General features: G+C 73.2%; 103 protein-coding genes (2 of these 103 only partly in view). 55 read left to right on the forward strand and 48 right to left on the reverse strand.

The genetic code is table 11. The features are described from left to right. On the reverse strand, positions 1-67 hold the 5' end (the start) of the coding sequence (locus AB0E77_RS18935) for a DUF5134 domain-containing protein (RefSeq protein WP_361571862.1). It extends 494 nt beyond the left edge of the window; 67 of the gene's 561 nt are visible here — the first part of the coding sequence; its start codon is at positions 65-67; its stop codon lies beyond the left edge, outside the window. A gap of 181 nt (positions 68-248) precedes the next feature. Between AB0E77_RS18935 and AB0E77_RS18940 the strand changes: the two genes are divergently transcribed. Both AB0E77_RS18940 and AB0E77_RS18945 read left to right on the forward strand, forming a co-directional pair. Beyond that, positions 249-1,946, forward strand: a complete 1,698-nt coding sequence (locus tag AB0E77_RS18940) for an FUSC family protein (RefSeq protein WP_361571864.1) — start codon at positions 249-251, stop codon at positions 1,944-1,946. Continuing rightward, positions 1,943-2,500: a MarR family transcriptional regulator gene (locus AB0E77_RS18945; RefSeq protein ID WP_361571867.1), complete on the forward strand. Its 558-nt coding sequence runs from the start codon at positions 1,943-1,945 to the stop codon at positions 2,498-2,500. The genes AB0E77_RS18940 and AB0E77_RS18945 overlap by 4 nt, the downstream gene beginning before the upstream one ends. Before the next feature lie 21 nt (positions 2,501-2,521). Here AB0E77_RS18945 and AB0E77_RS18950 read toward each other — a convergent pair whose 3' ends face one another. Further along, entirely contained in the window at positions 2,522-3,286 is a 765-nt protein-coding gene (locus AB0E77_RS18950) for a VOC family protein (protein ID WP_361571869.1), read from the reverse strand. 110 nt (positions 3,287-3,396) lie between these two features. Further along, positions 3,397-3,789, reverse strand: coding sequence for a VOC family protein (locus AB0E77_RS18955; RefSeq protein ID WP_361571872.1), 393 nt, complete (start codon positions 3,787-3,789; stop codon positions 3,397-3,399). A gap of 77 nt (positions 3,790-3,866) precedes the next feature. On the opposite strand from AB0E77_RS18955, the gene AB0E77_RS18960 reads away from it, so the two are divergent. Further along, complete coding sequence (locus tag AB0E77_RS18960) at positions 3,867-4,409, forward strand: GNAT family N-acetyltransferase (protein WP_361571875.1); 543 nt, start codon at positions 3,867-3,869, stop codon at positions 4,407-4,409. 32 nt (positions 4,410-4,441) lie between these two features. Here AB0E77_RS18960 and AB0E77_RS18965 read toward each other — a convergent pair whose 3' ends face one another. Beyond that, positions 4,442-5,125 (reverse strand): glycerophosphodiester phosphodiesterase family protein, encoded by a 684-nt coding sequence (locus tag AB0E77_RS18965; protein WP_361571878.1) that lies wholly within the window; start codon positions 5,123-5,125, stop codon positions 4,442-4,444. A gap of 250 nt (positions 5,126-5,375) precedes the next feature. On the opposite strand from AB0E77_RS18965, the gene AB0E77_RS18970 reads away from it, so the two are divergent. From AB0E77_RS18970 to AB0E77_RS18985, 4 genes are all read left to right on the forward strand, one after another. Further along, positions 5,376-6,773, forward strand: coding sequence for a DUF6421 family protein (locus tag AB0E77_RS18970; RefSeq protein WP_361571880.1), 1,398 nt, complete (start codon positions 5,376-5,378; stop codon positions 6,771-6,773). A gap of 59 nt (positions 6,774-6,832) precedes the next feature. Further along, positions 6,833-7,579: an SDR family NAD(P)-dependent oxidoreductase gene (locus AB0E77_RS18975; protein ID WP_361571882.1), complete on the forward strand. Its 747-nt coding sequence runs from the start codon at positions 6,833-6,835 to the stop codon at positions 7,577-7,579. Further along, positions 7,576-8,646 carry a low specificity L-threonine aldolase gene (locus tag AB0E77_RS18980; protein ID WP_361571885.1) on the forward strand — a complete coding sequence of 357 codons (1,071 nt, stop codon included), beginning with the start codon at positions 7,576-7,578 and terminating at the stop codon, positions 8,644-8,646. Before AB0E77_RS18975 ends, AB0E77_RS18980 begins: the two co-directional genes overlap by 4 nt. Positions 8,647-8,727: 81 nt before the next feature. Continuing rightward, positions 8,728-9,300: a transglutaminase domain-containing protein gene (locus tag AB0E77_RS18985; protein ID WP_361571888.1), complete on the forward strand. Its 573-nt coding sequence runs from the start codon at positions 8,728-8,730 to the stop codon at positions 9,298-9,300. Between the two features lie 25 nt (positions 9,301-9,325). Here the strand turns inward: AB0E77_RS18985 and AB0E77_RS18990 are convergent, their stop codons facing one another. Continuing rightward, complete coding sequence (locus AB0E77_RS18990) at positions 9,326-10,054, reverse strand: lysophospholipid acyltransferase family protein (RefSeq protein WP_361571891.1); 729 nt, start codon at positions 10,052-10,054, stop codon at positions 9,326-9,328. A gap of 250 nt (positions 10,055-10,304) precedes the next feature. Between AB0E77_RS18990 and AB0E77_RS18995 the strand changes: the two genes are divergently transcribed. The 5 genes from AB0E77_RS18995 to AB0E77_RS19015 all read left to right on the forward strand — a co-directional run bounded on the left by AB0E77_RS18995 (position 10,305) and on the right by AB0E77_RS19015 (position 14,889). After that, entirely contained in the window at positions 10,305-10,691 is a 387-nt protein-coding gene (locus AB0E77_RS18995) for a thioredoxin family protein (RefSeq protein WP_361571894.1), read from the forward strand. A 145-nt stretch (positions 10,692-10,836) separates the two neighbouring features. After that, complete coding sequence (locus AB0E77_RS19000; protein WP_361571896.1) at positions 10,837-11,352, forward strand: flavin reductase family protein; 516 nt, start codon at positions 10,837-10,839, stop codon at positions 11,350-11,352. 249 nt (positions 11,353-11,601) lie between these two features. After that, on the forward strand, positions 11,602-12,390 hold the full coding sequence (locus tag AB0E77_RS19005) for an electron transfer flavoprotein subunit beta/FixA family protein (protein WP_361571899.1): 789 nt from the start codon (positions 11,602-11,604) through the stop codon (positions 12,388-12,390). Between the two features lie 55 nt (positions 12,391-12,445). Continuing rightward, positions 12,446-13,408, forward strand: a complete 963-nt coding sequence (locus AB0E77_RS19010; RefSeq protein WP_361571902.1) for an electron transfer flavoprotein subunit alpha/FixB family protein — start codon at positions 12,446-12,448, stop codon at positions 13,406-13,408. A gap of 182 nt (positions 13,409-13,590) precedes the next feature. Further along, the gene (locus AB0E77_RS19015; protein WP_361571905.1) at positions 13,591-14,889 is read left to right on the forward strand and encodes an aldolase/citrate lyase family protein; all 1,299 of its coding nucleotides are present in this window, start codon (positions 13,591-13,593) and stop codon (positions 14,887-14,889) included. On the opposite strand, the gene AB0E77_RS19020 is transcribed toward AB0E77_RS19015, so the two are convergent. Both AB0E77_RS19020 and AB0E77_RS19025 read right to left on the reverse strand, forming a co-directional pair. Next, positions 14,870-15,640, reverse strand: a complete 771-nt coding sequence (locus AB0E77_RS19020) for a hypothetical protein (protein ID WP_361572141.1) — start codon at positions 15,638-15,640, stop codon at positions 14,870-14,872. The genes AB0E77_RS19015 and AB0E77_RS19020 overlap by 20 nt on opposite strands. A 253-nt stretch (positions 15,641-15,893) precedes the next feature. Next, positions 15,894-16,970, reverse strand: a complete 1,077-nt coding sequence (locus tag AB0E77_RS19025) for a LacI family DNA-binding transcriptional regulator (protein WP_361571908.1) — start codon at positions 16,968-16,970, stop codon at positions 15,894-15,896. Positions 16,971-17,180: 210 nt separating this feature from the next. Between AB0E77_RS19025 and AB0E77_RS19030 the strand changes: the two genes are divergently transcribed. Continuing rightward, positions 17,181-18,134: an ROK family protein gene (locus AB0E77_RS19030; protein ID WP_361571911.1), complete on the forward strand. Its 954-nt coding sequence runs from the start codon at positions 17,181-17,183 to the stop codon at positions 18,132-18,134. 16 nt (positions 18,135-18,150) lie between these two features. Here AB0E77_RS19030 and AB0E77_RS19035 read toward each other — a convergent pair whose 3' ends face one another. Continuing rightward, the gene (locus tag AB0E77_RS19035) at positions 18,151-20,181 is read right to left on the reverse strand and encodes an NPCBM/NEW2 domain-containing protein (protein ID WP_361571913.1); all 2,031 of its coding nucleotides are present in this window, start codon (positions 20,179-20,181) and stop codon (positions 18,151-18,153) included. A gap of 237 nt (positions 20,182-20,418) precedes the next feature. Between AB0E77_RS19035 and AB0E77_RS19040 the strand changes: the two genes are divergently transcribed. Both AB0E77_RS19040 and AB0E77_RS19045 read left to right on the forward strand, forming a co-directional pair. Beyond that, complete coding sequence (locus AB0E77_RS19040) at positions 20,419-20,616, forward strand: hypothetical protein (protein WP_361571916.1); 198 nt, start codon at positions 20,419-20,421, stop codon at positions 20,614-20,616. A gap of 142 nt (positions 20,617-20,758) precedes the next feature. After that, positions 20,759-21,802 carry an NUDIX domain-containing protein gene (locus AB0E77_RS19045; RefSeq protein WP_361571919.1) on the forward strand — a complete coding sequence of 348 codons (1,044 nt, stop codon included), beginning with the start codon at positions 20,759-20,761 and terminating at the stop codon, positions 21,800-21,802. Positions 21,803-21,911: 109 nt separating this feature from the next. Here AB0E77_RS19045 and AB0E77_RS19050 read toward each other — a convergent pair whose 3' ends face one another. Then, positions 21,912-23,267 carry a dipeptidase gene (locus tag AB0E77_RS19050; protein ID WP_361571922.1) on the reverse strand — a complete coding sequence of 452 codons (1,356 nt, stop codon included), beginning with the start codon at positions 23,265-23,267 and terminating at the stop codon, positions 21,912-21,914. 229 nt (positions 23,268-23,496) lie between these two features. Here AB0E77_RS19050 and AB0E77_RS19055 point away from each other — a divergent pair, with 229 nt between their 5' ends. From AB0E77_RS19055 to AB0E77_RS19065, 3 genes are all read left to right on the forward strand, one after another. Beyond that, positions 23,497-24,738, forward strand: a complete 1,242-nt coding sequence (locus AB0E77_RS19055; RefSeq protein WP_361571925.1) for a geranylgeranyl reductase family protein — start codon at positions 23,497-23,499, stop codon at positions 24,736-24,738. A 272-nt stretch (positions 24,739-25,010) separates the two neighbouring features. Next, positions 25,011-26,231, forward strand: a complete 1,221-nt coding sequence (locus AB0E77_RS19060; RefSeq protein WP_361571928.1) for a histidine kinase — start codon at positions 25,011-25,013, stop codon at positions 26,229-26,231. After that, entirely contained in the window at positions 26,228-26,893 is a 666-nt protein-coding gene (locus AB0E77_RS19065; RefSeq protein WP_361571931.1) for a response regulator transcription factor, read from the forward strand. The genes AB0E77_RS19060 and AB0E77_RS19065 overlap by 4 nt, the downstream gene beginning before the upstream one ends. On the opposite strand, the gene AB0E77_RS19070 is transcribed toward AB0E77_RS19065, so the two are convergent. The 7 genes from AB0E77_RS19070 to AB0E77_RS19100 form a co-directional block, all read right to left on the reverse strand. Continuing rightward, a complete protein-coding gene (locus AB0E77_RS19070) occupies positions 26,854-27,138 on the reverse strand; it encodes a DUF6332 family protein (RefSeq protein ID WP_361571933.1) in 285 nt (94 codons plus the stop codon). The two genes, AB0E77_RS19065 and AB0E77_RS19070, sit on opposite strands and share 40 nt — an antisense overlap. 52 nt (positions 27,139-27,190) lie before the next feature. Then, positions 27,191-27,931: a maleylpyruvate isomerase family mycothiol-dependent enzyme gene (locus tag AB0E77_RS19075; RefSeq protein WP_361571935.1), complete on the reverse strand. Its 741-nt coding sequence runs from the start codon at positions 27,929-27,931 to the stop codon at positions 27,191-27,193. A 60-nt stretch (positions 27,932-27,991) separates the two neighbouring features. Next, positions 27,992-29,167 (reverse strand): MFS transporter, encoded by a 1,176-nt coding sequence (locus tag AB0E77_RS19080; RefSeq protein ID WP_361571938.1) that lies wholly within the window; start codon positions 29,165-29,167, stop codon positions 27,992-27,994. Between the two features lie 143 nt (positions 29,168-29,310). Beyond that, a complete protein-coding gene (locus AB0E77_RS19085; RefSeq protein WP_361571941.1) occupies positions 29,311-30,690 on the reverse strand; it encodes a GH1 family beta-glucosidase in 1,380 nt (459 codons plus the stop codon). Between the two features lie 29 nt (positions 30,691-30,719). Next, positions 30,720-31,547, reverse strand: a complete 828-nt coding sequence (locus AB0E77_RS19090) for a carbohydrate ABC transporter permease (protein WP_361571944.1) — start codon at positions 31,545-31,547, stop codon at positions 30,720-30,722. A gap of 5 nt (positions 31,548-31,552) precedes the next feature. Then, positions 31,553-32,503, reverse strand: coding sequence for a sugar ABC transporter permease (locus tag AB0E77_RS19095; RefSeq protein ID WP_361571947.1), 951 nt, complete (start codon positions 32,501-32,503; stop codon positions 31,553-31,555). A gap of 12 nt (positions 32,504-32,515) precedes the next feature. Next, a complete protein-coding gene (locus tag AB0E77_RS19100; protein ID WP_361572144.1) occupies positions 32,516-33,772 on the reverse strand; it encodes a sugar ABC transporter substrate-binding protein in 1,257 nt (418 codons plus the stop codon). Positions 33,773-34,055: 283 nt separating this feature from the next. Here AB0E77_RS19100 and yicI point away from each other — a divergent pair, with 283 nt between their 5' ends. Next, complete coding sequence (gene yicI, locus AB0E77_RS19105; RefSeq protein WP_361571950.1) at positions 34,056-36,326, forward strand: alpha-xylosidase; 2,271 nt, start codon at positions 34,056-34,058, stop codon at positions 36,324-36,326. A 7-nt stretch (positions 36,327-36,333) separates the two neighbouring features. Here the strand turns inward: yicI and AB0E77_RS19110 are convergent, their stop codons facing one another. The 3 genes from AB0E77_RS19110 to AB0E77_RS19120 form a co-directional block, all read right to left on the reverse strand. Then, complete coding sequence (locus AB0E77_RS19110) at positions 36,334-37,536, reverse strand: cysteine desulfurase-like protein (protein WP_361571952.1); 1,203 nt, start codon at positions 37,534-37,536, stop codon at positions 36,334-36,336. Positions 37,537-37,638: 102 nt separating this feature from the next. After that, on the reverse strand, positions 37,639-38,700 hold the full coding sequence (locus tag AB0E77_RS19115) for an ABC transporter permease (RefSeq protein ID WP_361571954.1): 1,062 nt from the start codon (positions 38,698-38,700) through the stop codon (positions 37,639-37,641). Between the two features lie 200 nt (positions 38,701-38,900). Next, positions 38,901-39,491: a DNA starvation/stationary phase protection protein gene (locus tag AB0E77_RS19120; RefSeq protein ID WP_361571957.1), complete on the reverse strand. Its 591-nt coding sequence runs from the start codon at positions 39,489-39,491 to the stop codon at positions 38,901-38,903. Between the two features lie 267 nt (positions 39,492-39,758). Here AB0E77_RS19120 and AB0E77_RS19125 point away from each other — a divergent pair, with 267 nt between their 5' ends. The 4 genes from AB0E77_RS19125 (at position 39,759) to AB0E77_RS19140 (ending at position 43,254) form a co-directional block, all read left to right on the forward strand. Further along, on the forward strand, positions 39,759-40,874 hold the full coding sequence (locus AB0E77_RS19125) for a Gfo/Idh/MocA family oxidoreductase (RefSeq protein WP_361571960.1): 1,116 nt from the start codon (positions 39,759-39,761) through the stop codon (positions 40,872-40,874). Beyond that, positions 40,871-41,800: a PmoA family protein gene (locus AB0E77_RS19130; protein ID WP_361571963.1), complete on the forward strand. Its 930-nt coding sequence runs from the start codon at positions 40,871-40,873 to the stop codon at positions 41,798-41,800. The genes AB0E77_RS19125 and AB0E77_RS19130 overlap by 4 nt, the downstream gene beginning before the upstream one ends. 161 nt (positions 41,801-41,961) lie before the next feature. Next, the gene (locus tag AB0E77_RS19135; protein WP_361571966.1) at positions 41,962-42,414 is read left to right on the forward strand and encodes a phospholipase; all 453 of its coding nucleotides are present in this window, start codon (positions 41,962-41,964) and stop codon (positions 42,412-42,414) included. A gap of 186 nt (positions 42,415-42,600) precedes the next feature. Continuing rightward, complete coding sequence (locus AB0E77_RS19140; RefSeq protein WP_361571969.1) at positions 42,601-43,254, forward strand: SRPBCC family protein; 654 nt, start codon at positions 42,601-42,603, stop codon at positions 43,252-43,254. Here AB0E77_RS19140 and AB0E77_RS19145 read toward each other — a convergent pair. Both AB0E77_RS19145 and AB0E77_RS19150 read right to left on the reverse strand, forming a co-directional pair. Beyond that, entirely contained in the window at positions 43,215-43,898 is a 684-nt protein-coding gene (locus AB0E77_RS19145; RefSeq protein WP_361571972.1) for a phosphatase PAP2 family protein, read from the reverse strand. The genes AB0E77_RS19140 and AB0E77_RS19145 overlap by 40 nt on opposite strands. Positions 43,899-44,191: 293 nt before the next feature. Further along, positions 44,192-46,456, reverse strand: a complete 2,265-nt coding sequence (locus tag AB0E77_RS19150) for a heavy metal translocating P-type ATPase (protein ID WP_361571975.1) — start codon at positions 46,454-46,456, stop codon at positions 44,192-44,194. A 220-nt stretch (positions 46,457-46,676) separates the two neighbouring features. Between AB0E77_RS19150 and AB0E77_RS19155 the strand changes: the two genes are divergently transcribed. After that, positions 46,677-47,651, forward strand: a complete 975-nt coding sequence (locus tag AB0E77_RS19155; RefSeq protein WP_361572147.1) for a hypothetical protein — start codon at positions 46,677-46,679, stop codon at positions 47,649-47,651. 42 nt (positions 47,652-47,693) lie between these two features. Here the strand turns inward: AB0E77_RS19155 and AB0E77_RS19160 are convergent, their stop codons facing one another. Beyond that, the gene (locus AB0E77_RS19160; protein WP_361571978.1) at positions 47,694-48,473 is read right to left on the reverse strand and encodes a DeoR/GlpR family DNA-binding transcription regulator; all 780 of its coding nucleotides are present in this window, start codon (positions 48,471-48,473) and stop codon (positions 47,694-47,696) included. A gap of 147 nt (positions 48,474-48,620) precedes the next feature. Between AB0E77_RS19160 and AB0E77_RS19165 the strand changes: the two genes are divergently transcribed. After that, the gene (locus AB0E77_RS19165) at positions 48,621-49,502 is read left to right on the forward strand and encodes an SIS domain-containing protein (protein ID WP_361571980.1); all 882 of its coding nucleotides are present in this window, start codon (positions 48,621-48,623) and stop codon (positions 49,500-49,502) included. 61 nt (positions 49,503-49,563) lie between these two features. Beyond that, positions 49,564-50,424, forward strand: a complete 861-nt coding sequence (locus tag AB0E77_RS19170; protein WP_361571983.1) for a ketose-bisphosphate aldolase — start codon at positions 49,564-49,566, stop codon at positions 50,422-50,424. Here the strand turns inward: AB0E77_RS19170 and AB0E77_RS19175 are convergent. Next, a complete protein-coding gene (locus AB0E77_RS19175; protein WP_361572150.1) occupies positions 50,405-51,547 on the reverse strand; it encodes a methyltransferase in 1,143 nt (380 codons plus the stop codon). The two genes, AB0E77_RS19170 and AB0E77_RS19175, sit on opposite strands and share 20 nt — an antisense overlap. A gap of 199 nt (positions 51,548-51,746) precedes the next feature. Between AB0E77_RS19175 and AB0E77_RS19180 the strand changes: the two genes are divergently transcribed. Next, entirely contained in the window at positions 51,747-52,421 is a 675-nt protein-coding gene (locus AB0E77_RS19180; protein WP_361571986.1) for an alpha-ketoglutarate-dependent dioxygenase AlkB, read from the forward strand. Positions 52,422-52,458: 37 nt separating this feature from the next. Further along, the gene (locus AB0E77_RS19185) at positions 52,459-53,697 is read left to right on the forward strand and encodes an ROK family protein (RefSeq protein WP_361571989.1); all 1,239 of its coding nucleotides are present in this window, start codon (positions 52,459-52,461) and stop codon (positions 53,695-53,697) included. Between the two features lie 6 nt (positions 53,698-53,703). Here the strand turns inward: AB0E77_RS19185 and AB0E77_RS19190 are convergent, their stop codons facing one another. After that, positions 53,704-54,099 carry a VOC family protein gene (locus tag AB0E77_RS19190; RefSeq protein WP_361571991.1) on the reverse strand — a complete coding sequence of 132 codons (396 nt, stop codon included), beginning with the start codon at positions 54,097-54,099 and terminating at the stop codon, positions 53,704-53,706. A 301-nt stretch (positions 54,100-54,400) separates the two neighbouring features. Here AB0E77_RS19190 and AB0E77_RS19195 point away from each other — a divergent pair, with 301 nt between their 5' ends. Next, positions 54,401-54,673, forward strand: coding sequence for an SHOCT domain-containing protein (locus AB0E77_RS19195; protein ID WP_361571994.1), 273 nt, complete (start codon positions 54,401-54,403; stop codon positions 54,671-54,673). An 85-nt stretch (positions 54,674-54,758) separates the two neighbouring features. Here AB0E77_RS19195 and AB0E77_RS19200 read toward each other — a convergent pair whose 3' ends face one another. Together AB0E77_RS19200 and AB0E77_RS19205 are read right to left on the reverse strand one after the other, a co-directional pair. Next, positions 54,759-55,292, reverse strand: a complete 534-nt coding sequence (locus tag AB0E77_RS19200) for an ATP-binding protein (protein WP_361571997.1) — start codon at positions 55,290-55,292, stop codon at positions 54,759-54,761. Between the two features lie 185 nt (positions 55,293-55,477). Continuing rightward, positions 55,478-55,801 (reverse strand): hypothetical protein, encoded by a 324-nt coding sequence (locus AB0E77_RS19205; protein ID WP_361571999.1) that lies wholly within the window; start codon positions 55,799-55,801, stop codon positions 55,478-55,480. 340 nt (positions 55,802-56,141) lie between these two features. Here AB0E77_RS19205 and AB0E77_RS19210 point away from each other — a divergent pair, with 340 nt between their 5' ends. Continuing rightward, positions 56,142-57,266: a PLP-dependent cysteine synthase family protein gene (locus tag AB0E77_RS19210; protein ID WP_361572002.1), complete on the forward strand. Its 1,125-nt coding sequence runs from the start codon at positions 56,142-56,144 to the stop codon at positions 57,264-57,266. A gap of 13 nt (positions 57,267-57,279) precedes the next feature. On the opposite strand, the gene AB0E77_RS19215 is transcribed toward AB0E77_RS19210, so the two are convergent. Beyond that, on the reverse strand, positions 57,280-57,753 hold the full coding sequence (locus tag AB0E77_RS19215; protein ID WP_361572005.1) for an SRPBCC family protein: 474 nt from the start codon (positions 57,751-57,753) through the stop codon (positions 57,280-57,282). Positions 57,754-57,874: 121 nt separating this feature from the next. Next, entirely contained in the window at positions 57,875-58,696 is an 822-nt protein-coding gene (locus AB0E77_RS19220) for a DeoR/GlpR family DNA-binding transcription regulator (RefSeq protein ID WP_361572008.1), read from the reverse strand. Positions 58,697-59,114: 418 nt separating this feature from the next. Here AB0E77_RS19220 and AB0E77_RS19225 point away from each other — a divergent pair, with 418 nt between their 5' ends. Then, positions 59,115-61,352 (forward strand): hypothetical protein, encoded by a 2,238-nt coding sequence (locus tag AB0E77_RS19225; RefSeq protein WP_361572153.1) that lies wholly within the window; start codon positions 59,115-59,117, stop codon positions 61,350-61,352. A 19-nt stretch (positions 61,353-61,371) separates the two neighbouring features. Here the strand turns inward: AB0E77_RS19225 and AB0E77_RS19230 are convergent, their stop codons facing one another. The 4 genes from AB0E77_RS19230 to AB0E77_RS19245 form a co-directional block, all read right to left on the reverse strand. Further along, positions 61,372-63,825 carry a right-handed parallel beta-helix repeat-containing protein gene (locus tag AB0E77_RS19230; RefSeq protein ID WP_361572010.1) on the reverse strand — a complete coding sequence of 818 codons (2,454 nt, stop codon included), beginning with the start codon at positions 63,823-63,825 and terminating at the stop codon, positions 61,372-61,374. Between the two features lie 216 nt (positions 63,826-64,041). Further along, positions 64,042-64,647: a hypothetical protein gene (locus AB0E77_RS19235; protein WP_361572013.1), complete on the reverse strand. Its 606-nt coding sequence runs from the start codon at positions 64,645-64,647 to the stop codon at positions 64,042-64,044. Between the two features lie 105 nt (positions 64,648-64,752). Continuing rightward, the gene (locus AB0E77_RS19240) at positions 64,753-65,580 is read right to left on the reverse strand and encodes an MOSC N-terminal beta barrel domain-containing protein (RefSeq protein WP_361572014.1); all 828 of its coding nucleotides are present in this window, start codon (positions 65,578-65,580) and stop codon (positions 64,753-64,755) included. Between the two features lie 42 nt (positions 65,581-65,622). After that, on the reverse strand, positions 65,623-66,072 hold the full coding sequence (locus tag AB0E77_RS19245) for a DUF6643 family protein (protein ID WP_361572017.1): 450 nt from the start codon (positions 66,070-66,072) through the stop codon (positions 65,623-65,625). Positions 66,073-66,367: 295 nt separating this feature from the next. Between AB0E77_RS19245 and AB0E77_RS19250 the strand changes: the two genes are divergently transcribed. Next, a complete protein-coding gene (locus tag AB0E77_RS19250) occupies positions 66,368-67,684 on the forward strand; it encodes a TerD family protein (protein ID WP_361572156.1) in 1,317 nt (438 codons plus the stop codon). Positions 67,685-67,717: 33 nt separating this feature from the next. Here the strand turns inward: AB0E77_RS19250 and AB0E77_RS19255 are convergent, their stop codons facing one another. After that, complete coding sequence (locus tag AB0E77_RS19255; protein ID WP_361572020.1) at positions 67,718-68,941, reverse strand: glycosyltransferase; 1,224 nt, start codon at positions 68,939-68,941, stop codon at positions 67,718-67,720. A gap of 38 nt (positions 68,942-68,979) precedes the next feature. On the opposite strand from AB0E77_RS19255, the gene AB0E77_RS19260 reads away from it, so the two are divergent. Further along, positions 68,980-69,765 carry an aspartate/glutamate racemase family protein gene (locus AB0E77_RS19260; RefSeq protein WP_361572023.1) on the forward strand — a complete coding sequence of 262 codons (786 nt, stop codon included), beginning with the start codon at positions 68,980-68,982 and terminating at the stop codon, positions 69,763-69,765. Positions 69,766-69,845: 80 nt separating this feature from the next. Next, a complete protein-coding gene (locus AB0E77_RS19265; RefSeq protein WP_361572025.1) occupies positions 69,846-70,391 on the forward strand; it encodes a hypothetical protein in 546 nt (181 codons plus the stop codon). A 350-nt stretch (positions 70,392-70,741) separates the two neighbouring features. Here AB0E77_RS19265 and AB0E77_RS19270 read toward each other — a convergent pair whose 3' ends face one another. Continuing rightward, the gene (locus tag AB0E77_RS19270; protein WP_361572028.1) at positions 70,742-71,749 is read right to left on the reverse strand and encodes an O-antigen ligase family protein; all 1,008 of its coding nucleotides are present in this window, start codon (positions 71,747-71,749) and stop codon (positions 70,742-70,744) included. A 302-nt stretch (positions 71,750-72,051) separates the two neighbouring features. Between AB0E77_RS19270 and lnt the strand changes: the two genes are divergently transcribed. The 4 genes from lnt to AB0E77_RS19290 all read left to right on the forward strand — a co-directional run bounded on the left by lnt (position 72,052) and on the right by AB0E77_RS19290 (position 77,158). Then, positions 72,052-73,665 carry an apolipoprotein N-acyltransferase gene (gene lnt, locus AB0E77_RS19275; RefSeq protein WP_361572030.1) on the forward strand — a complete coding sequence of 538 codons (1,614 nt, stop codon included), beginning with the start codon at positions 72,052-72,054 and terminating at the stop codon, positions 73,663-73,665. A gap of 68 nt (positions 73,666-73,733) precedes the next feature. Beyond that, positions 73,734-74,213 (forward strand): NUDIX domain-containing protein, encoded by a 480-nt coding sequence (locus AB0E77_RS19280; RefSeq protein ID WP_361572032.1) that lies wholly within the window; start codon positions 73,734-73,736, stop codon positions 74,211-74,213. Between the two features lie 54 nt (positions 74,214-74,267). After that, positions 74,268-75,068 carry a 3-hydroxybutyrate dehydrogenase gene (locus AB0E77_RS19285; protein WP_361572035.1) on the forward strand — a complete coding sequence of 267 codons (801 nt, stop codon included), beginning with the start codon at positions 74,268-74,270 and terminating at the stop codon, positions 75,066-75,068. 128 nt (positions 75,069-75,196) lie between these two features. Beyond that, positions 75,197-77,158 carry a GAF domain-containing protein gene (locus tag AB0E77_RS19290; protein ID WP_361572038.1) on the forward strand — a complete coding sequence of 654 codons (1,962 nt, stop codon included), beginning with the start codon at positions 75,197-75,199 and terminating at the stop codon, positions 77,156-77,158. Positions 77,159-77,200: 42 nt separating this feature from the next. Here AB0E77_RS19290 and AB0E77_RS19295 read toward each other — a convergent pair whose 3' ends face one another. The 4 genes from AB0E77_RS19295 to AB0E77_RS19310 form a co-directional block, all read right to left on the reverse strand. Then, positions 77,201-78,580 (reverse strand): MFS transporter, encoded by a 1,380-nt coding sequence (locus tag AB0E77_RS19295; RefSeq protein WP_361572040.1) that lies wholly within the window; start codon positions 78,578-78,580, stop codon positions 77,201-77,203. Positions 78,581-78,821: 241 nt separating this feature from the next. Beyond that, entirely contained in the window at positions 78,822-79,115 is a 294-nt protein-coding gene (locus AB0E77_RS19300; protein WP_361572043.1) for a DUF1330 domain-containing protein, read from the reverse strand. 33 nt (positions 79,116-79,148) lie between these two features. After that, a complete protein-coding gene (locus AB0E77_RS19305) occupies positions 79,149-80,582 on the reverse strand; it encodes an MFS transporter (protein WP_361572045.1) in 1,434 nt (477 codons plus the stop codon). Continuing rightward, complete coding sequence (locus AB0E77_RS19310) at positions 80,579-81,037, reverse strand: MarR family transcriptional regulator (RefSeq protein WP_361572048.1); 459 nt, start codon at positions 81,035-81,037, stop codon at positions 80,579-80,581. The genes AB0E77_RS19305 and AB0E77_RS19310 overlap by 4 nt, the downstream gene beginning before the upstream one ends. A gap of 345 nt (positions 81,038-81,382) precedes the next feature. Here AB0E77_RS19310 and AB0E77_RS19315 point away from each other — a divergent pair, with 345 nt between their 5' ends. Further along, complete coding sequence (locus AB0E77_RS19315; protein ID WP_361572050.1) at positions 81,383-82,720, forward strand: M64 family metallopeptidase; 1,338 nt, start codon at positions 81,383-81,385, stop codon at positions 82,718-82,720. Between the two features lie 79 nt (positions 82,721-82,799). Here AB0E77_RS19315 and AB0E77_RS19320 read toward each other — a convergent pair whose 3' ends face one another. From AB0E77_RS19320 to AB0E77_RS19330, 3 genes are all read right to left on the reverse strand, one after another. After that, positions 82,800-83,411 (reverse strand): MBL fold metallo-hydrolase, encoded by a 612-nt coding sequence (locus AB0E77_RS19320; protein WP_361572052.1) that lies wholly within the window; start codon positions 83,409-83,411, stop codon positions 82,800-82,802. Positions 83,412-83,780: 369 nt separating this feature from the next. After that, positions 83,781-85,334 (reverse strand): GMC family oxidoreductase N-terminal domain-containing protein, encoded by a 1,554-nt coding sequence (locus AB0E77_RS19325; protein ID WP_361572054.1) that lies wholly within the window; start codon positions 85,332-85,334, stop codon positions 83,781-83,783. A gap of 223 nt (positions 85,335-85,557) precedes the next feature. Further along, entirely contained in the window at positions 85,558-86,904 is a 1,347-nt protein-coding gene (locus AB0E77_RS19330; protein ID WP_361572057.1) for a hypothetical protein, read from the reverse strand. Positions 86,905-87,016: 112 nt separating this feature from the next. Here AB0E77_RS19330 and AB0E77_RS19335 point away from each other — a divergent pair, with 112 nt between their 5' ends. Then, positions 87,017-88,270 carry a molybdopterin-dependent oxidoreductase gene (locus tag AB0E77_RS19335; RefSeq protein WP_361572059.1) on the forward strand — a complete coding sequence of 418 codons (1,254 nt, stop codon included), beginning with the start codon at positions 87,017-87,019 and terminating at the stop codon, positions 88,268-88,270. Between the two features lie 334 nt (positions 88,271-88,604). Here AB0E77_RS19335 and AB0E77_RS19340 read toward each other — a convergent pair whose 3' ends face one another. Genes AB0E77_RS19340 through AB0E77_RS19350 form a run of 3 tightly spaced genes read right to left on the reverse strand, consistent with a single transcriptional unit; the run spans position 88,605 to position 90,741 of the window. Further along, entirely contained in the window at positions 88,605-89,399 is a 795-nt protein-coding gene (locus AB0E77_RS19340; protein ID WP_361572062.1) for a class I SAM-dependent methyltransferase, read from the reverse strand. Then, complete coding sequence (locus AB0E77_RS19345) at positions 89,396-90,037, reverse strand: DUF2064 domain-containing protein (protein WP_361572065.1); 642 nt, start codon at positions 90,035-90,037, stop codon at positions 89,396-89,398. The genes AB0E77_RS19340 and AB0E77_RS19345 overlap by 4 nt, the downstream gene beginning before the upstream one ends. Continuing rightward, a complete protein-coding gene (locus tag AB0E77_RS19350) occupies positions 90,034-90,741 on the reverse strand; it encodes a glycosyltransferase family 2 protein (RefSeq protein ID WP_361572068.1) in 708 nt (235 codons plus the stop codon). The genes AB0E77_RS19345 and AB0E77_RS19350 overlap by 4 nt, the downstream gene beginning before the upstream one ends. 122 nt (positions 90,742-90,863) lie before the next feature. Between AB0E77_RS19350 and AB0E77_RS19355 the strand changes: the two genes are divergently transcribed. Together AB0E77_RS19355 and AB0E77_RS19360 are read left to right on the forward strand one after the other, a co-directional pair. Continuing rightward, positions 90,864-91,754: a response regulator gene (locus AB0E77_RS19355; RefSeq protein ID WP_361572071.1), complete on the forward strand. Its 891-nt coding sequence runs from the start codon at positions 90,864-90,866 to the stop codon at positions 91,752-91,754. Positions 91,755-91,756: 2 nt separating this feature from the next. Then, positions 91,757-92,869 carry a HAMP domain-containing sensor histidine kinase gene (locus AB0E77_RS19360; protein WP_361572072.1) on the forward strand — a complete coding sequence of 371 codons (1,113 nt, stop codon included), beginning with the start codon at positions 91,757-91,759 and terminating at the stop codon, positions 92,867-92,869. A 38-nt stretch (positions 92,870-92,907) separates the two neighbouring features. On the opposite strand, the gene AB0E77_RS19365 is transcribed toward AB0E77_RS19360, so the two are convergent. Then, positions 92,908-93,909, reverse strand: a complete 1,002-nt coding sequence (locus tag AB0E77_RS19365; protein ID WP_361572074.1) for an NAD-dependent epimerase/dehydratase family protein — start codon at positions 93,907-93,909, stop codon at positions 92,908-92,910. 157 nt (positions 93,910-94,066) lie between these two features. On the opposite strand from AB0E77_RS19365, the gene AB0E77_RS19370 reads away from it, so the two are divergent. The 11 genes from AB0E77_RS19370 (at position 94,067) to AB0E77_RS19420 (ending at position 105,109) form a co-directional block, all read left to right on the forward strand. Then, the gene (locus AB0E77_RS19370; protein WP_361572077.1) at positions 94,067-94,606 is read left to right on the forward strand and encodes a GNAT family N-acetyltransferase; all 540 of its coding nucleotides are present in this window, start codon (positions 94,067-94,069) and stop codon (positions 94,604-94,606) included. Positions 94,607-94,677: 71 nt separating this feature from the next. Continuing rightward, positions 94,678-95,298, forward strand: a complete 621-nt coding sequence (locus AB0E77_RS19375; RefSeq protein WP_361572079.1) for an alcohol dehydrogenase catalytic domain-containing protein — start codon at positions 94,678-94,680, stop codon at positions 95,296-95,298. Further along, positions 95,289-95,735 (forward strand): zinc-binding dehydrogenase, encoded by a 447-nt coding sequence (locus tag AB0E77_RS19380; RefSeq protein WP_361572082.1) that lies wholly within the window; start codon positions 95,289-95,291, stop codon positions 95,733-95,735. Before AB0E77_RS19375 ends, AB0E77_RS19380 begins: the two co-directional genes overlap by 10 nt. A 275-nt stretch (positions 95,736-96,010) precedes the next feature. After that, on the forward strand, positions 96,011-97,192 hold the full coding sequence (locus tag AB0E77_RS19385; protein WP_361572085.1) for a S1 family peptidase: 1,182 nt from the start codon (positions 96,011-96,013) through the stop codon (positions 97,190-97,192). A 110-nt stretch (positions 97,193-97,302) separates the two neighbouring features. Then, positions 97,303-98,265: a hypothetical protein gene (locus AB0E77_RS19390; protein ID WP_361572087.1), complete on the forward strand. Its 963-nt coding sequence runs from the start codon at positions 97,303-97,305 to the stop codon at positions 98,263-98,265. 42 nt (positions 98,266-98,307) lie between these two features. Continuing rightward, entirely contained in the window at positions 98,308-98,799 is a 492-nt protein-coding gene (locus AB0E77_RS19395; protein ID WP_361572090.1) for an ATP-binding protein, read from the forward strand. 178 nt (positions 98,800-98,977) lie between these two features. Then, on the forward strand, positions 98,978-100,009 hold the full coding sequence (locus tag AB0E77_RS19400) for a LacI family DNA-binding transcriptional regulator (protein ID WP_361572093.1): 1,032 nt from the start codon (positions 98,978-98,980) through the stop codon (positions 100,007-100,009). 385 nt (positions 100,010-100,394) lie between these two features. Beyond that, positions 100,395-101,489, forward strand: a complete 1,095-nt coding sequence (locus tag AB0E77_RS19405) for an ABC transporter substrate-binding protein (protein ID WP_361572096.1) — start codon at positions 100,395-100,397, stop codon at positions 101,487-101,489. A gap of 74 nt (positions 101,490-101,563) precedes the next feature. Further along, the gene (locus AB0E77_RS19410; RefSeq protein WP_361572099.1) at positions 101,564-103,123 is read left to right on the forward strand and encodes a sugar ABC transporter ATP-binding protein; all 1,560 of its coding nucleotides are present in this window, start codon (positions 101,564-101,566) and stop codon (positions 103,121-103,123) included. Then, positions 103,116-104,078 (forward strand): ABC transporter permease, encoded by a 963-nt coding sequence (locus tag AB0E77_RS19415; protein WP_361572101.1) that lies wholly within the window; start codon positions 103,116-103,118, stop codon positions 104,076-104,078. The genes AB0E77_RS19410 and AB0E77_RS19415 overlap by 8 nt, the downstream gene beginning before the upstream one ends. Then, positions 104,075-105,109 (forward strand): ABC transporter permease, encoded by a 1,035-nt coding sequence (locus AB0E77_RS19420; RefSeq protein ID WP_361572103.1) that lies wholly within the window; start codon positions 104,075-104,077, stop codon positions 105,107-105,109. Before AB0E77_RS19415 ends, AB0E77_RS19420 begins: the two co-directional genes overlap by 4 nt. 82 nt (positions 105,110-105,191) lie before the next feature. Here AB0E77_RS19420 and AB0E77_RS19425 read toward each other — a convergent pair whose 3' ends face one another. Then, entirely contained in the window at positions 105,192-108,467 is a 3,276-nt protein-coding gene (locus AB0E77_RS19425) for a LamG-like jellyroll fold domain-containing protein (protein ID WP_361572105.1), read from the reverse strand. 353 nt (positions 108,468-108,820) lie between these two features. Here AB0E77_RS19425 and AB0E77_RS19430 point away from each other — a divergent pair, with 353 nt between their 5' ends. Further along, positions 108,821-109,606, forward strand: a complete 786-nt coding sequence (locus AB0E77_RS19430) for an alpha/beta fold hydrolase (protein WP_361572108.1) — start codon at positions 108,821-108,823, stop codon at positions 109,604-109,606. Between the two features lie 70 nt (positions 109,607-109,676). On the opposite strand, the gene AB0E77_RS19435 is transcribed toward AB0E77_RS19430, so the two are convergent. Together AB0E77_RS19435 and AB0E77_RS19440 are read right to left on the reverse strand one after the other, a co-directional pair. Further along, positions 109,677-111,230 (reverse strand): long-chain fatty acid--CoA ligase, encoded by a 1,554-nt coding sequence (locus AB0E77_RS19435; RefSeq protein ID WP_361572111.1) that lies wholly within the window; start codon positions 111,228-111,230, stop codon positions 109,677-109,679. After that, on the reverse strand, positions 111,227-112,792 hold the full coding sequence (locus AB0E77_RS19440) for a fatty acid--CoA ligase family protein (protein WP_361572114.1): 1,566 nt from the start codon (positions 112,790-112,792) through the stop codon (positions 111,227-111,229). Before AB0E77_RS19440 ends, AB0E77_RS19435 begins: the two co-directional genes overlap by 4 nt. 363 nt (positions 112,793-113,155) lie before the next feature. On the opposite strand from AB0E77_RS19440, the gene hemA reads away from it, so the two are divergent. Beyond that, positions 113,156-113,605, forward strand: the 5' portion of a protein-coding gene (gene hemA, locus AB0E77_RS19445; protein ID WP_361572117.1) for a 5-aminolevulinate synthase. Its footprint extends 777 nt past the window's final position; 450 of the gene's 1,227 nt are visible here — the first part of the coding sequence; it begins with the start codon at positions 113,156-113,158; the stop codon falls past the right edge of the window.

Raw genomic sequence — 113,605 nt, forward strand, 5'->3', positions numbered from 1 at the left:
GGCAGTAGGCCCCGGTCGCCGCGCACAGCGCGACCAGCAGCCAGCCGGACGTTGCCGGTCCGTGCACACGCACCTCCCCGCTCGACGGTCGGTCAAGGCCTGCCCGGGTGACGCGGCGCGCACGCGAGCGCAAGGGAGTGCACGGGGGGCATTCGGTGGTGCACGGCGGTCCGGCGCAGGTCGGAGACGGGCGCGCGCTCCCGCTCCAGGTATCATTCACGAGTAAAACACCTGCTAAACTAAATTTCATGAGCAGTGCGACCCCCACCTCCGGCACCTCACTCGGCCGCCGCCTGTCCGTGACCGGCGTGCTGCGGCTGCGCCGCCCCTCCGAGATCTGGTTCAAACCCGCCCTCAGCTCGGTCGCCGCCATCGCCCCGCCCAACCTGATCCTGCTGGCGCTCGGCCGGCTCGACCTTGCGATGTACACGATGGCCGGGTCCCTGTGCGCGCTCTACGCCCACAACCGTCCGTACGCCGCCCGGGCCCGCACCCTGGCGTGGGTGGTGCTCGGCATGCTCGGCGGCGTCGCCGTCGCCCTGGTCACCGCATCGCTCACCCGCGACGCCGTCGTGCTGGTCACCGTCGGCGCCCTCCTGGCCGCCGTGCAGAAGGCGCTGTGCGACGCCACCCGCCTCGGCCCGCCGGGCAACGTGGTCCTCACCTTCATCAGCTCCGCCTCCCTCTTCGTCCCGGGGACCCTCGGCCAGATCCCCGGCCACCTCGCGCTGGGCGCCGCGGCCGGCGCCTGGGCCTGGGCCGTCGGCATGGCCCCCGCCCTGGTCCGCCCGCACGGCCCCGAACGCCGCGCCACCGCACAGGCGCTCGACGCCGCCGCCGCGTACGCCGGCACCCGCGGCACCGGGGACGGCCACGCCCCGGCCCGCGCCGCCGGGTACGCAGCCGTCCAGGCCGCCTGGCAGACCCTGCTCTCCCTGCCCGCCACCGGGACCCGCGCCACCACCCGGCACGCCCTGGAGCGCCTCGTCGTCCGCGCCGAGGTCGCGCTCGCCGCGCCCGCCGACACGGACCCCGAGCTGCTGCGCGGGTGGGCCCGCGCCCTGCGCGGCACCGGGCGCATCCCCCGCGCCGCGGGTTTCGGCGACGACGCCCCGGTGACCGAGGAACTCCTCGGCGTGGACGCCGAACTCGCCGCCCGCCCCGCCCCCCTGCGGCAGCGGCTCGGCCCGCTCGCTCCCGTCGCCCTGCGCACCGCCCTCGGCTGCGCACTGGCCGGCTACGCCTCCCTGGCGCTCGGCATCGGCCGCCCCTACTGGGCGCTGGTCACCGCCGCGGCGCTCTACCAGGCCAACATGGCACTGACCTGGAGCCGGGCCGTCCAGCGCGTCGTCGGCAACATCGCCGGAGTGCTGCTGTTCGCCGCCCTCGCGCCGCTCGCGCACATGGGTCAGATCCTCCTCGTCCTGTTCTGCCTCGCCCTCAACTTCGGCGCCGAGGCCCTCATCACCCGCAACTACTGGCTCGGCAGCGTCTGCGTGACGCCGATGGCCCTGCTCATCACCGAGTTCGCCGGCTACCAGGAGCCTGGCGACCTGATGACCGAACGGGTCGTCGACACCCTCGTCGGCGCCCTGGTGGGCTTCCTCGCCGCCGTCGTCGTCACCAACCGGCGCGCCGGCGACCGCGTCGAGCGGGCGGTGACCGCCGCCGACCGCGCCCGCGAGCACGCCGCCCGCCTCCTCACGGAGCCCGAGCCCGCGCCCGCCGCGCTGGAGGCGGCCCGCCGGGGCCTCGCCGCCGCCCTGACCGAACTGCGCGCCACGGACGACGCCGCGGCCGGCGAGTGGTGGCAGCGTGCCCTGCCCCAGGAGAGGGTCGTGCTCGCGGAACAGGCCGGACACCGTACGCTCGCCGCAACGGTGCGACGCCAGGCAGCGCGTACGTACCGGGACACGGGCACGAGAGCGGAGGACGTACGGCCATGACCGCAACCGACGGGGGCTCGGTGACCGGGGGCAGCGCGAGGGGCGGACCGGAGGGAGACACCGTCGCCGCCGTGGTCCGGCAGTGGCGTGCCGTCCATCCCGACCTCGACACCGGCCCCATGGAGATCATCGGCCGCATCAACCGCTGCGCGGCCCTCCTCCAGCAGGCCGAGGACGCCCCGCTGCGCCGGGCCGGCCTCAGCCGCGCCGAGTTCGACCTGCTCGGCGCGCTGCGCCGCACCGGCCACGAGCTGACCCCCGGGGAGCTGGCCCGCGAGACCTTCTCCTCCGGCGCCGCCGTCACCAAGCGGCTCAAGCAGCTCACCGAGCGCGCCCTGGTGGAACGGCGCGGCGACACCCGTGACCGCCGGGTCGCCCACGTCCGCCTCACCGACGCCGGACGCGACCTGGTCGACGGCATCCTGCCCGACCAGCTCGCCTACGAGGCGGCCGTCCTGTCCGGCGTCGACGGGGCCGAGCTGGACGAGCTGGCCGCGCTCCTCGGGGCGCTCCTCGGCCGGCTGGAGGGCCGCCTGGACGCGCTGCGGATCTGACGCCTTCCGCAGGGTGCGGGCTCAGTACCCGTCGCCCGCCCGGTACACGCCGAACATCGCGCCCTGCGGGTCCCGCAGCACCGCGATGCGCGGCCCGTCGGGCAGGGAGGTGGGCTCCATGAGGACGGTGCCGCCGCCGTCGGTCGTACCGGCCGCGGCGGTGTCCACGTCCGCCACGGCGAAGTACGGCAGCCAGTGCGCGGGCACCTCGTGCGGGAACTTCTCGTCCATCGTCACCATCCCGCCGAAGTCCGCGCCGTCCAGGGACCACTGGGGATAGCGCGCGGAGGCGGTGACGCTCCAGCCGAACACCGTGGTGTAGAAGCCGGCGGCCCGCCGGGGCTCGCGGGTGAGCAGCTCGACCCAGCCCAGCGAGCCGGGCGCGTTGAACACCCCGGCGCCGGGGAAGGTCCCGGCCTGCCACAGCTGGAACACCGCGCCGGCCGGATCCACGGCCACCGCGGACCGGCCCGCGTCGAACACGTCCACCGGCCCCTGCGTGACCGTCCCGCCCGCCGCGGTCACCCACCGCGCGGCGGCGTCCGCGTCGGCCACGGCGAACGACACGTTCCACGCGACGGGCTGCGCCTGCCGGTACAGGGGCGTCAGCGCGGCGACGGCGGCGCCGTCGAGGTGGCAGACCGTGTAACCGCCCGCCTGCTGCCGGGGGTCCGTCTCGGGGCGCCAGCCGAACAGCTCCGCGTAGAACCGCTTGGCCGCTTCCAGGTCACTGGTCCCCAGCTCGGCCCAGCAGGGCCCGCCGGTCACCGGTTCACGGAGCTTCATCGCGTCGGGGTCCTTCCGCCGGGCCGCAGGCCGATCCCTCCCCTCCAGCACGCTAAGGCCGGGCGGGGACCGGGGCCATCCGGCGCGTACGGCGGCGGGCCCGATGCGGCTCAGATCCCGGGCCGGTAGCGCAGCGGATGGTCCGCCGGCACCTCCACGAGCACGATCCGGGTGCCGTCCGGGTCCGCGATCCACATCTCGACCAGCCCCCAGGGCTCCTTGACCGGCGGCCGGACGATCTCCACGCCCTTGGCCCGCAGCTCCGCCTCGGACGCCGCGGCGTCCTCGATCTGGAGCCACAGCGCGAGCGCGGGGGAGGAGGGAGCCTCGGCGCGGCCGGAGACCTCCAGAAAACCGCCGCCCAGGAAGTACACGGTGCCCCGCTCGGGCCCGGTGCCGAACTCGCGGTGGACGGCGAGACCGAGCTGCTCGCCGTAGAAGGCCCGGGACCGGTCGGGGTCGGTGGGACGGAGCAGGATCCGGCTGCTGAGTACATGCACCATGCGTCCGGAGCCTAACGGGAGCGTTACGCTCATCGGTGCCCGCGCCGCGCTCGAGAACGAACCGGAGTATCGCCCCCATGGACACCGCCGCCGCCAGCCGCCTCACCTACCGCGACGCCACCGACGCCGACGTGGACGCGCTCGTCGCGCTCATAGAGTCCGCGTACCGGGGGGAGTCCAGCCGGGCCGGGTGGACGACCGAGGCGGACATCCTGGAGGGACAGCGCACCGACCCCGAGGGCGTGCGGGAGGTCGTGCGGTCGCCGGACAGCCGTCTGCTGACCGTCGAGCGCGACGGCACGATCGTGGCCTGCTGCCAGCTCGAGCACCGCGGGAAGCACGCCTACTTCGGGATGTTCGCCGTCAGCCCGGCGCTCCAGGGCGACGGGCTCGGCAAGAAGGTCATCGCGGAGGCGGAGCGGCAGGCCCGCGAGGCGTGGGGCGTGACGGAGATGCACATGACCGTGATCTCCGTGCGCGAGGACCTCATCGCCTGGTACGAGCGCCGCGGCTACTCCCGTACGGGAGAGACGACGCCCTTCCCGTACGGCGACGAGCGCTTCGGCATCCCCCAGCGCGACGACCTGCGGTTCGAGCTGCTGGTCAAGCCGCTCCTCTGACACTCCCCGGCGCGGTCGGGCGGCCGGCGCGGTCAGGCCGTGAAGCGGCCGGTGCGTTTGATCTCCGGGTAGTCGGTCGTCGCGCCGTCCAGTCCCAGGGCACGCACCAGCCGCAGATGGTCCTGGGTGTTCACCGTCCAGGAGAAGACCCGCAGCCCCGCCCCGCGGGCCCGCGTCACGACCTCCAGCGTGATCCGGTTGATGTCCAGACACAGCGCCGTCGCGCCGGCCGCGACGGCGCGGTCCACCACCTCGGGCCCGTAGTGCTCCGCGACCAGGCCCGTCCGCACCCCCGGCACGAGCCGGGCGATCTCGACGAGGGCCTCGTCGTGGAACGAGATCACCTCCACCCGGTCCACCAGATCGCGCCGGCGCATCACCTCGGCCAGCGTCCGCGCCGCCGCCACGTCCTTGATCTCGGCCTGCAACGGTACCGAGACCGCCTCCAGCACCTCCTCGAAGACCGGGATCCGCTCGCCGCGGCCGGCGTCCAGAGCGCGCAGCTCCTCGAGCGTCTTGTCGGCGATCGCACCCGTGCCGTCCGTGGTGCGGTCCACGTCCGCGTCGTGCATGACGACGAGCGCGCCGTCCTTGCTCAGATGCAGGTCCAGTTCGACGACGTCGAGGCCGGCCTGCTCGGCGGCGACGAAGGAACGCAGGGTGTTCTCGGGCTCGACACCCATGGCTCCGCGGTGACCGATGGTGAGGAAGTTCAAGGCTCGACTCGCTTCCGTCGACGTCGGCGATGGCAGGGCGGCAGCCTAACGGCCCTGCGGGACCGTTTCCCCTCTGCCGCGCCTGGTATACGGACTACGGCGTACCGCTCTGTGAACTCCGGCGTACCGCAGGAGAAAATGCGGTCATGGGCGGGGTGGGGCAGGATAATTTACGGAGGCGCCCCTTGCTGGGAGAAACCTCGTATGCATACGGTGTCCTGACGCAAGCTTCTCGCGTGGAGGATGGGACATGACGGAAATTCTTGTGCAGGTGGGTGCGGAGGAGAAGGTTCCTCCGGCGAGCAGGGTGATCGAGCACCCGGCGTGGCCCGTGCTCAAGGATGCCGTGGAGCGGATCCGGCCATGGCAGTCCAAGGACGGGTCGATCGACTTCGACGCCGAGGGCGCCCCGGAGCGCGCCGCCGCCGAGGAGGCGGTGAACCGTGTCGCCGAGGCCGTCCGTGAGCTGTCCCCCCTGCTGCCGCACGACCGCGCGTACCACGAGGCGCTGGTGAAGGACCTCGGCCGCTGGGCCGACGGCGGCTTCCAGGTGCCCGACTTCCTCGACTCGCTGCTAGCCTTCCAGCCCGCCGCCGACCGCGCGGACGGCCTCCAGCACCTGGTCGTCTTCCCGATGTACACGCAGAACGGCAACCCCGACCGCAACCTCGAAGCGGTCGTGCTGCGCATGGTCTGGCCCGACTGGCTGGCCGAGCTGGAGCGCACCCGCTACGACAACCCGCTCTTCTGCGGCATCACCTTCGAGGACTTCACGGCCGGCTACGACACCAACTCGGCCGTCCTCTTCCCGGAGACCATCGCCGTGCGCGAGGCGCCCGAGCGCTTCTCCTGGGGCGGCATCTTCTGCGACCGCGAGGCCGCCCGCTTCCGCCGCGTCACCGAGGCCGCCGTCGACATCCTCGGCCTCGACCTGCCCGAGGACATCGCCGCGATGGTCCACGACCAGAAGCGCTGCGAAGAGGCGTTCGTCCTGTGGGACATGGTCCACGACCGCACCCACAGCCACGGCGACCTGCCCTTCGACCCCTTCATGATCAAGCAGCGACAGCCGTTCTGGATGTACGGCCTGGAGGAGCTCCGCTGCGACCTCACCGCCTTCAAGGAGGCCGTGAAGCTGGAGGCCGACGGCGTTCCGCAGGCCCGTGACGTGCAGTACGCGGTGCTCTTCGACCGCATGTTCCGCTTCCCGGTCACCGGCGAGCGCGTGCGCAACTACGACGGGCTCGGCGGCCAGCTCCTCTTCGCCTACCTGCACAAGCACGACGTGGTCCGCTGGACGGACAACAAGCTGTTCATCGACTGGCAGCGCGCCCCGCAGGTCACCAACCAGCTGTGCGCCGACATCGAGACGCTCTACCGCGACGGCATCGACCGCCCGAAGATCGTGCACTGGTTCGCCGGGTACGAGCTGGTCTCCACCTACCTCGCCCCGCACCCGGGCTCGAAGTGGGCCAAGGGCCCCGACGCCCTGGACCTGACCCTGCCGCCGCGCAAGCTCGTCGATGACGTGCTTCCGGACGAGTTTCCGCTGAGCATGTTCTACGAGGCGCTGTCCAAGAAACTCAAGAGCGTGATCGCCTCGACGCGGGGCATCACCAGGGACGGCGCCGAGCGGGCCGCCGCGTGAGCGACGGCACGCGGGTGCGGGGACAGGCTCGGCAGGCACAGGCCCGGGAGGCGAGGACCATGGGGAACGGGACGCTCGAGGGTGCGGTGATCGCGGTGGCCGGAGCGGGCGGACCCGCCGGCCGCGCCGCACTGCTGCGGCTCGCGGAGGCGGGCGCGACGGTCGTCGGCGCCGACAACGACCCGGAGCGGCTGGCGGAGGCGGTGGACGCCGCGCGCTACGCGCACGGCGGCGCCACCGTCACCGGTGAGACGGTCGACCTGCTCGACCTCGAGTCCACCCGGGCCTGGGCCGAGCGCACGGAGAACGAGTTCGGCCGGGTCGACGGCCTGGTCCACCTGGTCGGCGGCTGGCGCGGCAGCCAGACCTTCACCAAGACGAGCCTGGACGACTGGGACTTCCTGGAACTGCTGCTGGTGCGCACCGTGCAGCACACCAGCCTCGCCTTCCACGAGGCCCTCCAGCGCAGCGACCGGGGCCGCTACGTGCTGATCAGCGCGTCCGGTGCGACCAGGCCCACGGCGGGCAACGCCGCCTACGCGGCCGGCAAGGCCGCCGCCGAGGCGTGGACGCTGGCCATGGCGGACTACTTCCGCAAGGCGGGGGGCGAGCAGGGGCCGACGTCGGCGGCTGCGATCCTGGTGGTCAAGGCGTTGGTGCACGACGCGATGCGCGCCGAGCGCCCCAACGCGAAGTTCGCGGGCTTCACGGACGTCAAGGACCTGGCCGAGGCGGTCGCCGGAGTCTGGGAGAAGCCCGCCGCGGAAGTGAACGGAAACCGTCTGTGGCTGACCGAGAAGCCGTGAACCCACCGAAGACCGACGCGCGTCGCCACCACGACCCCGAGGTCCGCGGATTCGCCAGCGACAACTACGCCGGCGCCCACCCGGAGGTGCTCGCCGCCCTGGCCCTGGCCAACGGAGGGCACCAGGTCGCGTACGGCGAGGACGACTACACGGCGAACCTCCAGCAGGTGATCCGCAGCCACTTCGGGCCGACGGCCGAGGCCTTCCCGGTCTTCAACGGCACCGGCGCCAACGTCGTCGCGCTCCAGGCGGTCACCGACCGCTGGGGCGCGGTGATCTGCGCCGAGAGCGCGCACATCAACGTCGACGAGTGCGGGGCGCCGGAGCGGGTCGGCGGGCTGAAACTGCTCACCGTACCGACACCCGACGGCAAATTGACCCCCGAACTGATCGACCGGCAGGCGTACGGCTGGGACGACGAGCACCGCGCGATGCCGCAGGTCGTCTCGATCACCCAGAGCACCGAACTCGGCACGCTCTACACGCCGGACGAGATCCGGGCCATCTGCGAGCACGCCCACGCGCACGGCATGAAGGTGCACCTGGACGGCTCCCGGATAGCCAACGCCGCCGCCTCCCTGGACGTCCCGATGCGGACGTTCACCAATGCGGTCGGCGTGGACCTCCTCTCACTGGGCGGCACCAAGAACGGTGCGCTGTTCGGCGAGGCGGTCGTGGTCCTCAACCAGGACGCCGTGCGTCACATGAAGCACCTGCGCAAGCTGTCGATGCAGCTCTCCTCGAAGATGCGCTTCGTCTCGGTCCAGCTCGAGGCCCTGCTCGCCAAGGACCTGTGGCTGCGCAACGCCCGGCACGCCAACGAGATGGCCCAGCGCCTGGCCGAGGGCGTACGCGCCGTGCACGGCGTGGAGATCCTCTACCCCGTGCAGGCCAACGCCGTCTTCGCCCGGCTGCCGCACGAGGTGAGCGAGCGCCTGCAGAAGCGGTTCCGCTTCTACTTCTGGGACGAGGCCGCCGGCGACGTGCGCTGGATGTGCGCCTTCGACACCGCCGAGGACGACGTCGACGCGTTCGTCGCCGCGCTCAAGGAGGAGATGGCGCGCTAGGAGACGCCACGGATGCATAGGTATACGTTCATCTGAAAAGTCATTGACTGGCGGGTGATCGTATTCCTATGCTCTGGCGTCATGGAGCTGATCCAGCAGAACCCGGACCTGTCCGCCTACTTGGCCGCCGACGAGGTCATCGACCATGAACACCCGTATGTACGGGAGGTGGCCGGGCGCCTCGCGAAGGAGGCGGAGGACTCGTATGCCTATGCGCGGCTGGCGTTCGAGTTCGTGCGCGACACGATCCCGCACTCGCAGGACGCCGGCGATCCGCGGGTCACCTGGCGCGCCTCGGACGTCCTGGAGCAGCGCACCGGCATCTGTTACGCCAAGGCCCACGCGCTCGCCGCGCTGCTGCGCGCGGAGGACATCCCGACCGCCCTGTGCTATCAGCGCTTCGACGTGGTGCACGGACTGGTCGCCGTACGGTTCAACGGGGCCTGGCACCGCCAGGACCCGCGCGGCAACAAGCCCGGTGTGAACGCTCAGTTCGCGCTGGGGCGGGAGCAACTGGCCTTCGTGCCCGACCGGGAGGCGGGCGAGGAGGACTGCCCCGAGCTGTACGCGGCCCCGCACCCAACCGTGCTGGGCGCTCTGCGGGCGGCCACCGACCGCGCACACCTCTGGGCGACACTTCCCGCCACCCTGTGAGTGTGCCGAGGGGGACGCGCCGGGGTCAGTGGGCCTCGGCCGTGCGCAGCTGCTCGGGCGTCGGCGCGGTGCCGCCGAGGTGGGCCGGCATCCACCAGGTGTCGTCGGCGCCCTTGGGGCGTACCGGGTAGGCGCGCTGGGCGGCCTCCAGGAGCTCCTGGACGCGCTCGCGCAGGCGGCGGGTGATCGCGCCCGCGTACTGCTCGCGGGAGGCTTCCATCGCCTCGCCGACCCGGATGGTGACCGGGGTGTGGCTGCGCTTGAAGTTGCGGGGGTGGCCCTTCGTCCACAGCCGCTGCGTGCCCCACACGGCCATGGGCACGAGCGGGACGCCCGCCTCCTGGGCCAGGCGCGCGGCGCCCGACTTGAAGCTCTTGAGCGTGAACGACTCGGAGATCGTCGCCTCCGGGAAGACCCCGATGATCTCGCCGGACCGCAGCGAGTCCAACGCGTGCGCGTACGCCGCCTCGCCCTGCTTGCGGTCCACCGGGATGTGCTTCATCCCGCGCATCAGCGGACCGGAGATCCGGTGCCGGAAGACCGACTCCTTCGCCATGAAGCGGACCAGCCGCTTCTGCGGCAGCGCCGCCAGGCCGTTGAAGATGAAGTCCAGGTAGCTGATGTGGTTGCTCACCAGCACGGCGCCGCCCGAGCGCGGGATGTTCTCCGACCCACGGCAGTCGATCTTGAGGTCCCACACCTTGAACATGGTGCGGGCGAGACCGATGACCGGGCGGTAGACGAGTTCTGCCATGGGCGGGTCGGGCCCTTCCTTGTCTGCCTGGGAAGGGGTCTCCCAGTCGAAAGTTACGCAGCCGTAGGTTTACGGCTTGTCGAGATCGTGCCCCAAGAACGGCCCGGGAACCAGCCCTGGTGCCCGGAGTGGGCGAGATCCTCATCACGTCGTCGGCCGCCATCTGGCCGAAAGACGACGGTGGACCGGGAATCTTCGCCCCCGGACGAGCGCTGGACCTGAGGACGACCGGACCGGGGCGCCGCGTGGCGTGCCCACGAAAGGCCGCGAAGGCGGCGGAGCGGGAGACGTGCGAGTGCGCGGGCTGAACGAGGGCGAGCGGCGCGACGGTCTGCGCCTGGACGCTGCCGACCTGGGGGCCGAACTGGGTGCGCGCGCCACGCTCGTGCAGTTCTCCAGCGCCTTCTGCGCCCCCTGCCGGGCGACCCGGCGGGTGCTCGGCGAGGTGGCCGGGATGGTCCCCGGTGTCGCCCACGTCGAACTGGACGCCGAGGCGCGGCTGGAACTCGTCCGCGCGCTGGACGTGCTGAAGACCCCGACCGTGCTGGTCCTGGACGCCGACGGCCGCGTCGTACGGCGGGCCGCCGGCCTGCCGCGCAAGGCGGACGTGATCGCCGCCCTGGGGGAGGCGGTGTGATCATCACCACGCCGGCGGTGAGGCCTTCTCCACAGCTTCCGGATTCGGGAAGTATTTGACTGTGTGTGCCACCCATCGTCAGCCTGCCCGTATGCCCTCGCTCCCCGCTCCCCGGGCCGAGGCGCACGGTGGAAGGACAGCCCGCATGCCGGCCACACCCGACCTCGCCGCGCCCCGGACCGACACCGGCGGCGGTGACCTCCTGCGCTCCGTCTTCCGGCGGCACGCGGCGGGAGTGTCGGTGATCACCGCGTGCGGTGACGCGGGGCCGGTCGGCTTCACGGCCACCTCCCTCACCTCCGTCTCCGCCGAGCCGCCGCTGCTCTCCTTCGGTATCGGCACGGGTTCCTCCAGCTGGCCCACGGTGTCCGGGGCCGAGTACGTCGGCGTCCATCTGCTCGGCGAGCACCAGCGGGAGCTGGCCGCCACCTTCGCCCGCAGCGGCGCCGACCGCTTCGGCGCGCCCACCGCCTGGCGCGAGGGCCCCGAGGGCGTCCCCGTGCTGGACGGCGTGCTCGCCTGGCTCGTGTGCCGGGTCGTGGGCCGGGTCCCCGCCGGGGATCACCGCATCGTGCTCGCCGAGGTCCTGCGCGGCGAGCCGGCGGGCGCGGGCAGCCCGCTGCTGTATCACGAGGGGCGCTTCACGGGCCTGCGCGACTGAGCCTCCGCGGGATCCGCGAGCCCTCTCCGTCTGCCTCCGCCTCCTTCTGCGGAACGGTCGAGTTCCGGTTACGCTGCGTTGCGAAGGTCACAGTTCAAAGCGCTTGCTTAGCGGGAAAGAACTGGGTGTACTGACGAGTAACGTTCCGGACGGAAGCGTGGGTCGCCCCGACCGGAAACGGCCGCTTGAGGCGCCTATGCTGCCTGCAAGCAGGCAGCACTGAAATGACGATGCAGTAGGAGAGCCGGCGTGAGCTTGAGGATCGTTGTCACTGTGAAGTACGTGCCCGACGCCACTGGCGACCGGCACTTCGCCGATGACCTGACCGTCGACCGTGACGATGTCGACGGTCTGCTCTCCGAGCTGGACGAGTACGCGGTCGAGCAGGCGCTGCAGATCTCGGAGAACTCGGACGACGACGTGGAGATCACCGTCCTGACGGTGGGTCCCGAGGACGCGAAGGACGCGCTGCGCAAGGCGCTGTCCATGGGCGCGGACAAGGCGATCCACGTCGAGGACGACGACCTGCACGGCACCGACGCCATCGGCACCTCCCTGGTGCTGGCCAAGGCGATCGAGAAGGCCGGCTACGACCTGGTGATCTCCGGCATGGCCTCCACCGACGGCACCATGGGCGTCGTCCCCGCGCTGGTCGCCGAGCGTCTGGGTGTGCCGCAGGTGACGCTGCTGTCCGAGGTGTCGGTCGAGGGCGGCACCGTCAAGGGCCGTCGTGACGGCGACTCGGCCACGGAGCAGCTCGAGGCGTCGCTGCCGGCGGTCGTGTCGGTCACCGACCAGTCGGGCGAGGCGCGTTACCCGTCCTTCAAGGGCATCATGGCGGCCAAGAAGAAGCCGGTGGAGTCCTGGGACCTGTCCGACCTCGACGTCGACGAGGACGAGGTCGGTCTCGAGAACGCCTACACGGTCGTGGAGTCGGCCGCCGAGCGTCCGGCGCGCACCGCGGGCACCATCGTCAAGGACGAGGGCGAGGGCGGCAAGCAGCTCGCCGAGTTCCTCGCGGGCCAGAAGTTCATCTGAGCCCCGGATTCGCCGACCGCCCCTCATATCTCGCAAGCAGGAGAGAAGAAGTCCCATGGCTGAAGTTCTCGTCTACGTCGACCACGTGGACGGCGCCGTCCGCAAGCCCACCCTGGAGCTGCTGACCCTCGCCCGCCGTATCGGCGAGCCCGTCGCCGTCGCGCTCGGCAACGGTGCCGGTGACACCGCCGCCGCCCTCGCCGAGCACGGCGCGGTGAAGGTCCTCACCCACGAGGCCGCCGAGTACGCCGACTACCTGGTCGTACCGAAGGTCGACGCCCTCCAGGCCGCCGTCGCCGCCGTCTCCCCGGCCGCCGTGCTGGTGCCGTCCTCCGCCGAGGGCAAGGAGATCGCCGCCCGTCTGGCGCTGCGTCTGGGCTCCGGCATCATCACCGACGCCGTCGACCTGGAGGCCGGCGACGAGGGTCCGGTGGCGACCCAGTCGGTGTTCGCCGCGGCGTTCACCACCAAGTCCCGTGTCTCCAAGGGCACCCCGGTCATCACGGTCAAGCCGAACAGCGCGGCCGTCGAGGCGGCCCCGGCCGCCGGTGCGGTCGAGGCCCTGTCGGTCACCTTCTCCGACGCCGCGACCGGCACCAAGGTCACCTCGCGCACGCCGCGCGAGTCGACCGGCCGTCCGGAGCTGACCGAGGCCGCGATCGTGGTCTCCGGTGGCCGTGGCGTCAACGGCGCGGAGAACTTCGCGATCATCGAGGCGCTCGCCGACTCGCTCGGTGCGGCCGTCGGCGCCTCGCGCGCCGCGGTGGACGCGGGCTGGTACCCGCACACCAACCAGGTCGGCCAGACCGGCAAGTCCGTGTCGCCGCAGCTGTACATCGCCAACGGCATCTCCGGCGCGATCCAGCACCGCGCGGGCATGCAGACCTCGAAGACGATCGTGGCGGTCAACAAGGACGCCGAGGCCCCGATCTTCGACCTGGTCGACTACGGCGTGGTCGGCGACCTCTTCGACGTCGTCCCGCAGCTCACCGAGGAAGTGAAGTCCCGCAAGGGCTGAGCGTCCCGCCGCAGCCGGCCGAGGCCCCCGCGACCGTCCTGGTCGCGGGGGCCTCGTCGTGTGCGCAGGATGGTGGGGGCCACCGGGGCGGGGCCGGGGGGCGGTTGACCGGGGCAGAGGCGACAGATAACTTCGCTCTACGGATTATTGATTCCGTTCAGCGGAAAATAGGAGAGTGTGGGATGGGTCAGCAGGAGAAGGTGGCAACGAGTCTCGCGGGCGCCGTCGGCGAGGAGATCAGTGCCTCCCTCGCACCGGTCGACGCGGAGCTGGAGCGCCGCTACCCCGGGGACCCGGGCACCCGGCAGCCCGTCCACACCGTCTACGTGCCCGGTGACGCCTTCGCCGCCGACACGATCCGCTCCTGGGGCGACCGGGCGCTCGCCGCGCTCGACGAGCACGCCCCCGACGCCGCGTCCTTCGCCGCCGTTCTCGGCCTGTCCGACGAACTCGCCGAGCCGGTGTACTCCCGGGTGCGCGCCAAGCTGGAGCGGGAGCCGATCGAGGACCTGCGCATCGACTTCGAGGACGGCTACGGCAACCGGTCCGACGCCGAGGAGGACGAGGCCGCCGCCCGCGCCGCCCGGCTCGTCGCCGAGGCCTACGACCAGGGCACGGCGGCCCCCTACATGGGCATCCGCATGAAGTGCATGGAGGCCCCCGTGCGCGCCCGGGGCATCCGGACGCTCGACGTCTTCCTCAGCGGTCTGATGGAGGCCGGCGGCCTGCCCGACGGGCTCGTCCTCACCCTGCCGAAGGTGACGTACCCCGAGCAGGTCACCGCCATGGTGCGGCTCCTGGAGGCCTTCGAGAAGGCCCGCGGCCTGGAGCCCGGCCGGATCGGTTTCGAGATCCAGATCGAGACCAGCCAGTCCATCCTGGCCGCCGACGGCACCGCCACCGTCGCCCGCATGATCCAGGCCGCCGAGGGCCGCGCCACCGGCCTGCACTACGGCACCTTCGACTACAGCGCCTGCCTCGGCGTCTCCGCCGCCTACCAGGCCAGCGACCACCCGGCCGCCGACCACGCCAAGGCGGTCATGCAGGTCGCCGCCGCCGGCACCGGCGTACGCGTCTCGGACGGCTCCACCAACGTCCTGCCCGTCGGCACCACCGACAAGGTCCACGACGCCTGGCGCCTGCACTTCGGCCTCACCCGCCGCGCCCTGGCCCGCGCCTACTACCAGGGCTGGGACATGCACCCCGGCCACATCCCCACCCGCTACGCGGCTGTCTTCGCCTTCTACCGCGAGGGCTTCGAGCAGGCCGCCGCCCGTCTCGCCCGCTACGCGAACCAGACCGGCGGCGACGTCATGGACGAGCCCGCCACCGCCAAGGCCCTCAGCGGCTATCTGCTGCGCGGCCTGGACTGCGGCGCCCTCGACACCGGCGAGGTCGCCCGGCTGACCGGTCTGACCCGCGCCGACCTGGAGGGCTTCTCGTCCCCCCGGCGCGGCGACCTCACGGCATCGGCGCAGTAGGCGGCGGGGTCCCGGGCGGCGGCCCGTCCGACCGGCCCGGGACCACATAGCGCTCCAGCCCGGACGCCGTCACCCGCCCCTCCTCGGCGAACAGCCGCGTCCCCCGTTCGCACAGACGCCGGTCGGCCCGCGCCCGCGCGCAGAACTCCTCGGGCGTCGTCCCGAACAGCTCCCGCAGCCGGGCCGATCCGCGCAGCAGTTCCGTCAGCAGGGGGCGCTGCTCACCGGGATGCCGGCGGGGCGCCCCGGCGCCGTCGTGCAGGACCCCGTGCCGGTTGACGTAGGCGTACACGCCGCCCAGCACCGTGCCGTCGCCCGGCTCCACCCGGACGTCGGGCGACGGCAGCCAGGCGCGGTCGAAGTTGCCGGCCGTCATCGGAACGCCCTCGCTCGCGTCGATCACGGCGAGCTGCTCGGCGTCCAGCCAGAGCACGAACAGCTCCCGTACGACGCCGGGGGAGCGGACCGGCGACGCGGACACGTAGCCCATGCGGCTCACATGGGCGGAGACGCCGATGTCCACGCCGGTGGTGCGGACCTTGAGCATCGGGACCGGCGACGCGATCCCGAACTCGGCCATCTTGTGCCGCAGCTGGCCCGGGCTGGCGTTCGAGCCGATCGCCAGCACCGGGACGCGGTCCTCGGGCACCGGCAGCTCCAGCGGCAGCAGCCGGTCGCCGTCGAGCAGACCGGACTCCCGCGGCCACGCCCCCGGGTACAGCAGCGGATGCTCCCGCGGCGCCTCGGCCAGCCCGAGCGCCGCGAGCGTCCGGTCCGCCGCGTCCCCGTCGGCCGGCGCACGGCCGTCCGGACGGCCCCGGTCCGCGGCGAAGGCCCCCGCCTGCTCCGCCGTGGCGTCCTCCGCCGTCCCGGCGCTTCCTGCCCGCCCCCCGGCGGCTCCCGCTTCTTCCCCTGCCCGTGCCCCGGCGGTCCACGGGCGCGGTGCGTCCGCCCGGTCTCCCGCCCCGGCGCCCTCCGCGCCCGCCATGTCGTCCACGGGCCGCTCAGTCCGCCGGCGCCAGCTCGCCCGAGCCGCGGGTGACCAGCCGGGTCGGCAGTTCGATGCGCTCGGGTACGAGGAGCGTGCCGTCCAGCTGACCGAAGAGCCGCTCGGCCGCCTTACGGCCGAGGGCTGCCGCGTCCTGCGCGACCACGGTGACGCCCGGCCGCAGCAGGTCGGCCAGCTCGATGTCGTCGAAGCCGACGAGGGCGACGGGCCGGGTGTGCTCGGCGAGGACACGGATCACGGTGACCGTCACCCGGTTGTTGCCCGTGAAGATCGCGGTCACCGGCTCGGGTCCGGCGAGCATCTCCTCGGCGGCCCGGCGCACCCGCTCCGGGTCGGTGACGCCCAGCGACATCCAGGAGTCCTGCACCGGTATGCCCGCGTCCTCCATGGCGGCCCGGTAGCCGCGCAGCCGCTCGGCGGCGGTGTGGATGCGGGGCATGTCGCCGATGAAGCCGATCCTGCGGTGCCCGTGCGCGATCAGATGGGCCACACCGTCCCGGGCGCCGCCGAAGTTGTCGGACACCACCACGTCCGCGTCGATCCGCCCCGCCGGACGGTCCACGAACACCGTGGCGACACCCGCCTTGAGCTCGGGCTCAAGATACCGGTGGTCGTCCCCGGCCGGAATCACCAGCAGTCCGTCCACACGCCGCGCGCACAGCGCCAGCACCAGCTCCTGCTCCCGGTCCGGGTCCTCCGCGCTGGAGCCGTTGATCAGCAGGGCCCCGTGGGCGCGGGCCACCTCCTCCACCGCACGGCTCAACGGCCCGTAGAACGGGTCCGCGAGGTCCTCCAGCACCAGCCCGATGCTCGCCGTACGGCCCTTGCGGAGTACCCGTGCGCTGTCGTTGCGGCGGAAACCGAGCGCGTCGATGGCCTCCTGCACGCGCCGTTCGGTCTCGGGGGTGACGCCCGGTTCCCCGTTGACCACCCGGGAGACGGTCTTCAGCCCGACGCCCGCGCGGGCGGCGACGTCCTTCATGGTGGGGCGGTTGCCGTAGCGGTTCCCGCGAAGCCCGTCTGCGCGGCGGGGCGTGTCGGGCACGGTGCGGTGTCCAGTCCTGTCGTCCACGGGTTTGCGTCGGCTCCTGTCACGGGGGGTGCGGCGCTCATGCGCTTGTATGAGGATGTGGCGTCGAGCATAGAGCCTGGACAACGTTGTCAGATGCGGGGGACACTGTCCATCGCACTCTCCGGCGCGTGCGCCCCCATCGCGCGGCCGGCCTGCTGCTCCCGCTCGTGTTCCTCCATTTCTTTCGGTTGACGGGGAGATCCGACTCTGATGCACACCGACCTCGTGGCAGCGCTGGACATCGGCGGCACCAAGATCGCCGGCGCGCTGGTGGACGGCCACGGCCGGATCCAGGCCCGTGCGCAGCGCGCGACGCCGGCCCAGCAGGACGGCGAGACAGTGATGGGGGCCGTGGACGCGGTCCTCGCGGAGCTCACCGCGTCGCCGTTGTGGGGGCGGGCCACGGCCGTCGGTATCGGCAGCGCCGGACCCGTGGACGCATCCGCGGGCACGGTCAGCCCGGTCAACGTGCCCGGCTGGCGCGACTTCCCCCTCGTCCCGCGCGTCCGCGCCGCCGCCGGCGGCCTGCCCGTCGAGCTGATCGGCGACGGGGTGGCGATCACGGCGGCCGAACACTGGCAGGGCGCGGCCCGCGGGCACGACAACGCGCTGTGCATGGTCGTCTCGACGGGCGTCGGCGGCGGCCTCGTCCTGAACGGCGCGCTCCACCCCGGCCCGACCGGCAACGCCGGCCACATCGGTCACATCAGCGTGGACCTGGACGGCGACCTGTGCCCGTGCGGCTCGCGCGGCTGTGTCGAGCGGGTGGCGAGCGGCCCCAACATCGCGCGGCGCGCGCTCGCCGACGGCTGGCGGCCGGGCCCGGACGGTGACGCCTCGGCCGCCGCTGTGGCCGCCGCCGCCCGGCGGGGCGACCCGGTCGCCGTGGCCTCCTTCGAACGCGCGGCGCAGGCGCTGGCCGCGGGCATCGCCGCCACCGCGACCCTCGTCGAGATCGACATCGCCGTGGTCGGCGGGGGAGTGGGCAAGGCGGGCGAGGTGCTCTTCGGGCCGCTGCGCCGGGCCCTGGCCGACTACGCGACGCTGTCCTTCGTGCAGCGCCTCGCGGTCGTGCCCGCCCGCATGGGCACGGACGCGGGACTGGTCGGGGCCGCCGCGGCCGCGCTCACCAGGACGGCGGGCGTGACCACGGCGGGGGTCTGACGGGGACGGCCGAGGGTCAGCAGGTCAGCTCGGCCCGCGCCCAGTCGGCGTGGTCCGAGTCGGTGTTGTCGCCGCCGTTGGTGACGACCAGCCGGATCACCTGGGCGCCGGTCACGTCCGCCGTGACCGGCTGGGCCGGCATCGCGTTCGTGAGGACCCCGGTCGAGGCCACCTCGGTGCCGTCCGCCCAGATCTGGAAGGCGACGGTCCCCTTGGCGCCCTTCTCGTCGTCCACGCCCACCTCGGCGGTGACCTTCTCGCAGGCCCGCCCGGTGTAGTACGCGACGCTGCTCGACGCGTGCACCCCGAGCCCGGAGTTGTACACCACGCCGCCGATGGTGATCGGGTTGCCGTCGCCCGCCGCGCTCTCCCCGTTGCTGGTGTTGCGCTCGACCGGGCCCCAGCCGTTGACGGCCGACAGCCATGGCAGGTCGCCGAGCCCGGAGGTCCCGGCGGGCGGCGGTACCACCACGGACGTGGTCACCGGCAGGACCGTCCCGACGCGCGCGCCGTTCGACGCGCGGTGACTCACCTCGACGGTGAGGTCGTAGGAACCCGGGGGCGTGCCCTCGGGGGCGGTGAGGGTCCACGTGGTGCGCAGCGAGCGGCCGGCCGGGAGGACGGCGGCGCTCGTGGGCGAGGTGGCCCGCACCCGCCAGCCCTCGGGGCCGCGCACGGCCACGGACACCCGGTGTGCCGGGGTGCGGCCGAGGTCGGTGGCCGTCGTGGTCAGCGCGGCCGGCGTGCCCGACTCCACCAAGGTGCCGCCCTCCAGGTCGAGTTCGACGGCGGGCGGGTGCTGGGCCCAGCGGTGGTCGGTGCGGACCCGCAGCAGCACGGTGCCGTGTGCGGGGACGGTCGCCGACAGGGTGCCCGCGGTGTGGGAGCTCCGGTGCTGCCACAGGTCGCGCAGGGTGTAGGCGGGGGCGTCCGGGAGACCGACGGCCTTCGCGTCGGTGGTGATGCGCTGCGGGGTGTCGGACTCGTTGAACAGCGCCACCGCCCGGCTGCCGTCCCGCATCTCCTTGGCGACGACCCAGCGGCCGCCCTCGGAGGAGATCACGGTGCCCTGCTTGCCCAGCGGATCCTGGTCGACCGCGATGACCTCCCGGTTGCCGAGGATCTCCAGGGTCTCGTCGGACGCTTGGCGCAGGTCGGTGCCGATGAGGAGCGGCGCCGCCATGATCGACCACATCGAGAAGTGGGTGCGGTACTCGGTGGCGGTCATGCCGCCGTTGCCGACCTCCAGCATGTCCGGGTCGTTCCAGTTGCCCGGGCCGGCGTACGGGGCGAGCGGGAGGTTCTCCTTCATGATCGACAGCATCGAGACCCAGTTGTCACGGATGTCCCCGGTGGTCCGCCACAGATGGCCGAGACCGCCCGCCCACTCCCAGGGCTTGTTCTCGCCCCATTCGCAGATGCTGTAGACGATGGGCCGGCCGGTGGCCCTCAGGGCGTCGCGCATGGTGGTGTACCGCTGCACGGCGTCCAGGCCCTGGTTGTTGCAGTTGTCGTACTTGAGGTAGTCCACGCCCCAGTCGGCGAACTGCTGCGCGTCGCTGTACTCGTGGCCCAGCGCGCCGGGCATCCCGGTGCTGTCGCACGTCTTCGTGCCCGCGCTGGTGTAGATCCCGAGCTTGAGCCCCTTGGCGTGCACGTAGTCGGCGACCGCGGCGATGCCGTTCGGGAAGCGCGCCGGGTCCGGCACCAGCTTGCCGTCGGCGCCCCGCTGCGGGAGCGCCCAGCAGTCGTCGAGGTTCACGTACTCGTACCCGGCGTCCTTGAGACCCTTCTCGACGAAGATGTCCGCGATGCCCTTGACCATCGCCTCGTTGAACTCGGCGCGACAGTGCGTGGAGTTCCAGTTGTTGAAGCCCATGGGCGGGGTGAGGGCGAGGCCGTCGCCGGGGGCGGGTGCGGGCTGGGCCCGGGCGGCCGGCCCGGCGGCGGCCGCGGGGGCGGCGAGTCCCGCCGCGCACAGCAGAGCGGCGACGAGTGCCCCGGCCAGGGGTCTGCGGGTCGGGCGGGGGGAAAGGTGACGTTTCATTACGTTCCTCCGAATCCGCGGCAGATGGAACGACGGGTGAACGCGCCACGGGCGCGGGGGGACACGGCCTCCCTCGGAGCCCGGTCACCCTGCGGCATGTGCACGTCATCGTTGAGCGTTTACGTTAGGACGTGTCGTGCTTTGTTGGAAGAGGGTGGGTGATGGTGATTCGATCGCACTTGTGGGCCGTACGGGCACCGGCCGTGACCCCGGGCCGGTCACGCAGTTGAAGCAGGCATGAAGAAGCGCAGCATGCTCGCCATCGCCTCCCTGGCCACCGGGTTCGTCGTCGCCGCCGTCAGCCCGTCCCACGCCGCCCCGCAGGACCTCCCGCTCCACCAGGTCGACGTGGACGACACGCTCGGCACCGTCGAACACGCCGTCACCGCCGAGGGACTGTCCCTGGATCAGGGCGGCTCGGTACTGGGCGGCTGACCCGCCCCACGCGCCCCGTGCGGCGCCGGTGCCCCACGTCCGGTGGGCACCGGCGCCGCCGTCGTACGCCCTCAACTGGGCCTGGTTTCCGTGGCAGGGTGAAGCGGGCAAGCCACAGGGGGCCAAGACAAGAGGGGGACCTGTGACCGTCGTCTGGATCAACGGCGCGTTCGGTGCGGGGAAGACCACCACCGCACGGGAACTGATCGAACTGATCCCGAACAGCACGCTCTTCGATCCCGAGGTCATCGGCGCGGCACTCGCGCACCTGCTGCCGCCCAAGCGCCTCGCCGAGGCAGGCGACTTCCAGGACCTGCCGATCTGGCGGCGCCTGGTGATCGACACCGCGGCCGCGATGCTCGCCGAACTCGGCGGGACCCTCGTGGTCCCCATGACCCTGCTGCGCCAGGAGTACCGCGACGAGATCTTCGGCGGTCTCGCCGCCCGCCGGATAGCGGTCCGGCACGTCCTGCTGGCCCCGGCTGAAACGATCCTGCGGGAGCGGATAGCGAGCCGTGAGACACCGGAGGACCCGCCGGACGGCGAGCTGCGGGTCCGGCAGTGGTGCCACGACCACATCGAGCCCTACCGCGCCGCCCTCGCCTCCTGGCTCACCGCCGACGCCCACCCCGTCGACACGGGTGCCCTCACGCCGTACGAGGCCGCCGCCCGGGTCGCCGAGGCCGTCGGTACGGGTGCCGTACCGGCCTGCGAGATCGTGCAGACACCGGAACCCACCGGCGAGACCGTCGCCGCCGGCGTCCTGCTCTTCGACGAGCAGGACCGGGTCCTGCTCGTCGACCCCACCTACAAGCCCGGCTGGGAGTTCCCCGGCGGCGTCGTCGAACCCGGCGAGGCGCCGGCCCGCGCCGGCATGCGCGAGGTCGCCGAGGAGACCGGGCTCAGCCTCACCGACGTACCGGCCCTGCTGGTCGTCGACTGGGAACCACCGGCACCTCCCGCCTACGGCGGCCTGCGGCTGCTCTTCGACGGCGGCCGGCTCGACACCGCGGACGCCGGCCGGGTCCTGCTGCCCGGACCGGAGCTGCGCGACTGGCGCTTCGCCACCGAGGACGAGGCCGCCGGTCTGCTGCCCCCGGCCCGCTACGAGCGCCTGCGCTGGGCCCTTAGGGCCCGGGAACGCGGCGCCGCGCACTACCTGGAGGCGGGCACACCGGTCGGCTGACCCCTCGCGTCAGCGCCCGGGACACCTGTCTCGGACCGGCCCGGCGACGCCCGCGTCCCGTGACGAGGGCCGCCGCCGGGCCGCGGAGCGCGCAGGGGCGGGGCGCCGCTCAGCTCCCCGCGTAGTTCCGCAGGAACAGCGCCTCCGCCACCGACAGCCGCTCCAGCTCCTCGGGCGACACGCTCTCGTTCACGGCGTGGATCTGCGCCTCCGGCTCGCTCAGGCCGATCAGCAGGATCTCCGCCTCCGGGTAGAGCGACGCGAGGGTGTTGCACAGCGGGATGGAGCCGCCCTGGCCGGCGTACTGCATCTCCTGGCCCGGGTACGCCACCGCCATCGCGTCCGCCATCGCCTGGTACGCCGGGCTGGTGGTGTCGGCGCGGAACGCCTGGCCCTGGCCGATCTGTTCGACCTGCACCCGCGCGCCCCACGGCGTGCGCGTCTCCAGGTGCGCCTGGAGCAGCTTGGTGGCCTCCGCGGCGTCCACGCCCGGCGGCACCCGCAGGCTCACCAGCGCCCGGGCGCCCGCCTGCACCGACGGCGTCGCCCCGACCACCGGCGGGCAGTCGATGCCGAGCACCGTCACCGCGGGGCGCGCCCAGATGCGGTCGGCGACCGAACCGGAACCGATCAGCTCCACACCGTCCAGCACCCGGGCGTCCCGGCGGAACTGCTCCTCGTCGTACGCCAGCCCCTCCCACGCGCTGTCCGCCGCCAGACCGTCGACGGTCGTCGAACCGTCCTCGGCGCGCAGCGAGTCCAGGACGCGGATCAGCGCGGCCAGCGCATCGGGGGCGGCGCCGCCGAACTGGCCGGAGTGCAGGTTGCCCTCCAGCGTGTCGACCTTCACGCGCACCAGCGTCATGCCGCGCAGGGTCGAGGTGACCGTGGGCAGACCGACCCGGAAGTTGCCCGCGTCGCCGATGACGATCGTGTCCGCCGCCAGCAGCTCCGGGTGCTGCTCCGCGTACCGCTCGAGGCCGCCCGTGCCCTGCTCCTCGGAGCCCTCGGCGATCACCTTGACGTGCACCGGCACGCCGCCGTTCGCCTTCAGCGCCCGCAGCGCGAGCAGGTGCATCAGCACACCGCCCTTGCAGTCGGCGGCACCGCGCCCGTACCAGCGGCCGTCGCGCTCGGTCAGCTCGAACGGCGGCGTGTCCCAGCCCGCCTCGTCCAGCGGCGGCTGCACGTCGTAGTGCGCGTAGAGCAGCACCGTCTTCGCGCCCTCGGGGCCGGGCAGGTGGCCGTAGACCGACTGGGTGCCGTCCGGCGTGTCCAGCAGGGCCACGTCCTCGAAGCCCTCGGCGCGCAGCGCGGCCGCTATCCAGTTGGCGGCGCCCACGCTCTCGCTGCGCGGGAACTGGTCGAAGTCCGCCACCGACTTGAAGGCCACCAGCGCGGCGAGCTCCTCCTTCGCCCTGGGCATCAGCGACGACACGGTCTCGGCGACCGGATTCGACGACATGGGCACGCTCCTTGTGGGTGCGACGTTGTACCGACGGGTACGAGAGCGGGCGCTGCGGACGAGTGCCCCGCGCGCGTACCGCGTGTACGGGTGATCGTGCGGGTGCGGACACCTCCCGGTGTGCGGGAGGCGTCCGTCGCCGATCCTCCCACAGTGGCCTGCGGCGATGCCCGCCGTAGGATGCGGGGGTCAGGTGCGGCATGCGGTTTGATCGGAGCAGTAGACCATCGTGAGCAGCGAGAACTCTTCGGCGGACGACACGCGTCAGGTCTGGGACGTCGTCGTGGTGGGCGCGGGACCGGCGGGGGCCTCGGCCGCCTACGCGGCGGCGGTCGCGGGGCGGCGCGTCCTGCTGCTGGAGAAGGCGGAGCTGCCCCGCTACAAGACGTGCGGCGGCGGCATCATCGGCCCCTCGCGCGACACCTTGCCCCCCGGATTCGACCTGCCCTTCCGGGACCGCGTGCACGCGGTGACGTTCTCCCACAACGGCCGTTTCACCCGGACCCGGCGCTCCAAGCAGATGCTGTTCGGCCTGATCAACCGGCCCGAGTTCGACCAGCAACTCGTCGAGCACGCCCAGAAGGCGGGCGCCGAGCTGCGCACCGGAGCGACGGTGACCCGGGTCGAGCAGCACGGGTCGGCGGTGCCCGACCGGCGCACGGTCGCCGTCGTCCTCCAGGGCGGCGAGACGGTGCTGGCCCGGGCCGTCGTCGGCGCGGACGGCAGCGCCAGCCGGATAGGCGCGCACGTCGGGGTGAAGCTCGACCAGGTCGACCTCGGCCTGGAGCTGGAGGTCCCGGTGCCCGAGACCGTCGCCGACGACTGGAAGGGCCGGGTCCTCATCGACTGGGGGCCGCTGCCGGGCAGTTACGGCTGGGTCTTCCCCAAGGGGGACACGCTGACCGTCGGTGTCATCTCGGCGCGCGGCGAGGGCGCGGCGACCAAGCGGTACCTGGAGGACTTCGTCGGGCGGCTCGGTCTCGCCGGCTTCGAACCGAGCATCTCCTCCGGCCACCTGACCCGCTGCCGTGCCGACGACTCGCCGCTGTCCCGGGGCCGGGTGCTGGTGTGCGGGGACGCGGCGGGGCTCCTGGAGCCGTGGACCCGCGAGGGCATCTCGTTCGCACTGCGCTCGGGGCGGCTCGCGGGGGAGTGGGCCGTGCGCATCGCGGAGGCGCACGACGCGGTGGACGCCCGCAAGCAGGCCCTGAACTACGCGTTCGCCGTCAAGGCCGGGCTCGGCGTCGAGATGAGCGTCGGCAAGCGGATGCTGACGATCTTCGAGCGCCGCCCGGGTCTCTTCCACGCGGCGCTGACCGGTTTCCGCCCCGCCTGGAAGGCCTTCCGCGACATCACCCAGGGCTCGACGACCCTGGGCGAACTGGTCCGCAACCACCCGTTGGCCCAGCGCGTCCTGTCCGCGGTCGACCGCCGCTCCCCGGAACCCGCCCAGGCCGACCCGGCTTCCTGACCCCGCGCCCCCGCACCTCCGCGCGGCCATGCCGTGCCGTCTCAGTTGCGGGCAGTCGTGCCTGCCCCAGTGCCTGAACGGCCTGGGGCCCCAGGGGGACGGCTGGGTGCAGCGGCACCCCGCAGCGCCGGGCCCCGCGAGTCCCGGCCGGCACTCACACCGGGCACCCCGCCAACGCCGGGCCGCCCCCGGCCCGTACTCCCCCGGGAGTACGCGCCACCACCACGCACAGGTGACGCCCCCCACCGCCCCCGACGTCTAGCGTGGCCCGCATGGACGGACAGCACGACGGCCCCCCATGGCGCAGGCACCGGACCGACGAGCCGCACCACCCCCGCCTGCCCTGGCTCTCCACCGGGCTGATCACGGCGTTCGTACTGGGCGGCTCGACCTTCGCCGCCCACGCCCAGCAGGGCGAACGGACCGCGCTCGACCCCGCGGGCCGCGCCCTGCTGCTCGTCACCTGCCTCGCCCTGCTGGCCCGCCGGCGCCACCCCGTGGCCGTCGTGTGCGGCACGGCCGCCGGCACCCTGGCCTACCTCGGCGCCGGATATCCGTACGGGCCGGTCTTCCTCGCCGTCGCCGTGGCCTGCTTCAGCGCCGTCGTCGCCGGCCACCGCCGGGCCGCCTGGAGCGCGATGGCCGCGCTGTGGGCCGGGCACGTCCTGCTGGCCCACTGGCTCTACCGGTGGCTCCCGCCGTCCGGGGACTCGGCCGAGCCCTGGGGGCAGGAGCTGGTCATCGCCGCCTGGGTGGTGGCTATCGTCGCCCTGTCGGAGCTGGCCCGCACCCGGCGCGAGCAGTGGGCGCGGGAGCGGGCCGAACGGGCCCAGGCCGCCAGGCGGCGCGCGGACGAGGAGCGGCTGCGGATCGCCCGCGAACTGCACGACGTCCTCGCCCACAGCATCTCCGTCATCAACGTGCAGGCGGGCGTCGGTCTCGCCCTCCTGGACAGTGACCCCGAGCAGGCCCGTACCGCGCTCACCACCATCAAGGACCAGAGCAGGGAGGCGCTCGGCGAGGTCCGTCAGGTCCTCCACACCCTCCGCGCGCCCGGGGACGCGCCGCGCGCGCCGGCTCCCGGCCTGGACCGGCTGCCGGAGCTGGTGGACCAGGCGGCGGGCGCGGGCCTCACCGTGGAGGTCGAGGGGAAGCCGCCGCGCCTGCCGCCGGCCACCGACCTCGCCGCGTTCCGGATCGTCCAGGAGGCCCTCACCAACGTCGTCCGGCACTCGGGCTCGCGCCGCGCTCGTGTCCGCCTCGCCCGGGACGGCGGCGCGCTGCTGCTGCGCATCGACGACGACGGGCCCGCGACCGGCGCCGACGCCGGCGGCAGCGGCAACGGGCTGGCCGGGATGCGGGAGCGGGCGGCCGCACTCGGTGGCACCATCGAGGCGGGCCCGCGCCCCGACGGCGGCTTCCGGGTGCTCGCGTCCCTGCCGCTCACCGTGCGGCACGCCGAGGAGTCCGAGGAGGAGGTGGAGGACCGGTGATCCGCGTCCTGCTCGCCGACGACCAGTCACTGGTCCGGGCGGGCTTTTGCGCCCTGCTGGACGCCCAGCCGGACATCGAGGTGGCCGGTGAGGCCGCCGACGGCGAGGAGGCGGTGCGCGCGATCCGTGAACTGCGCCCGGACGTCGTCCTGATGGACATCCGCATGCCCGTCCTCGACGGCCTGGCGGCCACCCGCCGGGTCACCCGGGAGGAGGCGCTGAGGGACGTGAAGGTGGTCATGCTCACCACCTTCGAGCTGGACGAGTACGTCTTCGAGGCCATCCGCTCGGGCGCCTCCGGGTTCCTGGTCAAGGACACCGAGCCCGACGAACTGCTGCGCGCCGTGCGGGCGGTGGTCGCCGGGGACGCGCTGCTCTCACCGGGGGTGACCCGCCGCCTGATCGCCGAGTTCGCGGCGCGGTCCAAGGAACCGGCCGCCGCCGAAGAGCTGTCCCGGCTCACCGAGCGGGAACGGGAGGTGATGGCCCTGGTCGGCATCGGCCTGTCCAACGAGGAGATCGCCCGCCGCCTGGTCGTCAGCCCTCTCACGGCCAAGACCCACGTGAGCCGCACCATGGTGAAGCTGGGCGCCCGGGACCGCGCCCAACTCGTGGTCCTGGCCTACGAGTCGGGGCTGGTCCGGCCGGGGTGGCTGGGCTGATCCCCGCGTCCGAACCGGACCAGCACGCTCACCACCCGGGCGACGAACACCACGACGGCCAGCACCGTGGCCGTGCCGACCAGTCCGCCCCGCACCCCGGCCGGCAGCCCGAAGACACAGGCAGGCCCCGCCAGGGCCCCGAACAGTACCGCCGCCGCGAACGCCGCGCTGCACAGCGCGTATCCGATCTCGACGGTCATCGCATCACGCTCGCCCTGCGTGCGGCGTCCCCCGTTGCTGGTCATGCCGGCAGTCTGCGGTCCCGCGTCCGCCGCGGCAAGCGCGGGCCTGCGCCGCTCAGCTCCAGGTGACGGCCGACTTCTCGCGCCACAGTTCGGCGAGGGATCGGTCGCCGGCCACCTCCGGGAACGGCCGGCGGTTCCACAGCGCCGCGTACAACGCCGCCGCGGGACCGGTCAGTTCGCAGTCTGCGGTGCCGGCGTCGGTGTGGTCCGTCACGGGCGGCTCGGCCGACAGCCGTACGGTCCACACCGCACCGGGGACGTCCGTCGCCCGTATCCGCAGTGTGCGGGGGTCCTGGGTGCGCACGGCGCTCCTGGGACGGGCGTGCATGCCGCACAGCAGCTCGTCGACGCCGTCCACGGCGAAGTCCGTGCGGATGCCGGAGGGGGCTCCGCCCCGGGCCGACTCGGCGTCGAGCCGGTGCACGGTCGTCTCGTGCGCCTGCCGCCGGGCCCAGAACGCCAGCGGCGACGGTGCCGGCAGGAAGTGCCAGCAGCGCACGTCGGCAGGTGCGGTGGCGAGGGCGGCGACGAGGGACTCGTGACCCTCGCGGAACCAGGCCACGAGCTCGTCGCCGTCCAGGTCGGGCAGGCCGCCGTCGGGGTGGTACGACGTGTGGCCCTCGGTGACGAACGCGGTGGCCCAGCGGTGCACCATCCCGGTGTGCCGCAGCAGGTCCCGCACCTGCCAGCCGGGGCAGGTCGGCACGTCGGCGCCGGCCCCCGCCTTCTCGGCGGCGGACGCCAGCAGCCCGCCCTCCCGGTCCAGTGTCTCGACGAACGCGGTGATCTCCATGGCGGAGAGTGTGCACGACGAAGCGCGCTCCCGGGGAGGCCGGTAGCGGCTGCCGTGCGGTCAGGGGGAGGCCGCCGCGCGCCGGGTACCGATCGTGATGAGCACCGCCACGCCCGCCAGTACCGCGACGCTGGTGAGAGCCGCCGGCAGCGAGAACCAGTCGGCCATGAAGCCGATCGCGGGCGGCCCGAGCAGCATGCCGCCGTAGCCCAGCGTGGACGCGGTCGCCACGCCACCGGGGCCGCCCAGCCCGCCGGCCCGTTCCACCGCGACGGGGAAGAGGTTGGCGAGCCCGAGGCCGGTGACCGCGAAGCCGAACAGCGCCGCCCACACGGAGGGCGCGAACGAGCCGAGCAGCATCCCGGCCACGGCGAGGACGCCGCCGGCCACCAGCGTGGGCGTCCGGCCGAGGCGCTCCAGCAGCGTGGTGCCGGTCAGCCGGCCCACGGTCATGGCGAGCGCGAAGCAGGAGTACCCGGCCGCCGCCAGGCCCGGAGAGGCGTCGAGGTCCTGTTCCAGATGCAGGGCGCCCCAGTCGGCCATGGCCCCTTCGCCGTACGCCGTGCACAGCGCGATCAGGCCGAAGGTGAGGACCAGGCGACGCGTCCGGCCGTCGAGCCGGCGCGGGGCGCCGTCGTCCTGGCGGGGCGTCTGGCCGGGCGGGACGGCGGGCTCGCAGCGCAGCAGGGCACGGCCCGCGACCAGGGTGACCAGCAGGCCGATCACGGTGAGGCCGAGCAGATGCCGGGTGGGCGACAGCGACCCGGCGACGAGTCCGCCGAGCCCGGCGCCGGCCATGCCGCCGAGGCTGAACGCGGCGTGGAAGCTCGGCATGATCGGCCGCCGCAGCACGCTCACCAGGTCGACGGCGGCACTGTTGAAGGCGACGTTGATCCCGCCGTACGCGCTGCCGAAGACCAGCAGGACGGTACCGAGGGCGAGCGCGGAGTGGGTCAGCGGGGGCAGCGCGATGCTGAGGCAGAGCAGGACCGCGCAGGCGACGGTGACGGGATGGCTGCCGTAGCGGCGGCACAGCCGGCCGGTGAGGGTCATGGTGATCACGGCGCCGGCCGAGACACCGAGGAGCGCCATCCCGAGCGCGCCGGTGGACGCGCCGGTCTGATCCTTGATGGCGGGGATCCGCACGACCCAGCCCGCGAAGACGAAGCCGTCGAGGGCGAAGAAGGCGGTCAGGGCCGTACGGAGGCGGGTGAGGTCGTCGCGGGGACCCGGCACGACGCTGTGCGATCGGGTTTTGTTTATTTGCGGCACAAAACCAGGCTAGGCGGGGGACCGGGGGAGCGGCAAGGCCGTGTCCCCGTCCGCCGCCCGTCCGCTGTCCGCCGGTCCCCCTCCCTCCCCTCCCCTCCCTGTCCGCCTCACCCGCGGTGTGCGGCGATCACCCTCCGGTACCAGTGGTAGCTGTCCTTGGGCGTCCGCTCCTGCGTGTCGTAGTCGACCCGCACGATGCCGAAGCGCTTGTCGTAGCCGTGCGCCCACTCGAAGTTGTCCAGCAGCGACCACACGTAGTACCCGCGCACGTCCACCCCGGCGTCGATCGCCGCCCGCAGCGCGGTGAGGTGGTCGCGCAGATAGGCGACCCGGTCGGTGTCGTGCACCGCGCCGTCGGCGGCGACCGTGTCGTCCTCCGCCGAGCCGTTCTCCGTGATGTGGACCGGCGGGAGAGCGTCGCCGTACCGCTCCTTCAGCCCGACCAGCAGCCCGGTGAAGCTGTCCGGGACGACCGGCCAGTTCATCGCCGTGTGCCGCACGCCGGGGAGCCGTACCTCCTCGTAGCGGTTGTCCGTCGCCACGCGCAGCGCCGGGTCGCTCTCGCGGTGGGGGGAGTCGGCGACCACGATCGGCCGGTAGTAGTTGATGCCGAGGAAGTCCAGCGGGCGGGAGATCAGCTCCAGGTCGCCGTCCCGCCGGAAGTCCGCCCCGGTGATCAGCTCGCCCCAGGTCTCCTCCTCGGCGGCCGGGTAGCGGCCCGCGAGGATCGGCTCGGTCCACACCAGGTTGTGCTGCGTGTCCGCGCGGAGCACCGCCGCCAGGTCGGCGGGGGAGCCGGAGGCGGGCAGGTTGCGGTCCAGGTTGAGCGTGATGCCGACCTCGCGCACCCCGGCGGCACGCAGGGTCTCGACGGCCAGTCCGTGGCCGACCAGGAGGTGGTGGGCGGCGGCCAGCGCACCCCGGCCCTCCTGGGCGCCGGGGGCGTGCCGGCCGATCGAGTAACCGAGGAAGGAGCTGCACCACGGCTCGTTGAGCGTGATCCAGCGCGGCACCCGGTCGCCCAGGTGCCCGGCGACCACCGCGGTGTACTCCGCGAACCGCTCCGCCGTCTCCCGCACCCGCCAGCCGCCCCGGTCCTCCAGCGCCTGGGGCAGGTCCCAGTGGTAAAGGGTGGCGGCCGGTTCGATGCCCGCCGCCAGCAGTTCGTCCACCAGGCGGGAGTAGAAGTCGAGGCCCTTGGGGTTCACCGGGCCCGAGCCCTCGGGCACGATGCGCGGCCAGGCGACCGAGAAGCGGTACGAGTCCACGCCCAGGCCGCGCAGGAGCGCCACGTCCTCCCGGTAGCGGTGGTAGTGGTCGCAGGCCACGTCACCGGTGTCGCCGTTCGCCGTCAGACCGGGGGTGTGGCTGTAGGTGTCCCAGATCGACGGGCCGCGGCCGTCCTCCCGCGCCGCGCCCTCGATCTGGTACGAGGCGGTCGCGGCGCCGAAGACGAAGCCGGGCGGGAAGCGGGGAAGGTCGCTCATGCGGGGGAGCCCCTCTGCTGGTGCGGTGGTCACTTGACGGAGCCGCCGGTGATCCCGGCGGCGATGTACTTCTGGGCGAGGACGAGCAGGACCGCCGCCGGCACGGCGGACAGCACGGACGCGGCCATCACCGAGCCCCAGTCGCCGACGTGCGCGCCGATGTACTGGTAGATGCCCAGGGTGATGGGCTTGACGTCGTCCGTCGTGTTCAGGGTGAGCGCGAACATGAAGTCGCTCCACGAGAACAGGAACGCGAACAGACCCGAGGTGATCAGCGAGTTGCGGCTCATCGGCAGCACCACCCGCAGGAACGTCCGCACCGGTCCGGCGCCGTCGATCTGCGCGGCCTCGATCACCTCGCCCGGGATCGACACCATGAAGGACCGCATCAGCACGATGGAGAACGGGATGCCGAGCGAGGCGTCCGCCAGCATCAGGCCGAAGTACGAGTTGACCAGGCCCAGGTCCACATAGGAGTTGTAGAGCGCGTTGGCGATGACGATGCCCGGCACCATCTGGGTGATCAGCGTGCCGAACACGATGGTGCGCGAGCCGCGCAGCCCGAACCGCGCCAGCCCGTAGGCCGCGGGCGCCGCGATCGCCAGGCAGATGACGACCGCGCCGAGCGAGACGGCCAGCGAGGTCAGCAGGTGCCCGCCCTGGTCGCCGATCGCCTTGGAGAAGCCGGACAGGTCCAGGCCGCCCGGCACCGGGTCGACCCGGAGCAGGCCCGCGTCGGGCTGGAGCGCGGTGTTGAGCATCCAGTACAGCGGGAAGAGCATCACGCACAGGACGATCACGCCGGCGACGGTGGAACCCCAGCGGCGCCGGGAGGCGGGGGGCATGCGGGAGGCCATGGACGTCACTTCCCCTCGGTGCGGTTGGCCCGCAGATAGAACACCGCGAACACGGCGGAGATCAGGATGAGCACGTTGCCGACGACGGCGCCCGCGCCGAAGTCCAGCTGGACGAAAGAGTTCTGGTAGGTCAGCGTGCCGAGCGTCTGGGTGGCGTCGGCCGGGCCGCCGTCGGTCAGGGCGAGGATCAGGTCGAGGATCTTGACCGTCGACATGAAGCCCAGCACGAGCACCACCGTGACGACCGGCTTGAGCATCGGCAGGGTCACAGAGCGGAAGGTCCGCCACGCGGAGGCGCCGTCCAGGGCGGCCGCCTCGTGCAGTTCCTTCGGGATCTCCTGGAGACCGCCGTACAGGATGACCATGTTGAACGGGATGCCGATCCAGATGTTGACCAGGACGACCGACAGCAGCGCCATGTGCGGACTGGTCAGCCAGGGGGTGTGGCCCCCGATGCCGAGGGTGTCCAGGAACGAGTTCAGCACGCCGGTGTCCTGGTCGAGGATGCGCCGCCAGACGATGCCGGACACCACCATGGGCACCAGCCAGGGCAGCAGGATCAGCGAGCGCAGCACCCCGCCCAGCGGGAAGCGGCGGCTGAAGAACACCGCGAGCGCGAGGCCGATGCAGAACTGCCCGAGGAGCGAGCCGGCGGTGAAGACGAGCGTGTGCCACAGCGCCTTGCCGAACAGGGCGTCCCGGAACACCTGGGACCAGTTGTCGGCGCCGTTGAAGGGTGCCTCACCGGTGAAGAAGGTCTTCGGCGTGTAGTCCTGGAAGCTCATCACGACGTTGCGGACGAGCGGGTAGCCGAAGAACAGCAGCATGAAGACGACGGCGGGGGCGACGAACCCCCACTGCGCGAGCCTGCGCCGGCGCCCGGCCCGGGCCGGGTCCGGCACGGTCGCTCCGGGCGTCTCGGCGGGTGCCTGCGCGGTGACGGTGGACGTGGTCATGGTGGCGCTCCCTCAGTTCCCGCTCGTGGCCCGCTGCTGGGCGCGCTTCAGGGCCGCCTCGCTGGACTGGCCGGTCAGGGCGGACTGGAAGGCGCTCTGCAGGGCGAGCGACACGCTCGACCAGCCCGCGCCGAGCTTCGCCGTCCGGGACCGGGCGACGGCCACCTGGTCGGCGAGGGATTCCAGCTCGGGCACCTTCTCGCGCCAGAGGGCGGCGGCCTTCGCGTTCGCCGGGACCATCCAGCTGTTGAGGGCGTAGGTGAGCTGCTCCTGTTCGCTCGCCAGACAGGCGACGATCTTCCCGGCCGTCCTCTCCCGCGCCTCGTCACCGGTGTCGGGCACGGTGAGCACCGCGCCGCCGAGCGGGCCGACCGAGTCGTCGCCGGCCTCGGGCACCGGGATCGGCGCGATGCCCCAGTGCAGGGACTCGTCGCCGTTGAGGGTCTCCACCTGCCACGGACCGTTGATCATCATCGCCGCGTTGCCGGCCATGAACTGGTCGTTGACGTCCGCCTGGGTCCAGTTGACGGTCGACTTGGAGAGCGAGCCGTCCTTCAGCAGGCCCTTCCAGTAGTCGAGAGCCTCGACGACCTCCGGGCCGTCCAGGTCGGTCTCGTCGCCGCCGTTGGACCACATGAACGGCGTGAACTGGAAGACGCCGTCCTCCGCGCCGCCCGCGCTGAGCGCCAGGCCGTACTGCTTCCCGCGGGTGAGTTTCTTCGCGGTCTCGCGCAACTCGGCCCAGGTGGTGGGGACCTCGACGCCCGCCCGGTCGAGGGCGTCCTTGTCGTAGAAGAGGGCGAGCGTGTTCACGGAGCGGGCGGCCCCGTAGTACGTGCCCTCGTACGAGCCGAAGTCGACGATGCCCTCGGGAATGCCGTCGGTGCTCAGCCCGAGGCTCCTGAGGTCGACCAGGCCGCCGGCGTCGGCGAAGGCCGGCATCTCGGACGCGTCGAACTGCACGATGTCGGGCAGCGACCTGGACGACGCCATGCGCAGCGCCTTCGTCATCACCTGCGCCGCGGGGACGCTCTGCTGCTGGACGGTGACCCCGAGCCGTTCGCCGCAGCGGGCCATCGCCTCCGCGTCCCAGCGGTGGTACGACTCGTCGGTCGAGGAGTTCATCACGGTGTACACGTCCGCGTCGCGCTGCTGCCCGCAGCCGGTCAGCGCCGTCGCCCCGACCAGGACGGAGACGGCGGCGAGCGGGACGGTGGCTCTGCGTGAGCGTTCGCGCCCGCGATGCGCGGAGTTGAAGCGCTTCGACATCATGCGGCCCTTGCTGTCGTACGATCCGGCTTCCTTGCCGGACGGTTTTGTTTGGTGTGATGACTAATACGTCAGGGGTGGGGTGCGGCGCTAGAGGCAAGCGGCATCCATCTCATTCTCCCGCCCCGTGAGAGCCTCGCTCTTTTCGGTGATCATGCCTGTTCAGAGCCATGTTTACCGAGAGAGGGCCTGTGCTCCGGGGTGTGTTCTGTGTACGATCACACTGCTGTGGGACGGCCTTCGCGCACCCACTCGACCGCTCCCGCCCCACCCAAGGAAGATCATGAAGTTCACCGACGGCTTCTGGCTCATCCGCGAGGGCGTGCACATCTCGTACGCCACCGAGGTACGTGCTGTACGCCAAGAATCGAAGCGCTTCACCGCCCATGCCGCCGTGAAGAAGGTGACGCGGCGGGGCGACACGCTCAACGCCCCGCTCCTCACGGTCGAGTGCTTCTCTCCCGCCGAGGGCGTCATCGGCGTGCGGGTCACCCACCACGCCGGCAAGCACCGGCCGGGCCCCGACTTCGCCCTCACGGGCACCCCGGACGGCGCCGGCCAGGTGCGGAGGGACGGCACCGTCACCGAACTGACCAGCGGCCCGCTCACCCTGCGCCTGGACGGCGAGGGCCCCTTCGGCCTGACCTTCCACGACGCCGACGGACGCGAACTGACCCGCGCCGACGCCAAGAGCACCGCCTTCGCCACCACCGGCGACGGCGCCCACCACATGCTGGGCCGGCTCGCGCTCGGCGTCGGCGAGCAGATCTACGGCCTGGGCGAGCGTTTCACCCCGTTCGTGAAGAACGGCCAGGTCGTCGACGTCTGGCAGGCCGACGGCGGCACCAGCAGCGAGCAGGCGTACAAGAACATCCCGTTCTACCTCTCCTCACGCGGCTACGGCGTCTTCGTCAACCACCCCGGCGCCGTCTCCTTCGAGGTCGGCTCGGAGTCCGTCGGACAGGTCCAGTTCAGCGTCGAGGACCAGACCCTGGAGTACTACGTCGTCGCCGGGCCCACCCCCAAGGACGTCCTCACCCGCTACACCGCCCTCACCGGCCGCCCGGCCCTGCCGCCCGCCTGGTCCTTCGGCCTGTGGCTCACCACGTCCTTCACCACCTCCTACGACGAGCGGACGGTCACCTCCTTCGTCGACGGCATGGCCGAGCGGGGCATCCCCCTGAGCGTCTTCCACTTCGACTGCTTCTGGATGCGCGAGTACCAGTGGTGCGACTTCCAATGGGACCCGGAGGTCTTCCCCGACCCGGAGGGGATGCTCGCCCGGCTCAAGGCCAAGGGGCTGAAGGTCAGCGTCTGGATCAACCCCTACATCGCCCAGAAGTCCCCGCTCTTCGAGGAGGCCGCCGCCCTCGGACACCTGGTGCGCCGGCCCAACGGCGACATCTGGCAGTGGGACCTGTGGCAGGCCGGGATGGGCCTGGTCGACTTCACCAGCCCGGCCGCCCGCGACTGGTTCGCCGGCAAGCTCAAGCCGCTGCTCGACCAGGGCGTGGACTGCTTCAAGACCGACTTCGGCGAACGCGTCCCCACCGACGTCGTCTGGCAGGACGGTTCCGACCCGGAGCGGATGCACAACTACTACACCCATCTGTTCAACCGGACCGTCTTCGAACTCCTCGAGAAGGAACGCGGCCAGGGCGAGGCCGTCCTCTTCGCCCGCTCGGCGACCGCGGGCGGCCAGCAGTACCCCGTCCACTGGGGCGGCGACTGCTGGTCCTCCTTCGAGGCGATGGCCGAGTCCCTCCGGGGCGGCCTGTCCCTGTCGCTGAGCGGCTTCGGCTTCTGGAGCCACGACATCGGCGGCTTCGAGGGCACGCCCGACCCGGCGGTCTTCAAGCGCTGGCTCGCCTTCGGCCTGCTCTCCTCGCACAGCCGCCTGCACGGCTCCTCGTCGTACCGGGTGCCGTGGGAGTTCGGCGACGACGCGGTCGACGTGGCCCGCCGCTTCACCCTGCTCAAGCACCGCCTGATGCCCTATCTCTACGGTGCCGCCGCCGAGGCCCACCGCACCGGCGTGCCCGTGATGCGGCCCATGGTCCTGGAGTTCCCGCACGATCCCGGGTGCCGCCCGCTGGACCGTCAGTACATGCTCGGACCCGACCTCCTGGTCGCCCCGGTCTTCACCGAGGACGGCGAGGTCGAGGTCTACCTCCCTGAGGGCACCTGGACGCACCTGCTGTCCGGCGAGCGCGTCACCGGCCCGGCGTGGCGCACCGAGCGGCACGGCTACGACAGCCTCCCGCTGTACGTCCGCGAGGGCGCCGTACTGCCGCTGGCCTCCGACGAACGGCGCCCCGACGGCGACTGGCTGGACGCCCCGGTCCTCCTGGCGCACCCCACCGCCGCGCCCGACTACGCCGCCGAGGTCACCGTGCCCGACCTGCTGGGCGCACCCGCCGCGACCTTCCGCGTCCGGCGCGACGGCGACCTCCTGCGCGTCACCGCGAACGGCACCGGCCGTCCGTTCACGGTGCGCGTCGCGGGCGGGGAGAGCGCCCGGGGCAGCGGTGAGGTGAGCGTGCCGCTGGGGTGAGCGCCCGTCAGCGGGGGAGGCCCTCCAGCGCCGTCAGCAGCCGGTCCACGTCGTCCGCGCTGCTGTACGGTGCGAGCCCCACCCGGACGCCGCCCCCGTCGCCCAGACCGAGGTGCCGGGAGGCCTCCAGCGCGTAGAAGGACCCGGCGGGGGCGTCGATCCCGCGCTCGGCCAGCAGGCGGTAGACCTCGGCCGGGGTCAGGCCCGCCACGGTGAACAGCAGGGTCGGCGTGCGCCGCGCGGCCCGCGAGTACACGGTGACCCCGTCGAGCGCGGCCAGCCCCCGCTCGATGCGGCCGCGCAGGGCGTCCTCGTGGGTCTCCAGCGCCGCGAAGGACGCGATCAGCCGCTCCCGCCGGCCGCCCCGCGCTCCCGGCGCCAGGTCCGCGAGGAAGTCCACCGCGGCACGGGCGCCGGCCAGCAGCTCGTACGGCAGCGTGCCCAGTTCGAACCGCTCCGGGACGGCGTCGCTGGAGGGCAGCAGCTTGTCCGGGTCCAGGGTCTCCAGGAACTCGGGCCGGGCAGCCAGCACGCCGAGGTGCGGGCCGAGGAACTTGTACGGCGCGCACACCAGCGTGTCCGCGCCGAGCGCGTCCATGTCGACGACGGCGTGTGAGGCGTAGTGCACCGCGTCGACGTGGAGCAGTGCCCCCACGCCGTGTGCCAGGCGGGCGACGGCCGGCAGGTCGGGCACGGTGCCGATGAGGTTGGACGCCGCCGTGACCGCGACCAGCCGCGTGCGCGGGGACAGCACGGCCTCGACGCTCTCGAGGGGCAGCTCCCCGGTGACCGGGTCGAAGTCGGCCCACCGCACGATCGCGCCGACCGCCCGGGCCGCCTGCGCCCACGGCCGGATGTTGGCGTCGTGATCGAGGCGCGTGACGACCACCTCGTCGCCCGGCGCCCACGTCTTGGCGAGCGTCCGGGACAGGTCGTACGTGAGCTGGGTGGCGCTGCGGCCGAAGACGACGCCCCGCGGATCGGCGGCCAGCAGGTCGCCCAGCGCGGCGCGGGCCCCCGTGACGATGCGGTCGGCGTTGCGCTCGCCCTCGGTGGTCCGGCCCCGGTTGGCCAGCGGAGCGGCCAGTGCCTCGGCGACGGCGTCGATGACGGGCTGCGGGGTCTGGGTGCCGCCAGGGGCGTCGAAGCGGGCGGTGCCGGACTTGAGGGCGGGTATCTGCGCGCGGATCGCGTCGATGTCGAGGGCCATGTGCACTCCAACCGAAGGCGGGGTCTCCCGCGTCATGATCGCAGCAGTGCCGCGAGCGGAACAGATCGCGGGGCGAGGGCGGGCACGGTTACGGACACCGGGTCAGGACTCGGCGTGCGCCGGACGCTTGTCGCGCCCGCCGGGGTGGCGGTGCCGCCAGGTCCAGAACACCGCGCAGGAAAGGAGCGCCCACCCGCCCAGCACCAGGTACGGGAACAGGTGCTGGTAGCCCTGGAAGTACACGGCCGTGTGCTGGGCGTTGACCGACCCGCCCGGCGGCAGCCACCGGCCGATCTCGCCCAGCGGGGACGGCAGCAGCGGCCAGGACACCGCGCCGCCGGACGACGGGTTGCCGAGCAGGACCATCAGACCCCAGGTCGGCAGCATCGCCCAGCGCCCGAACAGGGTGTTGAACATGGTGAACACCATGCCGGACGCGAACAGGGTGAGCGCCAGGATCATCCACGACTGGGCGAACGGCAGGTCGAGCGCGCCCAGCAGCCAGTCCACGGTGGCGGCGATGGCGAACCCGCCGAGCAGCGCGTAGGCCATCGTGAAGAGGATGCGCTCGAACGGGGTCAGGGACCGTGCGTGCACGCTGAGCTGGATCGCACCCACGAAGCCGATGATCACGGCGGCGAGGGAGATGTAGAAGATCGCGAGGCCGCGCGGGTCTCCCTCCTGGAGGGGATTGACGTCCCGCACGGTGACCGTCACCCCGGTCTCCTTCCCCACCGCCGGAGCCGCCTGCTCCAGCACCTCGGCGACCGAGGCGCCCGACGCGCTGGACAGGTCGAGCACCGCCGTACGCCCGTTGTCGTGCAGCTCGAAGATCGCGAAGACCTCCTGTTCCTCGATCGCCTCGCGAGCCTCGGCGGTGCTGTCGTAGGGGTGCACCCGCACCGAGGCGTTGAGCGCCTTCTCCAGGCCGTCGAGGAAGGCCTTGCCGCGCCCCTGGCCGTACGAGCCGACGACGGCCGTGGGCAGTGAGTGCGGCGTCGGGTCCGCCATGGAGTAGGTGTACGAGCCCGCGAAGAGTCCGGCCGCCGCGGCGAGGATGAGCACCAGCACGGTGGCCGGCCAGAACGGCGACTGCCGGAACGTGGACCACTTCTGGCCGCGCGTCGGCGGCTGGGCGTGGGCGCCGTGGTGATCTGGGGACATGTGGGCCATAACGGGACACTTTCACGGCCGGGGTGAAAGGGCATCAAGGGTGCTTCGTGCGGGCGCGCGGAGAGCGGGGCGCCGGGCGGGCGCGTGGGGGCGGGGTGGCCGGCGGCGACGGGGCCGGCCCCGGGCGGTGGGCGTCCGGGGCCGGACTGCCCTGTCTGACCGGGCGGGCGCGCGAGACGCGCCGCCCCCGGTCAGACGTGCACGAGGGGAGTGTCGACGAGGTGCTCCGCCAGGAACCAGGCCTGCAGCTCGTTGGTCCGCACGACCTCGGAGACCAGCAGGTCGTTCGTGCCGTCGTCCCCGAGGTCCTGGGTGCGGGCCGCGGCGTCGTGGCACTCGGTGAGGATCAGCTCGTGCGCCTCGAGCAGCCGCGAGAGCATCGCCGGCACCTCTTCCACGCCGTCCGGCGGGCGCGGCACCGTGGTGATCTCCGCGACGTGCCGGGGGTCGCCGATCGCCACTCCGCCGAGCGTCTGGACGCGCTCCGCGATCGTGTCGATCAGCTCCAGCTGCTCCCCGGCGTGCTTGTCGAGCAGCAGGTGAAGTTGGTAGAACGTCGGGCCGCGCATCAGCCAGTGGTACTTCTTGTACAGGTCGTGCAGGATGCGCGTGTCCGCCAGGACCTTGTTGAGCCGCTGACACGAGTAGAGGCGGGTGTCCATGGAGAGGGCCACCGGGAACTGCTTGACGGTGCCGAACTCCTGAATGGTCCGGCCCCTCTGGTGCAGCCAGGGCTGGCTGCCGTCGGACCCTGGTTGTGCCGACGGCTTCGGGGTGTTCACGCCTGAACTCCTTCCGGAGAAAAGCTGAAGAGTCCGCACCGGCGTGGTGCGACCGGCTCGCCCCCTGCGACAGTCGACCAGCCGCGCGCCGCTCCCGCAAACGCTGGGAGCCGAGCCGGTCGTCGCTCCGCGGTGCGCGCCGAGGGGCTTGTCCGGTGCTTCCCCCACGATCTAGGGTCTGCCGTGGTGCAAGCGCTTTCTACAGGTCCCCGGGGCACACCGGACGACCGGAGCGCGGGCCGTCCGTCACCGTCCCAGGAGGACCGCATGTCCCCACGTCCCGCCCGTCGCCGCGTCGCCGTGGTCGGCACGGGTGCCGTCGTCGCCGACGGCCACCTGCCGGCGCTCGCGGCCCACGCCGGCCGCGTGGAGCTGGTCGCCGCCGTCGACGTGGACCCCGCCCGGCTGGACGCCTTCCGCGAGAGCGCGGGCGGCGACGTCGCCGGCTACACCTCGACGGGCGCCATGCTGGACGCCGTACGTCCCGACCTGGTGCTCATCGGCACGCCGCCGTCCCTGCACCGGGAGCAGACGGTGGCCGCGCTCAAAGCCGGTGCCTGGGTGCTCTGCGAGAAGCCGCTGTGCCTCTCCCTCGCCGAGTACGACGACATCGCGGCGGCGGAGGAGGCGTCCGGGGCGTACGCGTCCGTGATCTTCCAGCACCGGTACGGATCCGGCGCCGCGCACGCCCGGGAGCTGATCGCGAGCGGCGCGCTCGGCGCACCGCTGGTCGCCCACTGCCAGACCACCTGGCACCGCGACACCGCCTACTACGCGGCGCCGTGGCGCGGGCGCTGGGCCACCGAGGGCGGCGGCCCGACCATGGGGCACGGCATCCATCAGTACGACCTGCTGCTGCACCTGCTCGGGCCCTGGCAGGAGATCCGGGCCATGGCCGCGCGCCTGGTCCACGACACCGAGAGCGAGGACGTCTCCACGGCGCTGGTCCGGTTCGCCGGCGGCACTCTCGCCACCGTCGTCAACAGCGTGCTGTCCCCGGACGAGGTGAGCCGCGTCCGCGTCGACTGCGCCGACGCGACCGTGGAGCTCTCCCACCTGTACGGACACCGCAACGACGACTGGACGTACACCCCGGCCCGGCACGTCGACCCCGCCCGCGCCGCCGCGTGGCGCACCCCGGCGGCGGACGTCCCCAGCTCCCACACGGCCCAGCTCGGCGCCCTGCTGGACGCCTGGGACGCGGGCACCCGGCCGCCCGGCAGCGGTCCCGAGGCCCGCGACACGCTGGAGTTCGCGGCGGCCCTGTACAAGGCGGCGTTCACGGGGCGGCCGGTGCTGCGGGGCGAGATCGTCCCCGGCGACCCCTTCCACGCGGCCATGCACGGCGGCCACCCCGGCTGGGCCCCCGAGGGGCGGGCATGAGCACCCTGAGCGTCAGCCACGCCCACGGCGACCACATCGCCGTCACGGCGGCGAACGGCACCGAGATCCTCCGTTACGTCTACCGCCCCGACCCCGATCCCTTCGAGTCCCGCAAGCCCTACGCCCATCCCGTGCGCACCCTCGCCGGGCACACGGTCACCGGCTACCGGCCGAACGACCACCGCTGGCACAAGGGCGTGCAGATGACGGCGAGTCACCTGAGCGGCCAGAACTTCTGGGGCGGCAACTCCTACGTGCACGGCCGGGGCTATCTGCCCCTGCCCGAGCGCATCGGCTCCCAACGGCACGACGGCTTCGCGGACCTCAGGGCCGGCGACGACCGGCTCGACGTCACGGAACACCTGACCTGGGTCGAGAACGGGGGTGCCGAGTGGGCCCGGGAGGAACGCGGGCTCGCCGTCCACTCGGTCGACGAGGCGGCCGGTGCCTGGAGCCTGGACTGGTCGATCCGCCTCACCAACATCCGTGCCGAACCGCTGGTGTTCGGCTCGCCGACCACCGCGGGCCGGCAGATGGCCGGCTACACCGGCCTCCAGTGGCGCGGGCCCCGCGACTTCACCGGCGGCACGGTCTTCGCCCCGGACACCGGGGCCGGCGCCGGGGAGCTGATGGGCACGCGGGGCCCGTGGCTCGCCTTCACCGCCGAGCGCGACGGCAGCGACGGCCACTCCACGCTGGTCTTCGCGCACGCGCCGGAGAACCTGGACGAGCGGAGTGCGATCCACCCCTCGCACTGGTTCGTGCGGGCCACGCCGGTGCCGACGGTCGCCTTCTCCTGGGCGTTCTTCGAGGAGTTCGCGCTGCCGCCCGGGGAGTCCTTCGCCTACCGCTACCGCCTGGTGATCGCCGACGGGGCCTGGGACGCGGACCGGGTCGGCGCCCGGCTGGAAGGTCTGCCGTGGTGAACGCCGTGGAGCCGTACCCGGGCCGTGCCTCGACGTGGTCTCCGTCCAAGAGTTAACGACCCGTTAGGGCGACGCAGGTGTGAAGGGGTGGCCGGGGTGCGCATCATCTTGTCATGAACCTGCGGCCCGAGAGGCGGGTCGCAGCCTCATGGAGGTGTGGGATGCACCGCAGACTCGCCACCGGACTCGCCGCCTCGGCACTGGCCATGACCACCGTCTTCGCCACCGCCGCGACCGCCGACGCCGCTCCCGCCGACAAACCCCAGGTACTCGCGAGCTGGACCCAGACCAGCGCATCGAGCTACAACGCCTGGACCGCCGCACGGGCCAACCAGTCCGCCTGGTCCGCGTACGGATTCGACTGGACGACCGACTACTGCTCGACCTCTCCCGACAACCCGTTCGGCTTCCCCTTCAGCACCTCCTGCGCACGGCACGACTTCGGTTACCGCAACTACAAGGCCGCGGGCACCTTCAGCGCGAACAAGTCCCGCCTCGACAGCGCCTTCTACGAGGACCTCAAGCGCGTCTGCGCCGGCTACGGCGGCGCCACGAAGACCGCCTGCAACAGCACGGCGTGGACGTACTACCAGGCGGTGAAGGCGTTCGGCTGACGGACGCGTCCCGGACACGGGCAGACCATCAGCTGGTGCCCGCCCGGGCACCAGCTGACAGGCTGGGCGCGTGCACGCCTTCGGCGTGCGCGCGGCCCCCGTGCGCCGCGGGCGCCCCGGACCGCTCGCCGACGACGCGGACGGCCCCGGGGCCGGTCGGCGAGTCCGTTCAGGAGGAGTTCACCCGTGATCGATGTGACGCACCAGATCGACTCCGTGCGCCGGCAGGTCGGCAGGCGTGCCTACAAGGCGGGTGAGGCCCGGGTCCTCACGGTGGGCCGGACCTTCGACACCCCGCTCGACGACCTGTGGGCGGCCTGCACGGACCCCGACCGCATCCCGCAGTGGTTCCTCCCCGTCTCCGGGGATCTGCGCCTCGGCGGGCACTACCAGCTGGAGGGGAACGCGGGCGGCACGATCGAGAGCTGCGAGCCGCCCAGGAGCTTCGCCGCCACCTGGGAGTACGGCGAGGAGGTCAGCTGGATCGAGCTGCGGCTGACGCCCGCCGAGGGCGGCACCCGCTTCGAGCTGGAGTACCTCGTCCACGTCGACGACGAACGATGGGCCCGGTTCGGTCCGGGCGCGACCGGCATCGGCTGGGACCTGATGCTCGTCGGCCTCACCCTGTACCTGTCGAGCGGCGGCACCCCCGTGGACCCCCAGGAGGTCGCGGCCTGGTCGGCCTCGGAGGCGGGGCGGCGGTTCGTGCTCTCCAGCGGCGAGGCCTGGTACGGGGCCGACGTGGCGAGCGGCACCGATCCCGCGTCGGCGCGCGCGAGGGCGGAGCGGACCGCCGCCTTCTACACGGGTGAGGAGGGGGCGGGCGGCGGCGCCGAGTAGACCGTCCGCAGGCCGGGCACCGGAGCGGCGGCGGCCACGGCCAGCGCGGTGGCGGCCCCGGCGACTCCGAGTACGGCGCCCGCCACCACGTCGCCCGGATAGTGCACCCCCGTGTGGACGCGTGAGTACCCGACGGCGGTCGCCAGCGCACCGAGCGGCGCGGCGGCGGCCGGCAGGACCACGCCGACCGCCGTGGCGAAGGCGACCGCCGACGCCGTGTGGCCGGACGGGAACGACGCCGACGCGGGCATGGGCACGTACCGGTCGACCGTCACGCGGGCCGCCTCGCGGTCGGGCCGGGGCCTGCGCACCAGACGTTTGCCGAGGAGGTTGGCGGCCGCGGAGGTCACGGCCACCGCGCCGACGCCGACGAGCGCCGCGCTGCGGGCCCGTGCTCCGCCGAGCGCCAGGGCGGCGGCGATGCCGAGCGAGATCTTCGCATGGTCGGCCGCGTGGGACAGCCGCCGCATGGACCGGTCCAGCGTGGGCGTGTGCGTGGCGGCCACCGCCGCGTACAGCGCACCGTCCACGGCCCGCAGCTCGCCGAGCACGTCGGCGGGGGCACGGCGAGGGGAACGCGCCGGGCCCGCGTCCGGTGCGAGCGGACCGCCGGTGTCCCCGTCGGCGTCGGTGGGTTCGGTCATGGGCTCCTGCTCCGTGGGGTGGTGTGCTCCGTGGGGTGGTGCGTCCGGCACGGCCGGGGACAGGACGGGGGAGGGGGCAGGGCGGGGTGAGGCCGGGGGCTCACCGTCCCGTCCACTCGTCCGGTGCGGCCCGTCCGCTGGACCAGCCTCGTCCGTCCGCCGCCGCACGGCTCCCCGGTGGGGCCCGTCCGGGCGAGGGCGCACGGTCCCCGACGCGGGAACGGGCGGGGGGCGATCCTTGTGGGCCGCCCCCGCCCCGCCTCGTGTGCCGGCCCGCCTCGTGTGCCGGCCCGTCAGTCCGCGGCCCGGAATCCGCGCAGCCGCAGGCTGTTGCCGACGACGAAGACGGAGGAGAAGGCCATGGCCGCCCCGGCGAGCATCGGGTTGAGCAGTCCGGCCGCGGCGAGGGGGAGTGCGGCGACGTTGTAGGCGAAGGCCCAGAAGAGGTTGGACCTGATGGTTCCGAGGGTCCTGCGGGCCAGCCGGATGGCGTCGGCGGCGGCCCGCAGATCGCCCCGCACGAGGGTCAGGTCACCGGCCTCGATGGCGGCGTCCGTCCCGGTGCCCATGGCCAGCCCCAGGTCGGCCTGGGCGAGCGCGGCGGCGTCGTTGACCCCGTCCCCGACCATCGCGACCGAACGGCCCTCGCTCTGGAGGCGCTTGACGACGTCCACCTTGTCCTGCGGCATGACCTCCGCGACGACGTGCTCCGCGTCGATGCCGACCTCGCGGGCTACGGAAGCGGCGACGGCCCGGTTGTCGCCGGTCAGCAGCACGGGGGTGAGGCCGAGGGCCCGCAGCCGGGTGACGGCCTCGGCGCTGGTGTCCTTGACCGCGTCGGCGACTTCGAGGACCGCCCTGGCCTCTCCGTCCCAGGCCACGGCGATCGCGGTGCGGCCGGCCCTCTCCGCGTCGGCCTTGGCGCGGGCCAGGTCCGCCGGAAGGCTCATGGCCCACTCGGCGAGCAGCCGCTCGCGGCCGACGAGGACGGCGTGGCCGTCGACGACGCCCTGCACACCGAGTCCGGCGACGCCTGCGAAGTCCTCGGGCGTCGGCAGGGTGCCCCGCCGCTCCAGGGCGCCGTCGGCGACGGCGCGGGCGATCGGGTGCTCGGAGGAGTGCTCCAGCGCGCCCGCAAGGCGCAGCACCTCCGACTCCTCGGTGCCGGTGGCGGTGTGCACGGCGAGCAGGGTCATGCGGCCGGTGGTGACGGTGCCGGTCTTGTCCAGGACGACGGTGTCGGCCCTGCGGGTGGACTCCAGGACCTCGGGGCCCTTGATGAGGATGCCGAGCTGGGCGCCGCGCCCGGTGCCGACCATCAGCGCGGTCGGCGTGGCGAGGCCCAGGGCACAGGGGCAGGCGATGATCAGGACGGCGACGGCGGCGGTGAACGCGGCGGTCGGTCCCGCGCCGTTGCCGATCCAGAAGCCGAGCGTGGCCAGCGCCAGCGCGATGACGACCGGGACGAAGACCCCGGAGATGCGGTCGGCGAGCCGCTGGGCGGCGGCCTTGCCGTTCTGCGCGTCCTCGACCAGCTTCGCCATCCGCGCGAGCTGGGTGTCGGCACCGACGCGCGTGGCCTCGACCACGAGCCGGCCGCCCGCGTTCAGGGTGGCCCCGGTGACGCCGTCGCCCACGCCGACCTCGACCGGCACCGACTCGCCGGTGAGCATCGACGCGTCCACGGCCGAGGCGCCCTCCACGACGGTGCCGTCGGTGGCGATCTTCTCGCCGGGACGGACCAGGAAGCGGTCGCCCACCGACAGCTCCGCCGTGGGAACGGTTCGCTCGGTGCCGTCGGCGCCCAGCACGGTGACGTCCTTGGCCCCCAGCTCCAGCAGGGCCTTCAGCGCGGCACCGGCCTTGCGCTTGGAGCGGGCCTCGAACCAGCGGCCGGCCAGGATGAACGCGGTCACCCCGGCGGCGGCCTCCAGATAGATGTTCCCGGAACCGTCGCCGCGCGCGATGGTCAGCTCGAAGGGGTGCGTCATGCCGGGTGTGCCCGCGGTGCCGAGGAACAGCGCCCACAGAGACCACAGGAACGCCGCCGAGGTGCCGACCGAGATCAGCGTGTCCATGGTCGCCGCACCGTGCCGGGCGTTGGTGAACGCGGCCCGGTGGAACGGCCAGGCGGCGTAGGTGACCACGGGCGCCGCCAGCGTCAGCGACAGCCACTGCCAGTACTCGAACTGCAGCGCCGGCACCATCGCCATCGCGATGACCGGGACGGCCAGCAGCACCGCGGTCACCAGCCGCTGCCGCAGCGGTCGCAGCTCGTCGGGCGCCTCGTCCCCTTCCGTGCCCGGCGCGGGCCCGTCCCGCACCGGTTCGGGCTCGCGGGCCGTGTAGCCGGTCGCCTCGACCGTGGCGATCAGCTCCGGCACGGACACCCCGTCCGTGAAGCTGACCCTGGCCTTCTCCGTCGCGTAGTTGACGGTCGCGGTCACCCCGTCCATCCGGTTCAGCTTCTTCTCGATCCGCGCGGCGCACGAGGCACAGGTCATCCCGCCGATGGCGAGCTCCACCTCGGTGGGCGCACTGGTCGTACTGCTGGTCATGGCTGCTCCTGACGTGGGGTCGTCGCCGCCGGTACGGGTCGTGGACGCGGGGCCCGGGGCGTGTCCGTCGGAGCTCATGTATACCCCTAGGGGGTATCGGATGCAAGCCTCGGTCATGGCTTGACTATGTACCCCCTGGGGGTATGGTGAAGTGCAAGGAGAGGCGCCCACGGCATCCGGGCGCCCGGGAACCGAGGAGACGACCGCCATGGGCACGGGACTGAGCACCGGACTGAGGATCACCGCGTTCACCGCGGCACTGGCGGCGACCTTCGGGGCGGCGTACGGCGTCGGTCAGGTCGTCGACCCGGTCGTCGACGAGGCTCCGCCGGCCGCCCACGAGGAACATCCGGACGGGCCGTCGGCGGACCCGGGCGGCGGCGACGGTCACGCCGGCCACGAGAGCGAGCCGGCCGGCGGGCTGCAGATCTCCGAGAACGGCTACACGCTCGACCTCGCCACCCCGCGCGTCACCGCCGGCCGGCACGCCGAGCTGCGCTTCACCGTCCGCGACGACGAGGGCAGGGCCGTCACCGCGTACCAGCGCGAGCACGACAAGGAACTCCACCTCATCGTCGCCTCACGCGACCTGGCCACCTTCCGCCATCTGCACCCCACCCGCGCCGCCGACGGCACCTGGAGCACCCCCGTCGACCTGCCCCGCGCCGGCGGCTACCGCGTCTTCGCCGACTTCACCCCGGCCGGGAAGGGCGCGGAGAACCTCACCCTCGGCGCGGACCTCGCGGCCGGCGGTTCCTACGACCCCGAGGCCCTGCCCGCGGCCCACAACACCGCGCGCACCGACGGCTACCGGGTCGAACTCGCCGGCTCCCTGAGCCCCGGCAAGGCGGAGGAGCTGAAGCTGAAGGTCTCCCGCGACGGCGCCCCCGTCACCGACCTCCAGCCCTACCTCGGCGCCTACGGCCACCTCGTCGCCCTGCGCTCCGGGGACCTCGCCTACCTGCACGTCCACCCGAACGGTGAACCCGGCGACGGCACCACGAAGCCCGGCCCGGAGATCTCCTTCACGGCCACCGCGCCCAGCACCGGCACCTACCGGCTCTTCCTGGACTTCCGGCACGAGGGCAAGGTCCACACCGCGGCGTTCACCGTGCGGGCCGGATCGGCGCCCGCCGAGCAGGAGACGGCGCCCCCCGCCACGCCGGAGCACACCGGCGACGGCCACACGCACTGACGGGCCGCACCGGTGCCGTCAGCGGTCCGCACGCCGGGCCCGCTACGCCATGACGACCCGGATCCCCGCCTCCTCGAACCGCTGGACGGTCTCCGGGTCGGCCGCACCGTCCGTGACCAGCGTGTCCACCGACTCGGCGGCGCAGATCCGGGCGAACGCCCGCCGGCCCAGCTTGCTGGAGTCGGCGGCCACCACCACGCGCTCGGCCCGCTCGCACAGCAGCCGGTTGATCGCGGCCTCCGCCTCGTCGTGCGCGGCGGCGCCGTGCGCCACGTCGAAGGCCACCACCCCCAGCACCGCCATGTCCAGCGTGACCTGGCCGAGCACCCCGTCCGCCAGCGGCCCGATCAGCTCGTACGACTGGGCACGGGCCACCCCGCCGGTCACCACGATCTTGAACTGCGGCCGCACCGCGAGCTCGTTGGCGATGTTCAGCGCGTTCGTGACCACCGTCAGCGCCGGCGTGCCGGAGGCCAGATCGGCGCGCACCGCCAGGGCGCGCGCCACCTCGGTGGTGGTCGTGCCCCCGGTCAGGCCCACCGCCTCGCCCGGCGCCACCAGCGTCGCCACGGCCTGCGCGATGCGCTGCTTCTCCGAGGCCCGACGCGCGGTCTTGTAGCGCAGCGGCAGCTCGTACGACACCCCGTGCACGACCGCGCCCCCGCGCGTGCGCACGAGCATCTGCTGCTCCGCCAGCCGGTCGAAGTCCCGGCGGATCGTCGCGGCCGACACCTCGAGTTCGGTGGCCGCCTCCTCGACGTCCAGGCGGCCACGCTCGACGAGCAGCTCCAGCAGCGCCTTCCAGCGGGCGTCGCGCGACATCCGCGCCTCCGTTCCTCGATCTCCCGCCGACCCTAGCGCACGGGTCTACTCAGCCTGATTGCTTGATAGTGCTCGAAAGTTCGCTGTATCTTGCAGAAACAATCAAGCGAGCCAGGTCCGACCAGGGACCGATCGGGAGTGTGCGGCATGACGTACGTCGAGGACGAGCTCAACAGCCAGCCCGAGTGCTGGACCCGCGCCGCGGCCGAGGCGGCCGGGCACGCGGCGGTGCTGCCGGCGGCGGGGGAGCGGGTGGCCGTCGTCGGCTGCGGCACCTCGTACTTCATGGCGCAGTCGGTGGCGGCGCTGCGCGAGGAGGCCGGCCTCGGGGAGACCGACGCCTTCGCCGCCTCCGAGTTCCCGTCGGGCCGCGCCTACGACCGGGTCGTGGCCCTCACCCGCTCCGGCACCACCACCGAAGTGCTCGATCTGCTCGGCGCGTTGAAGGGCCGCACCCGCACCGTCGCGCTCACCGCGGACCCGGACACGCCCGTCATGGCCGCCGCCGACGACGTCGTCGTCCTCGCCTACGCGGACGAGCGGTCGGTCGTGCAGACGCGGTTCGCGACCACCGCCCTGACCCTGCTCCGCGCCCACCTGGGCCAGCACACCGAGGCCGCCGTCGCCGACGCCCGCACCGCGCTCGCCGCCGAGCTGCCCGAAGGGCTCGTCGGCTGCACCCAGTTCACCTTCCTCGGCCGCGGCTGGACGGTAGGACTGGCCAACGAGGCCGGGCTGAAGATGCGCGAGGCCTCGCTGTCCTGGACCGAGGCGTACCCGGCGATGGAGTACCGGCACGGCCCCATCAGCATCAGCACCTCGACCACCGCGACATGGATGTTCGGCGAGGCCCCCGACGGACTGGCCGAGCAGGTCGGGGACACCGGCGCGATGTGGGTGGCCGGCGGCCTCGACCCGCTCGCCGAACTGGTCCGCGCCCAGCGGCTCGCCGTCGCCGTCGCCGCCTCCCGCGGCCTCGACCCGGACCGCCCCCGCCACCTCACCCGCTCGGTGATCCTCGCCCCCTGACGCCCGCCCGACACCCGGGACGTCCCGGGAATCCCCGGACCGTCCGGGGAAAGGAGACCCCGTGCCCCTCGCCACCACCGGCGACCTGATCGGCCGCGCCGCCGCCGCGCGCTCCGCCGTCGCCGCGTTCAACGTCATCACCCTGGAGCACATCGAGGCCGTCGTCGCCGGCGCCGAGTCCGCGCAGGCACCCGTCGTGCTCCAGGTCAGCGAGAACGCGGTGAAGTTCCGCTACGGCCGCCTGCTGCCGCTGGCCCGCGCCGCCGTCGCCGCCGCCGAGGCCGCCGCCGTGCCCGTCGCCCTCCACCTCGACCACGTCCAGAGCGACGGCCTGCTGCGCCAGGCCCCGGACGCCGGCTTCAGCTCCGTGATGTACGACGCCTCCCGGCTGCCGTACCCCGAGAACCTCGCCGCGACCCGGGCCGCCGCCGACTGGGCCCACGCCCAAGGGCTGTGGCTGGAGGCCGAGTTGGGGGAAGTGGGCGGCAAGAACGGTGAGGCGCCGCTCGACGCGCACGCGCCGGGCGCCCGCACCGACCCCGCCGAGGCCCGTGCCTTCGTGGCCGACTCGGGGGTGGACGCCCTGGCCGTCGCCGTCGGCAGCAGCCACGCCATGACCACTCGCACCGCCGCCCTCGACCACGACCTGCTCAAGGCGCTGTCCGCGACGCTGGACGTGCCGCTCGTGCTGCACGGCTCCTCCGGCGTCCCGGACGCCGAACTCACCGCGGCGGTCGCGGGCGGCATCGCCAAGGTCAACGTCGGCACCGCGCTCAACATCGCCATGACGGGCGCGATCAGGGAGTACCTCGCCTCCCACCCCGACGCCGTCGACTCGCGCCGCTACCTCACCGTGGGAAGGGAGGCCATGGTCCGGACCGTCGCCGCGCTCGTCGGCGTGGTCACCGGCCCTGCCGCTTGACGGCCTTCAGCACCACGAACTTGCGGTCACTCGCGACCAGTTCGCTGTTTCCGAACAGCCGCCGCAGCTTGACGTGGTAGCCGAGGTGCCGGTTGCCGACCACCCACAGCTCACCGCCGGGGCGCAGCACGCGCTTCGCCCCGGTGAACATCCGCCACGCCGTGGCGTCGGTCGTCGCCTGGTGGGAGTGGAACGGCGGATTGTTGAGCACCAGGTCCACACTCGCGTCCGGCACACCGGCCAGCCCGTCGCCGACCCGGAACTCCGCGTGCCCCGGCACCCCGTTCGCCCGGTACGTGGCCTCCGCCGAGGCCACGGCCTGGAACGACTCGTCGGTGAAGAGCACCTCTGCGGCCGGATCGGCCAGCGCCACCGCGGTACCGACCACCCCGTTGCCGCAGCCCAGGTCCACCACCTGCCGCGCGCCCCGGCCGTCCGGCAGGTGCCGGAGGAAGAACCGGGTGCCGATGTCGAGCCGGTCGGCGCAGAAGACGCCGGCGTGGTTGACGACTTCCCGGCCGGAGAGCACGCCGATGCCGTCGGGCAGCCGGTAGCTGAGCGGCCACGGACTGGCGGGCCGCTCGCGCGCGGGATCGGGCGTGCTGAAGACGAGCCGTGCCTTCTTCTCGGCGAGCGAGGTGCGGGTCGGACCGATGATCCGCTCGAACAGCGCGAGCGTCGAGGTGTGGATCTCCTTGACCATGCCGGTGCCGACCACGACCGTCCCCTCGTGCACGGAGGGCGTCAGCCGCAGCAACTGGTCCTCCAGCAGCGCCAGGCTCTTCGGCACCCGCACCAGCAGCACGTCGATCCGCCCGGGGGGCGGGTCCTGCGTGGTGAGCAGCCGCACCGAGCCGGGCGTCACACCGTTGCGGGCCAGGTTGGCGCGGGTCGCCTCCTGGGCGAGGTGGGAGTCGGTGATCTGCACCGGCTGGTGCGCCGCCAGCGCCGTCACCAGCGCCCCCCACCGGTCGCCGACCACCACGACCGTGCCGGACAGCGGGACCTCCCGCTCCGCGAGATGCCGGAGCAGATACTCGTCGGAGGCGTCCCAGGCGCGCAGCCGGTCGCGCGGATCCTCGGGGAAGCGGGTCAGCGCGGGCTCGCCCCACGGAGTCGTCATACGGTCGCTGCGGTCGTTCATCGTGCGTCCAGGCTAGCGGAGCCGCAGCTCAGACCGGATCCGGGCGGACCGGCTGGTGCAGGGCCTCGCGGGACGGCGGGACGGACGGGCGGAAGGCCGGGCTGGACGGCTGGGTGCGACGGTGGCCCGGAAAGGCCGTGCAGGACGGCCCCGCAGGACCGTCCGGCACGATGGAGGCATGGACGCCGAGCTGTTCCCGCGGGACCGCACCGAGGTCGCCCCGGGCGCCGTGCACCTGCCGGCCTGGCTGGACGCCGGCCGGCAGCGCGAGCTGCTGCGCGCCTGCCGGGAGTGGGCCCGGCCGCCCGCCGGACTGCGCACCGTCCACACCCCCGGCGGCGGCACGATGACCGCCCGACAGGTGTGCCTGGGCCTGCACTGGCACCCGTACGCCTACGCGCGCACCGCCGTCGACGGCGACGGCGCCCCGGTGAAGCCCTTCCCGGCCTGGCTCGACGACCTCGGGCGGCGCGCGGTGACCGACGCCCTGGGCGCGGAGGCGGTCACGGCGGAGGCGTACGACGTCGCGCTGGTCAACTTCTACGACGGAGACGCCCGCATGGGCATGCACCGCGACGCCGACGAGCGGGTGGACGCGCCCGTGGTCTCGCTGAGCCTCGGCGACACCTGCGTCTTCCGCTTCGGCAACCCCGGCACCCGCACCCGCCCCTGGACCGACGTCGAACTGCGCAGCGGCGACCTGTTCGTCTTCGGCGGCCCTTCCCGGTTCGCCTACCACGGGGTGCCCCGGGTGCACGCCGGCACCGCACCGCCCGAGTTGGGGCTCACCGGGCGGCTGAACATCACCCTCCGGGTCAGCGGCCTCCAGGAACCCGGAGCCGACGGCCCGTAGGCGCCCCGGGCCGGCGGATCATGGGAGACTCCCCCTCATGAGCGGCAAGGCGGACCCCCGGGCGGCGGGGGAAGGGACCACCTCGAGGACGCGGCTGGACCGGGGGCGCGGCGCGCTCGGACCCGCGTTGGAGCTCGTGCACACCGGACGCGCCCCCACCCGCGCCGTCCTCACCGCGGAACTCGGCGTGACCCGGGCCACGGCCGGCGCGGTCGCCGCCGAACTGGAGGCGCTCGGCCTGATCCGGGTCGACGCCCGGCCCGGAGCGGCGGCGGGTTCGCAGGGCCGGCCCTCGCACCGGCTCGCGGTTGCCGAGGACGGCCCCGTCGCCCTCGCCGCCCAGGTCCACGCGGACGGCTTCCGCGCCGCCCTCGTCGGCCTCGGCGGCCGGCTCGTCGCCACCGCGCCCGGCTGCGAGGTCGTCGACGCGGATCCGGCGAAGGTGCTCGGCTCCGTCGTCGAGGCGGGCGCCGACCTGCTCCGGCAGACCGGGCGGCGCTGCGTCGGCGCGGGACTCGCCGTGCCGTCCGCCGTCGCGGAACCGGAGGGCCTGGCCCTGAACCCGCTGCACCTGGCGTGGCCGGCCGGAGCCCCGGTGCGGCGGATCTTCGCCGAGCAGGTGCGCGCCGCCGGCATCGAAGGACCCGCCTTCGCGGCGAACGACGTCAACCTCGCCGCACTCGCCGAACACCGGCACGGTGCCGGACGCGGCGCCCGCGACCTGCTCTGCGTCGCCACCGGCCACCGGGGCGTCGGCGGTGCCCTCGTCCTCGACGGCCGTCTGCACAGCGGCAGTTCCGGACTCGCCCTGGAGGTCGGCCACCTCACCGTCAACCCCGAGGGCCGCCCCTGTCACTGCGGCAGCCGAGGCTGCCTGGACGTGGAGACCGACCCGCTGGCCTTCCTCACCGCGGCCGGCCGCGAGCCCGGCCCGGAGGTGTCCCTGCTCCAGCAGTCCAACGACCTGATCCGCGGCCGGTACGACGACCCGTCCGTCCGTACCGCCACCGAGGCGCTCATCGACCGCCTCGGTCTGGGCCTGGCCGGCCTGGTGAACATCCTCAACCCGGACCGGATCATCCTCGGCGGACTGCACCGCACCCTCCTGGACGCCGACCCGGAGCGGCTGCGTGCCGTCGTCGCCGACCGCAGTCTGTGGGGGCAGAGCGGCAGCGTGCCGATCCTGCCCTGCACCCTGGACCACAACAGCCTCGTCGGCGCGGCCGAGCTGGCCTGGCAGCCGGTGCTGGACGACCCGCTGCGGGCGCCGGCGTAGGCCGGGTCAGAGCTCCGGCCGGTCGCCGTCGCCCGGCGTGTGGCCGAGGTCGATCACGCAGAACCTGTTGCCGTCCGGGTCGGCGAGGACCACGAAGTCGGGGTCGGCGGGGTAGGAGTCCCAGTCGACGGCCTGCGCACCGAGCCCGATCAGCCGCCGCACCTCGGCCTGTTGCTCCTCCGCCGTGTCCGTGAACAGGTCCAGGTGCACCCGGGGATGCGGCTCGACCGGGGACTCGCTGCGCATCACGGCGAGGGCGCCGGAGCCGTCGGCGTGCTCGAGCGTCCGCCAGGTCCCGCTCGCCCGCTCCGCACGGGCGACCAGGCCCAGCGCGGCCGTCCAGAACGCCACCGCGCGGGGCACGTCCGTCACACCGATGACAGGCAGTCCGAGTCTCAGCATGGGCCAGAGCCTAAGCGTGCCGCGCCGTACACGGGGCCGCCGTCACCACTGACGCCGGCGCGGCAGCCGGTCCCGTCCGGGGCGCGGACACGTGCAGCACCTCGGCGTGACCCGACGGCTCTCGCCCGGTACCAGTAGTTGCAGAGGTCTCGAGGGAAGGGAGCGGGTGACGCCCGCCGCCCTACTCCCCGTGTCGTACGCCCACTGCCGCCGGCCGTACGACGACTCGGACCCCCTCGGGGGGCGACGCTCGGAAGCGACAGACAGGACATCGGACATCGCCACCGAGGAGCTGGACGACATGCTGACCCTGGCAGACTTCGCCGACGGCGGGCCCGGCCCGTGGATCCTCTTCTTCCCGCTGATCTGGGTGCTGATCATCGGCGGCGGTATCGCCCTGCTGCGCCGCACCGTGTGGCGCGGTCGCCGCGGCCCCTGGCGGCCGCCCTCCGTCGAGGACAACTCGCCCCTGGCCGTACTCGGCCGCCGCTTCGCCTCCGGCGAGATCGACGAGGAGGAGTACTGGCGCCGGTCGTCCGTGCTCGACGAGCACTTCGGCCGGACGGGCAGGTGAGGCGCGGCGTGACCCGACGGCCCTCGCCCGGCCGGGCGCCGGGACGGCGGCGCCCGGCCGGTGGCGACGAAGGGTCACCGCCCGGTCAGCCGGGAACGGCCGACCGGGCGGGAGCGGGTTGCGCACGGCCCAGCCCGACGGCGTGCTCGGCCTCGGTGAACGCGCCGACCGGCACCTCGTCGACCAGGCGACGCGGCGGAGGCGAGGCGGCGGGGGCCGTGGCGGGGACCGTGGGGAGCGTGAACCAGACGACCTTGCCGCACTCGCCGTCCGGCCGGGCGCCCCAGCTCTCGCTCATCGCGGCCACCATCGCGAGCCCGCGCCCGCAGGTGGCGAACGGCTCGGCGTCGTCCACCACGGGCAGACGCGGATCGTGGTCGCGCACCGACACCGTGAGCCGGTCCAGGAGCAGTTCTATCTCCACGGTGCACGTCTTGTCGGGCGCGGCATGCAGATGGACGTTGGTGAGCAGCTCCGTCACACCGAGCGCGGCCCGGTCGATGAGGGAGTCCAGATGCCAGTAGCGCAATTGCGCAGATACGATTCTGCGGACCTGGCCGATCCGCGACGGCAGGGCTTGGAGCTCCACCGTGCAGTGTCTGCTTGGGTGACTGATCACGGCTGCGACTCCCCGACATAGAGGTCCGGAAGAACACGGAGTTCGGATCCAGCAGGGCGCACGCGGCACATCGCCGCCTGCTGTCATGGCCGGCGGGCTGGTTCGCAGCGTTATCGCCGGTAAACCCAGAGTGACGTGAGACCAGAGTGACGCAAGGGGTGAGGTACCGCAAGTTACGGACATTCTCAGCCGTTGTGCCCCGCCGCCCTGTGCACGGCTTCGATGAAACGGCGTGCGGCGGGTGGGCCCGGCTCGCCGGGAGCGGGGTCGTGGTCACCGAGCGTCAGCAGGTACCGCTTGCCGTTGAGGTCGGCGAGCGCCCGGTCCTCCGGGGCGAACCAGGGCCGGGAGGCGCGCACCGTCTGCACCGGCGCGCTGTCTATCTCGCTGCCGTAGCTGGTGAGCAACTCCAGCCTGCCGCCGCTGATCCGGACCTGCCCGGCCCGCGTGAGCGAGCGCAGCCGCTTGCCGATCCGCACCCCCGTGGCCGTGAACTCCGGCTCCGCCATGCCGTCGCCCCCTCGTGCGCGTCGGTCTGCCGTACCAGGGCACCGCGGAGGGCCCGGTACCGCTCGTGTCGTGCTCCAGTGTGCGCCCGTGACGGGACCCGGTCCCGCCGGGTGCAGTCTGCCCGCACCCGGCGTCCAGCACCAGTACGCGCCGCCCCTTTCCGGGGGCGCCCGGAGCAGTCGCACGAATGCGCCCCCACCCGCCTACGCCCCTTGTCCCAGCCCTCCTTTGAAGCCCTCAAAGGTGTGTTTATGCAGGTGAGAAGCGTGTGGAAGGTGCCTATGATCGGTGTGCCGGCCGCGCGAGGCGCCGTCGGAGCGCAGCCTAAGGAGCCCCGCCGTGAGCACCCCCCAGCAGTCCCGGACCGGCGCCACCCTCGACGTCGACCACAGCGACGCCGACTACCGAGCCTGGCTGAAAGAAGCCGTGCGCAAGGTCCAGGCCGACGCCAACCGGTCGGCCGACACCCACCTGCTCCTGTTCCCGCTGCCGGAGCGGTGGGGCATCGACCTGTATCTGAAGGACGAGTCGACCCACCCGACCGGCAGCCTCAAGCACCGGCTCGCCCGCTCGCTCTTCCTCTACGGCCTGTGCAACGGCTGGATCCGGCCCGGTCGGCCCGTGATCGAGGCGTCCAGTGGCTCGACGGCCGTCTCCGAGGCGTACTTCGCCTCGCTGATCGGCGTGCCCTTCATCGCCGTCATGCCCCGCACGACCAGCGCGGAGAAGATCCGCCTGATCGAGTTCCAGGGCGGGCGGTGCCACTTCGTGGACGACTCCCGCAGGATGTACGAGGAGTCCGCCCGCCTCGCGGCCGAGACCGGCGGCCACTACATGGACCAGTTCACCTACGCGGAACGGGCCACCGACTGGCGCGGCAACAACAACATCGCCGAGTCGATCTTCCGCCAGCTCGAGCGGGAGCGGTTCCCCGAACCGGCGTGGATCGTCGCCACGGCCGGCACCGGCGGCACCTCGGCGACCCTCGCGCGCTATGTGCACTACATGCAGTACGACACCCGGGTCTGCGTCGCCGACCCCGAGAACTCCTGCTTCTTCGACGGCTGGACCACCGGCGACCCGGACGTCACCTGCGACTGCGGCTCCCGCATCGAGGGCATCGGCCGGCCCCGGATGGAACCGAGCTTCGTGCCCGGTGCGATCGACCGCATGATGAAGGTCCCCGACGCCGCGAGCGTCGCCGCCGTACGGGCCCTGGAGGGGGCCATCGGCCGCAAGGCCGGCGGGTCGACGGGCACCGGCCTGTGGAGCGCCCTGAAGATCGTCGCCGAGATGGTGGCCGAGGGGCGTCAGGGCAGCGTGGTGACCCTGCTGTGCGACCCGGGCGACCGGTACCTCGACAAGTACTACTCGGACGCGTGGCTCGCCGAACAGGGCCTGGACATCCGTCCGTACGCCGCGGCGATCGAGTCCCTCCTGCGCACCGGCACCTGGCCCGAGTGACCGGAGGGCGGCGCTACCGCCCGGCCAGACGCCGGTCCAGCGACGCGACCGCGTCCCGGAAGGCCCGTCCCAGCGCGGGGCGGGCCAGGTTCAGGGCGAAGCGGAAGGGGGCCGTGCCGTCGGCGGCGAAGGTCCACCGCACGCACGTCCCGGTCCCGGCCGGCGCCAGCCGCCACTCCTCCAGCAGCGCCCGGGCGCCCGGCGCGTCGGTGACGTCCACGCGATAGGCGTACACCTCGGGACGCTCCGCCGTGAGTACCGTCTCCACGAAGCGCGTACCGCCCCTGAGCCGGATCTCGCGTCCCGCTCCCTCGCCGATCGGCCGTGCGTACGTCACCGCGGAGAACCAGGCGGTCCAGCCCGGCACGTCCTCGGCGAGCGCGCGGAAGACGGGCTCGGGGGCGGCGGAGACCTCCGCGGCGAAAACCAGCCGCACGGGGGCCGACTCGACGAAGTCGAGCCCCACCGGACGCAGACGGCGAGCCATGGACGACGACCTCCTGGGGACGAGCCGCGACGCGGACGACCGGCGAAGTGGCCGTCACCCTAGCGGCGGACGCGCCCGCTGTCAGCGGGACCCCTGCGGTGGCCGGCGAACCCGGGCGGACTCAGTCGCCGCTGTCCGGCTCGCCCGCCACGACCAGCCGCAGATGCTCGGCGATCTCCGCACGCGCCTGAGCCGGCAGACCGCCGTCGGTCACCAGCGTGTCGACCTGTTCCAGCGTCGCGAACGAACTCAGGCCCACCACGCCCCACTTGGTGTGATCGGCGACCACCACGACCCGGCGCGCGGACTGCACCAGCCGCCGGTTGGTCTCGGCCTCCGCGAGATTCGGCGTCGACAGACCCGCCTCGGCCGATATCCCGTGCACACCGAGGAACAGCAGGTCGAAGTGGAGCGCCGCGATCGCCTGGTCGGCGACGGGCCCCACCAGCGAGTCGGACGGGGTGCGCACCCCGCCGGTCAGCACCACCGTGGCCGTACCCTGCCGCGCGCCCGAGGTGCGCTGCGCCACATGGAACACGTCGGCCACCCGCACCGAGTTGGTCACCACGGTCAGATCCGGCACGTCCACCAGCCGGTGCGCCAACGCGTACGTCGTCGTACCGCCCGACAGCGCGATCGCGGCGCCCGGCGCGACCAGCTCGGCCGCCGCCCGCGCGATGTCCTCCTTGGCCGTCGGCTCCAGCCCCGACTTGGCCTCGAACCCCGGCTCGTGCGTGCTCGCCTCGACCACCGGCACCGCGCCGCCGTGCACCTTCTCCAGCACGCCCTGCCGGGCCAGCGCGTCGAGGTCGCGGCGGACCGTCATGTCCGACACGCCGAGCTTCCGGGTCAGTTCGTTGACCCGGACACCACCGCGGCGGCGCACCTCGTCGAGGATCAGGGCGCGCCGCTGCTCCGCGAGGAGGTTCGAATTCTCGCTCACGTACGCTTCGGTCCTTTCGCCGCAAAACCGCCCGACACGCCCAGCCCGGCCGCTCCCGCGAGGAGGTCTCCTCGCTCCGGTGCGCGGACGTCCCATCCTCGCACGCCCCACGGCAGGCCGCGCCACCGGCTGTGGGAGCGCACCCGCCACCGACACCCCGTCCGTCACACGGTTCGGGGAGATTCCGTGCCGAGGGGTGCAGGACGCCCGGGAAGCGGAGATCCTTGTGCCCGCACGGTCACGGCCGACGGCACGTCACGGGGGAGTGCGGACAGTGGAACAGGCGCAGGAAAGGGCCGGAGCCGGTGGCGGAACCGGTGTCGGGGCAGACCCCGCCGCCCCCGGCCCGGGTACCCGGGAGACCGGCACCGCTCTGGAACTCCTGGTTCACGGAGTGGGCGGCACGACGCCCGCCGAGATGCTGGACGACCCGCGCACCGTGCGGATCACCGGCGACCACATCGCGGCCGTCTACCGGCGCACCGAGGACGCCGACGCCGAGTCCCGGCCCGAGGACTACCGGGGCCGGCCGGTGCCCGAGGCGTACGTCTGGTGCAACCTCACCTCCGGCAACGGCACCCGCGCCCTGTGGCTGCTGCTCCTGCCCTTCATGGTGGTCAACCTCGCCCACTGGATGCGGCCCGGCGCGCACGGCCGGATCCGCACGGTCCGGCTCTACGGGCTGCTGGTGCGGCTCGCCGGCCTGTCCCTGACGGTGCTGCTGGTCGCCGCGGCCTGCGAGGTGGCCATCGACCTCGTCGCCTGGCAGTGCGCCGGCACGCGCGCGTGCGCCGAGCGCCACTCCTGGCTGGGCTTCCTGTCGCCGGCCGGGCCGGACGCCGGGTGGTGGAGCCCGCCCGGACGCAGGCTCGCCCTGGCCGCCGCCGTGCCCGCCGCGCTCACCGGCCTCCTGTGGTACCTGTCCCTGCGCACGTGGCGGGCGTACGAGTCCCGGCAGCCGATGGACCGCACCGCCGACCCCGAGGAGAGCGCCGGCCACACCGCTCTGAACCGGCCGGGGTTCTGGTACGGGCGGCGTCTGGTGGCCCGGCTGCGCGCAGCGCACACCGCCGCCGGACTGCTGACGGTCGCCGCCGCGGTCTGCGTCCCGGCGGCCCGCTTCGACCGGGCGCCCGGCGGACCGGCGCTGCTCGACGCGCTCGGATGGCTGCTGGAGGCCGCCCTGGCCGCCGGAGCGATCGCGGCCGTCGGCGTGACCTGCCGCCGGGGCCGCAGCGAGAACCGTCTCGACCGGCGCCTGGACCGGCACGTCGTGCGGCGCCTGCCGCTCGCCGCCCTCGTCCTCCTCGTCCTCGCCCTGGTCCACGCCGGCTGGGCCCGCCCGGGCTGGACGTCGGCCGGCCGGCTGCCCGGGGACATGACCTTCGGCACCATCGCCCTGGTGCAGGGACTGCTGGTGATCGTCCTCGGCACGGTCGCCCACGGGCTGCACCGTGCCTTCCCCGACCCGCGCGCCGCGATCCGCGGCCTGGGCGGCCCCGCCGTGGCCATGCTGGCCTGCGCGCTGGGAGGCGTGATGTCCGGCGGGGTGGCACAGCGGGTGTCGGACTGGCTGGACGGCACCGGCGCATCCATCGACGGGCCGCCGGTCCTGCTGACCTGGCAGGCGTCCGTGATCCCGCCGCTGCTCCTCGTCGTCCTGCTGGTGTGCGCCGCCCTCGGCCGCCGCACCTGGCGCATCGCCCGGTCGGAGCGGGCCGCCGTGGAGGGCGACCACCCCGGAGAGGCCGGCGACCCGGCCCGCACCCGCAGCATCGCCACCGCCCGCGCCATGGCCGGCCTCACCGACCGGGGCCCCCTCGTCGTCGGCATCATCTCCGTCGCCACCCTGCTGCTGGGCGCGGCGGCCCTCGTGGGCGCCCTGACGACCGACCAGGTGCCGGCCGACGCCGCGCGCGGGAGCTACGCCGTCGTGTACGGGGCCGCGCAGACCGCGCAGGCGCTGGGCTCCTGGCTCATCGGCCTCGGCTTCATACTCTTCGTCACCTGGGGCAGGCGGGCCTACAAGGACGCCTCCGCCCGGCGCACCATCGGCATCCTGTGGGACGTCGGCACCTTCTGGCCGCGCGCCGCCCACCCCTTCGCGCCGCCCTGCTACGCCGAGCGTGCGGTGCCCGACCTGACCTGGCGCATGGCGACGTGGACCCGTGCCACCGGCGGGCGCCTCGTCGTCTCCGGGCACTCGCAGGGCAGCGTCCTCGCCGCCGCCGCGGCCTGGCAACTGGCGCCCTCCGCCCGCAAGAGGGTCGCCCTGCTGACCTACGGCTCCCCGCTGGAGCGCCTCTACGGCCGCTGGTTCCCCGCCCACTTCGGACCCGACGCGCTCGGCTCCCTGCACCGGGACGTCGACTGCTGGCGCAACCTCTACCGGCGCACCGACCCCATCGGCGGTCCGATGCGGCTGCCCGGCGACTGCGGCCCGGCCGTGGACCGCGAGCCGCTCAAGGACCCCCTGACCTACGGCCGCACCGATCTGCACCCCCTGCCCGCACCGATCCTGGGCCACTCCGACTACCAGGCCGACCCGGCCTTCGCCGAGGAACGACGACGGCTGCTGGCCCGGCTGCGCCCGGAGGTACCGGCGCCGCGCCACACCGGCCGGGCACCGTCCGTGCCGGAGGCGGACACGACCTGACGCCCGCCCCGGTGCGCCGCTACCGGGGCAGCTCCGGCAGGTCCTCCTCGTAGAGCAGGCTGAGGTCGTCCGTGCTCGGGTCCGCCAGCTGGGCCACGCGGCTCGCGTGCCGTTCCACCATCGCCTCGAAGGTCTGGCGGGCGGTGCGGCCGTTGCCGAAGGCCGGCCCCTTGGGGATCGCCGCGAAATACTTCGTCAGCGCATCGGGCACGCGCGGCGCCAGCCGGTACTCGTGCTCCTCGGCCTGCTGCTCCACGATCCGCAGCAGCTCCTCGGGTCCGTAGTCGCCGAAGGTGATGGTGCGTGAGAAACGGGACGCCACACCGGGGTTGACCGACAGGAACCGTTCCATCTCCGCCGTGTAGCCCGCGACGATCACCACGACGGAGTCCCGCTCGTCCTCCATCAGCTTCACCAGCGTGTCGATGGCCTCCTTGCCGAAGTCCCGGCCCGCGTCCTCGGGGGACAGCGCGTACGCCTCGTCGATGAACAGCACGCCGCCGCGTGCCCGCTGGAAGGCCTCCTGGGTGCGGATCGCCGTGGAGCCGATGTGCTCGCCGACCAGATCGACGCGGGACACCTCCACGAGATGGCCCTTCTCCAGTACACCGAGGGAGGCGAGGATCTCGCCGTAGAGCCGGGCGACCGTCGTCTTGCCCGTGCCGGGGGAACCGGTGAAGACGAGGTGCCGCTTGACCGACGCCGCCTTCAGGCCCGCCTGCTGCCGTCGCCGGCCCACCTCGATCATGTCGGTCAGGGCGCGGACCTCCCGCTTGACGCTCTCCAGGCCGACCAGCGCGTCCAGTTCGCCGAGCACCGCCTTCGGCGTGCGCGCCGGCTCGGCGGGGCCGGTGGCCGCGATCAGCGGTTCCTGCTCGGTGCTGCGCTGGCCGGGGATCGAGCCCAGCAGCCCGCCGGTGCCGGGGGCGTGGCCTGCCGTCTCCACCGCCGTCTCCCGGGCCGGGGGCGGCGTCGGACCACCGCCGCTCTCGTCGCTCGCGCAATCCTCGACGAGCGGCCCCGAGTCGGACGACGCGCCGGGGCCGCCGTCCGCGAACTCGAACCCGCCGCGCGCGCACCGCTCCGTACGGCACTTGCGCAGCGTCGTACGGCAGCCGTCGATCACATGGAAGCCATAGCCGGCGCTGCCCGTCACCCGGCAGCCGAGGAAGCTGCCGCGGCCGCCCGCCGACACGTAGAACCCGGCCTCGGAAGGGGATTCGACCGTGCAGCGCTCGATGGTGGGGTCGGCGCCCTTGGTCACGATCACGCCGGTGCGATTGCCGGACAGGGTGCAGTTGTTCAGGGTGCCGCCACTGCCGTGGTCGCGGAACCAGGCGCCCGTCGCCGCGTCCCGTATGCGGCAGTCGTCGAGCTGCGCCACGGCGCCGTCGCTCACCGACACCGCCGTGTTCCGCACCTGGGACAGGTCGCTGTCCACGACGTCCGCGCGCGAGCCCCGGTCCAGCACGAACAGCGCGTCCGGCACGTCGTGCACGCGGCACGAGTCGAGCACCGCGGTGGCGCCGTCGCTGACCCACACCGCCGGATAGTCGCCCGTGCTGTCGAAGATCTCGCACTGGTTGGCGTCCACGCGCGTGCCCGGGTCCCACACCGACAGGCCGTTGCGCCCGAACTTCCGCACGCTGGTGCGGGTCAGGGTGAGCACGGAACGGGAACGCAGGTCGACCGCGTTCTCCGGGATGTCGTGGATGCGGCAGTCGGCGAGTGTGAGCACGGCGTCGGTGTCGAGCGTGACACCGTCGGAGGTGGTGCGGTGCACGTCGCAGTCGGTCAGGTGGGCGGTGGCCCGGCCGGAGACCTGGACGCCGCTGCCCCGCACCTCGTAGATCTCGCACCCCACCGCCTCCAGCGCCGAGTGCTCGCCGGTCGCCGTCAGCCCCGAACCGGCGGCGTGGTGGATCCGGCAGCGGTCCAGCCGGGGATGTGCGCCGGAGCGCACCGCGACGCCCGCCTGGCCGGCCGAGACGACCTCGCACTCCTCGAACACCCCGCCCCCGCCGTCGAGGACGGCGATGCCGACGCCCGCCGGATTGTCGACGGTGCAGCGCCGCACCGTCGGCCGGGCGCTGCCGCGCACCTCGATGCCGGACGCGGACCGCGTGACCACCCGGAGGTCCAGCAGCTCAGGGGTGCCCTCCTCGACGAGCACCGCGGGCGCCGCGGCGTCCTGGCCCTCGACGTGCAGGTCCTGGACGACGGCCGAGGCGCGCACCGTCAGCGGCACCCCGTCGGCGGGTGCGATCCGCACCGAGCCCTGGCCGCCCTCGGGTCCGCGCAGGGTCACCGCCCGCTGGACGACGAGGTTCTCCCGGTAGGTCCCGGGGGCGATGGTGAGGACGTCACCGTCGGCCGCGGCCTCCAGGGCGGCGGCGAGCGATGCGTACTCACCCGTGCGGCGCCGCCACCGCGAGGTGCCGGTGTGCGTCACCTGGACCGTGCCCTGTGCCATGGCGTTGCTGTGCCCCCACCTCGTCGTACTGATGGCCCGTCCGCCGTCGGGGACGCCCCGGCCGGAGCGGGACCGCGGCCGGGCCCGTGGGCCCGCGCACGCTCCCGACACCGGCGCGCACCTGTGGCTTCCTCACGCGCGAGTTGTCGCCGATCGGTTCGGCCGGTCCACCGTAGCGTGCGCGCGGACGGTGGGTTGACCAGAGGCGGAAGCCCGTCAGCTGCCGGCGCCGGTCCGGCCCCAGTCCGGGCCCGCCCGCTCCCAGTCCCGCTCCCAGCGGTCGTAGCGGCGGCGGACCATGCGCCACACGACGATCCGCCGGCCGGCCTCGACCAGGAGCGCGGTGGCGAGGGCGGCGCCGACACCGGCGAGCGCGGCGTGCGTCGTGGCGGTGGCGGAGTCCAGCGGGCGGGGCACCACTCTGCCCTGCCCGTCGGTCCATATCCGGAAGTGATCGCCGGGGTGCGGATTCTGCAGGCCCGCCAGGACGGTGCCGCGCTGCTCGGAGCCGTCCGCCGCCTCCCAGCGGGCGAGGACCCGGCTGCGCAGATCCCCGGCCGAGACACCCTCCGGATCGACGTCGAACGGAGAACGTCTCAACTCGCGGACCACGAAGGCCGTCACCTGGTGCCGGGACTCGTGCTGGGCCCGGACCGAGCGCTGCAGGGTGTCCTGCGCGGCACCGCCCACGAGCGTGCCGGCCAGGGGCGCGACGAAGACGATCAGCAACAGGCCCGTCAGGGCGACCCAGGCCTCGACCAGGTCGGTCGTGCGGCGCAGCGGATTGCGCCGCCAGCGCCAGAGTCCCCTGATCGCCCGCACCGCCCGGCCCCCTTCCCGCTCCCTGCCGCCCCCGGTCTGCGAAGGGTCAACGAGTGGGCCGGGGACCGGGTTCCCGGTCGTCCGGAGGCAACTCCCTCGCCCGCGTCACCCGGCGATCCGCACCGGGTCGCCGACCCGGACCGTGCCGGGACCGAGGGGCACGAGATTCTGCCCGAAGACGAGCTTGCGGCCGATGCGGCGGTGCCGGCCGAGGCTGTACAGGGGCTCTCTGCCGCGCGCGGCGGTGTTCTGGTCGGTGGTGGTCACCACGCAGCGCCCGGACGGCTTGGCGACGCGGAAGGAGACCTCGCCGACCGTGAGGCGCGACCAGCCGTCCTCGGCCCATGCGTCGGTGCCGGTGACGACCAGGTTCGGCCGGAAGCGGTTCATGGGCAGCGGACCCTCCGCCGCGTGGTCCCCGCGCGCGATCAGGGAGTTGAGGGCGTCGAGGGACGCCGTCGTCGTGAGCAGCAGCGGATAACCGTCGGCGAAGGAGACGGTCTCGCCCGGCAGCGCGTACTCCGGGTCGACGGGGCGGCGCGTGGCGGGCTCGTCCAGATACACCAGCCGTACCTCCGCCCCGAGAAGGGCACCGCACCAGGCGTGCACGGCGTCGTCCCGCGCCGGGACCGTCTCGACCTTGTCACGGAAGAGCTGCACCGGCACGGTGCTCCCCGCCTGCGGCACCGGGACGGTGAGCGGGCTCATGCCGGGCGCGGACAGCCGGAGGCCGCCGCCGGGCAGAAGCTCGGCGGCGGCCAGGGCCAGGCGCGGCTGCTCGCGCTGTGTGACGACCTTTCCCCCGTCGTCGACCAGCATCCAGCGGCGGTCTCCGGCCAGCCCCCAGGGCTCCACGACGGCCTCCCGGGGCGCGAGACCCCGGAACGCCTTGACCGGATGGACGTGAATCGACTGCAGTCGCGCGTTCCCCATGGAGTCATGGTGCCAGGCGGCACCGACAACCGGGGAGACGGCTCAGTAGCCGCGGTACTGCTGGTTGTTGTACGGGTCCTGATAGGGCGCCGGGGCCGGCCGCGGCGCAGCGGGGCGCATCGCCTCGTACCCCGCGGGGCCGGGGGCGGCCGGGCGGGGCTGCTGCGGCTGCTGGGGGCCGGGATATCCGCGCGGAGCGCTCGCCTGCTGCGGGATGTACGCGGTGGGCGCCTGCTGCAGCGGGGCGGGCTGCTGCATCTGCTGCATCTGCTGCGGATAGCCGTAGGAGGGCTGGGACGGGGCCGCCGGAAGGGCGGGGAGGGCCGACGGGAGAGCCGGCAGGTGGCTGCCCGGCGCGTCGTACGCGGCCGGGACCCGGATCGGGGCGATCTGCGGGGTGCCCCGCTCGGCGACGAGCGAGTCGTAGATCGGGGTGTCCGGGAAGGAGGCGGAGTAGTAGCCGCCGCCATAAGTGGAGCGGGGGGAGGTCATGGCACATAAGTTAAGCCCACGATGTGCTGGTTGGGGAGACCGATAAGAGGGTTGTTTTCCGTGCCCGTGGTGACCTGAGATCCCCAATCAGAGCGAAATTGCCGAAAAGGGGCGGCGCAGGGCGCGATCTTGGGGTAAAGGCCAAGTTCCAGGGGGGTTACCGGCGGTTGACCGACCGTGTTCGGACGCTGTTGCCGGACGATCTTGTCGGGGGGAATAGGTTGGGCGCGGAAAACTTGGCGAACCGCCGGGACGTGGCCCGGCGCGGTGACTCGTGATGGGGGCGGACATGTCAATGTCGAAAGGCTCGAACACCCCGGTGCCGGCCACGGCGCTGCGGGTCGAACTGGGCTGGCGGACCGGCCCAGGCGTGCCCGATGCGGACGCCTCGGCGCTGCTCCTGGTGGCGGGCAAGGTCCGCTCCGACGCGGACTTCGTCTTCTACAACCAGCCGGCCCACTCCTCCGGCGCGGTCCGGCACGAGGGCAAGCGGGACGCCGGCGGCCGGGTGACCGACAGTCTGCTCGTCGACCTCGCGCGCGTGGAGCCCGCGATCGAGACGGTGATCGTCGCCGCCTCCTCGGACGGCGGCTCCTTCGGCCGGGTCCCCGACCTGTACATCGAGGTGCGGGACGCGGCGCAGAACACCGTCGTCGCCCGCTTCGACAACCCCGGCGCCACCGTCGAAACGGCCTTCGTGCTCGGCGAGTTCTACCGCCGACAGGGCGCCTGGAAGTTCCGTGCCGTCGGCCAGGGGTACGACAGCGGTCTGGAGGGCCTGGCCACCGACTACGGCATCACCGTCGACGAGCCGCAACAGGCGCCCCCCGCCGCCGTCACGCCCCCGCCCGCGGCCCCGGCCACCGTGACTCCGCCCTCGCCCCCAGCTCCGGCCACCGTGACGCCGCCGCCGCCCGCGACGCGGCCCGCGGCCACCCCGCCGCCCCCGGCGACGGCACCCGCCGCGGCACCGGTGAGCCTCACCAAGGTCACGCTCACCAAGGCCGCGCCCTCCGTCTCCCTCACCAAACAGGGCGGCACCTCGGGCGCCATGCGCGTGAACCTCAACTGGGAGGTGCGCAAGCAGTTCTCCGGCTGGGGCCGCAAGCTGGGCCGCCCGGTCGCCATGCACAACGACCTCGACCTCGACCTGTGCTGCCTGTACGAACTCAGCGACGGCAGCAAGGGCGTCGTCCAGGCCCTCGGCAACGCCTTCGGCGCCCTGCACCAGCCGCCGTTCATCCTCCTCGACGGCGACGACCGCACCGGCGCCGTGTCGACCGGCGAGAACCTCACCATCAACCTCGACCACCAGAGGTACTTCCGGCGCATCCTCGTCTTCGTCACCATCTACGAGGGCGCGCGCTCCTTCGCCGACCTGCACGCCACGGTCACCCTCCAGCCGCAGTTCGGCGCAGCGATCGACTTCTCGCTCGACGAGTGCACGGTTCCCTCGACGGTGTGCGCCCTCGCCCTGATCACCAACACCGGCAACGACCTCGTCGTCCAGCGCGAGGCCCGCTATCTGGTGCCCGAGCGCGGAGTGAGCCCGCAGCGGACGGTCGACTACGCCTACGGGTGGGGGATGAACTGGACGCCGGGCCGCAAGTGAACCCCGCCGGCCGAGCCCACCCGGCGCGGGCGCTCAGCCCTCGTCGGGCAGGGCGCCCGGACGGGCGTAGGTGCGGCCCTTCCAGGCCGCACCGCGCCCCCGGTAGTGCTGCACCGCGGAGTCGACCGTCATCAGGAGGTACAGGAACGCGGTGAACGGCAGCAGCGGGGCGAGCCACGGCGGCTGCCGGTAGTACCGCAGCATCGGTACGTACGTCCCCGCCATCACCAGCCACGCGGCGGCCCCGCACACCGCCGCCGCACCGCCGGCCACCGGGCCCGCGATCACCGCGGCCGGCGGCACCAGATACACCAGCGCCAGGCCGGCGACCGTGCCGGCCAGCAGCGGCGGACTGTGCCGCAACTGCGCGTAGGCGCTGCGCGAGACCATCCGCCACAGGTCGTGCAGCCGTGGATAGGGGCGCACGCTGTCCACGCCGTCGGCCAGCCCCAGCCACACCCGGCCACCGCTGCCCTTGACCGCCCGGGCGAGGGCCACGTCGTCGATGACCGCGTGCCGGATGGCGTCCGGGATCCGGGCCCGCTCGGCGGCGTCGGCGCGCAGCAGCACACAGCCGCCCGCGGCGGCCGCCGTGCGCGTCGCCCTCTTCCCCGCGCGCTCCCTGCCGATCCGCCGGAACGGGTACAGCTGCGCGAAGAAGTAGACGAAGGCCGGCACCACGAGCCGCTCCCACACGCTCTCGACCCGTAGCCGCGCCATCTGCGAGACCACGTCGAAACCGCCGGTACGGGCCGCCGCCACCAGCTGCCGCAGGCTGTCCGGCGCGTGGGCGATGTCGGCGTCCGTCAGCAGCAGGTACTCGGGCTCCCGCGCGCGTGCCAGACCGATGCCGTGCCGCACCGCCCAGAGCTTGCCCGTCCAGCCCGCCGGCGGCTCCCCGGGCGACGCCACGGTCAGCGGCAGCCCGCCGTCGCGCCGGGCCAGGTCGCGCGCCAGGTCGCCGGTGCCGTCCGTGCTGCCGTCGTCGATCAGGAAGACCTCCGCCCGCCCCGGATAGTCCTGGGCGAGCAGCGACGGCAGGCTCGCCGGCAGGACCCCCGCCTCGTCGCGCGCAGGCACGACGACGCACACCGGGGGCCACACGTCCGGATCCACCCGGGCGGGCAGCCGGACGTCCGTACGCCAGAAGAAGCCCTGGGCGAGCAGCAGCCACAGCCAGGCGGCGAGGGAGAGGGCGGACACGACGGTCACGACGGAAGTCCAGGCATCGGCGCTCACGGGCGCAGTCTGCCCCACGACGCGGCGCGCGAAGGCCCATCGTCTATCGTGGCCTGGTGAAGATCGCGCTCATGGACTCCGGAATCGGTCTGCTGGCGGCCACCGCTGCGGTACGACGCCTGCGGCCGGACGCCGATCTCATCCTCTCCCTGGACCCCGACGGCATGCCCTGGGGCCCGCGGACCCCCGAAGACCTCACGGGCCGGGCCCTGGCCGTCGCCGAGGCCGCCGCCGCGCACCGGCCGGAGGCCCTGATCGTCGGCTGCAACACGGCCACCGTGCACGCGCTGCCCACCCTGCGGGCCCGCTTCGAACCCGGCCTCCCGGTCATCGGCACCGTCCCGGCGATCAAGCCGGCCGCGGCCGGCGGCGGGCCCGTGGCCATCTGGGCGACGCCCGCCACCACCGGCAGCCCCTACCAGCGCGGACTCATCGAGGACTTCGCCGTCGGCACGCCCGTCACCGAGGTGCCCTGCCACGGTCTCGCCGAGGCCGTCGAGCACGCCGACGAGACGGCGATCACCGCCGCCGTCGCCGCCGCGGCCGCGCTCACGCCCGACGACGTGACGACCGTCGTCCTGGGCTGCACCCACTACGAACTCGTCGCCGAACGCATCCGCGCCGCCGTGCAGCGCCCCGGCGCCCCGCGCCTCGTCCTGCACGGCTCCGCCGGCGCGGTCGCCGCACAGGCGCTGCGCCGGATCGGTGCCCGGCCCGAGCCGGAGGCCCCGGCCACGGGCACCCTCACCGTGCTGCTGAGCGGACGCGAGGGCGCCCTTCCCGGGACCGCGGCGGCCTACGAGGAGGGCCGGCTGCTGCGCACGGCCACGCCGGCCCGCTGACCGGGGCCGCACGCCCGCTCGGCCCAGTCACCCTGCGCGACGAGGTACTCGCGCAGCGAAACATGAGTAACCTCATATCCATGAGGCATCGCCCCGGCGAGAGCACCCCCGCAGCCGACGTCTGGACCGGACGTGCCACCAACCGCGTCCAGTGGTTCCTGGCGCTCATCGGTGTCGCGTGTGTGGCTCTCGGTATCGCGCTGGCCGTCGAATCGGCCTGGGAGACCGGCATCGCCCCGCTGACCATGGCGGTCGTCGGCTGCATCGCGGCCGGACTGCTCGTGCTCTTCGGCACGCTGGCGTTCGTGCACGTCGCGCTGAGAGTCGACGAGGAGTGCCTCGAGGTGCGCTGCGGCCATATCGGCGTGCCCCGTCGGCGCATCCCCCTCTCGCACGTCGTGGGCGCCGAGTTCACCCCGCACGTCACCCCGCGGCACTGGGGCGGCTGGGGGTATCGCTGGCGGCCGGAGAAGGGCACGGCCGTCGTCGTACGGCGCGGCGAGGGCCTGGTCCTGCGGCTGTGGGACGGCCACACCTTCACCGTCACCGTGGACGACGCGGAAGCGGCCGTCCAGGTGATCAGGGACCGTCTCCGTCCGAAGACGCCGGGGCCGGCGGCGCACTGAGGCCGCGCGGGAGCGTCCCGCGGCGACGAGGTCTACGGGCGCCGTCCCATGGCCCCGGGCCCCGGAGAACCGCCACCCTCCCGTGTCGCCCATCCCGTGTCGCCCTTCGCCCCGATGTGCCGCCCGCCGGCCCGTGTGTCGACTGCCGGCCCCGTGTGTGCCGTCCGTGTGCGCAGGCCCGTGCGTGCCGGTCGTCGCACGTGTCGCCTGCCCGCCCGTGTCGAGTGCGTCGGCCCTCAGCACCGGCGTCGACATCAATGACGCGCGCCAGCCCGTCCGTGTCCGTGCGCCGGCCCGCGAGTCCCCGCGGGCCGGAGTGCCCCGCCCGTCCGTCCGGTACCCCCGGCCGGTCACCTCGACGCCCGGCGCCCCTGCCGCCCCCTCCCCGGCGCCGTCGCCGGCGGCTCGTCGGTGAGGGGGCGGGCCGTGGCCAGTCCCGCGAGCAGGCCCGCGCCCACCGACACGGCGGTGAAGCTCAGGGCGTTGCCGACCGCCGCGATGACGGCCAGCCCGGTGAGCGCCACGCCCGCGGTCAGCGCGACCGGCGTCGGGCGCGGCGAGCGCCACAGCGCGTACAGCACCCAGCCGAAGGCCGCGCCCAGCAGGACGACACCGACCACGCCCTGCTCGGCCGCCTGCTGCCAGGTCGCCGAGTGGGGCCTGCCGTCGGCCGCCGCCGACAGCCGCGCCGCCGGACTCAGCTCACCGAATCGCCCCGGGCCCACGCCGAGCAGGGCGTCCCCGCGCAGCAGGTCCAGCGCGTCGCCCCAGAGCAGGACGCGGGAGGAGGTCAGCCGTCCCTCCACCGACTCGGCGAGACCGTCCGGCAATGCGGCCCGCGCGGCGACCGCCCAGGTCAGGGCGGCCACCAGCCCGGCCACCAGAGCCAGCGCGGCGAGCGCGGCACCGCGGCGGCGGACACGGCCGGCGACGAGCGAGCACAGGAGCACCCCGGCACAGGCCACGCAACCGGCGGCCGAGCCCAGGACGGCGGCGGTCACGGCGATGCCCGCGGCCAGCAGACGCAGTACCAGCCGCACGGCCGGGACCGGACTGGCCCAGGCCCCGCAGCACAGGGCGCCCGCCGACAGGACCAGCAGGGCCGCGGTGGCGCCGGCGTGCCCGAGCGGCACCGTGATCCGCGGTCCGGTCACCAGCTGCGGCAACGCCACCGTCAGGGCGGCGCCGGCGAGCCCCGCGGCGCAGGCGGCGGCGACCGGGAGGAGCGCGCCGCCGATCCGCCCCACGGCATAGCCGGCGGCCACCGCCAGCACGGCGAGCAGCACCCCCTCCGGACGCCCGGCGTGTGCCGCGGCCGTGATCAGCGACCAGGACGCACAGGCCCCGAGGATCAGCACGCCCGCCGCGTCCGACCGGCTCCGTCTCTCACCGTCCGCCGCCGCAGCGGCCGCGGACCTCCGCCCCCTCGCACCCACCGTGTCCCCCGCCCGTGTCGCCCCCGACCTCGACGGGCCCCCGCCGCACGGACGACAGGACCGGGCGACCGAGGCTCCGGCACACCGTAACGGCTGGTCGGCGGATTGGGCCCGGCCCGGCGGCCGGTTGTGCCGAAACGTTGCGGCGCCGGTCGCCCGAGGGCCCCGCCGGCCCCTCGAACCGTGCTGTCGGCCGCGTCGGCACGCGCCGTACACTCCGGTGGGTGACCGTCACCGCAACCACCGTCGGCGAGCCGGACCGGCTGAAGCCGCAGGCCGCACCCGCCTCGCGTCTCGCCGCGCGGCTCACGCGCCTGTACCCGGCCGCCGCAGCCGCGCTCTCCGGAGTGCTGCTCTACGTCAGCTTCCCGCCGCGCACCCTGTGGTGGCTGGCCCTGCCCGCCTTCGCCGTCTTCGGCGCGGTGCTGCGCGGCCGGAGCTGGAAGGCGGGCCTCGGCCTCGGTTACCTGTTCGGTCTCGGTTTCCTGCTGCCCCTCCTGGTGTGGACCGGGGTGGAGGTCGGCCCCGGCCCCTGGCTCGCCCTGGTCGTCATCGAGGCCGTCTTCGTCGCACTCGTCGGGGCGGGTGTCGCCGCGGTGTCGCGGCTCCCGGCCTGGCCGCTGTGGGCGGCGGCCGTGTGGATCGCCGGAGAGGCCGCACGCGCGCGCGTGCCCTTCCACGGCTTCCCCTGGGGGAAGATCGCGTTCGGACAGGCGGACGGCGTGTTCCTGCCGCTCGCCGCGGTCGGCGGCACACCGGTGCTCGGCTTCGCGGTCGTCCTGTGCGGCTTCGGCCTCGCAGAGACCGTCCGTCTGGCCGTCGGCGCACGCCGCACCCGGACCGTACGACGGGGCGCGGCGGCAGCGGCCCTGCTCAGCGTGGCCGTGCCCGTCGTGGGCGCCGTGGCCGCCCGGCCGCTGGTCACCGACGAGGCGGAGGACGGTACCGCGACCGTCGCCGTGATCCAGGGCAACGTGCCCCGCGCCGGCCTCGACTTCAACGCCCAGCGCCGCGCCGTGCTCGACCACCACGCGCGCGAGACGGAACGCCTGGCCGCCGAGGTCGCGGCGGGCAAGGCCGAGCGCCCCGACTTCGTGCTCTGGCCGGAGAACTCCTCCGACATCGACCCCTTCGCCAACGCCGACGCCCGCTACATCATCGACCGGGCCGCAAAGGCGATCGGCGTCCCCGTCTCGGTCGGCGGCGTCGTCGAGCGCGACGGCAAGCTGCTCAACGAGCAGATCCTGTGGGACCCGGAGAAGGGCCCCGTCGACACCTACGACAAACGGCAGATCCAGCCCTTCGGCGAGTATCTGCCGCTGCGCTCGCTGATCGGGGCGATCAACGACGACTGGACGTCCATGGTCAGCCGGGACTTCAGCCGCGGCACCGAGCCCGGCGTCTTCACCATGGCCGGCACCCGGGTCGGCCTCGTCACCTGCTACGAGGCGGCCTTCGACTGGGCCGTGCGCTCCGAGGTCACCGACGGCGCCCAGCTGATCTCGGTGCCCAGCAACAACGCGACCTTCGACCGCAGCGAGATGACCTACCAGCAGCTCGCGATGTCCCGTATCCGCGCCGTCGAGCACAGCCGGACCGTCACCGTGCCGGTGACCAGCGGCGTCAGCGCGATCATCATGCCGGACGGCCGGATCACCCGGAAGACCGGCATGTTCGTGGCGGACTCCCTGGTCCAGGAGGTGCCGCTGCGTTCCTCCGAGACCCCCGCCACCCGGTGGGGCGTGTGGCCGGAGATCGCCCTCGTGCTCGTCGCGGCCGGCGGGCTCGGCTGGGCCGTCGGCGCCGGTGTGCGCCTGCGGCGCGCCCGCGATGTGTGACCGTCCGCCCGCCGCACGCCCCGCTGCGTCTCCGGAAGCGGCCCGCCCGGTTCGTTAGGGTCGGACGCATGCCTACTCCCGACTTCATCCGCGACCTGCGCGCCTGTGCCGGACACCAGCTGCTGTGGCTTCCCGGGGTCACCGCCGTCGTCTTCGACGAGGAGGGGAGGGTGCTGCTGGGCCGGCGGGCCGACAACCGGCGCTGGTCGCTGATCGGGGGCATCCCGGAACCCGGGGAGCAGCCCGCCGCCTGCGCCGTGCGCGAGGTGGAGGAGGAGACCGCCGTCCGGTGCGTCGTCGAGCGGCTGGTCCTCGCCCAGGCCCTCGCCCCGATCACCTACGAGAACGGCGACATCTGCCAGTTCATGGACATCACCTTCCGCTGCCGGGCGGTCGGCGGCGAGGCCCGGGTCAACGACGACGAGTCGCTGGACGTCGGCTGGTTCGCCGTGGACGCCCTGCCGGATCTCGGGGAGTTCGGGCAGTTCCGGATCAAGCAGGCCCTGTCCGACGCACCCACATGGTTCGAGCCCACTGATTCTCTCTGAACTGTGGGGCGTGCCCACATGTGGCGCCGGGTGGGCCCTGCCTAGGGTCGGGACATGACCTCGCCCAGTGTCCTCCCGGCCCCCCACGCCTCCCCGCTCGACCTCGGCGGGCGCACCGCCCTCGTGACCGGTGCCGCCGGCGGCATCGGCCGCGCCTGCGCGCTGCGGCTCGCCGCCGCCGGGGCGAAGGTCAGAGCGGTCGACCGGGACGTCGCCGGGCTGGACGCGCTCACCGGGCTCGCCGAGGACCTCACGGGCACCGTCGAACCGCACGTCCTGGACCTGACCGACCTGGACGCCGCCGAGCAGGCGGCCGCCGGCACCGACGTCCTCGTGAACAACGCGGGGCTGCAGATGGTGCGGCCGCTGGAGGAGTTCCCGCCGGACGTCTTCCACACGGTGCTCACGGTCATGCTGGAGGCCCCCTTCCGCCTGATCCGCGGCGCCCTGCCCCATATGTACGGGCAGGGCTGGGGTCGCATCGTGAACATATCCTCCGTGCACGGACTGCGCGCCTCCGCCTACAAGGCGGCCTACGTGTCCGCCAAGCACGGACTGGAGGGCCTGTCCAAGACGGCGGCCCTGGAGGGAGCCGCCCACGGCGTCACCTCCAACTGCGTGAACCCCGCCTACGTCCGCACCCCGCTCGTGGAGAAGCAGATCACCGACCAGGCGCGGGCGCACGGCATCCCCGAGGAGCAGGTGCTGTCCGACGTACTGCTGCGGGACAGCGCGGTGCGGCGGCTCATCGAACCGGAGGAGGTCGCCGAGGCCGTGGCGTACCTGTGCGGCCCGCAGGCCTCCTTCGTCACCGGCACCTCCCTCGTCCTGGACGGCGGCTGGACCGCGCACTGACCGTGTGCCGAGCAGGGCGGGGCCCGGCGGCCCAGTTCTCCACAGGGGCGCCGGGAGGCCCCGCCTCCGGTGGCCCGGGTTGTCCACAGGGCTGCCGGGACGACCGTGTGATGGGTGATCCTGTGAGCATGTCCCGCGATCACGCGCAGTCCGCCGAGCCTCCCGTTCCCGGCGCCGGGGCGCCGGAGCAGCCCGCGGCGCCCGCCGGTGCCGAGACGCCCTTCCTGAAGCTGCTGGCCAGGGGGGCCTCCGCCGACGCCTACGAGCAGCCGGTGCTCCTCGCCCGCGCCGAGGGCGCACCGGCCGGGCGGATCGCCGGGCTGGAGCGGGCCAAGCTACTCGCGCTGCGCGTGCGCTCCGAGCTGGAGGGACGGCGCCGGCGGGAGGCCGAGCTGTCGGCGCTGTTCGAGACGGCCCACGACCTCGCCGGGCTGCGCGACCTGGACGCCGTGCTGCGCGCCATCGTGCAGCGGGCCCGCTCGCTGCTGGGCACGGACGTGGCCTATCTCAGCCTCAACGACCCTGCGCGCGGCGACACCTACATGCGCGTCACCGAGGGCTCCGTCGCCGCCCGCTTCCAGCAGCTGAGGCTCGGCATGGGGGAGGGACTCGGCGGCCTCGTCGCCCAGACCGCCCGGCCCTACGTCACCGAGGACTACTTCGAGGACGCCCGTTTCCAGCACACCCGCACCATCGACACCGGCGTCCGGGACGAGGGGCTCGTCGCCATCCTCGGCGTCCCCCTCATGCTCGGCCACCACGTCATCGGCGTGCTGTTCGCGGCGGACCGGCGCGCCCGGGTCTTCGAACGGGAGCAGATCGCCCTGCTCGGCTCCTTCGCGGCCCTCGCGGCGGCGGCCATCGACACCGCGAACCTGCTCGCGGAGACCCGCTCGGCCCTCGCCGAGCTGGAGCGGGCCAACGAGATCATCAAGGACCGCAGCGGCGTCATCGAACGCGCCTCCGACGTCCACGACCGGCTCGCGGAACTGGTCCTGCGCGGCGGCGGCGTCCACGACGTGGCCGCGGCGGTCTCCCAGGTCCTGGCCGGCACCGTCGAGTTCACCGAGGCCGCCGCGGCACCCGCGAAGGCCCTGGAGGCGTCCCGCGCCGAGGGACACGCGGTGCGGCACGACGACGACTGGATCGCCGCCGTCGCCGCCGGCGGCGAGCTGCTCGGCGCCCTCGTGCTGCGCGGCCATCCCGGACTCGACCCCGTGGACCAGCTCACCCTGGAGCGGGCCGCGATGGTCACCTCCCTGCTGCTGCTCGCCCGGCGCTCGGCGGCCGAGGCCGAACAGCGGGTGCGGGGCGAACTGCTCGACGACCTGCTCGACGCCCGCGACCGAGACCCGCGCCTGCTGCGCGAGCGCGCCCGGCGCCTGCACGCCGATCTCGACGCCACGCACGTGGTCCTCGCCGCCCGCCTCGACGCCACCGCGCCCGACGCCGACCAGGAGGCGGACGCCCGCCGGCGCCTGTGGTCCGCGGCCTCCCACCTCGCCGCCACCCGGCACGGCCTGGCCGCCGCCCGCGACGGCGGCACGGTACTCCTGCTGCCCCTCGACGCCCGGGACGGCGCCACGGAGCTGGCCCGCCGTACCGCGCGGGACCTGGGCACCGCCGTCCACGAGGCCGTCACCGTCGGCGCCTCCGCGCCCGTCTCGGACCTCGCCGCCCGCCCCGAGACCGTGACCGCCGCCTACACCGAGGCCCGACGCTGCCTGGACGCCCTGCGGCTGCTGAGCCGCTCCGGGGACGGCGCCGCCGCCGAGGACTTCGGGTTCCTCGGGCTGCTCCTGGCCGGCGACCGGGACATCGCCGGCTTCGTCGACCGGACCATCGGCCAGGTCGTCGACTATGACGAACGGCGCGGCACCGAGCTGCTGCGCACCCTCGACGCGTACTTCGCCTGCGGCATGAGCCCCGCGCGCACCAAGGACGAGCTCCACGTCCACGTGAACACGGTCGCGCAGCGCCTGGAACGCGTCGGCCGCCTCCTCGGCGACGACTGGCAGAGCCCGGCCCGCACCCTGGAGATACAACTGGCCCTGAGACTCCACCGGTTGTCGGCCCCGGCACGGCGCTGACCCCCGCACGCGGGGGCGTACGGGGGTCGGCGGGCGCTGCGTTCAGGCGGTACGGGCACCCGTGGGACGGGAGTCCGCCGGCTCCGCGGCACCGTCCTCACCGGGAGCGACGTCGGCGAGGTCCCGGTGACGGGTCTCCTTGGCCACGCCCACGGCGACCAGCGTGAGCAGGGCCGAGGCGATGACGTAGAGGGAGATGGGCGTCGAGCTGTCGTACTCGGACAGCAGCGCGGTGGCGATCAGCGGCGCGGGGGCACCGGCCGCGACCGACGCGAACTGGGCGCCGATCGAGGCACCGGAGTAGCGCATCCGGGTCGCGAACATCTCGGAGAAGAAGGCCGCCTGGGGCGCGTACATCGCGCCGTGCAGCACCAGGCCCACGGTCACGGCGAGGAGGAGGCTGCCGAAGTGCCCGGAGTCGATGAGCAGGAAGAACGGGAACATCCACAGCCCGACCCCGGCCGCGCCCAGCAGATACACGGGGCGGCGGCCGATCCGGTCCGACAGCGCACCCCAGGCCGGGATGACCGCGAAGTGCACGGCCGAGGCGATCAGCACCGCGTTGAGGGCCGTCTGCTTCGACACGTCGGCGGCGGTGGTGGCGTAGACGAGGATGAAGGCCGTGATGACGTAGTAGCTGATGTTCTCCGCCATCCGCGCGCCCATCGCGATCAGCACGTCCCGCCAGTGGTGGCGCAGCACGGCGACGAGGGGAAGCGGTTCGGCGTCCGCCTTGCGCGCCTCGGCCTGCGCCAGCGCCTCCTTGAAGACGGGGGACTCGTCGACGGACAGCCGGATCCACAGACCGACCATGACCAGCACGCCGGAGAGCAGGAACGGAATCCGCCAGCCCCAGCTGGTGAACGCGGCGTCCGACAGCAGCGCCGTCAGCGCCGACAGCACACCGGTGGCCAGCAGTTGTCCGGCCGGCGCACCGGTCTGCGGCCACGAGGCCCAGAAACCGCGGCGCCGGGCGTCCCCGTGCTCGGACACCAGCAGCACGGCACCGCCCCACTCGCCGCCGAGTGCGAAGCCCTGAACGAGCCGCAGCACGGTCAGCAGCACGGGAGCGGCCGTGCCGACGGTCGCGTGCGTCGGCAGCAGCCCGATCGCGAAGGTGGCCCCGCCCATCATCAGCAGGCTCAGCACCAGCAGCTTCTTGCGCCCGAGCCGGTCACCGTAGTGCCCGAAGACCAGCGCGCCCAGCGGACGGGCGGCGAAGCCGACGGCATAGGTGAGGAACGACAGCAGGGTGCCGACCAGCGGGTCCGAGTCCGGGAAGAACAGCTTGTTGAAGACGAGGGCGGCGGCGGAACCGTAGAGGAAGAAGTCGTACCACTCGATGGTGGTGCCGATGAGGGACGCGGCGACGATGCGCTTGAGGTTGCCGGGTGTCGGGGGAGCGGATGCTGCGGAGGCCATGTGCGCCACTTCCTCGTGTGCGGTGGGGACGGGTACGTGTCGGCACACCGTAGAAACACGCAGGTCAAGCGCACATGTGGTGGGGCAACATAGTTCGGGGCCCGGGTATGCGCGCGCCCACCATGCTGACTCGGCGTAGGCGGCTCGGGGGAAGCCCGGGAAGGCGGGAACGCGGGCCATCTGGGAAGTGGGGCGGGGTGATTCGACGTCGCGGTGCCGGCTCCCGTGCCGACTTCCCCGGTCAGTCGATGCCTTCGACGATGCGGAAGTCGCGCTCGACGCCGTCGGCGAGGGCGGCCAGCGCCTCCTGGTAGGCCGCACTCGCGTGCGTCGCGACGGCCTGCTCGAAGCTGTCGAACTCGACCAGGACGGTGCGTTCGGCGATTCCGGCGTCGTGCGCCACGACCCGACCGCCCCGTACGAGTGTCCGGCCGCCTCCGGCCTCGACGGCCCGAGCGGCCAGTTTGTTGTAAGCGGCCAGCTTCTCCGGCTCCGAGATGGTGCGGTAGACGCTGACCCAGTAGCCCTTGGGCATGGAACCTCCAGTGATGGGATGCGTGCATCTGACTTACGGGTTGGTCTCGGACGTGCGTCGGCGGGCGAGGGCGAGGCTGGTCAGCGTCGTGATCGTCATGGCACCGATGCCGGCCAGCGCCGCGGTGGTGTAGGCGCCGTCGTCGGGGAAGAGGCGGCCGGGGCCGGTGCCCGCGGTGAGGATCAGGCCGCCGGTGGCGCTGCCCAGGGAGTACCCGACGCTGCGGACGACGTAGTTGAAGCTCATGGCGCTCGACGTCTCACTCCTGGGGGTGACGGCCAGGATGACGCCGGGCATCGCGGCCGAGAAGCCGCCGACGCCGAAGCCGAGCACGCCCATCGCCGCGAACAGTTCGGCCAGGTCCGACCGGGCCGCCGCGAACAGGGCGAACCCGCCGCCGACCACGACGGCGCTGCCGGCCAGGAGCAGGGGATCGGTGATCCGCGTCCGCATCCGTGGCGTGAGCTTGCCGGCGACGAACCCCAGCACCGAGAACGGGATGAGGACCAGCCCGGCGACGAAGGTCGTCAGTCCGAAGCCGTAGCCGGCGCCGTGCGGCGTCTGCGCGTACCGGGTGATGAGCGTGAGCAGGAGGTACATGCCGATCCCGCCGACGAACATGGCGAGGTTCGCCCCGGCGACCGCCGGGTGCCGCACCGCCCGCACATCGACCAGAGGCGTCGTGCTGCGCAGCTCTACGACGGCCCAGACGCAGAGCAGCACCGCCGCGACGACGGCGAGGCCCGTGGCCACGGCGAGGTGACGGCTCCACAGGTTCCGGTCGCCCGCGAGGAACAGCACCAGGAGCAGCGCGGCGGCCAGGACGACCGCGCCTGCCACGTCCACGCGGGCGGAACGGCCTTCCGGTGCTTCGGGCACGGAGCGCCACGCGGTCAGGAGGGCGGCGGCGGTGACGACCAGGCCGAGGCCGTACGCGGCCCGTACCCCGCCGAGCTCGGCGAGCAGTGCGGCCAGCGGGTAGCCGACGCCGGCCCCGATGATCGAGACCACCGAGATCAGGGAGATCGCGGCCGCGCTGCGCTCCTCGGGGAGGTGGTCCCGGGCCACGCCCATCATCAGCGCCGTCAGGCCGAGCCCGACGCCCTGGGCCGCTCTGCCGGCCAGCAGCCACGCGAAGGGCAGCGGCAGTACGGTGAGTGCGCTGCCGGCGACGACGACCGCCAGCGTGGCGAGGATCGTCGTCCGCCGGTGCGGGCCGGCTCCGAGCCGGCCCAGGACCGGTGTGGCGACGGCCCCGCTCAGCAGCGCGACGGTCAGCGTCCACTGCGCGCTGCCGAGCGACACGTGGAACGAGGTGGCCACGCTGGTGATGAGCGGCGTCCCGAGGCTGGCGACCGCCGCCACGACCAGTGCGATGAACGTCAGGGCGGGGACCAGCAGCCGATCCTCGGAACGCGCCACCGGGAGCCCCTTCGCCGCGACCCCGCCGGCCGGCTGTCCGGTCACCGCTCGGGCCCTTCGCGGTCCTGGCTCTCGAGCTCTGCCAGATGCCTCAGTGCCGGAAGGGCCGCCGCCAGCGCCTCGACCTCGTCGCCGGTGAGCCCGCCGATCAGCCGCTCGAACGCCTGGACGCCCGACTGGTGCCGCGTCCGGACATAGGAGGCGCCGGCCTCGGTCAGGCACACCAGCGTGACCCGCTTGTCGGCCGCGTCGCCCCGCCGCTCGACCAGGCCGGACTCCTCCAACCCCCGGACCAGGGTGGTCATCGCGGGCTGGGTGACGCCCTCGGCCGCGGCCAGATCGGTGATACGCCGCGGGCCGGTCCGCTGCAGGGTGGCCAGGGTGGCGGCGGACGTCAGGCTCATGTCCCGGGGCAGGCGTCTCGCGGCTCTGGTGGCCAGGCCGTAGAGGGCTGCCCCGATGGCGGCGGACGCGTCGGTGGGGGTGTTCTGACGACTCATGAGGCGAAGCATAGCATTTTTATATTTATTGATTATGTAAATCGCTCCGCCGGGCCGGGCCGGGCGGAGGTTCGGGGCGGGCCGGCGGCTGGGAGGCCGGGAGGGGGTGCGTGGGTGGAGCTCCCCAACAGCCCTTGCCACAAGGCGCGTAGACCCCTAACTTAAGCGGCGAAGTAATCAGATTTACCTCTCTATTTACATCGCCGGGCGTACCGGTTTCATCTCCTGGGGGGCCGGACACCGCGACCGCCCGTGCCCCCGGTGGCGACCACCGCCGACCACGGGCCGCATCCCCACGCGCCACCCCACCCCGCCAAGCAAGCACACCCAAGCAGGGAGATCCCCGTGCACATAGGCATGCGCAGAACCGCGGTGGCAACCGCCCTCACCCTCTCCGTGGTCCTGCCCGCCACCGGCGTCGCCGGCGCCGCCGACGCACCGACGACCGACACCGGCTCGCACGTCGACGTCGAGTACTTCCGCGACCCGGACGGTGAGGGCGCACGCACCAGCGTCCCCGCGAGCAGCCCGTACGCCGAGCCCGGGACCGCCGCCCGGCAGCGCACCGCCACCGCTTCCGAGGACGGCGAGGTCGTCCCGATCGCCGAGACCGGTCCGACCGCCGACCGCCTGGACGTCACGATCATCGGCGACGGCTACACCGCCGACGAGCAGGACGACTTCCTCGCGGACGCCCGCACCAAGTGGGACGAGGTCACCGGCATCGACCCGTACAAGAGCTACGAGGGCCTCTTCAACGTCTGGGCGGTGAAGGCCGTTTCCCAGGACAGCGGCGTCACCGGCGATCCGGGCCGGGACGTCGTCAGGAACACCGCGCTCGGCTCGTACTTCTGGTGCAGCGACACGGAGCGCCTGGTCTGCGTCGACCTCGACAAGACGAAGGTCTACGCGGACAAGGCACCGGCCACCGACTTGGTGATCGTGGTCTCCAACTCCACCAAGTACGGCGGCGCCGGCTACTCCGGGCTCGCGTCGGACTACGGCTACGACGGCGTCTCCACGCTCTCCTCCGACAACGACCGGTCCACCCTGATCGCCGCGCACGAAATGGCCCACTCCATCGGCCTCCTGGCAGACGAGTACCAGTACGCCGGCTACGGGGACTACCCGTACTCCGAGCCCGCCTACCCCAACGCCTCGACCCTGACGGCGGACGACATGGCGGCGCAGCGCACCAAGTGGGCGGCGTGGCTCGGCGAGGCCGACCCGAGCGGCGGCGTCGTCGGCACCTACGAGGGCGCCGACTACTACGAGTACGGCGTCTACCGTCCCACCGAGAACTCCATCATGCGGGCCCTGAACACCGACCAGTTCAACCTCCCCGGCCGGGAGGCGATGATCGCCGGCTTCTACCGGTCCGCCAACGCCCTCAGCCCGCTGGTCGACACCTCCGTCACCGTTCCACGCTCCACCCGGCTCTCCGTCGAGCTCGCCGACCTGGGCACGGGCATCTCGCGCCCCCAGGTCCGCTGGTACGTCGACGGACGCGAGGCCAGGCAGGCCCGCGGCAGGACGTCCGTCGTGCCGGCCGCCCTCGGTGTCCCGGCCGACCGGCGCACGCACAAGGTGACCGCCGAGGTGACCGACACCACGTCGGCCGTCCGCAGCCCCGCGGTTCGCGACCTCACCTCCAACTCGGCCACCTGGACCGTCAAGCGCTGACACACTCTCCGGCCCGTCCGCACCGAAGCAGGAAGGCAGCGACGACGCGGCCCCCGCAACCCGGAGGGCCGCGTGGGTGCTACGTCGCGCGGTACCTTCCCTTCCCGGCTTGCGTGACCAGTCCCCTGTCGATCAGCCGCTCCAGGTGCTGCACCGCTGTCCGTCGTTCGACCGGACCCACGTGCGGGCCCTCGACATGACGGCGGTAGACCAGCCGGTGTTCGGCGATCTCCTCGACGGTCCGCGGCTCGTCGAGGAACGCCAACAGGGCCGCGTCGCGCCTCTCCACCACTGCGGCGAAGTCGTCCAGCCGCCCGCGGAACTGCCCGGCGCCCTCGATCACGCCCTTCTGATGGGCCGTGCCGTACCAGCGGACACCGATGTCCCGGCACCGGCGCACGGAGGACTCGAAATCGGTGAGACTGCTGCCGACGTCTCCGTAGAACGGACCGAACGACGTCAGATCGATGTCCGCCACGAAGAGGAAGCCGTCCGGCTCGATCAGGAAGCCGCTGTGGCCCGGCGTGTGGCCCGGAAGGTGGACGACGGTCACGGTGCGGCCGCCGAGATCGAACACCGTGCCGTCCTCGAACCCCGCGGCGTCGGGACGGTCCCGCACGTGGAAGTGGTCGCGCAGCATCGTGCGGGTGGCCTCGGTGGCGTCCGGGGGGAGGCCGTAGCCGTCGGCCATGACCTCGGGTGACCGCAGCGCGGCCAGGTTCCTTCTCGTGGACGCGGACGGGCACGTCGTAGTCGGCGAGTCCCGCGACGTGGTCCTCGTGCGCGTGGCTCACGAGGACCAGGTCCGCCGGTGGTGCCGCCCCGACGAGCGACAGCGAGGGGTCGATGACCAGTGTCTCGGCGGTGCCGCGCACCAGCACGGAGTTGGCGTAGGGATAGGCGCCGAGATCGGCGCCCACCAGCACGGTGACGCCGCCGTACTGCCTTTCCGTGTATGCGGGGATGGGCAACGCCCTCACTCCTTCGTCCGCGTGCTTCACGGGTGCACGGGCTTCATCAGGCCGCAGGCGGTCCGGGCGGCCCCGCGGCGGACCAGGCGTCACGCGGCTCCCTTGAGGAGGTCGGCCGCCTTCTCCGCCGCCATGATCGTGGGCGCGTTGGTGTTGCCGCGCGGCACCGCCGGGAAGACGGAGGCGTCGACCACCCGAAGGCCCGGCACGTCGTGGACCCGCAGCTCGGGGTCGACCACCGCGCCGATCGCGCACGTCGACGTCGGGTGGTACAGCGTCTGCCCGGACTGCTGCGCCCAGGCCAGGAGGTCAGCGTCCGTGTACGAGGGCGGCACGTCGAAGGGCGCCGTGACCAGGTCGGCCACCGCAGGCTGGGCGGCGATCTCCAGAGCGATGCGGATGCCGGCGACGAGGCTCGCCCGGTCCTCCGGGGTCGTCAGGTAGTTGTGCACGATCCGGGGTGCCGCGTCCGGACGGGGGGAGCGCAAGGTCACCGCGCCACGGCTCGTGGGAGCGACCACGCACGGGCCGAAGGAGAAGCCGTGCCCGGTCGGCGCGCCGAGGCCCTCCTGATGGAAGAGCACCGGCGCGGCGTGGAACTGCACGTCGGGGGCGTCCAGTTCGGGACGGCTGCGGAAGAAGCCACCGGCCTCACCGACATTGGAGGTCAGGGGGCCGCGCCCCTCGTTCTGCAACAGGGCCGCGTTCTCGGGGCTGGCCGCGTTCATCAGCGACTCGGTGTCGGTGAGGAAGTTGAGCAGCGCCATGTAGTGGTCCTGGAGCCCCTGCCCGACCGGCAGATCGCGGACGACCTCGATGCCGAAGGCCGACAGGGCGGCGGCGGGGCCGATACCGGACAGCATCAGCAGCTTCGGGGACTCGTAGGCTCCGGCGGACAGGATCACCTCGCGCTCGGCCCGCACGACCTCGACGACGCCGTCCCGCTCCACCTCGACGCCCGTCGCGCGGCCGCCGTCGAGTATCACGCGGTGGGCGCGGGCCGCGGGGAGCACGGTGAGGTTGGGCCGGTCGAGGGCGGGGTGCAGGTAGGCGACGGCGGCGCTGCAGCGGAGACCGCCGCGCTGCGTCAACTGGTAGCGGCCGACGCCGGACTGGGTCGCGCCGTTGAAGTCGTCGTTCGTCTTGTGCCCGGCCTGTTCGGCGGCCCGTACGAACGCCGAGACGAGCGGGTGCCCGGACCTGCCGTCGCTGACCGTCAGCGGCCCGTCCGCCCCGTGGTAGAGGTCCGCGCCCCGCTCGTTGGCCTCCGAGCGCCGGAAGTACGGCAGCACGTCGGCGTACGACCACCCCTTGGCCCCGGCCGCGGCCCAGCCGTCGTAGTCGGCGCGGTTGCCGCGGATGTAGATCATCGCGTTGATCGAGCTGGAGCCGCCGAACACCTTGCCGCGGGGCAGGTAGGTCCGCCGACCGCCGATGCCCGGTTCCGGTTCCGAGTCGAGGTCCCAGTCCAGCGCGGACTTGAACAGCTGCGGGAAGGCGGCCGGGACGTGGATCTCCTGCGCGGTGTCGGGGCCGCCCGCCTCGATCAGCGCGACCCGCACGTCGGGGTCCTCCGAGAGTCGCGCCGCGAGGACACAGCCCGCGGATCCGGCACCGACGATGACGTAGTCGTACATGCTCATCCCGTCTCTCGAACGAATACGGCGAACCTGACGAACGAACAGAGGTCACTCTGCCCTGGGTTCGCGGCGTCGTCCTGGGAGTCGCGGAGATGCGTCGGGATCCGGCCGCGCGAGGACCGGATATGCCCGGGTCGCCGAGTGCCCGGCCGTCTGCCGCCGGACTCCTGGCCCCATGTGCCGCCCCGGACTCCCGGGTGCTCGGCCGCGGGGACGCCCCGGACGGTCACCAGCCGGTCGCCAGCAGGTGGTTGAGGAGGAGCGGCAGCGTCACCTGGGCCGCCAGCCAGGCGCGCGGGCGCCCCAGCAACGCGCAGGCCGCGAGGAGCCACAGGGCGAAGGGCAGCCAGATGCGCTCCGTCTCCGCCTTGCTCATGCCGGACAGGTCGGCGGCCAGCAGGGCGAGCAGCGCCGCGGACACGAGGAACGCCAGACGGAACTCCTGGGCGTCCGCGCCGCCCCGGCGCCGCCACCGGGCCGCCACCGTACCCCCGGTCCGCCACAGGCCCGCCGCCGTGGCCAGGCCCGTGATGAGCACCGTGCAGGCGAGATTGGCCCACACCCAGTAGCCGTAGGGACGGATCCCGCCCGCGCCCTCGAAGTAGCGCGTGACCAGCAGGTGGTACGCCTCCCACCAGTCGAACCCCGCCGCCGTGAAGGCGACCGGCACCACCGCCGCCCCCACCAGCAGCGGCACCAGCAGCACCGGCCGCTCCCGCACGCCCCGCCGGCCGAGCAGCAGCACCGCCGCCGCGATCAGCGCGAACAGCGTCAGGCCGTACGACAGATAACAGGTCAGCCCGAACAGCAGCCCCGAGCCCGCCGCCCACCCCGGCGAACGACGGGTGACCGACAGGGCCAGCAGCGCGACGGCCCACGCGGCGACCGCCGCGAAGTAGCCGTCGGCGGACGTGCCCGTCCACACCGCGGCCGGTGCCAGGACCAGGAAGGGCGCCGCACGCCGGGCGAGCCGCTCCCCGGCCAGCGCCCGCACCGCCACCAGCACCGCCACGCAGCCCGTCGCGCCCACGGTGATGGTCCATGCCCCGGCCCAGCCCCCGCCGCCGAGCCCGGTCCGGTCGAGCAGCACATAGGTGAGCGTGGCCGCCGGAGGGTGACCGGCGACATGGGCGGGCCAGTTGTCGGGGGAGTGGAGCAGGATGTGGCCGGTGAAGTCGCGCAGGGTCGCCGGGACGTCGTGCCAGCGGCCGACGACCGAGAGGTACTCCTGACGGGTGGTGAGCCGCCCGGCCACGCCCCGCTGCCAGCCGTCGACCAGCGCCAGGGACCAGATCCAGGCCATCGACATGCCCCAGGCCGCCGGCAGCAGCGCGCGCCACGGCAGCCGGGCGGCGACGGCCGGGCCGTACGCCACGCCCGCAACCGCCACCAGCACGGCCGCCGGAGTGCCCGGGCCCAGGTGCGGGCCCCAGCGGCCCAGCAGCGGAGGCCAGCCGACGATCAGGTCGTCGTAGCCGTACACGTACCGGCCGACCAGGACGGCGGCAGTCACGAGCAGCACGGCGGCGACGGCGGCGTACAGGTCGCGGGGGACGGGGCGCAGGCGGGTCACCCCGGCACCGTAGGCCGACGGGTCGCGCGACGGGCGGTGCGCACAGCGGACGTCAGCGTTTCGTCATGGGTCGAGGGCCGTTTCGGGGCCGGCCGCGGCCTACCGTCGGGGCATGCGCGACCTCGCCCCACGGCTTCCCTCCTCGCCGGGCTTCTGGCGCAGCCCGCTGCGCGGCACCTGGTTCACGTCGGTGCTCGGCCTCGTCCTGCTCGCCGGCATCACGGTCCTCTTCGTGACCGGGCTGCTGTCCTACGCCGCCTACAACCCCGGCCTGTCCCCGGTCAACGACAAGACACCGGACAAGGGGATCCTCGGCTTCTACCTCTTCGCCTGGCCGACCCGCCCCTCCTGGCTGTACCGGCTCACCCAGGGCGTCCACGTCACCCTCGGGCTGGCCCTGATCCCGGTGCTGCTGGCCAAACTGTGGTCGGTGGTGCCGAGGCTGTTCTCCCTGCCGCCGGCCCGCTCGCTCGCCCGTGCACTGGAGCGGATCTCGCTGCTCCTGCTGGTCGGCGGCGTGCTCTTCGAGTTCGTCACCGGGGTCCTCAACATCCAGCTGGAGTACCTCTTCCCCGGCTCCTTCTACCCGCTGCACTTCTACGGCGCCTGGGTCTTCTTCGCCGCGTTCGCCGCGCACGTCGCGCTGAAGGCGCCCGCCGCGCTGCGGACCGTACGGCGCGTGCGCGCGGGGGCCGCCGAGGAGTCCGACGACGGCCTGCGGCCGCCGCGGCCCGACGCGCCGACCGTGTCGCGGCGCGGGGCGCTGTGGACGGTCGGCGGAGGCTCGCTGCTGCTCCTCGCCACCAGCGCCGGGCGCTCCTTCGACGGTGCCGCGCGCCGGACGGCCCTGCTCACGCCGCGCGGCGGACCCGAACCGGGCCACGGCCCGAACGGCTTCCAGATCAACAAGACCGCCGCGTACGCGGGCATCGACGCTGCCGAGACACGCGAGGACACCTGGCGGCTCGTCGTCGTGGGCCCCGCCGGAACGATCCGCCTCGGCCGTGCCGACCTGCTCCGGCTGCCGCTGCACAGCGCCGCGCTGCCCATCGCCTGCGTCGAGGGCTGGTCGACCTCCGACCAGTGGTGGCGCGGGGTGCGGCTGCGCGACCTCGCCACGCTGGCGGGCTTCGACGACGACCCGCCGGACGTGCTCGTGGAGTCCCTCCAGCGGCACGGCGCCTTCCGCAGCGGCGCCCTGCGCGCCAACCAGGTCGCCGACCCGCACTCCCTGCTCGCCCTGTACGTCAACGGCGAGACGCTGAGCCCGGACCACGGGTACCCGGCGCGGATCATCGTGCCCGCGGCACCCGGCGTGCTCAACACCAAGTGGGTGGCCCGGATGACGTTCGGGGAGCTCGGATGAACGGCCCGCGCAGGCCGTCGGCGCGGCTGCGGGCCGTGATCGGCAGCCCCCTCCAGATCCTCCTGCTCGGCTGCTCGTTCGCCCTCGCGGGCTACGCGGGCGTGCGCCTGCTCGCCGACGACTGGTTCGGCGTGGCCCTGTGGTTCGTGGGGGCGGCGCTGCTGCACGACCTGGTGCTGCTGCCGCTGTACGCGGCGGCCGACCGGGCCGTCCTACGGGGGCTCGGCGCGATGCGCCATCGCGACCGGGCCCTGTACGTACGCGTCCCGGCCGCCTACTCCGGGCTGCTGCTGCTCGTGTGGTTCCCGCTGATCAGCGGGCGCGTGGACGAGCGTTACCGGTCCGTGGCCGGGCTGTCCGCGGACGGTTTCCTGGCCCGCTGGCTGCTGATCACGGCCGTGCTGTTCGGCGGCTCGGCGCTGCTGCTCGCCCTGCGGCCGCTGCGCAGCGCGACGAAGCGGCGCTCCCCGGACGCCCACTGAGCGGCCGTCCGCCAGCCGGTGGCGCTCGCGCGGCGCAGCAGGGCGCGGGTGCCGATCCGCGCCCAGGGGAAGGGGCGGCCCGGCGCCCGGGCGTCGGTGACGTCGACGACCTGCACCTGGGCGCGTTCGTCGACGTCGGCGGCGACCGTCTCGGCGATCAGCAGGCCGCCGGGCGCGAGGAGCGCGGCGACGCGGCTGAGCAGGGCGCCCGGGTCGCCGCCGATGCCGACGTTGCCGTCCATCAGCAGAACGGTGTCCCAGCGTCCCTCGCCGGGCAGCGGCTCGAACACGGAGCGCCGCAGCGACGGTCCCCCGCGTTCCGCGGTGCGGCTCACCGCGGCCTCGCTGACGTCGACGCCGAGCACGGTCCGGCCACGGGCGGCGAGTTCCGCCACGAGCCGGCCGGGACCGCAGCCCACGTCGAGCACGGCGCCCTCGCACCGGGCCAGCACCTCCAGGTCCACCGCGTCGGCCCGGGCGCACCAGCGCTCCACCTCCAGGGGCAGCAGCCAACCGTCGGCGCGGCGCAGGAACAGCGGCCCGTGTCCGGACCGCAGGGCGGCGTCGTAGGGGTCGGAGGCCTCCCAGGCCCGGGCGGCGGGGAACGCGTACCGCCGGCCGGCGAGCGGACGCGCGGCCCCGTTCACCGGCTTCCCCGGGGACGGCCGGCGACCGGGGCGCACGCGCCCAGCCGGGCGGCGAACCGGCCGTGCGGGGCCAGCGCGGCCACGGCCCGGGCGTCGGCCGCGGTGTCGACGTCGCGCAGGGGCGGCAGGTCCCGTACCCGCAGCCCCGCCCTCACGAGCCGCTCGCGCTGCACGGCCCCCGTGACCGGCGTCGACATGGGCACGCCGCGCAGCAGTGCGGGGTCGGGCCGGGCCAGGCCCAGGGCCCAGAAGCCGCCGTCCTCGGCGGGACCGAAGCAAGCGTCGCAGTCGCGGAAGTCCACGTCGAGGAGGTCCGGCGTCACCTGCGGGGTGTCCATCCCGATCAGCAGGGCCGGCCCCGTGCAGCCCGCGAACGCCTCGGCGAGCCGCATGTCGAGGCCGCCCGCGCACTGCGGGACCACCTCGAAGCCGGGCGGCAGCCAGGGGCCGGGGGCGCCGTCCAGCACGAGCACCCGGCGCGGTGCGGGCGTCGCGGCCACCGCGGCCAGGGTGTCGGCGAGCGACGCCTCGGCCAGCGCGGCCGCATCGGCGGGGGAGAAGGGCGGGGTGAGCCGCGTCTTGACCCGGCCGGGACGCGGCTCCTTGGCGACGACGAGAAGGGTGGTCGTGCCGGTCACCTCGGACCCTCCTCGGAAACCCGGCCGCGGGCCGGTGCCTCGGCCAGCACGCGGCGCATGTCGCGCACCGCGTGCCACGTGCCGCGCCAGGTGCCGGTCACCTTCGATGCACCGGTGCGGGGCAGGTACGGCACGTCGTGCTCGGCGATCCGCCAGCCCGCGTCGGCGGCCCGCACCACCATCTGGAGCGGATACCCGCTGCGCCGGTCGGTCAGGTCCAGCGCGAGCAGTCCCTCGCGGCGCGCCGCCCGCAGCGGGCCGAGGTCGCGCAGACGCAGGCCGGTGCGCCGGCGCAGCATCCGGGCCAGGGCCAGATTGCCCGCACGGGCGTGCACGGGCCACGCGCCCCTGGCCTGCGGACGTCTGCGGCCGAGCACCAGGTCGGCCGTGCCGGCACGGATCTCGCGGACGAAGGACGCCAGCAGGGACGGGTCGAGGGAGGCGTCGCAGTCGCAGAAGCAGACGACGTCCGCGGTCGCGGCGCTCAGCCCGGCGTGACAGGCGGCGCCGAAACCACGGCGCGGTTCGCTCACGACCGTGGCACCCAGCGAACGGGCGAGGTCGGCCGAGCCGTCGGTGGAGCCGTTGTCGACGACGAGTGCCCGCCAGCCGGCCGGAACACGGGCCAGGACCCAGGGGAGGGCACCGGCCTCGTTGAGGCAGGGAAGCACGACGTCGACGTCCGGAGGGGGAGAGGTGGTCACGGCCTCACCCTACGAACCGGAACCGGACGAAACGGGCTTCCACTCCTTACGAAACTCGGACGTCGCAGCCCCCGCCGGGCTCGCTAGGGACGCCGGCGACGGGGTGGTGCGAGGCTGGGCGCATGCACCAGCAGCCTCACCCGCCCGCCCCCACGGACACGGACCCCGTCCCGGCCCCCGACGGCGTCCGGGACGAAGGCCCGGTCCCCGACGGCGTCCGGGACGAAGGCCCGGTCCCCGACGGCGTCCGGGACGAAGCCCCGGTCCCCGACGGCGTCCGGGACGAAGGCCCGGCCGCGCCCGCCCGTATCCCGGCCGCCCCGGCCCGCATCCTGGTCGTCGACGACGACCCCGTCGTCGCCGAGGTCGTCGCCGGGTACCTCGATCGCGCCGGCTACCGCGTCGACCGGGCCGACGACGGCCCGGCCGCGCTCGGCCGGGCCGCCGAGCACCTGCCGGACCTGGTGGTCCTGGACCTGATGCTGCCCGGCATGGACGGCCTCGAGGTGTGCCGGCGGCTGCGCGGCCACGGGCCCGTGCCGGTCGTCATGCTGACCGCCCGCGGGGACGAGGACGACCGCATCCTCGGCCTGGAGGTCGGCGCCGACGACTACGTGACCAAGCCCTTCAGTCCCCGGGAGCTGGTGCTGCGGGTGGAGTCCGTCCTGCGCCGCACCCGGCCCGCGGCGGCCGTCCCCGGCCCGCCCGCCGCGGCCGGCCTGGCGGTCGACCCCTCCGCACGCCGGGCCACCAAGGGCGGCTGTGAACTGGCCCTGACACTGAGGGAGTTCGACCTCCTCGCCTTCTTCCTGCGCCATCCGGAACGGGCGTTCTCCCGGGAGGAGCTGATGCGGGAGGTATGGGGCTGGGACTTCGGAGACCTGTCCACCGTCACCGTCCACGTCCGGCGGCTGCGCGGCAAGATCGAGGACGATCCGGCCCGGCCCCGCCTGGTCCAGACGGTGTGGGGCGTGGGCTACCGCTTCGACCCCGCCGGACGGGAGGCGGACTGACCGTGCACGACACCCTCGTCATCGCCCTCTACGCCTTCGCCGGCGCCGCCGCCGCCGGCCTGGGCGGCGCGGCCGTGCTGCGGCTGATCCGGCGGCGCTCGCTCACGGCCTCGCTGGCCGTGGTGGCGGCGGTCGCCGTCCTCGCGATGCTCGCCGGTACGCTGGCCGTCGCCTGGGCGATGTTCCTGTCCCCGCACGACCTGACCGTCGTCACGACCGTGGTGGCGATGGCGGCCGTCGTCTCCCTGGCCACCGCATTGCTGCTGGGCCGCTGGGTGGTCGCCCGAAGCCGCGAACTGGCCGCCGCGGCACGGTCGTTCGGCGACGGAGGCGGCTACGCGGCCCCCGCCACCCCAGGCACCGCCGAACTGGACGCGCTCAGCCGCGAACTGGCGGCCACCAGCGCCCGGCTCGCCGAGTCCCGGGAGCGCGAGCGCGCCCTGGAGACGTCACGGCGTGAGCTGGTCGCCTGGATCTCGCACGACCTGCGTACCCCGCTGGCCGGTCTGCGCGCCATGTCCGAGGCGCTCGAGGACGGGGTCGCCGCCGACCCCGACCGCTATCTGCGGCAGATCCGCACCGAGGTGGAGCGCCTCAACGACATGGTCGGCGACCTCTTCGAACTCTCCCGCATCCACGCCGGCACGCTCGCCCTCGCCCCGGCCCGCATCTCGCTCTACGACCTGGTCGGCGACGCCCTCGCGGGCGCGGACCCGCTCGCCCGCGAGCAGGGCGTACGGCTGGTCGGCGACGCCGTGGCGGCCGTGCCGGTGGAGGTGGACGGCAGGGAGATGAGCCGGGTCCTGGGCAATCTGCTGGTCAACGCGATCCGCCGCACCCCGGCCGACGGCACGGTCGCGGTCGCCGCCGAGCGGTCCGCCGACGGTGTCGTGGTCTCCGTGACCGACGGCTGCGGCGGCATCCCCGAGGAGGACCTGCCGCGCGTGTTCGACACCGGGTGGCGCGGCACCCACGCCCGCACCCCGCCGGCCGGCGCGGGCCTGGGCCTCGCCATCGTCCGCGGCATCGTGGAGGCGCACCGGGGCCGCGCCACGGTCCGGAACATCCCGGGCGGCTGCCGCTTCGAGGTGATCCTGCCCCTGGCGGACGCCTGAACCGGACCCGCCGACAGCGGGGACGGACCGGGCCGGGGCTACTCGGTGCGCAGATCCGCCCGCGCGAACTCCTGCATGCCCCGAGCGAATCCCACCCGGGGCCGCCAGCCCAGGTCGGACCGCAGCCGCGCGGAGTCGGCGGTGATGTGGCGGACGTCGCCGAGGCGGTACTCGCCGGTGACGACGGGCTCGGGCCCGCCGTGGGCGGCGGCCAGGACAGCCGCCATCTCGCCCACCGTGTGCGGCTCGCCGCTGCCGGTGTTGTAGGCGGTGAGGGTGCCGGCGGCAGGCCGGGCCTCCAGCGCCGCGACGTTCGCCGCGGCCACGTCCCGCACGTGCACGAAGTCCCGGCGCTGGAGGCCGTCCTCGAAGACGCGCGGGGCCTCGCCGCGGGCCAGCGCGGAACGGAAGAACGAGGCGACACCCGCGTAGGGCGTGTCCCGGGGCATCCGGGGCCCGTACACGTTGTGGTAGCGCAGCGACACCGCCGTCGAGCCGGTCGTCCTGGCCCAGGCGGCGGCCAGGTGCTCCTGGGCCAGCTTGGTCGTGGCGTACACGTTGCGCGGGTCGGCCGGGGCGTCCTCGCCGACCAGGCCCGGGGTCAGGTCCGCGGCGCACACGGGGCACGTCGGCTCGAACCGGCCCGCGTCCAGGTCGGCGGCGGCACGGGGTCCCGGTCGCACCGTTCCGTGGCGGGGACAGTCGTAGCGGCCCTCCCCGTAGACCACCATCGACCCGGCGAGCACGAGACGCCGCACGCCCGCCCGGGCCATCGCGGTGAGCAGGACCGCGGTGCCGAGGTCGTTGCGCGAGACGTACTCCGCCGCGTCCGCGAAACCGGCGCCGAGCCCGACCATCGCCGCCTGGTGGCACACGGCGTCCACCCCGGCCAACGCGTGCCCGACGGCGTCGGAGTCGCGGACGTCGGCGCCGGGGTCCTCGCGGACGTCGTAGCCGACGGGCTCGTGCCCGTGCTCCCGCAGGGACTCCACGACATGGGACCCGATGAACCCGGCACTGCCGGTGACCAGTACGCGCATACGCTCACGTTAGGTCCGCTCCAGCCGCGGGCCGGGCACCGCGGCCGCCACGTCACGGCTCCGTAAGAACCCGCCCCGGCGTCCGCGGCCCTGTGCCGGCATGCCAGCGGCGGGCGTTCACCGGCAGGTCGGGCCGGCCGGCTGCCAGCGTGCGCGGATGGAAGATCTGGGACCGGTGGCGTGGCCGCCCGAGCCGATCCGCACCGAGCGGCTGCTGCTCCGGCAGCCCGAGGCTCGGGACCGGGCGACCTTCGTCGAGCTGCTCGCCTCGCCGGAGGTGCACACCTACCTCGGCGGTCCCCGCCCACGCGACGTCCTCGAGCGCGAGATGCCGGAGGTGCCCCAGCGACGGCCCGGGAGCTTCGTCGTCGAACGCGACGGTGCGATGATCGGACAGGTCCTGCTCAGGCGGGCGACCGACGGCCATCGCCCGGCCGCCGTGGGCAAGGCGGACCTCGGATACCTGTTCCTGCCGCGGGCGTGGGGTCACGGATACGCCGCCGAGGCGTGCGCGGCGGCACTCGCCTGGTTCGACGGCGCCCGTCCCGGTGAGCCGGTGGTGCTCGCCACCCAGACCGCCAACCTCGCCTCGATGCGCCTCGCCGCGAAACTGGGATTCACCGAGGTGGAGCGGTTCCGGGCGTGGGACGCCGAACAGTGGCTCGGCATGCGGTCACCGCACACGCCGCCCGGTTGAGCCGTGCGGCGGACGCGCCGACACCGGCGGCGTCGACGGTCCCCGCGGTGACGGTGCCGCACGATCGAGTGATGACGAACCGCCTGATGCGCGCCGCCGTCCTCCGTCGCCACGGAGACCTGGACGCGCTCGAGCTGCGCACGGACTGGCCGCTGCCCGAGCCCGGCCCCGGCCAGGTCCTGGTCAGGGTGACCGCGGCGGCGCTGAACAACACGGACGTCTGGACGCGCGAGGGGGCGTACGGGCTGCCCGGGCGGCCGGAGGCGAAGGCGGGGTGGCGGGGGCCGCTGGAGTTCCCGCTGATCCAGGGCGGCGACATCGCCGGCGCCGTCGCGGAAGCCGGCGGCGGAGTACCGGCGAAGTGGACGGGCCGCCGGGTGCTGGTCGATCCCGCCTTCTACGCCGACGACCGTGAGGACGCCCCGCCCGTCGGTCTGCTGGGCAGCGAACGGGACGGCGGCTTCGCCGAGTACGTCGTCGTGGACGCCGACCGGCTGCACGACATGAGCGACTCCCCGCTCTCCGACCAGGAACTGGCCGCCCTCCCGGTCGCCTACGGCACGGCGACGGGCATGCTGGAGCGGGCGGAGATCGGCAGTGGTGAGACGGTGCTCGTCACGGGGCCTCCGGCGGGGTGGGCCTGGCCCTGGTGCAGCTCGCGGCGGCCCGCGGAGCACGGGTGGTGGCGCTGACCAGCGCGGCCAAGGCCGCCGCGCTCGAGGAGGCCGGCGCCTCGGCGACGCTGCCCCGCGACGCGGACCCCGCCGAACTGGAACGCCGGCTGGCGCGGACGGCGCCCGAGGGCCTGGACGCCGTCGCGGACGTGGCGGGAGGGCCCTGGCTCGAGCGGCTCCTGCCCGCGCTCCGGGAGAACGGACGCTGGGTCATCGCCGGCGCCGTCGCGGGCCCCGTCGTCACCTTCGACCTGCGCCGCCTCTACCTGCACAACCTCCGCCTCATCGGCTCCTCGATGCACACCCGCGCCCACTTCGCTGCCCTGGCCGGACTGGCCCGCACCGGGCACGTGCGGCCCCGCGTCGCGGAGTCCTTCCCCCTCGGCGACATCCACGCCGCGCAGAGGGCGTTCCGAGCCGGCAGGCACGTAGGGAAGATCACCGTCATTCCGTGACGCGTCCGTTTCCCCGGACCACCTTCCCCAGGGCGTAAGGGAATTGACGGAAGAGCCGCACCGACAGGCGCGTCGGTGCATTTCCCCCAGAAACAGTTGGCCGCCGTTCTGTTAATTTTTGCGCCACTCGCCGACCTTGTCATGGGCGCGTCCGAATAGGAGGGTTCCCCATGCGGACGCGGCCTTCCTTCTCCGCCGCGATCCGCGCACCCCCCACCTGCCGCCGATGGCGGCTGCCCGGAAATGGAGACAAGGTGCTTCGTCCACGAGCAATCATGGCCTCAGGCGTCGCGACGGCGGCGCTCGTCCTCGCCGCGGGCGCCGTCCCGGCGCACGGCGAACCCGCGGCGGAACCCGCCACGCCCGCCGGCCAGTACCACCAGCAGATGGTGCACGCCCTCGCCGAGTCGCTCGGGGTCAGCGACGCCACCGCCGCCCGACGGCTGGACTCGCAGGCCCGCCAGCAGACGCTGCTGGAATCCCTCCGCTCCTCGGATGTCGACCCCCGCGGAGCCTACTTCGACGGCAGCGGCCGCCTCACGGTCAACGTCACCGACGCGGGCGCCGCCCGGCAGGTCGAGGCCGCCGGCCTGAAAGCACGCACAGCCCGGCACACCACCGGCGAACTGGACGCCGTCAAGGCGGCGTTGGACGCGACGGCGAAGCGGGAGCTGCCCCCCGGCGTCCAGGGGTGGGGCGTCGACCCCGTGACGAACAAGGTCGTCGTCCAGGTGCGCGACGGATCGACGGCGGCCGACCGGGCGTTCCTGGCCAAGGCCGCCTCCTACGGGTCCGCGGTCACCGTGCGGAACGCCGAGGGCAACGCAGTCCCGATGGCCGGCACCATCTACCCCGGCAGCCGGATGGACTACGGCAACCACTACTGCTCGGTCGGCTACGGCGCCCGCGACGGGTCGGGCCGGCAGGTCCTGGTCACCGCAGGGCACTGCGTCGAGAACCTGCCCGACCTGTACTACGACGGCACGCACTTCGCCAAGGGCACCACCGGCCGCTTCCACCACGGCCGGGACAGCGTCGACATGGGCCTCGCTTCGGTCGACGCGGGCACCGCCATAGCCACCCGGGTCGGTACCTGGAACAACGGCGCCGACATCGCCGTCAAGGGCAGCCGGCGGGCCCCGGTCGGCTCGGACGTCTGCAAGTCCGGGGCCACCTCGGGCTGGACCTGCGGCTCCATCAAGGCCTACGACTACTCGGTGACGTACACCGACCCGGGCCAGCCGGCCACCCTGGTGACCGGCCTCGGCCTGAGCGACGTCTGCGACCTGGGCGGGGACAGCGGCGGCCCGTGGATCTCCGGCGACCAGGGGCAGGGCGTCACCTCCGGCGGCCGGACGGACAACCGGTGCAACGGCGTCTACGGGCAGGGCACCTCGTACTTCCAGCCCCTGGACGACGCGCTGCGGTACTACGGGCTGAGCCTGAACACCGCCTGACCGGACAGGCTCGCCGGCCCGGCGCGACGGCCTCCCCAGACGCCGCGCCGGGCCGCGGGTCCGCCAGTACCCTGCCGGTGCCCTCTCCGGCCCGAAGACCGGGAGCGTCGATGAACCAGCGGGACCACCAGCAGGCCGCCGACCGGCCCGAGGAACCGGAGCGTCCGGGCGAGGCCACCTTCGGGGAGGCCCTCCGCGAGGCGCTGAAGCGGCGAGGACTGTCCCTGCAGCGCCTGCACCACCACCTCGGCGAACGCGGGATCTCGGTGAGCCCGGTGACCCTGAGCCACTGGCAGCGGGGACGCAGCCAGCCCGAGCGTGGGCAGTCCCTGCGGGCCGTCGCGGAGATCGAGGTCATCCTGCACCTCGCGCCGGGCACGCTGCAGAGCCTGCTGGCCCACCGGCGTCCGCGCGGCAGGGCGCTGGCCCCGCCGGACCGCGCGGCCGACGGCCTCTCCCGCGTGCTGAGCCCCGGCGCACCCCTGGAGCGGGCCCTCGGCGCGGACGCCTACCGGTTTAACGAGGGCCTCGTCACGCTCTCCGTCCAGGAGACGGTCCACCTGGACGAGCACGGGTGCATCGCCCGCTACACGGTCGGCCACGTGGTGCGCGCCGTACGGGACGGAGTACGGCACCTGACGGCACATCACAACCTGGACGATCCCGACACACCCTCCGTGCAGGTGACCGTCGGCTGCGGACGCCTGGAAACGCTGAGTTTCCGTCAGGAAGTCAGTTCCGCGATATTCGACATCGGATTCGGACGGGCGCTTCGGCGCGGGGAAACCGCGATCATCGACTACACCCTCGACATCGGTCCCCGGTGGAAGCCCTCGGGCCATCACGAGCGCACTCTGCCCGTCCCGGTCCGGCAGTATCTCCTGCACATCTTCTTCCATCCCCGGCACCTTCCGTCCGCGGTGCACGGCTACTACCGCCACAACTCGCAAGCGCAGCCGGGCGAGATCCGTCCGCTCGGCCTGGACGCCTCCCACAGCGTCCACATACTGCCCGCGAAATGCCACGCCGGAATCTACGGAATCGCGTGGAGACGGCCGGGGCAGGCCGACTGACACGCGTCGCCGCCGCTCCTTCGGTCCCGTCAGGAGACAGCGATGCTTCGAACAGGCTTCACACTGCAGGCCACCCCCGCGACGGTGCGCGCCGCGCGCAAGCGGATCGTCGCCACCGTGCGGTCGTGGCGCGTCCGCCTGGACGAGGAGCGGGAGGTGTGTCTCGCACTCGTCGCCTCGGAACTGCTCACCAACGGCCTCGTGCACGCCGGCGGCCGGCTGACCGTGAGCCTCGTCCTGGACGGGGACATCCTCGTCGTGGAGGTGTCCGACACCGACGGCACCCTGCCCCGGCGGCGCCCCGCGGACCACGCCGCGGAAGGAGGGCGCGGGCTCACCGTCCTGGACGGCCTCTGCGTCCTGCGCGGCGCCGAGCCGACGGAGACCGGCAAGCGCTGCTACGCGGTCCTCGACCTCAACGCCCCCGCCCCGCACCAGGAGCCGGCCCCGGCGCACGCCCTCGGCGAGGAGCCCGGACCCGTACGGTGGACCCTCACACCCGCCGGGAGCCGACTGCTGACGGCACTGCCGTGACGATCGCCGCCCCGGAAGCAGTACGCCGCCCACGTGGCCCCCGACCACCTCCCGCCGACCCGACGACAACGGATGTGTAACGTTGTAAAATCAGCGCGCGGGCTCGGCGCACGGCTTACGGTGGCGACAGCGGACCCGCACCGACCACCCGAGTCGGGCCGTTCAGGAAGGGAATGCCGTGCGGGTCAGCCTCAAGGACGTCGCCGCCCACGCGGGGGTCTCCATCAAGACCGTCTCCAACGTGGTGAACAACTTCCGGCACGTCACCCCCGCGATGCGCGAACGCGTCCAGCGCTCCATCGACGAACTCGGCTACCGGCCCAATCTGGCCGCCCGGCACCTGCGCGCGGGACGCACGGGCATCATCGCGCTCGCCCTGCCCGAACTGGGCAACCCGTACTTCGCGGAACTCGCCGCGGCCGTCATCGACACGGCCGCCGAGCACGACTACACCGTGCTGCTGGACCACACCGGCGGCCGCCGTGAACAGGAGCTCCTGGTCAGTCAGGGTTTCCGGGCGCGCGTCATCGACGGACTGATCCTCAGCCCCATCGAGCTGGAGACCGAGGATCTGCGCGACCGCACCGACGACGTCCCGCTGGTGCTGCTCGGGGAGCGGGACTACGACCTGCCGTACGACCACATCGCCATCGACAACGTCGCCGCCGCCCGCGTCGCCGTCGCCCACCTGGTCGGTCTGGGGCGCCGTGAGGTGGCGTTCATCGGGGCCCGGCGCGGACGCAACGAGCCGGCGCAACTGCGGGTACGCGGCTGGCGCGAGGAACTGACCGCCGCCGGACTCCCCGTCGACGAGGGACTCGTCGCCGCCACCGACGGCTGGGGGCACGCGGACGGCGCGACGGCCATGACCCGCATCCTCGACTCCGGGCGGCTCCCCGACGCGGTCTTCGCCTACAACGACCCCATGGCCATCGGCGCGATGCGCGTACTCCACTCGCGGGGGCTGCGGGTGCCCGAGGACATCGCGGTGGTCGGCTTCGACGATGTGGTCGAGGGGCGGTTCGGGGCCGTGACGCTCACGTCCGTCTCCCCGGACAAGGGTGCCATCGGCCGGCTCGCGGTGGAGTCGGTCCTCGCCCGGCTCGGCGGCGCAGCCCCCGAGGCCCGGCGCATCTGGGCGGACTACCGGCTGGTCGAACGGGAGAGCACACTGGGGCGCCGCGGTGCGGACGCGGACACGAGCTGCTGACGGCGAGAGCGTCCGCCTCTTCGAGGCATCCCGCGGCGACGGCCGCGCCGCCGCTCGCCGGCGCACCCGAGCCTGCCGCCTCACGCACCCTCCGGCCCGTCCGTGGCGCTCTCTGACATCGTTATCGGGGGCGAACTCGCCAGTTTTCACGTCGCGTTGGGTGCGCGTCAAGAGGCCTGCGACAGACCGGTGCGCCGTGGCCCGCGCTCCGTCTCCGGGGGCGCCCGCGACTCCCGCACAAGGGGTTTACAGCCTCCTTGCAACGATGTAAAACCCTCTTGCGGCGCACCGGACACAGTTCCCGCGCCAGGGGGGTCGGCCGGTGGTGTCCGTCGTTCGGTTCCCCTGTTCCCTTTCAGCGTTCGCCCGGATCGGGGTCACCACCATGCAGCGCACCACTCCTCGTCGTTCCCTCCTCGCCCGTCCCGCGGTCGTGGCCCTGGCCGCCGCGGTGGCTCTGACCGCGACCGCCTGCGCCAAGACGGAGGACGACACGTCGGACGGCAAGCAGTCCGGGACGGCCGCCGGCGCCGAGCAGAAGGTCGCCACTCCGAAGCCCGGCGGCAAGTCCTGCACCCTCGACGCCTACGGCGCCGAGCAGATCGACCTGAAGAACGCCACCGTCGGCTTCTCCCAGTCGGAGAAGGAGGCCAACCCGTTCCGCATCGCCGAGACCCGGTCCATCAAGGACGAGGCCGAGAAGCGGGGCGTCAAGCTGCTGACGGCCAACGCCCAGTCGCAGTTCTCCAAGCAGATCAGCGACGTGCAGAACCTGCTCGCCAAGGGCGCCGACCTGCTGGTGATCGCCCCGCTCAACTCCGACGGCTGGGACCCGGTGCTCCAGGCCGCCGCCGCCAAGAAGGTCCCGATCATCACGATCGACCGCAAGATCAACGCCGACCCCTGCAAGGACTACGTCTCCTTCATCGCCTCCGACTTCGTCGAGCAGGGCCGGCGCGCCGCCGACGAGATGATCGAGGCGACGGGCGGCAAGGGCGAGGTCGCGATCCTGCTCGGCGCCGCCGGGAACAACGTCACCACCGAGCGCACCAAGGGCTTCAAGGAGCGGATCGCCGAGAAGGCGCCGGAGCTCGAGGTCGTCTTCGAGCAGACCGGTGACTTCGCCCGCGAGAAGGGCCAGCAGGTCACCGAGCAGCTCATCCAGTCCAAGCCCGGCATCAAGGGGATCTACGCCGAGAACGACGAGATGGGCCTCGGCGCGGTGACCGCCCTCAAGGGCGCGGGCAAGAAGGCCGGCGACGTCAAGATCGTCACGGTGGACGGCACCCGCAACGCCGTCCAGGGCGTCGTGGACGGCTGGATCAGCGGCGTCATCGAGTCCAACCCGCGCTTCGGACCGCTGGCCTTCCAGACGCTGGACACCTTCACCAAGGGCGAGGGCGTCCCCCAGGACATCATCATCGAGGACGGCGCCTACAACGCGGACAACGCCAAGCAGGACATCGGCAAGGCCTACTGACCCCCCCTGACCCCTCCTCCGAGGCCCGGCCCCCGGGCCTCGGCCCCTCTCCTCTCTCATTCCTGGAGGCACAGGTGGCACCCCCCGCCGAAGTCCTCGCCGTCCGCGGACTCAGCAAGTCCTTCCCCGGCGTCCGGGCCCTGGACGACGTGGACCTCACCCTGCACCCCGGCGAGGTGCACGCCCTGATCGGCGAGAACGGCGCCGGCAAGTCGACTCTCATCAAGCTCCTCACCGGCGTCCACCGGCCCGACGCGGGTGAGATCACCTTCCAGGGCCGCAAGGTCTCCTTCAGCACCCCGCTGGAGGCCCAGCAGGCCGGCATCTCGACCATCTACCAAGAGGTCAACCTCATTCCGCTGCTGAGCGTCGCCCGCAACCTCTTCCTGGGCCGCGAGCCGCGCACCCGCTTCGGTGTGCTGGACATGGCCCGCATGAACCGGGAGGCCGCGGAGGTGCTCGGCGCGTACGGCGTCCGCGTGGACGTGCGGCAGCCGCTGCGCACCCTCGGCGTCGGCGCCCAGCAGATGGTCGCCCTGGCCCGTGCCGTCGCGACCGACGCCCGGGTCGTCATCATGGACGAGCCGACCTCCTCGCTCGAACCGCGCGAGGTGGAGACCCTGTTCTCCGTGATCCGACGCCTGCGCGACGCCGGCATCGCCGTCGTCTACGTCAGCCACCGCCTCGACGAGCTGTACGCCATGTGCAGCACCGTCACCGTGCTGCGCGACGGACGCCGCGTGCACCACGGCAGGCTGGCCGACCTGGACCGCCTCGCCCTGGTCTCCACCATGCTCGGCCGGGACCTCGGCGACGTCCGTGAGGAGGGCGCGACGAAGTTCTCCGGCGACCACCAGGCCGCCGGCACCCGGCCCGTCCTCCACGCCGAGGGCCTCACCGTCCCGCACAAGCTGCACGACGTCTCCGTCAGCATCCGTCCCGGGGAGGTCGTCGGCCTCGGCGGTCTGCTCGGCTCGGGACGCACGGAGACGGCGAAGGCCATCTCCGGTGCCCTGGCACGGAGTTCGGGCGAGGTCACGGTGGCCGGCGTGCCGTTGCGCGGCGGCTCGACCCCGGCGGCCATCCGCGCCGGCGTGAGCCTGCTGCCCGAGGACCGCAAGAGCGAGGGCATCGTCCCGGGCCTGTCTGTCCGCGAGAACATCGCGCTCGCGGCCCTGCCCCGGCTCTCCCGCTTCGGCCTGGTCTCCGAGGCCCGCGTCGACAGCATCGTGGACACCTTCGTCGAGCGGCTGCGCATCAAGGCGTCCTCCCCGCACCAGAAGGCCGGCGAACTGTCCGGCGGCAACCAGCAGAAGGTGCTCCTCGCCCGCTGGCTGGCCATGAACCCCAAGGTGCTGCTCCTGGACGAACCCACCCGCGGCATCGACGTCGGCGCCAAGGCCGAGGTCCAGAAACTCGTCGACGAACTGGCCGTGGACGGCCTGGGCGTCCTGCTCATCTCCTCCGACCTGGAGGAACTGATCGAAGGGTCCGACCGCGTGGTCGTACTGAAGGACGGTGCGGTCGTCGGCGAACTGACCGGCGACGACGTCACCGAGGACAAGCTGATGCGCGCCATCGCCGGCGGCGACCCGGTGCACGACGCGGTGAAGGAGGCGGCCACCGATGGCTGAAGCCGCTCTCCGCACCCCGGCCCTGGACCGGACCCGCGTCCTGCAGTGGCTGCAGACCTACGGCGTGTATGCCGGCGTGGCCCTGCTCCTGGTCGTCAACATCGTCATCACCCCGCACTTCATGTCCGCGGAGAACTTCCGCACCCAGGCCGTCCAGGTCGCGCCCGTCATCATCGTCGCGCTCGGCATGGCGCTGGTCATCGGCACCGAGGGCGTAGACCTGTCCGTCGGCGCCGTCATGGCCCTGGCGGCCTCGGTGACGGCCCTCTACCTCGGTTACGGGCTGCTGCCCGCCCTGCTGGTGGTCGCCCTGTTCGCCGCCGGCGTGGGGCTGGCCAACGGGGCGCTGGTCGCGTTCATCGGCGTCCAGCCCATCGTGGCCACGCTGGCGCTCATGGTCGGCGGCCGGGGCCTCGCCCTCGTCCTGCTCCCGCAACTGGAGGACCTGCGCAACCCGTCGCTGGCCTCCCTCGGCTCAGGCGACATCGCCGGCGTCCCGTACCTGATCCTGATCGCCGCCGCACTGGCGCTGCTGGTCGCCTTCGTCGTCCGCCGCACCACCTTCGGCCGCCAGCTCCTCGCCATCGGCGACAGCCGCCCCGCCGCCCAGCTCGCCGGACTGCCGGTACGGCGCGTCCTGATCATCGTGTACATCGCCTGCGCGCTGCTCGCCGCCGTGGCGGGCGTGCTGGCCACCGCCCGACTCCAGGCCAGCGACCCCACCTCCCTCGGCAACCTGATGGAACTCTCCGCCATCACCGCCGTCGTGGTCGGCGGCACCCCGCTGACGGGAGGCCGCGTCAACATCGCGGGCACCGTCGCCGGAGCGGTGCTCATCCAGTTGCTCACCGCCACCCTGATCAAGCACGATCTGCCGCCCTCGTGGACCCAGATCGCCCAGGCCATAGTGATCGTGTGCGCGGTCTACGCGGCACGGGGACGGGGGAAGCGATGACCGCCACCAGGACGGACACGCCCGTGACCACCGCCGGCGACGACCCCGCGGACGCCACCGCACCGGTGGGCTCCACCCGCTCCGAACGGCTGAGCGCCCTGGTCCAGCAGCACGGCGCGCTGGCCGTGCTGGTACTCGTCTCGGTCATCGCCTCCTTCAGCTTCGAGTCGTTCGCCACCGGCGACAACATCTCGAACCTGGCGACCGATTCGGCGTTCCTCGCGATCGTCGCGCTCGGCATGACCTTCGTCATCATCACCGGCGGCATCGACCTGTCCGTCGGCTCCCTGTTCGCCCTCGGCGGTGTCCTGGCGGCCTGGGGATCCCGCCACGGCACCCTGGTGGCACTGCTCCTGCCCCTCGTGGTGTGCGGCCTGATCGGCGTCGTCAACGGCCTGCTGGTCGCCCGCTCCCGACTGGCCCCCTTCATCGTCACGCTGGCCGCCATGCTGGGCGCCCGCGGACTGATGCTCGCCCTCACCGACGAGGGCGCGAACACCTACCTGATCGGCAAGGGCTCCTTCCTCGCCGACCTCGGCCAGGGCACCACCCTGGGCCTGGGCAACCCCGTCTGGATCACGCTGGCGCTGTTCCTGGCCGGCGCCGTGGTGCTGCGCCGCACCCGCTTCGGACAGCACGTGTACGCCGTCGGCGGCAACGAGGACGCGGCCGCGCTGATGGGCGCCCCGGTCGCCCGCACCAAAATCCTCGTCTACACCCTGTCCGGCGTGCTGGCCGGCCTGGCCGGCGCCCTCAACGCGGCCTGGCTCGCCTCCGGGGTGACCATCCTCGGCAACGGCATGGAGCTGGACGCCATCTCCGCCGTCGTCATCGGCGGCACCCTGCTCACCGGCGGCCTCGGCTACGTCAGCGGTTCCCTGGTCGGTGTCCTGCTCCTGAAGGTCATCCAGAACATCATCAACCAGATCGGCTCGCTGGACTCCTCCTACCAACTCGTCGTCAGCGGCGCCTTCCTGGCCCTGGTCGTCATCGCCCAGACCTGGCTGGGACGCAGACGGCAGCTGCTGTGACGGTGCGCGAACGGCGGCGGCCGGTGCCCTTCCCGGGCACCGGCCGCCGTGTCGTGCGCGGACCGTCAGGACAGCCGCGGGGTCACGGCTTCTCCTGCGTGTGGAGCGCGCTCACCTCCTCGGCGGTGAGCGCCTTGTCATAGGCGTGGACCTCGTCCACGGCGCCGTTCCAGAAGTCGGTGTCCTCGCCGTTCCACTGGGCGCGGCCGACCGCGAGGGGACCGGTGCCGACGTAGTTCGGGCCGGCGGTCGCCGTCGCCGCCAGGGCTCCGTCGACGTAGAGCCGGATCTCGTCGCTCACGCCGTCGCGCACCCCGACGAGGTGGTACCAGCGGCCCGTCTGCGGCGTCATGACCAGCCGGGCGCGCTGCTCGCCGGGCGTGCTGAAGGCGAAGGCGCCCTGACCGTACTGGAGATAGAAGGGGCTGGCCTGGAAACGGCTGTCCTGGCTGACGGCGGTGGCGTAGTTGCCCGGAAGCCCGTCGAGCCGCACCCAGGCGGACACCGAGTAGCTGCCGGTCGTGTCCAGCACGGGACCGTCCGTCTCGGCGTACTGCCCCTGGCCGTCGAACTTCAGCGCGCTGCCGCTGACACCCGGCGTCCAGGTGGTGCCCTCCGACAGCCGCAGGGACTTGCCGCCCGGGCCGTCGTCCTTCGCGGTCGTCCCCGTGCCCTCGTCCAGGGCCCAGTGGCCGCCGCCCTTCAGCTCCGGCCGCTCGCCCGCGGCGGCACCGGCCGCGATGACCTCGCGGTTGATCTCACGCACCCGGACCGGGTCGACCTTGATCTCCCGGCGGTCGTACGTGTACAGGCCGTTGAGCTCGTTCTCCAGGTCGGTGATCTGCGTGTACACCGAACCCGACAGCTCGGCGCCGGCCTGCTCGAGATAGAACTTCTCGGTGTTCTCCACGTACTTGCGGGTCAGCGCCTCCTTGTCGGCGACGCCGCTGTAGATCACGGTCGGGGCGCCCGGCCACATGTGCCCCGGGGTGCGCAGGGTGAAGCCGCCGTGCTCACCGTCCAGGGCGGCCCGGTGGTCCGGGAAGGGCGGGTCCTCGTTGTTGTAGTCGTGGTGGTCGACGATGTCGCCCTTGCCCGAGTCACCCTTGGAGTTGCAGCAGTTCACCCCGCTGTGGGCGTTGACCACCCGGGACGGGTCGGCGGCCTTGACGGCGTCGGCGATCCGGCCGCTCTCCTCGCGGTTCCACTCGCCCCAGCCCTCGTTGAAAACGATGTTGCCGATGACGGCGGGGGAGTCGTGGTGCTGCCGCATCGCCTCCATGCCCTGGTCGACGAACGCCTTCTGCCCGGTCGTACTGGTGATGTTCCCGGAGACGAAGTCCTGCCAGACCAGCAGACCGAGCCGGTCCGCGTGGTAGAACCAGCGGGCCGGCTCCACCTTGATGTGCTTGCGGACGGAGTTGAAGCCCAGCTCCTTGTGCGCCTTCAGGTCGAAGGCCAGCGCCTCGTCGCTGGGCGCCGTGTACAGGCCGTCGGGCCAGAAGCCCTGGTCGAGCGTGGCGAGCGAGAAGACGGGCTTTCCGTTGAGCACCAGCTTCTGGTAGCCGCCGACCTTCTCGATGCCCACCTCGCGCATGCCGAAGTAGCTTCCGACCTCGTCCTTCGACGAGCCGTCGGTGAGCTTGACGTCGAGGTCGTAGAGATAGGGGTCGTCCGGGCTCCACAGATGCTGCTTCGCCACGGGGAGGCGCAGCTCCTCGTTGGCCGGCCCGCCGACCCTGCCGACGACCTTGCCGCGCTTGTCACGCGCGACGGCCTCGACGCGCGCCTCGGGGGAGGCGCCCTGCGACTGAACGGTCACCGCGAGGCTGCCCGTGTCGATGTCGGGGGTCGTGACTACGTTGTCAATGGAGGTGTCGGCGACCGGCTCCATCCACACCGTCTGCCAGATGCCCGAGGACTGGGTGTAGAAGATGCCGCCCGGGCTGGTGGACTGCTTGCCCATCGGCTGGTCGGCGCCGCCGGTGTCGGTGACGGCGACGACGATCTCCTGCGGCCCCTTGGCCTTGAGCGCGTCGGTGATGTCGGCGCTGAACGCGTTGTATCCGCCGGTGTGTTCGGCGACCTGCCTGCCGTTGACCCAGACGCGCGCCTGGTAGTCGACGGCACCGAAGTTCAGCTTCAGCCGGTCGCCGTGGTGCCCCTTGCCGACCTTCCAGTTCTTCGGCACGTCGACGAGCCTGCGGTAGAACATGTGGTCCTCGTGCCGCTCGAGCCCGGAGAGCTGCGACTCGACCGGGAACGGCACGATGATCTTCTCGTCCAGGTCCTTGCCGAAGACCGGCTGCTCGCCCGCCTCGGCCGCGGCGAACTGCCAGGGCCCGTTGAGGTTCTGCCACCGGTCGCGCACCTGCTGCGGACGCGGGTACTCCGGCAGCGGGTGCCGCGTGTCGAGCTGGTCGCCCCACTGCGTGGTGAGCCGGTGGGTGGAGTCGTTCTGCGCGTACCGCAGGATCTTCGGAACGGTCTCGCCGCCGGAGGTCAGACCGCCCTCGCCGTCGTAGGTGACCCGGACCTGCTGGTTCTGCTGGACCGGCGCCGCGAGGGTGATCAGCAGGGAGTTGCGGTCGCCGGGGGCGGCCCTGACCGAGGAGACCGGCATGGGCGTGGTGTCGGCCTCGATCTCCAGGTGGGACGCCAGCGCCTCGAGGTCGCCGCCGACCCTGCCCTCGAACCGGGCCCGCACCTGCCGGCCGTTCTCGGCGACCGACGGCTCCACCGGGTACACCTCGAAACCGGCCGGCGGGGTGAACGCCGACATCGGCACGAGCTGCCTGGACAGGCCCGGGGCCGACCAGCGCAGGAACATGTTGGCGCCGCCGGTGTCCTGGAACATCTCCAGCCGGAAGTCGTGCTTCTCGCCCGCGGTGAGCCTGACCGGCGCACTGGTCTGCTCGTTGTCCCAGTCCGGCTGCCAGTGGTCGATCACCGGCTCGCCGTCGATGAGGAGACGGAAGCCGTTGTCACCGCTGGCATAGAAGGTGTAGTCACCGGTGGCCGGCGCCTCGATCTGCCCCGTCCAGCGGGCGGTCGTGTGCTCCGTACGCCCCGTCAGCTCCTGGAAGGTGCTGGTCAGTCCCGAGAAGTTGATCTGCGGGTCGAGCAGGGTGCCGCCGAGTTCGGCGAAGTCCCGCGCGCCCGGCGCCGACATGCTGAAGTACTCGCCCTTCAGCCCGTGCACCGCGACGTCGCTTCGTCCGGCCCGGGCGGCAGCCGCGCCGGCGGGTGTCTCGGCGGCCGAGGCGGTGGACATCAGGCCGGTCGTGGGCAGTGTCAGGGCTGCGGCGGTGAGCAGAGCCCACGCTCTCGCTCGTGGGCGGATGTGTCGTCGTCTCATCGAACCTTTCCTCGCGCAGAGGTCCCGTTCCGGAACCTGTCGGCAGGCGGCACCGGCTCAGGCAGTGCCGGACAGCGGCTCTTCCAACGTTGGAAATCGTTGACAGCGGAATGACAACACGTCACCTGACGACTGTCCAGACCTCGCGCACCGCCTGCTCGGCTCCCTCGCCGCAGACGGCCGCGGACGCCGCCAACCTCACTGCCGGCGACCGGAAAAGCGCAGTTCAAGGGGACGCCCCGGTTCCACCCAGAGCGTAAACCTTGAGTGTGGGACGCCGGTCGGGAAGGCTGGGACCACGGAGGCGTCCTCACCGGAACGCGTTCGCAGGGCACACAGAACGGACGGAGTACATGGCTGACTCGCACGAGTTGAGGCAACGCTGGATCAGGCGGTTCCACCCCTCGCAGGACAGCGAGGTCACAGTGGTCTGCTTCCCGCACGCGGGCGGATCGGCCAGCTACTTCCTGCCGGTGTCGGCCCGGCTCGCACCCCGCGCCGAGGTCCTGGCGCTCCAGTACCCGGGGCGCCAGGACCGGCGTTCCGAGCCCGCGCTCACCAGCGTCGACGCACTGGTGGACGGCATCACCGACGCGCTGCGCGACCACGCCGGCCGGCCTCTGGTGTTCTTCGGGCACAGCATGGGCGGCACGCTCGCCTACGAGACCGCGCGGCGCCTGGAGGCCGAGTCCCCGGGGCGGTTGCTGGGACTGGTCGTCTCCGGGCGCCGGTCACCCGGCAGCGTGCGCGAGGAGAAGGTGCACCTCATGGACGACGCGGGGCTGCTCGCCCAGATACGCAAGCTCCAGGGGACCGACGCGGCGCTGCTGGACGACGAGGACGTGGTGCGGATGATCCTGCCCGCCCTCCGCGCCGACTACACCGCGGTGGAGCAGTACGTGTACCGGCCCGGGCCGGAGCTGAGCTGCCCGCTGTACGTCTACACCGGCGACGCCGACCCGCAGGTGCGCGAGGACGAGGCGAAGGGCTGGGCCGAGCACACACGTGCCGACTTCCGGATCCGGACCTTCACCGGCGGGCACTTCTACCTCGCCGAGCGGAGCGAGCAGGTGATCGCCGCCCTGCGGGAGGACCTGGCCGGCTTCCGCGAGGCGCGCCGGAGCCACGGCACGGGCTGAACCGCCGGGAACACGAGAGGGTGCGCGCGCCGCAAGCGACGGCGCGCGCACCCGGCTTACTGACGTCGGATCAACTCCTGGTGGAGTAGCGGGCCGTGAGTTCCCGCTTCAGCACCTTCCCGCTGGGCCCCAGCGGGAAGTCCGTCACGAACTCCACCAGCCGCGGGTACTTGTGCGCGGCGACCCGCTCCCTGCTCCAGGACACGATGTCCGCGGCGAGCTCCGGACCGGGCTCGCTGCCCGGCCGGGTCCGCACCACGGCGCACACCTCCTCGCCGTACCTGTCGTCGGGGACCCCGATGACGGCGACCTGGGCGACGGCCGGGTGGCGCATCAGCACGTCCTCCACCTCGCGGGGATAGACGTTGTAGCCGCCGCGCAGCACCATGTCCTTCTTGCGGTCGACGAGCGTCAGATAGCCGTCGGCGTCCTTGGTCCCCAGGTCGCCCGTGCGGAACCAGCCGTCGACCAGGACGGCCGCGGTGGCCTCCGGCCGGTTGAGGTACCCGGCCATCACATTGTGGCCGCGGACGACGATCTCGCCCACCTCGCCGTACGGCAGCAACGCGACCCGGTCCTCGACGTCGGCCGCGGCGATCTCCGCCTCGACGCCCCAGATGGTGCGGCCCACCGTGCCGGGCCTGCGCGGCCACGCCTTCTGGTTGTACGCCACCACCGGTGACGTCTCGGTGAGGCCGTACCCCTCGTAGATCGGGCAGCCGTAGACCTCCTGGAAGTCCTCCAGGATCTTGACCGGCAACGCCGAACCGCCGGAGAAGGCGCGGTCGAGGGCGGGGCGGCGGGGGTCCTCGGCGGCGGCGTCGAGGAGCGCCAGATACATGGTCGGCACGCCCATGAACACCGTGCAGCCCTCGGTGACCATGAGGTCGAGCGCGCCCGGACCGTCGAAGCGGCTCATCAGGACCAGGGTGCCCCCGGCCAGGAAGCAGGCGCTCATGCCGCAGGTCTGCCCGAACGTGTGGAACAGGGGCAGACAGCCCAGCAGCACGTCGTCGGGGGTCAGGTCGAACGGGGAGCGCATCGTGGTGTGGACGTTCATCACCAGATTGAGATGGGTGATCATCGCACCCTTGGGCCGGCCGGTGGTGCCCGACGTGTACAGCACCAGCGCCAGGTCGTCCGGCGCCCGCGGCACCAGGCGGTCCAGGGGATCGGCCCGTTCGGCGAGGACGTCCAGGCGCGGCGGACCGTCGTCGCCGCCGGTGCCGTCCTGAGCGAGGACGGTGAGCAGCGCGGTGCCGGTCACCTCCGCCGCCTTGGCGCCCTCCGTCAGCATCGGGCCCGCGCACACCAGCGCCTTCGCCTCGGAGTCGCGCAGCACGTGGACGATCTCGTCGGCGCGCAGCAGGCCGTGCACCGGGACCACCACGGCACCGAGCGCCAGCACGCCGTAGTACACCATCGGGAAGTGCGGCGTGTTGGGAAGCAGCAGGGCGATCCGGTCACCCGGCCGTACGCCGTGCTCCCGCAGCACCGTGGCGTAGCGGCGGGTGGCGCGCCACAGGTCGGCATAGGTGATCCGCTCGGAGCCGAAGACGAGCGCCGGATGGCCGGGGCGCCGCTCGGCGGACTCGGCGAGGACGGAGGCGGCCGAGAGCGTCATGCCGCACCGGTGTGCCGGGCGGCCAGCGCCTGCCTGTCCGGCTTGCCCGCCCCGGTCAGCGGCAGGGTGTCGTGGAAGGTGACCACGGCAGGGACGTGCTTCGGGGACAGCTCGGCGGCGACATGGCCCACCAGGGCGGCGGAGTCGGCGGTGCCGCCCGGCCGGACCACGACGGCGGCGTGGATGTGCTCCAGCCGGTCCTCGTCGACCACGCAGTACACCGCCGCCTGGTTCACCTCCGGGTGGGCCAGCAGCGCGTTCTCGACGTCCGTGGGCTGGACCTTGATGCCGTTGGTCTTCATCACGTCGCCCAGCCGGCCGTGCAGACGCAGATAGCCGCCCTGGTCGACGGAGCCGAGGTCGCCGGTGTGCACCCAGCCGTCACGGACGGCCTCGGCGGTCAGCTCCGGCTCGCCCCAGTAGCCGAGCATGTTGAACGGCGTGCGCACACACACCTCGCCGACCTCGCCGGGCGCGAGGTCGCGGTGGTCGTCGGGGTCGACGACGCGCACCTCCGCGGTCAGCTTGCCGACGGTCCCGCGGAGCTCGGCGTCGAAGTGGTCCGGGGGCAGCAGCACGCTGATGCCGCTGGTCTCCGTGGTGCCGTAGAACTGGAGGAGCACCGGGCCGAACACCTCGATCGCCTCGGCCAGCCGGGCCGGGGACGCGGCGCAGCCGCCGTAGGAGATGATCCTGATGCTCGACCGGTCGGTGGTGGCGATGTCCGGGTGGTCGACCAGCATGTACAGCTGCGGCGGCGTCAGCGTCAGCGCGGAGACGCGGTGCCGCTCCACCGCGCGCAGCACCCTGCCCGGCTCGAACCCGTCGTGCAGGACGACCGTGCCGCCGGAGGCGAGGGCGAGGTCGACGCCGGAGCCGTTGGAGTGGCTCACCGGCAGGGTCGACAGGTACACGATGGGTTCGGGGGACTGGAGGCCCGCCATGAGGTAGAGGCTGCGCACCCGGTAGGGCAGGGTGACGCCCTTGGGCTTGCCGCTGGTGCCGCTGGTGAAGAGCACCACGGCCGGCTGCTCGGGGTCGGCCTCGACGGCTTCCAGGTCGAAGGCGTCCGCGTCGCCCGAGGACAGGTCCAGGACATCGGCACCGAGGGCGCCGAGCGCGGCGAGCCGCGGCGGTGCCGAGAGCCGGCCGGCCAGCTCACGGGCCGCGTCGAGGTTCTCCTTGTCGACGGCGAGATACGCCGCCCTGGACTTGGCGAGGATCTCGGACCGGGCGGCGGCGGCGAGCTGGTCGGAGGGGTCCACGGCGTTCGTGGAGTGCAGATGCACCACGGTGGCCCCGGCGAGGTTGGCCGCGTAGCGCAGGATGATCGTCGCCGGAGTATTGGTGACAGTGAGAACCGCCACAACCGGCGCCGCGCCGTTCGCCGTCGGACCCGGATTCTCGGAGAAGTCCCGGCGCAGGAGTTCCGCCGCCGCGAGAACCGCCCGGGAGAACTGGTCCGCGGTCCACTCCTCGCCTTCCCGCCACAGGGCGACCCGGTCCGGATCCGACGCCAGCGCCTCAAGTACCCGGCGGGCGTAATTCTCGTTCGAGGACACCGAAACTCCACTCCATCGACCCGTTTTGGTCGGTGCAGGATTGCATGATCGCAGGGGTATGGCAACGGGTCATGAGTTACCGTCAGCTTTGCCGACTTGTCCGGGTTGCCGTGTGTATGTGTTTCAACTCCGCGCTATCACGGGTAGGTTGGACGCCGACCGTGGGCTGATGATATACAAGAGTTACTCTCGCGCACCTCCTCGAATTGAGGACGGTCAGCCGCAATTTCCCGCACGAATCCGCCGGTGAAGCGTCCGTGCCGGGGCCGAGAAACCGCCGTAGGCGCGAGGAATCAGCCAGCTCCACGCAGTCGCCTGTAGTTGCACGCGGCCTCAGACGGCCCGAAAACGAAGCGAGTAGACGTGACCCCATACCTGGACCTCTTTTCACGCCTCATCGACGGCGCTGACGGGGGAAAGAGAGAGTTCCTGGAGATCGGACGGCTCGCCGGGAGGTTCCCCGCGGCCAGTGTGCGCAGCGACGGGGATGCGGACAGCATCAGCGTCTGGTGCAGCAACGACTACCTCGGCATGGGCCAGCACCCCGCGGTACTGGCGGCCATGAAGGAGGCCGTCGACAAGTACGGTGCGGGCGCCGGAGGTTCACGCAACATCGGCGGCACCAACCACTACCACGTCCAGCTGGAGGAGGAGCTCGCCGCACTCCACGGCAAGGACGACGCCCTGCTGTTCACCTCCGGCTACACCGCCAACGACGGTGCGCTGTCCGTCATCGCCGGTCGCCTGGACGGCTGCGTCGTGTTCTCCGACGCGCTCAACCACGCCTCCGTCATCGACGGCCTGCGCCACAGC

Origin of the sequence: Streptomyces sp. NPDC032940 (genome assembly GCF_040636935.1) — a bacterium.
Classification (GTDB): Bacteria; Actinomycetota; Actinomycetes; order Streptomycetales; family Streptomycetaceae; genus Streptomyces.

Bases quoted from the DNA above. Each gene is read 5' to 3' on its own strand.
- AB0E77_RS18940 (WP_361571864.1), top strand. From the start codon at position 249: ATGAGCAGTGCGACCCCCACCTCCGGCACCTCACTCGGCCGCCGCCTG.
- AB0E77_RS18945 (WP_361571867.1), top strand. From the start codon at position 1,943: ATGACCGCAACCGACGGGGGCTCGGTGACCGGGGGCAGCGCGAGGGGC.
- AB0E77_RS18950 (WP_361571869.1), bottom strand. From the start codon at position 3,286: ATGAAGCTCCGTGAACCGGTGACCGGCGGGCCCTGCTGGGCCGAGCTG.
- AB0E77_RS18955 (WP_361571872.1), bottom strand. From the start codon at position 3,789: ATGGTGCATGTACTCAGCAGCCGGATCCTGCTCCGTCCCACCGACCCC.
- AB0E77_RS18960 (WP_361571875.1), top strand. From the start codon at position 3,867: ATGGACACCGCCGCCGCCAGCCGCCTCACCTACCGCGACGCCACCGAC.
- AB0E77_RS18970 (WP_361571880.1), top strand. From the start codon at position 5,376: ATGACGGAAATTCTTGTGCAGGTGGGTGCGGAGGAGAAGGTTCCTCCG.
- AB0E77_RS18975 (WP_361571882.1), top strand. From the start codon at position 6,833: ATGGGGAACGGGACGCTCGAGGGTGCGGTGATCGCGGTGGCCGGAGCG.
- AB0E77_RS18985 (WP_361571888.1), top strand. From the start codon at position 8,728: ATGGAGCTGATCCAGCAGAACCCGGACCTGTCCGCCTACTTGGCCGCC.
- AB0E77_RS18990 (WP_361571891.1), bottom strand. From the start codon at position 10,054: ATGGCAGAACTCGTCTACCGCCCGGTCATCGGTCTCGCCCGCACCATG.
- AB0E77_RS19000 (WP_361571896.1), top strand. From the start codon at position 10,837: ATGCCGGCCACACCCGACCTCGCCGCGCCCCGGACCGACACCGGCGGC.
- AB0E77_RS19010 (WP_361571902.1), top strand. From the start codon at position 12,446: ATGGCTGAAGTTCTCGTCTACGTCGACCACGTGGACGGCGCCGTCCGC.
- AB0E77_RS19015 (WP_361571905.1), top strand. From the start codon at position 13,591: ATGGGTCAGCAGGAGAAGGTGGCAACGAGTCTCGCGGGCGCCGTCGGC.
- AB0E77_RS19030 (WP_361571911.1), top strand. From the start codon at position 17,181: ATGCACACCGACCTCGTGGCAGCGCTGGACATCGGCGGCACCAAGATC.
- AB0E77_RS19035 (WP_361571913.1), bottom strand. From the start codon at position 20,181: ATGAAACGTCACCTTTCCCCCCGCCCGACCCGCAGACCCCTGGCCGGG.
- AB0E77_RS19040 (WP_361571916.1), top strand. From the start codon at position 20,419: ATGAAGAAGCGCAGCATGCTCGCCATCGCCTCCCTGGCCACCGGGTTC.
- AB0E77_RS19050 (WP_361571922.1), bottom strand. From the start codon at position 23,267: ATGTCGTCGAATCCGGTCGCCGAGACCGTGTCGTCGCTGATGCCCAGG.
- AB0E77_RS19060 (WP_361571928.1), top strand. From the start codon at position 25,011: ATGGACGGACAGCACGACGGCCCCCCATGGCGCAGGCACCGGACCGAC.
- AB0E77_RS19070 (WP_361571933.1), bottom strand. From the start codon at position 27,138: ATGACCAGCAACGGGGGACGCCGCACGCAGGGCGAGCGTGATGCGATG.
- AB0E77_RS19075 (WP_361571935.1), bottom strand. From the start codon at position 27,931: ATGGAGATCACCGCGTTCGTCGAGACACTGGACCGGGAGGGCGGGCTG.
- AB0E77_RS19085 (WP_361571941.1), bottom strand. From the start codon at position 30,690: ATGAGCGACCTTCCCCGCTTCCCGCCCGGCTTCGTCTTCGGCGCCGCG.
- AB0E77_RS19090 (WP_361571944.1), bottom strand. From the start codon at position 31,547: ATGGCCTCCCGCATGCCCCCCGCCTCCCGGCGCCGCTGGGGTTCCACC.
- AB0E77_RS19095 (WP_361571947.1), bottom strand. From the start codon at position 32,503: ATGACCACGTCCACCGTCACCGCGCAGGCACCCGCCGAGACGCCCGGA.
- AB0E77_RS19100 (WP_361572144.1), bottom strand. From the start codon at position 33,772: ATGTCGAAGCGCTTCAACTCCGCGCATCGCGGGCGCGAACGCTCACGC.
- yicI (WP_361571950.1), top strand. From the start codon at position 34,056: ATGAAGTTCACCGACGGCTTCTGGCTCATCCGCGAGGGCGTGCACATC.
- AB0E77_RS19110 (WP_361571952.1), bottom strand. From the start codon at position 37,536: ATGGCCCTCGACATCGACGCGATCCGCGCGCAGATACCCGCCCTCAAG.
- AB0E77_RS19115 (WP_361571954.1), bottom strand. From the start codon at position 38,700: ATGTCCCCAGATCACCACGGCGCCCACGCCCAGCCGCCGACGCGCGGC.
- AB0E77_RS19125 (WP_361571960.1), top strand. From the start codon at position 39,759: ATGTCCCCACGTCCCGCCCGTCGCCGCGTCGCCGTGGTCGGCACGGGT.
- AB0E77_RS19130 (WP_361571963.1), top strand. From the start codon at position 40,871: ATGAGCACCCTGAGCGTCAGCCACGCCCACGGCGACCACATCGCCGTC.
- AB0E77_RS19135 (WP_361571966.1), top strand. From the start codon at position 41,962: ATGCACCGCAGACTCGCCACCGGACTCGCCGCCTCGGCACTGGCCATG.
- AB0E77_RS19145 (WP_361571972.1), bottom strand. From the start codon at position 43,898: ATGACCGAACCCACCGACGCCGACGGGGACACCGGCGGTCCGCTCGCA.
- AB0E77_RS19150 (WP_361571975.1), bottom strand. From the start codon at position 46,456: ATGACCAGCAGTACGACCAGTGCGCCCACCGAGGTGGAGCTCGCCATC.
- AB0E77_RS19160 (WP_361571978.1), bottom strand. From the start codon at position 48,473: ATGTCGCGCGACGCCCGCTGGAAGGCGCTGCTGGAGCTGCTCGTCGAG.
- AB0E77_RS19165 (WP_361571980.1), top strand. From the start codon at position 48,621: ATGACGTACGTCGAGGACGAGCTCAACAGCCAGCCCGAGTGCTGGACC.
- AB0E77_RS19175 (WP_361572150.1), bottom strand. From the start codon at position 51,547: ATGACGACTCCGTGGGGCGAGCCCGCGCTGACCCGCTTCCCCGAGGAT.
- AB0E77_RS19180 (WP_361571986.1), top strand. From the start codon at position 51,747: ATGGACGCCGAGCTGTTCCCGCGGGACCGCACCGAGGTCGCCCCGGGC.
- AB0E77_RS19185 (WP_361571989.1), top strand. From the start codon at position 52,459: ATGAGCGGCAAGGCGGACCCCCGGGCGGCGGGGGAAGGGACCACCTCG.
- AB0E77_RS19190 (WP_361571991.1), bottom strand. From the start codon at position 54,099: ATGCTGAGACTCGGACTGCCTGTCATCGGTGTGACGGACGTGCCCCGC.
- AB0E77_RS19195 (WP_361571994.1), top strand. From the start codon at position 54,401: ATGCTGACCCTGGCAGACTTCGCCGACGGCGGGCCCGGCCCGTGGATC.
- AB0E77_RS19205 (WP_361571999.1), bottom strand. From the start codon at position 55,801: ATGGCGGAGCCGGAGTTCACGGCCACGGGGGTGCGGATCGGCAAGCGG.
- AB0E77_RS19215 (WP_361572005.1), bottom strand. From the start codon at position 57,753: ATGGCTCGCCGTCTGCGTCCGGTGGGGCTCGACTTCGTCGAGTCGGCC.
- AB0E77_RS19225 (WP_361572153.1), top strand. From the start codon at position 59,115: ATGCTGGACGACCCGCGCACCGTGCGGATCACCGGCGACCACATCGCG.
- AB0E77_RS19230 (WP_361572010.1), bottom strand. From the start codon at position 63,825: ATGGCACAGGGCACGGTCCAGGTGACGCACACCGGCACCTCGCGGTGG.
- AB0E77_RS19240 (WP_361572014.1), bottom strand. From the start codon at position 65,580: ATGGGGAACGCGCGACTGCAGTCGATTCACGTCCATCCGGTCAAGGCG.
- AB0E77_RS19245 (WP_361572017.1), bottom strand. From the start codon at position 66,072: ATGACCTCCCCCCGCTCCACTTATGGCGGCGGCTACTACTCCGCCTCC.
- AB0E77_RS19250 (WP_361572156.1), top strand. From the start codon at position 66,368: ATGTCGAAAGGCTCGAACACCCCGGTGCCGGCCACGGCGCTGCGGGTC.
- AB0E77_RS19265 (WP_361572025.1), top strand. From the start codon at position 69,846: ATGAGGCATCGCCCCGGCGAGAGCACCCCCGCAGCCGACGTCTGGACC.
- AB0E77_RS19280 (WP_361572032.1), top strand. From the start codon at position 73,734: ATGCCTACTCCCGACTTCATCCGCGACCTGCGCGCCTGTGCCGGACAC.
- AB0E77_RS19285 (WP_361572035.1), top strand. From the start codon at position 74,268: ATGACCTCGCCCAGTGTCCTCCCGGCCCCCCACGCCTCCCCGCTCGAC.
- AB0E77_RS19290 (WP_361572038.1), top strand. From the start codon at position 75,197: ATGTCCCGCGATCACGCGCAGTCCGCCGAGCCTCCCGTTCCCGGCGCC.
- AB0E77_RS19295 (WP_361572040.1), bottom strand. From the start codon at position 78,580: ATGGCCTCCGCAGCATCCGCTCCCCCGACACCCGGCAACCTCAAGCGC.
- AB0E77_RS19300 (WP_361572043.1), bottom strand. From the start codon at position 79,115: ATGCCCAAGGGCTACTGGGTCAGCGTCTACCGCACCATCTCGGAGCCG.
- AB0E77_RS19310 (WP_361572048.1), bottom strand. From the start codon at position 81,037: ATGAGTCGTCAGAACACCCCCACCGACGCGTCCGCCGCCATCGGGGCA.
- AB0E77_RS19320 (WP_361572052.1), bottom strand. From the start codon at position 83,411: ATGGCCGACGGCTACGGCCTCCCCCCGGACGCCACCGAGGCCACCCGC.
- AB0E77_RS19325 (WP_361572054.1), bottom strand. From the start codon at position 85,334: ATGAGCATGTACGACTACGTCATCGTCGGTGCCGGATCCGCGGGCTGT.
- AB0E77_RS19335 (WP_361572059.1), top strand. From the start codon at position 87,017: ATGCGCGACCTCGCCCCACGGCTTCCCTCCTCGCCGGGCTTCTGGCGC.
- AB0E77_RS19355 (WP_361572071.1), top strand. From the start codon at position 90,864: ATGCACCAGCAGCCTCACCCGCCCGCCCCCACGGACACGGACCCCGTC.
- AB0E77_RS19365 (WP_361572074.1), bottom strand. From the start codon at position 93,909: ATGCGCGTACTGGTCACCGGCAGTGCCGGGTTCATCGGGTCCCATGTC.
- AB0E77_RS19370 (WP_361572077.1), top strand. From the start codon at position 94,067: ATGGAAGATCTGGGACCGGTGGCGTGGCCGCCCGAGCCGATCCGCACC.
- AB0E77_RS19375 (WP_361572079.1), top strand. From the start codon at position 94,678: ATGACGAACCGCCTGATGCGCGCCGCCGTCCTCCGTCGCCACGGAGAC.
- AB0E77_RS19385 (WP_361572085.1), top strand. From the start codon at position 96,011: ATGGCCTCAGGCGTCGCGACGGCGGCGCTCGTCCTCGCCGCGGGCGCC.
- AB0E77_RS19390 (WP_361572087.1), top strand. From the start codon at position 97,303: ATGAACCAGCGGGACCACCAGCAGGCCGCCGACCGGCCCGAGGAACCG.
- AB0E77_RS19395 (WP_361572090.1), top strand. From the start codon at position 98,308: ATGCTTCGAACAGGCTTCACACTGCAGGCCACCCCCGCGACGGTGCGC.
- AB0E77_RS19405 (WP_361572096.1), top strand. From the start codon at position 100,395: ATGCAGCGCACCACTCCTCGTCGTTCCCTCCTCGCCCGTCCCGCGGTC.
- AB0E77_RS19415 (WP_361572101.1), top strand. From the start codon at position 103,116: ATGGCTGAAGCCGCTCTCCGCACCCCGGCCCTGGACCGGACCCGCGTC.
- AB0E77_RS19420 (WP_361572103.1), top strand. From the start codon at position 104,075: ATGACCGCCACCAGGACGGACACGCCCGTGACCACCGCCGGCGACGAC.
- AB0E77_RS19425 (WP_361572105.1), bottom strand. From the start codon at position 108,467: ATGAGACGACGACACATCCGCCCACGAGCGAGAGCGTGGGCTCTGCTC.
- AB0E77_RS19430 (WP_361572108.1), top strand. From the start codon at position 108,821: ATGGCTGACTCGCACGAGTTGAGGCAACGCTGGATCAGGCGGTTCCAC.
- AB0E77_RS19435 (WP_361572111.1), bottom strand. From the start codon at position 111,230: ATGACGCTCTCGGCCGCCTCCGTCCTCGCCGAGTCCGCCGAGCGGCGC.